99 protein-coding genes, 1 tRNA gene and 1 other RNA gene (2 of these 101 cut by a window edge) are annotated in these 115343 nt (G+C 63.2%); 58 read left to right on the top strand and 43 right to left on the bottom strand.

Features of this window, described 5'->3' with window-relative positions; translation table 11 throughout:
- From SM130_RS00995 to recC, 4 genes are all read right to left on the bottom strand, one after another.
- A protein-coding gene (locus SM130_RS00995) for a hypothetical protein (protein WP_102823983.1) crosses the window boundary here: on the bottom strand, window positions 1-232 show its 5' portion. It extends 212 nt beyond the left edge of the window; 232 of the gene's 444 nt are visible here — the first part of the coding sequence; it begins with the start codon at window positions 230-232; the stop codon falls past the left edge of the window.
- A 130-nt stretch (window positions 233-362) separates the two neighbouring features.
- Window positions 363-2213 carry an exodeoxyribonuclease V subunit alpha gene (gene recD, locus SM130_RS00990; protein ID WP_102823982.1) on the bottom strand — a complete coding sequence of 617 codons (1851 nt, stop codon included), beginning with the start codon at window positions 2211-2213 and terminating at the stop codon, window positions 363-365.
- 199 nt (window positions 2214-2412) lie between these two features.
- Window positions 2413-5961 (bottom strand): exodeoxyribonuclease V subunit beta, encoded by a 3549-nt coding sequence (recB, locus tag SM130_RS00985; RefSeq protein WP_102823981.1) that lies wholly within the window; start codon window positions 5959-5961, stop codon window positions 2413-2415.
- A complete protein-coding gene (gene recC / locus SM130_RS00980) occupies window positions 5958-9257 on the bottom strand; it encodes an exodeoxyribonuclease V subunit gamma (protein WP_102823980.1) in 3300 nt (1099 codons plus the stop codon). The genes recB and recC overlap by 4 nt, the downstream gene beginning before the upstream one ends.
- 226 nt (window positions 9258-9483) lie before the next feature.
- Here recC and SM130_RS00975 point away from each other — a divergent pair, with 226 nt between their 5' ends.
- Both SM130_RS00975 and SM130_RS00970 read left to right on the top strand, forming a co-directional pair.
- On the top strand, window positions 9484-10380 hold the full coding sequence (locus tag SM130_RS00975) for a cache domain-containing protein (RefSeq protein ID WP_102823979.1): 897 nt from the start codon (window positions 9484-9486) through the stop codon (window positions 10378-10380).
- Window positions 10381-10516: 136 nt separating this feature from the next.
- Window positions 10517-12202, top strand: coding sequence for a Na/Pi cotransporter family protein (locus tag SM130_RS00970; protein ID WP_102823978.1), 1686 nt, complete (start codon window positions 10517-10519; stop codon window positions 12200-12202).
- Here the strand turns inward: SM130_RS00970 and SM130_RS00965 are convergent.
- From SM130_RS00965 to SM130_RS00945, 5 genes are all read right to left on the bottom strand, one after another.
- Window positions 12199-13227 carry an AbrB family transcriptional regulator gene (locus tag SM130_RS00965; protein ID WP_102823977.1) on the bottom strand — a complete coding sequence of 343 codons (1029 nt, stop codon included), beginning with the start codon at window positions 13225-13227 and terminating at the stop codon, window positions 12199-12201. The genes SM130_RS00970 and SM130_RS00965 overlap by 4 nt on opposite strands.
- A gap of 1 nt (window position 13228) precedes the next feature.
- Window positions 13229-14743 (bottom strand): tripartite tricarboxylate transporter permease, encoded by a 1515-nt coding sequence (locus SM130_RS00960; RefSeq protein WP_102823976.1) that lies wholly within the window; start codon window positions 14741-14743, stop codon window positions 13229-13231.
- 1 nt (window position 14744) lies between these two features.
- Entirely contained in the window at window positions 14745-15188 is a 444-nt protein-coding gene (locus tag SM130_RS00955) for a tripartite tricarboxylate transporter TctB family protein (RefSeq protein WP_102823975.1), read from the bottom strand.
- 76 nt (window positions 15189-15264) lie between these two features.
- The gene (locus tag SM130_RS00950; RefSeq protein ID WP_102823974.1) at window positions 15265-16239 is read right to left on the bottom strand and encodes a Bug family tripartite tricarboxylate transporter substrate binding protein; all 975 of its coding nucleotides are present in this window, start codon (window positions 16237-16239) and stop codon (window positions 15265-15267) included.
- A gap of 33 nt (window positions 16240-16272) precedes the next feature.
- A complete protein-coding gene (locus SM130_RS00945) occupies window positions 16273-17535 on the bottom strand; it encodes an OprD family porin (RefSeq protein ID WP_102823973.1) in 1263 nt (420 codons plus the stop codon).
- A 182-nt stretch (window positions 17536-17717) separates the two neighbouring features.
- Here SM130_RS00945 and SM130_RS00940 point away from each other — a divergent pair, with 182 nt between their 5' ends.
- Both SM130_RS00940 and SM130_RS00935 read left to right on the top strand, forming a co-directional pair.
- Window positions 17718-18389, top strand: a complete 672-nt coding sequence (locus SM130_RS00940; protein WP_102823972.1) for a response regulator — start codon at window positions 17718-17720, stop codon at window positions 18387-18389.
- A complete protein-coding gene (locus SM130_RS00935; RefSeq protein ID WP_102823971.1) occupies window positions 18382-19782 on the top strand; it encodes a sensor histidine kinase in 1401 nt (466 codons plus the stop codon). Before SM130_RS00940 ends, SM130_RS00935 begins: the two co-directional genes overlap by 8 nt.
- Window positions 19783-19791: 9 nt before the next feature.
- Here the strand turns inward: SM130_RS00935 and SM130_RS00930 are convergent, their stop codons facing one another.
- The 3 genes from SM130_RS00930 to SM130_RS00920 all read right to left on the bottom strand — a co-directional run bounded on the left by SM130_RS00930 (window position 19792) and on the right by SM130_RS00920 (window position 25733).
- Complete coding sequence (locus SM130_RS00930) at window positions 19792-21708, bottom strand: sensor domain-containing diguanylate cyclase (RefSeq protein ID WP_256044881.1); 1917 nt, start codon at window positions 21706-21708, stop codon at window positions 19792-19794.
- 209 nt (window positions 21709-21917) lie between these two features.
- Window positions 21918-23846, bottom strand: coding sequence for a sensor domain-containing diguanylate cyclase (locus SM130_RS00925; protein WP_102823970.1), 1929 nt, complete (start codon window positions 23844-23846; stop codon window positions 21918-21920).
- A gap of 300 nt (window positions 23847-24146) precedes the next feature.
- Window positions 24147-25733, bottom strand: a complete 1587-nt coding sequence (locus SM130_RS00920) for a methyl-accepting chemotaxis protein (protein ID WP_102823969.1) — start codon at window positions 25731-25733, stop codon at window positions 24147-24149.
- 590 nt (window positions 25734-26323) lie between these two features.
- On the opposite strand from SM130_RS00920, the gene SM130_RS00915 reads away from it, so the two are divergent.
- The 3 genes from SM130_RS00915 (at window position 26324) to SM130_RS00905 (ending at window position 30211) form a co-directional block, all read left to right on the top strand.
- Window positions 26324-27289, top strand: coding sequence for a TAXI family TRAP transporter solute-binding subunit (locus tag SM130_RS00915; protein ID WP_102823968.1), 966 nt, complete (start codon window positions 26324-26326; stop codon window positions 27287-27289).
- A gap of 121 nt (window positions 27290-27410) precedes the next feature.
- On the top strand, window positions 27411-29963 hold the full coding sequence (locus tag SM130_RS00910; RefSeq protein ID WP_102823967.1) for a TRAP transporter permease: 2553 nt from the start codon (window positions 27411-27413) through the stop codon (window positions 29961-29963).
- 125 nt (window positions 29964-30088) lie between these two features.
- On the top strand, window positions 30089-30211 hold the full coding sequence (locus SM130_RS00905; protein WP_342369084.1) for a hypothetical protein: 123 nt from the start codon (window positions 30089-30091) through the stop codon (window positions 30209-30211).
- Window positions 30212-30228: 17 nt separating this feature from the next.
- On the opposite strand, the gene SM130_RS00900 is transcribed toward SM130_RS00905, so the two are convergent.
- From SM130_RS00900 to SM130_RS00885, 4 genes are all read right to left on the bottom strand, one after another.
- On the bottom strand, window positions 30229-31458 hold the full coding sequence (locus tag SM130_RS00900; protein WP_102823966.1) for a nucleoside recognition domain-containing protein: 1230 nt from the start codon (window positions 31456-31458) through the stop codon (window positions 30229-30231).
- 400 nt (window positions 31459-31858) lie between these two features.
- Complete coding sequence (locus tag SM130_RS00895; protein ID WP_003282841.1) at window positions 31859-32029, bottom strand: DUF1328 domain-containing protein; 171 nt, start codon at window positions 32027-32029, stop codon at window positions 31859-31861.
- A 110-nt stretch (window positions 32030-32139) separates the two neighbouring features.
- Window positions 32140-32376, bottom strand: coding sequence for a hypothetical protein (locus tag SM130_RS00890; RefSeq protein WP_102823965.1), 237 nt, complete (start codon window positions 32374-32376; stop codon window positions 32140-32142).
- Window positions 32377-32555: 179 nt separating this feature from the next.
- Window positions 32556-32987 (bottom strand): PA2169 family four-helix-bundle protein, encoded by a 432-nt coding sequence (locus SM130_RS00885; RefSeq protein ID WP_102823964.1) that lies wholly within the window; start codon window positions 32985-32987, stop codon window positions 32556-32558.
- Between the two features lie 306 nt (window positions 32988-33293).
- On the opposite strand from SM130_RS00885, the gene algB reads away from it, so the two are divergent.
- Genes algB through SM130_RS00870 form a run of 3 tightly spaced genes read left to right on the top strand, consistent with a single transcriptional unit; the run spans window position 33294 to window position 36851 of the window.
- Entirely contained in the window at window positions 33294-34640 is a 1347-nt protein-coding gene (gene algB / locus SM130_RS00880; protein ID WP_102823963.1) for a sigma-54-dependent response regulator transcription factor AlgB, read from the top strand.
- Window positions 34637-36424 (top strand): KinB sensor domain-containing domain, encoded by a 1788-nt coding sequence (locus SM130_RS00875; RefSeq protein WP_102823962.1) that lies wholly within the window; start codon window positions 34637-34639, stop codon window positions 36422-36424. The genes algB and SM130_RS00875 overlap by 4 nt, the downstream gene beginning before the upstream one ends.
- A 22-nt stretch (window positions 36425-36446) precedes the next feature.
- A complete protein-coding gene (locus tag SM130_RS00870) occupies window positions 36447-36851 on the top strand; it encodes a DUF1330 domain-containing protein (RefSeq protein WP_102823961.1) in 405 nt (134 codons plus the stop codon).
- Window positions 36852-36853: 2 nt separating this feature from the next.
- Here SM130_RS00870 and SM130_RS00865 read toward each other — a convergent pair whose 3' ends face one another.
- From SM130_RS00865 to SM130_RS00845, 5 genes are all read right to left on the bottom strand, one after another.
- Complete coding sequence (locus SM130_RS00865; protein ID WP_102823960.1) at window positions 36854-37642, bottom strand: N-acetylmuramoyl-L-alanine amidase; 789 nt, start codon at window positions 37640-37642, stop codon at window positions 36854-36856.
- A 128-nt stretch (window positions 37643-37770) separates the two neighbouring features.
- On the bottom strand, window positions 37771-39600 hold the full coding sequence (locus tag SM130_RS00860; RefSeq protein WP_102823959.1) for a GGDEF domain-containing protein: 1830 nt from the start codon (window positions 39598-39600) through the stop codon (window positions 37771-37773).
- Window positions 39597-40466, bottom strand: a complete 870-nt coding sequence (locus SM130_RS00855; protein WP_102823958.1) for an endonuclease/exonuclease/phosphatase family protein — start codon at window positions 40464-40466, stop codon at window positions 39597-39599. The genes SM130_RS00860 and SM130_RS00855 overlap by 4 nt, the downstream gene beginning before the upstream one ends.
- Before the next feature lie 6 nt (window positions 40467-40472).
- Window positions 40473-41102, bottom strand: a complete 630-nt coding sequence (locus SM130_RS00850; RefSeq protein ID WP_102823957.1) for a thiol:disulfide interchange protein DsbA/DsbL — start codon at window positions 41100-41102, stop codon at window positions 40473-40475.
- 180 nt (window positions 41103-41282) lie between these two features.
- Window positions 41283-41915 carry a c-type cytochrome gene (locus SM130_RS00845; RefSeq protein WP_102823956.1) on the bottom strand — a complete coding sequence of 211 codons (633 nt, stop codon included), beginning with the start codon at window positions 41913-41915 and terminating at the stop codon, window positions 41283-41285.
- 266 nt (window positions 41916-42181) lie between these two features.
- On the opposite strand from SM130_RS00845, the gene yihA reads away from it, so the two are divergent.
- Window positions 42182-42835: a ribosome biogenesis GTP-binding protein YihA/YsxC gene (gene yihA, locus SM130_RS00840; RefSeq protein ID WP_102823955.1), complete on the top strand. Its 654-nt coding sequence runs from the start codon at window positions 42182-42184 to the stop codon at window positions 42833-42835.
- A gap of 172 nt (window positions 42836-43007) precedes the next feature.
- Here yihA and gcvP read toward each other — a convergent pair whose 3' ends face one another.
- The 10 genes from gcvP to SM130_RS00790 all read right to left on the bottom strand — a co-directional run bounded on the left by gcvP (window position 43008) and on the right by SM130_RS00790 (window position 55334).
- Complete coding sequence (gcvP, locus tag SM130_RS00835; RefSeq protein ID WP_102823954.1) at window positions 43008-45884, bottom strand: aminomethyl-transferring glycine dehydrogenase; 2877 nt, start codon at window positions 45882-45884, stop codon at window positions 43008-43010.
- Between the two features lie 59 nt (window positions 45885-45943).
- Entirely contained in the window at window positions 45944-46333 is a 390-nt protein-coding gene (gene gcvH, locus SM130_RS00830; RefSeq protein ID WP_102823953.1) for a glycine cleavage system protein GcvH, read from the bottom strand.
- A 52-nt stretch (window positions 46334-46385) separates the two neighbouring features.
- Window positions 46386-47468, bottom strand: coding sequence for a glycine cleavage system aminomethyltransferase GcvT (gene gcvT, locus SM130_RS00825; RefSeq protein ID WP_102823952.1), 1083 nt, complete (start codon window positions 47466-47468; stop codon window positions 46386-46388).
- Window positions 47469-47670: 202 nt separating this feature from the next.
- Window positions 47671-49287: an ABC transporter permease gene (locus SM130_RS00820; RefSeq protein ID WP_102823951.1), complete on the bottom strand. Its 1617-nt coding sequence runs from the start codon at window positions 49285-49287 to the stop codon at window positions 47671-47673.
- 118 nt (window positions 49288-49405) lie between these two features.
- Window positions 49406-50407, bottom strand: a complete 1002-nt coding sequence (locus tag SM130_RS00815; protein ID WP_102823950.1) for an extracellular solute-binding protein — start codon at window positions 50405-50407, stop codon at window positions 49406-49408.
- A 109-nt stretch (window positions 50408-50516) separates the two neighbouring features.
- Window positions 50517-51737: a 2-octaprenyl-3-methyl-6-methoxy-1,4-benzoquinol hydroxylase gene (locus SM130_RS00810; protein WP_102823949.1), complete on the bottom strand. Its 1221-nt coding sequence runs from the start codon at window positions 51735-51737 to the stop codon at window positions 50517-50519.
- A complete protein-coding gene (locus SM130_RS00805; RefSeq protein WP_102823948.1) occupies window positions 51737-52225 on the bottom strand; it encodes a DUF4442 domain-containing protein in 489 nt (162 codons plus the stop codon). Before SM130_RS00805 ends, SM130_RS00810 begins: the two co-directional genes overlap by 1 nt.
- Before the next feature lie 23 nt (window positions 52226-52248).
- Complete coding sequence (gene ubiH, locus SM130_RS00800; RefSeq protein ID WP_102823947.1) at window positions 52249-53427, bottom strand: 2-octaprenyl-6-methoxyphenyl hydroxylase; 1179 nt, start codon at window positions 53425-53427, stop codon at window positions 52249-52251.
- 1 nt (window position 53428) lies between these two features.
- Window positions 53429-54763, bottom strand: coding sequence for a Xaa-Pro aminopeptidase (gene pepP / locus SM130_RS00795; protein WP_102823946.1), 1335 nt, complete (start codon window positions 54761-54763; stop codon window positions 53429-53431).
- 16 nt (window positions 54764-54779) lie between these two features.
- Window positions 54780-55334, bottom strand: a complete 555-nt coding sequence (locus SM130_RS00790; protein WP_102824609.1) for a YecA family protein — start codon at window positions 55332-55334, stop codon at window positions 54780-54782.
- 130 nt (window positions 55335-55464) lie between these two features.
- Here SM130_RS00790 and SM130_RS00785 point away from each other — a divergent pair, with 130 nt between their 5' ends.
- The 4 genes from SM130_RS00785 (at window position 55465) to SM130_RS00770 (ending at window position 56806) form a co-directional block, all read left to right on the top strand.
- Entirely contained in the window at window positions 55465-55674 is a 210-nt protein-coding gene (locus SM130_RS00785) for a TIGR02449 family protein (protein WP_102823945.1), read from the top strand.
- The gene (locus SM130_RS00780; protein WP_038655972.1) at window positions 55671-55985 is read left to right on the top strand and encodes a cell division protein ZapA; all 315 of its coding nucleotides are present in this window, start codon (window positions 55671-55673) and stop codon (window positions 55983-55985) included. The genes SM130_RS00785 and SM130_RS00780 overlap by 4 nt, the downstream gene beginning before the upstream one ends.
- A 33-nt stretch (window positions 55986-56018) precedes the next feature.
- A non-coding RNA gene (ssrS, locus tag SM130_RS00775) (6S RNA) lies at window positions 56019-56197 on the top strand.
- Window positions 56198-56203: 6 nt separating this feature from the next.
- Window positions 56204-56806 carry a 5-formyltetrahydrofolate cyclo-ligase gene (locus tag SM130_RS00770; RefSeq protein ID WP_102824608.1) on the top strand — a complete coding sequence of 201 codons (603 nt, stop codon included), beginning with the start codon at window positions 56204-56206 and terminating at the stop codon, window positions 56804-56806.
- A gap of 28 nt (window positions 56807-56834) precedes the next feature.
- On the opposite strand, the gene SM130_RS00765 is transcribed toward SM130_RS00770, so the two are convergent.
- Window positions 56835-56987 carry a hypothetical protein gene (locus SM130_RS00765; RefSeq protein ID WP_181019225.1) on the bottom strand — a complete coding sequence of 51 codons (153 nt, stop codon included), beginning with the start codon at window positions 56985-56987 and terminating at the stop codon, window positions 56835-56837.
- A gap of 197 nt (window positions 56988-57184) precedes the next feature.
- Here SM130_RS00765 and SM130_RS00760 point away from each other — a divergent pair, with 197 nt between their 5' ends.
- On the top strand, window positions 57185-57634 hold the full coding sequence (locus tag SM130_RS00760) for an EVE domain-containing protein (RefSeq protein WP_102823944.1): 450 nt from the start codon (window positions 57185-57187) through the stop codon (window positions 57632-57634).
- Window positions 57635-57647: 13 nt separating this feature from the next.
- Here SM130_RS00760 and SM130_RS00755 read toward each other — a convergent pair whose 3' ends face one another.
- Window positions 57648-58031 carry a flagellar basal body-associated protein FliL gene (locus SM130_RS00755; protein ID WP_423835156.1) on the bottom strand — a complete coding sequence of 128 codons (384 nt, stop codon included), beginning with the start codon at window positions 58029-58031 and terminating at the stop codon, window positions 57648-57650.
- Between the two features lie 230 nt (window positions 58032-58261).
- Between SM130_RS00755 and SM130_RS00750 the strand changes: the two genes are divergently transcribed.
- Window positions 58262-59242, top strand: a complete 981-nt coding sequence (locus SM130_RS00750; protein ID WP_102823942.1) for an NADPH:quinone oxidoreductase family protein — start codon at window positions 58262-58264, stop codon at window positions 59240-59242.
- Window positions 59243-59301: 59 nt separating this feature from the next.
- Here the strand turns inward: SM130_RS00750 and secB are convergent, their stop codons facing one another.
- Genes secB through SM130_RS00735 form a run of 3 tightly spaced genes read right to left on the bottom strand, consistent with a single transcriptional unit; the run spans window position 59302 to window position 60527 of the window.
- Window positions 59302-59796, bottom strand: a complete 495-nt coding sequence (gene secB, locus SM130_RS00745) for a protein-export chaperone SecB (protein WP_102823941.1) — start codon at window positions 59794-59796, stop codon at window positions 59302-59304.
- Between the two features lie 60 nt (window positions 59797-59856).
- A complete protein-coding gene (grxC, locus tag SM130_RS00740) occupies window positions 59857-60111 on the bottom strand; it encodes a glutaredoxin 3 (protein WP_102823940.1) in 255 nt (84 codons plus the stop codon).
- A gap of 2 nt (window positions 60112-60113) precedes the next feature.
- A complete protein-coding gene (locus SM130_RS00735) occupies window positions 60114-60527 on the bottom strand; it encodes a rhodanese-like domain-containing protein (protein ID WP_014818641.1) in 414 nt (137 codons plus the stop codon).
- A gap of 140 nt (window positions 60528-60667) precedes the next feature.
- Here SM130_RS00735 and gpmI point away from each other — a divergent pair, with 140 nt between their 5' ends.
- From gpmI to SM130_RS00715, 4 genes are all read left to right on the top strand, one after another.
- Entirely contained in the window at window positions 60668-62215 is a 1548-nt protein-coding gene (gene gpmI, locus SM130_RS00730; protein ID WP_102823939.1) for a 2,3-bisphosphoglycerate-independent phosphoglycerate mutase, read from the top strand.
- Between the two features lie 116 nt (window positions 62216-62331).
- Window positions 62332-63588 (top strand): murein hydrolase activator EnvC family protein, encoded by a 1257-nt coding sequence (locus SM130_RS00725; protein WP_102823938.1) that lies wholly within the window; start codon window positions 62332-62334, stop codon window positions 63586-63588.
- A 71-nt stretch (window positions 63589-63659) separates the two neighbouring features.
- Entirely contained in the window at window positions 63660-64979 is a 1320-nt protein-coding gene (locus SM130_RS00720; protein WP_102823937.1) for a S41 family peptidase, read from the top strand.
- 2 nt (window positions 64980-64981) lie between these two features.
- Window positions 64982-65773, top strand: coding sequence for a divergent polysaccharide deacetylase family protein (locus SM130_RS00715; RefSeq protein ID WP_272890371.1), 792 nt, complete (start codon window positions 64982-64984; stop codon window positions 65771-65773).
- 3 nt (window positions 65774-65776) lie between these two features.
- Here SM130_RS00715 and SM130_RS00710 read toward each other — a convergent pair whose 3' ends face one another.
- From SM130_RS00710 to hisB, 7 genes are all read right to left on the bottom strand, one after another.
- Entirely contained in the window at window positions 65777-66523 is a 747-nt protein-coding gene (locus SM130_RS00710) for a substrate-binding periplasmic protein (protein WP_102823935.1), read from the bottom strand.
- A 228-nt stretch (window positions 66524-66751) separates the two neighbouring features.
- Window positions 66752-67501 (bottom strand): substrate-binding periplasmic protein, encoded by a 750-nt coding sequence (locus SM130_RS00705; RefSeq protein WP_102823934.1) that lies wholly within the window; start codon window positions 67499-67501, stop codon window positions 66752-66754.
- 86 nt (window positions 67502-67587) lie between these two features.
- Window positions 67588-68358 (bottom strand): imidazole glycerol phosphate synthase subunit HisF, encoded by a 771-nt coding sequence (gene hisF, locus SM130_RS00700; RefSeq protein ID WP_102824607.1) that lies wholly within the window; start codon window positions 68356-68358, stop codon window positions 67588-67590.
- Between the two features lie 98 nt (window positions 68359-68456).
- Complete coding sequence (gene hisA, locus SM130_RS00695) at window positions 68457-69200, bottom strand: 1-(5-phosphoribosyl)-5-[(5-phosphoribosylamino)methylideneamino]imidazole-4-carboxamide isomerase (protein ID WP_102823933.1); 744 nt, start codon at window positions 69198-69200, stop codon at window positions 68457-68459.
- Between the two features lie 36 nt (window positions 69201-69236).
- Complete coding sequence (locus SM130_RS00690; protein WP_102823932.1) at window positions 69237-69497, bottom strand: DUF2164 domain-containing protein; 261 nt, start codon at window positions 69495-69497, stop codon at window positions 69237-69239.
- Entirely contained in the window at window positions 69498-70136 is a 639-nt protein-coding gene (gene hisH / locus SM130_RS00685; protein ID WP_102823931.1) for an imidazole glycerol phosphate synthase subunit HisH, read from the bottom strand.
- The gene (gene hisB, locus SM130_RS00680; RefSeq protein ID WP_102823930.1) at window positions 70136-70729 is read right to left on the bottom strand and encodes an imidazoleglycerol-phosphate dehydratase HisB; all 594 of its coding nucleotides are present in this window, start codon (window positions 70727-70729) and stop codon (window positions 70136-70138) included. Before hisB ends, hisH begins: the two co-directional genes overlap by 1 nt.
- Window positions 70730-70858: 129 nt before the next feature.
- Between hisB and SM130_RS00675 the strand changes: the two genes are divergently transcribed.
- From SM130_RS00675 to SM130_RS00495, 37 genes are all read left to right on the top strand, one after another.
- Window positions 70859-72169: a nitrate regulatory protein gene (locus tag SM130_RS00675; protein WP_102823929.1), complete on the top strand. Its 1311-nt coding sequence runs from the start codon at window positions 70859-70861 to the stop codon at window positions 72167-72169.
- A 358-nt stretch (window positions 72170-72527) separates the two neighbouring features.
- Complete coding sequence (locus SM130_RS00670) at window positions 72528-73859, top strand: CmpA/NrtA family ABC transporter substrate-binding protein (RefSeq protein WP_102823928.1); 1332 nt, start codon at window positions 72528-72530, stop codon at window positions 73857-73859.
- A 26-nt stretch (window positions 73860-73885) separates the two neighbouring features.
- Window positions 73886-74755 carry a nitrate ABC transporter permease gene (gene ntrB, locus SM130_RS00665; RefSeq protein WP_102823927.1) on the top strand — a complete coding sequence of 290 codons (870 nt, stop codon included), beginning with the start codon at window positions 73886-73888 and terminating at the stop codon, window positions 74753-74755.
- Window positions 74756-74766: 11 nt separating this feature from the next.
- On the top strand, window positions 74767-75549 hold the full coding sequence (locus SM130_RS00660) for an ABC transporter ATP-binding protein (RefSeq protein ID WP_038655938.1): 783 nt from the start codon (window positions 74767-74769) through the stop codon (window positions 75547-75549).
- An 89-nt stretch (window positions 75550-75638) separates the two neighbouring features.
- Complete coding sequence (gene panM, locus SM130_RS00655; protein ID WP_102824606.1) at window positions 75639-76037, top strand: aspartate 1-decarboxylase autocleavage activator PanM; 399 nt, start codon at window positions 75639-75641, stop codon at window positions 76035-76037.
- A gap of 196 nt (window positions 76038-76233) precedes the next feature.
- Window positions 76234-78459 (top strand): AsmA family protein, encoded by a 2226-nt coding sequence (locus SM130_RS00650; protein WP_102823926.1) that lies wholly within the window; start codon window positions 76234-76236, stop codon window positions 78457-78459.
- The gene (gene mutY / locus SM130_RS00645) at window positions 78456-79523 is read left to right on the top strand and encodes an A/G-specific adenine glycosylase (protein ID WP_102823925.1); all 1068 of its coding nucleotides are present in this window, start codon (window positions 78456-78458) and stop codon (window positions 79521-79523) included. The genes SM130_RS00650 and mutY overlap by 4 nt, the downstream gene beginning before the upstream one ends.
- The gene (locus tag SM130_RS00640; RefSeq protein ID WP_102823924.1) at window positions 79520-79792 is read left to right on the top strand and encodes an oxidative damage protection protein; all 273 of its coding nucleotides are present in this window, start codon (window positions 79520-79522) and stop codon (window positions 79790-79792) included. The genes mutY and SM130_RS00640 overlap by 4 nt, the downstream gene beginning before the upstream one ends.
- 92 nt (window positions 79793-79884) lie before the next feature.
- A tRNA-Phe gene (locus SM130_RS00635) sits at window positions 79885-79960 on the top strand.
- 395 nt (window positions 79961-80355) lie between these two features.
- Window positions 80356-81135: a substrate-binding periplasmic protein gene (locus tag SM130_RS00630; protein ID WP_102823923.1), complete on the top strand. Its 780-nt coding sequence runs from the start codon at window positions 80356-80358 to the stop codon at window positions 81133-81135.
- Between the two features lie 363 nt (window positions 81136-81498).
- Window positions 81499-81978, top strand: coding sequence for a thermonuclease family protein (locus SM130_RS00625; protein ID WP_102823922.1), 480 nt, complete (start codon window positions 81499-81501; stop codon window positions 81976-81978).
- Between the two features lie 168 nt (window positions 81979-82146).
- Complete coding sequence (locus tag SM130_RS00620) at window positions 82147-84282, top strand: TonB-dependent receptor (RefSeq protein ID WP_102823921.1); 2136 nt, start codon at window positions 82147-82149, stop codon at window positions 84280-84282.
- 285 nt (window positions 84283-84567) lie between these two features.
- On the top strand, window positions 84568-85335 hold the full coding sequence (locus tag SM130_RS00615; RefSeq protein ID WP_102823920.1) for a substrate-binding periplasmic protein: 768 nt from the start codon (window positions 84568-84570) through the stop codon (window positions 85333-85335).
- A 153-nt stretch (window positions 85336-85488) separates the two neighbouring features.
- The gene (locus tag SM130_RS00610; RefSeq protein WP_102823919.1) at window positions 85489-87546 is read left to right on the top strand and encodes a BCCT family transporter; all 2058 of its coding nucleotides are present in this window, start codon (window positions 85489-85491) and stop codon (window positions 87544-87546) included.
- Between the two features lie 287 nt (window positions 87547-87833).
- Window positions 87834-88607, top strand: coding sequence for an ABC transporter ATP-binding protein (locus SM130_RS00605; RefSeq protein WP_102823918.1), 774 nt, complete (start codon window positions 87834-87836; stop codon window positions 88605-88607).
- 14 nt (window positions 88608-88621) lie between these two features.
- Entirely contained in the window at window positions 88622-89377 is a 756-nt protein-coding gene (locus SM130_RS00600; protein WP_102823917.1) for an ABC transporter substrate-binding protein, read from the top strand.
- Between the two features lie 64 nt (window positions 89378-89441).
- Window positions 89442-90137 carry an ABC transporter permease gene (locus SM130_RS00595; RefSeq protein ID WP_102823916.1) on the top strand — a complete coding sequence of 232 codons (696 nt, stop codon included), beginning with the start codon at window positions 89442-89444 and terminating at the stop codon, window positions 90135-90137.
- On the top strand, window positions 90134-90823 hold the full coding sequence (locus SM130_RS00590; protein WP_102823915.1) for an ABC transporter permease: 690 nt from the start codon (window positions 90134-90136) through the stop codon (window positions 90821-90823). The genes SM130_RS00595 and SM130_RS00590 overlap by 4 nt, the downstream gene beginning before the upstream one ends.
- A 115-nt stretch (window positions 90824-90938) precedes the next feature.
- Window positions 90939-91841: a D-hexose-6-phosphate mutarotase gene (locus SM130_RS00585; RefSeq protein ID WP_102823914.1), complete on the top strand. Its 903-nt coding sequence runs from the start codon at window positions 90939-90941 to the stop codon at window positions 91839-91841.
- A 382-nt stretch (window positions 91842-92223) separates the two neighbouring features.
- Complete coding sequence (gene tssA, locus SM130_RS00580; protein WP_102823913.1) at window positions 92224-93786, top strand: type VI secretion system protein TssA; 1563 nt, start codon at window positions 92224-92226, stop codon at window positions 93784-93786.
- Between the two features lie 16 nt (window positions 93787-93802).
- Entirely contained in the window at window positions 93803-94309 is a 507-nt protein-coding gene (gene tssB, locus SM130_RS00575; RefSeq protein ID WP_008567243.1) for a type VI secretion system contractile sheath small subunit, read from the top strand.
- Between the two features lie 26 nt (window positions 94310-94335).
- Window positions 94336-95814, top strand: coding sequence for a type VI secretion system contractile sheath large subunit (tssC, locus tag SM130_RS00570; protein WP_102823912.1), 1479 nt, complete (start codon window positions 94336-94338; stop codon window positions 95812-95814).
- Between the two features lie 4 nt (window positions 95815-95818).
- On the top strand, window positions 95819-96226 hold the full coding sequence (gene tssE, locus SM130_RS00565) for a type VI secretion system baseplate subunit TssE (protein WP_003303358.1): 408 nt from the start codon (window positions 95819-95821) through the stop codon (window positions 96224-96226).
- 11 nt (window positions 96227-96237) lie between these two features.
- Window positions 96238-98157: a PAAR domain-containing protein gene (locus SM130_RS00560; RefSeq protein ID WP_102823911.1), complete on the top strand. Its 1920-nt coding sequence runs from the start codon at window positions 96238-96240 to the stop codon at window positions 98155-98157.
- Window positions 98154-98792, top strand: coding sequence for a DUF2931 family protein (locus SM130_RS00555; RefSeq protein ID WP_102823910.1), 639 nt, complete (start codon window positions 98154-98156; stop codon window positions 98790-98792). Before SM130_RS00560 ends, SM130_RS00555 begins: the two co-directional genes overlap by 4 nt.
- Complete coding sequence (locus SM130_RS00550; RefSeq protein ID WP_102823909.1) at window positions 98779-99141, top strand: hypothetical protein; 363 nt, start codon at window positions 98779-98781, stop codon at window positions 99139-99141. Before SM130_RS00555 ends, SM130_RS00550 begins: the two co-directional genes overlap by 14 nt.
- A gap of 51 nt (window positions 99142-99192) precedes the next feature.
- Window positions 99193-100983, top strand: coding sequence for a type VI secretion system baseplate subunit TssF (gene tssF, locus SM130_RS00545; protein WP_102823908.1), 1791 nt, complete (start codon window positions 99193-99195; stop codon window positions 100981-100983).
- On the top strand, window positions 100947-101954 hold the full coding sequence (tssG, locus tag SM130_RS00540) for a type VI secretion system baseplate subunit TssG (RefSeq protein WP_102823907.1): 1008 nt from the start codon (window positions 100947-100949) through the stop codon (window positions 101952-101954). The genes tssF and tssG overlap by 37 nt, the downstream gene beginning before the upstream one ends.
- Before the next feature lie 11 nt (window positions 101955-101965).
- Entirely contained in the window at window positions 101966-104557 is a 2592-nt protein-coding gene (gene tssH, locus SM130_RS00535) for a type VI secretion system ATPase TssH (RefSeq protein WP_102823906.1), read from the top strand.
- Between the two features lie 10 nt (window positions 104558-104567).
- A complete protein-coding gene (locus SM130_RS00530) occupies window positions 104568-106076 on the top strand; it encodes a sigma-54 interaction domain-containing protein (RefSeq protein WP_102824605.1) in 1509 nt (502 codons plus the stop codon).
- 15 nt (window positions 106077-106091) lie between these two features.
- Complete coding sequence (gene tssI, locus SM130_RS00525; RefSeq protein WP_342369080.1) at window positions 106092-108173, top strand: type VI secretion system tip protein TssI/VgrG; 2082 nt, start codon at window positions 106092-106094, stop codon at window positions 108171-108173.
- 8 nt (window positions 108174-108181) lie between these two features.
- Window positions 108182-108658, top strand: a complete 477-nt coding sequence (locus SM130_RS00520) for a hypothetical protein (RefSeq protein ID WP_102826858.1) — start codon at window positions 108182-108184, stop codon at window positions 108656-108658.
- 27 nt (window positions 108659-108685) lie between these two features.
- Window positions 108686-111526 carry a hypothetical protein gene (locus SM130_RS00515; protein WP_102826859.1) on the top strand — a complete coding sequence of 947 codons (2841 nt, stop codon included), beginning with the start codon at window positions 108686-108688 and terminating at the stop codon, window positions 111524-111526.
- Window positions 111527-111937, top strand: a complete 411-nt coding sequence (locus SM130_RS00510) for a lysozyme inhibitor LprI family protein (RefSeq protein WP_102826860.1) — start codon at window positions 111527-111529, stop codon at window positions 111935-111937.
- Between the two features lie 164 nt (window positions 111938-112101).
- Window positions 112102-113973, top strand: a complete 1872-nt coding sequence (locus SM130_RS00505; protein WP_102826861.1) for a di-heme-cytochrome C peroxidase — start codon at window positions 112102-112104, stop codon at window positions 113971-113973.
- A 27-nt stretch (window positions 113974-114000) separates the two neighbouring features.
- Window positions 114001-115137 (top strand): catalase family protein, encoded by a 1137-nt coding sequence (locus SM130_RS00500; RefSeq protein ID WP_102826862.1) that lies wholly within the window; start codon window positions 114001-114003, stop codon window positions 115135-115137.
- 140 nt (window positions 115138-115277) lie between these two features.
- Window positions 115278-115343, top strand: the start of a protein-coding gene (locus SM130_RS00495; protein ID WP_102826863.1) for an MlaE family ABC transporter permease. The gene runs 1083 nt beyond the window's last position; 66 of the gene's 1149 nt are visible here — the first part of the coding sequence; its start codon is at window positions 115278-115280; its stop codon lies off the right edge, out of view.

Genomic DNA, 115343 nt, shown 5'->3' with positions numbered 1-115343 from the left:
TCAGCGGCAGCAGAATCAGGCACAGCCAGTAGCCGCTGCGCCGATACGCGCCCATCAGCCCCCATGGCAGGTAAGCGGCACGAATCAACTGGAAGAAGCAGACGATGTAATAGACCACCAGCAGCAGGGCGAAACCGCTGGCCGCGGAAGGCGCAAGCCAGAGCTCGCGCAGCGCCGCAGTGCTAATCATCAGACTGAGCATGCCCCATAGCAGAAGGAAGAACGTTCTCATCGCAAGTTCCGGTGTCAGCTTTTGGCGAAAGCGCATCGGAACAGAATTCCGAGCGCCATACGCACAACGGCTTCACGAAACAGGCGGCGATGAGCAGCGAACGTGCCGGCTTCGAGTAGCCGCGCACGGTTCAGAACAGGCTGAGCTGATCGCCCTTAGGCTCCTCTGGCTTGGCATCGGGCAACATTTCGGCGGCTCTGCTGTAGTTCTCATGTAGTGCCAATCGCTCGGCCAAGCCCGCCGCGCGCTCGGCGCGCGTATTGACCGCCTCGGCCAGACGCGCCGGCAGCGCCCAGATCTCGACCTTGCGCTTGGCGCGGGTGATACCGGTGTAGAACAGCGAGCGCGTCAGCAACGGGCTGGGTTGTTCCGGCAGCGCCAGCAGCACTTCAGCGAACTCCGAGCCCTGGCTTTTGTGCACCGTCATGGCGAAAGCGCTGTCGTGGCTTGGCAGCCGCGCCGGGGCGAAGCCGCGATAACCCTCGTCGCCCTCGAAGAACACCCGCAGGCCCTGCTCGGTTTTCAGACACAGGCCAATATCGCCGTTGAACAGGCCCAGCGCGTAGTCGTTCTGTCGCACCATCACTGCGCGGCCGGGATACCAGCGTTCGCGTGCCGGCACACCGAGGCGACGCTTGAAGCGCGCTTCCAGGGCATCGTTGATACCCGTTACGCCAAAGGCCCCTTCGCGCTGGGCGGTCAGCGCGCGAAAGCCGTTGAAGGCTTCGAAGGCTGCGGCTGGATCGGCTTGCCGTGCCGCCTGGAGATAGGGTGCGTAGCCCTGCTCCAGGCGTTCGATCAGCGCCGTGGGGCTGGGTGCTGCATTCCAGGCCAGGTCCGCACGCCCCTCCTGCAGCAACGCGACGGTGCCCTTGGCGTCGCCAGCGTTGATCCGCCGCGCCAGCTCGCCGATGCCGCTGTCTCCAGCGAAGCGATGGCTGTGGGTGAGCAGGGCCACTGCATCGCCCAGTTGCGATCGCGGCGTCTCGACGGGTACGTTCTGCCCGGTAATGCGTTGCAGATCGGCCGCCGCTTGGGCATCGAAACCGCGCCCTTCGCAGAATTCGGCGAACACCGCGCCGGCTTCCACCGCGGCCAACTGGTCCTTATCGCCGAGCAGGATCAGGCGCGCCTTGGGCGGCAGCGCGGCGACCAGCTTGGCCATCAGCGCCAGGTCGACCATCGACGCCTCGTCTACTACCAGCACGTCCAAGGCCAGCGGGTTGGCCGCGTCATGACGCACCTTGGGGCTGTCGCCGCGGCTGCCGAGCAGGCGATGCAAGGTGCGCGCCTCGTCCGGCAACGCATCCTTCACAGCATCGCTGACCGGCAGATCGGCCTTGGCGTTGCGGATCGCCTCGGCCATGCGCGCCGCGGCCTTGCCGGTGGGTGCCGCGAGGCCGATGGCCAGGCGTTCACCACCGGGCTGTTCCAGCAATGCCGCCAGCAGGCGCACCACAGTGGTGGTCTTGCCGGTGCCGGGGCCGCCGGAGATAACCGCGAGGCGTCGGCGCACCGCTTGAGCGGCCGCGAGGCGCTGCCAGTCAGGGCTCTGCTGGTTAAAGGCGAACAAGCGCGCCAGGCTGTCGCTCAGCTGCTGCTCATCCACGTCCGGTGCATCCGCGGCGCGGGTGAGCAACTGCTCGGCCAGCTGTTGCTCATAGGCCTGATAACGGGCCAGGTAGAGCCGGTCGCCGACAAGGGTCAGCGGCGCGTAATCGTCTGGCGCGCCGATCAGTGGCGAAGCCTCAAGCTGCGCACGCCATTGCGCCATCGAAGGCAAAGCCAGGTCGACTTCAGGCCAGGGTCGCTTGCCGGCGAAACGCTGGAGCGGCAGGCAGACGTCTCCGGACGCCAGGGCTTCGCAACACAGCGCAGCGGCGAGCAGCACCGACTCGGATGCGTCCGGTTCGAGCCGCTGCAGACTGGCGACGAATGCGCGTTCCAGCGGGCCAAGGGGTATATCGGAGCGAAGCGTCATCGGGTAGGCCTCGATACAGAAGGTGCCAGACGACGGGCCCAACGGTGGACTGAAGCGGAACGCCACCCAGCCCCCCCTACGGAGATATCCGGGCGCACCACCCGTAGGGTGGGCTTCAGCCCACCGACGTGCTCAGCAGGATGAGCGCATTGAACAGACGCAAACTGCGACCCGACGATTTCTACAAAACCTACGTGCATCACCGCCCCTCCTCGAACAGCCGATCCAACGCATCGAGCAGTGCGTCATCTGGTCTCGCAAAGTAGACGCCGGCTTCCGGCATGCCGCGCAGGAACAGGTAGAAGGCGCCGCCGAGCTGTTCGTTGTGGAAATCCGCCAGGCGCTGGCGCAGGAAACGACGCAGGGCGACCAAGTAAATCAGGTATTGCAGGTAGTAATGCTCGCCTGCCAAGGCCTGCAGCAGCCGTTCACCGCCGTAGTAACTCGCATCCGGGCCGAGCCAGTTGGATTTGTAGTCGGCGATATACCAGCGGCCGTCGTGCTCGAAGGTCAAGTCGATGAAGCCTTTCAGAAAGCCCTTGAGGCTGTCGAACTCCAGCCGCGCCGCTGCCTCGCGCAGGGGTGCGGCGAGGCCATTGGCCGGATCGACCAGCAGGCTGCGCAGCCGCGCCACGTCCAGGTCCCGCACCGGGAAGGTGAAGCCCAACTCGGGCAGGCGTCTGGCAGACTGCAACGCAGCGAGGGTCAGGCCGGCGCCGTTCATATCAGTCTCCAGCACCTTCTGCAGATGGCCGGTGGCGATCTCTTTCCATTCCAGCGGCAGACCGTAAGCCTGCAATGCGGGCTCGACGAGTTCCGCCAGCTCGCCTTTGCCCCGCGCCCAGTCTTCGAGGATCGCGTGCAAGCAAGTGCCGGCGCGGGCGCCGCGAGGAAAGGCGAAAAAGCCGCTGCCCGGCTCGCCAGCATCGGGAATCGCCAGGGCATCGCGGTCGGGCGCTTCCATGTGCATGCCGGCCGCAAGGCCGGAAAAGCTGCCGATCCGCCAGGCGCTGTGCAGGCTGCGATTGAGCTGCGACAGCTGAGCCGGTGGCGCTGCCCGGCCCGGTCCTTGAGCGCTGGCTTCGCGCTGCTCCAGCGACAGGCAGGCCATATGGCCATCGCTGTGCTGAACCAGCCGCTCAATGGCCAGGCGCAGACTGCCGCCGTTGAAGTCAGCCAAGTAGTTGCCCAGCTCGCTCAACGGTTGCTCACCCGGAAGTTCGCGCCCATGCAGCAGCCAGGCCAGGGCGCTGCTGTGCAGGCCTTCATCGGCAAGCGTGCCGTCCTTCTTCGGCTTGCACAGGTTGACCGGCCCCCAGTGCAGCCAGAGCCGATCACGGGCACGAGTCAGGGCAACGTAGGCCAGGCGCAGCTGTTCGGCGAAGACTTCCTGGCGGGCGCGTTCGAGGTTGTCCTCAAGTTCTTCGCTGCCCAAATCCAGCAGCGGCTGGCCGTTGGCATCGTGGCAGCGGGCGCTGTCGCGGTTCTTGCCGAGCAGCTTGCCGTCCCACAGGAAGGGGCAGTACACCAAAGGGTATTCCAGGCCCTTGCTGGTGTGGATGGTGACGATCTGCACCCGTTCGGCATCGCTTTCCAGGCGCAGCAAGGCTTCCTCACCGGTCCCCTCGCTGCCGCGCTGTGCATTGAACCAGGCGAGCAGCGGTTCGAGCCCCGGTCGCAGCAGGCTTTCGGCTTGCAGCAGTTCGCCCAGGTGCAGCAGGTTGGTCAGCCGGCGTTCGCCATCGACCCGCGCCAGCAGCCGTTCGGCCACCGCTTGTTCATCGAGCCAGGCCCGGAACACACGCATGAAGCCCTGCTGCTGCCAGAGCTGGTGGTAGCGCTCGGCAGCCTCGCGCTCGGCGTCCCACTGCTGCTGATCATCCTGGCAACGGGCGAGATCGGCGGCGCTGCGGCCCAGCAGGCGCGTGGCCAGGGCGTAGCGCAGCAGGCCTTCACGTCCGGGTTCAGCGTAGGCGGCCAGCACCGCGGCAAGTTCAGCGGCCTCCTCGCTGCGCCAGACACTGTCACGACCACGGCGCACGCTGGGCACACCACGTGCGGCCAGTTCATCGGCGATCATCCCGGCCTGGCGATGGTTAGCTACCAGCACGGCAATGTCACCGCCCTTGAGCGGGGTAAACACGCCGTCCTTGTCGAAACCAGCACGACCCTCGGCGGCGCCCGCCAGTTGCAGGGCGATACGCCGCGCAGTGTCGCTCGCGGCTAGCGGTGCGGCCTCACCCTTGCCCAGCGGATCGTCGCCCAGCCAGACCAGCGAGAGCGGCGCTGCTTCGGCCTCTTCCACCAGCCGCAAGCTCGCACGCGGCTTGTCGGCCGCGCCTACTGCTGGATAGCGCAGATCAGGTTGGGCGAACGGCTGCGGATGATCGAACAGCTGGTTCAACGCGGCGATCAGCTCGGGCGTCGAGCGATAATTGGTTGGCAGGTTGAAGGGTTCGCGATCCGCCTGCTGCTTGGCGGTCATGTAGGTCGCCAGGTCCGCACCGCGGAAGGCATAGATCGCCTGTTTGGGATCGCCGACGAAGCACAGCGACGCCTCGCTGGCCCTGGCATAAATGCGGTTGAAGATGGCGTACTGGATCGGGTCGGTATCCTGGAATTCGTCGATCAGCGCCAGCGGGTAGGTCGCACGCAGCGAGGCCGCCAGGTCTTCGCCGACCGGACCGAGCAGCGCCTGGTCCAGGCGATTGAGCAGGTCGTCGAACGCCAGCAGTCGCTGCGCCGCCTTGCGCTCGGGCAGTTCGCGGTTGAGCCGTTCCAGCAGCGCGACCTGCAGGGCAATCAGCCGTTGCTTGCCGGCCGGCAGCGCTTCGGCGACCTGGTCGGCCAGTTCGTCCAACGCATGGGCCAGCTCGCAGACCGGCGCGTCATGGCCCTTCTTGCACGCCTTGGTCAGCGCGCGGACACCGAACTTGGCGGCGCCGTCGGGCAGGTCGAACATCACCGCCGGATCGGCGAAATAGGCGTCGAGCTCAACCTGCCAGGGTGCGAACTTGATGCTTTTGTGCGTGCTCTGGCTGAGCCCACCATGGGCCAACAGCTCGGCAACCCAGGCGGTGCCTGCTTGCTTCCAAAGATCAGCGGCGCGCTGCCAGGCGGCTTCTACCGGGCGCAGATCGGCGGCAACCGGCGCACCCTGCGGCTCGACCCGCAGATAGGGCTTGCCCAGATGGCTGCGCAGGCGCTGACGTAACCACACCGGCGTGATCCGGCTCTTCGCCAGAAAGCGCGCCCAGGCCGGGTCGGCATCGGCCAGTTCGCTGCGCCAGGCGTCAGCGAGCAGCGCGTCGATGATCTCGCGATCGTCGGCGGTCAGCTCACTATCGAAATCGCCACCCGCTTCAAAGGCCGCATCCTGCAGGGCACGTTGGCAGAAGCCATGGATAGTGAAGATCGCCGCCTCGTCGAAACCGTGCACGGCCAGCAGCAGGCGTCGCCGCGAGGCTTCGTCCGGGTAGCGAGCATGAAGATTGTTGAGGAAATCGTCATCGCTGGGCGTGCCCTCGTAGACCGCCAGCAAATCGGCCAGCCGCGCGCGGATGCGTTCGCGCAGCTCGGCGGTCGCCGCAGTCGTGTAGGTGACCACGAGAATCTGCCCCACCGACAGCTGCCGCTCCAGCAACAAGCGGGCATAGAGCGCGGTAAGCGTCCAGGTCTTGCCGGTGCCGGCGCTGGCCTCGATCAGTGAGCGGCCATCGAAAGGCGAATCGAGCAGGTCGAGTTTCATGCTTCCTCCTCGTCTTCAGCCAGGGCGTCAAGCGCAGGGCCGATCAATTCCTGAGCCAGGCTTTCGAACCGCTCATCCAGCGGATTGCGGTCGCGGAAGGCCAGCGTGTTCCAGGGGTCTTCGGACTCGGCGGCGATGGGGCTGAACTCGGCGCCCAGCCAGGCCTCGCGGGCGCGCTTGCGGCCACAGTCAAGCGGCTCGCTGCCGCGGGCCGGCTTGCGATAGCCCTTGGCGAAGGCATGACTGCTGCGTGGCAGCAACGGCAGCGGTTCGCGAATGGCGCAGCGATAGGCCTCAAGCCAGGGTTCCAGCAGCTGCGCGGCATTGGCCAGCGGCGCCAGCTGCCAATCACCAGCGGGCGACAGCATCAGGCTGTGGCGCTCGATGCCGGGCGTGGCTGAGAGGTTGAGCAGCAGATGACGCAGCCAGAATGGCGGCAGGTCCCATTCGCCCAGTCGACCCAGCTTCCAGCCGAACAGTCCGGCCGGGGTCACCCCGTCGAGCCAGCCATGCACGCGCACGCCGGCCAGGGTGATGTCCACCGGCAGCGGCTCGGGCACCGCGTCCGGGCGCAGTTCGAACAGGCGCGGCGCGAAGGCACGCACCGGCCCGCGCAGCTTGCCCCACAGCGCCTGGCCCAGTTCGCCGGTGGGTAGCCAGCCGGCGGCACAGGCCATGCGGCGTTCTTCTTCATCGCTCCAGCCATGTTCCATCGCCTGCAGCGACAGGCGTCGCAGGCCATTCCAGGCTGGCATTTCCAGATCGAACGGCTCGTCACTGGCGAGCGATTCCTGGCTGTCGGCCAGGCGCAAACCGAGGCGTTGCTCGAGCAGGAAGCGAGCCGGATGGCGGAAGCACTGCAGCAGCTGCGACGGCTCGAGGGTCAGCCACGCCTCGTCGGGTTCGGCGAGCAGGCTGGCGAACGGCTGCGGCTGGGTTTGTGGCGGCTCGGCGAGGCGTTGGGCGGCGCGGAACCAGGGCAGCGAATAGCCGGCACAGGGCGCGTCGCCGAAATTGCGCGGTGAGAACGGCTGCAGCGGGTGGGCGACAAGAATTTTCTGGCTGGCCGTCTTGGCTGCGGACTGGCCGGCACTCTCGGAAGCGCCAGCAACGGGCAGTTCGGCGGTCATGTCCACCGCTTCAAGCACTTCGCTGAGCAGCACCGAGGGCGGCAGCACGGCGTTGTCGCGCGGGTCGCGGCCAACATAGGACAGGTACAGCGCCTCGCGCGCCGAGAGCAGGGTTTCCAGCAGCAGATAGCGGTCGTCCAGCCGCCGTGCCCGATCCCCGCGGCGCGGATGCCGGCCGATCAAGTCGAACCCCGACGGCGGGGTACGCCGTGGAAAGGCGCCATCGTCCAGGCCGAGCAGGCAGACCACGCGGAACGGCAGGCTGCGCATCGGCACCATGGTGCAGAAGGTCACCGCGCCGGTGAGGAAGCCCGAGGCGCCGCCGCCCTGCTGCAAGGCTGCGCTGAGCTGCTGGTGTACCAGTTCCAGCTCGATGGGCCGGGTCAGGTCCGCCGCCTGCGCCTGGTCGCGCAATGCGGCACAGGCCTGGGACAGTAACAGCAGCGTGTCGCCGGCTTCCCGCTCGTCGAACAGCATGTCGATCAGGATTTGCAGATCATCCGCCCACTCGGCCAGCGGGCGTGGCCGGGCCAGCTGATCAGCCAGCGTGCCGAGCCGTTCGACGAACTCCACCAGCCGCCCCAGCAACTGCCCACGCGCACCCTCAAGAGCATCCAGCGGCCAGTGTTCGCCGAGCAATGGCGCGTTGTCGCCAGCCAGTTGCGGCGGCGCGGCAAAGCCCAGCAGCAGCCGGTCCAGCCCCTGACGCCAAGTAAAGGCCGATTCGTCCGGCAGCCCGAGACGTACCCGCTGGCTGCCGTCGCGGCCCCAGCGCACGCCGGCTTCGCGCAACCAATCACGCAGCAGCGGCAGGTCTTCGCTTTCGATCCCGGCGCGACGGGCAATCGCCGGCTGCTCAAGCCAGGCAAGGACTTCTTCGGCGGCGAAACGGCTCTGCGCCAGCATCAGCAGTTCGAGGAAGGCCTCGATCAGCGGCATCTCGGCGCGCAGGCTGCGATCGGCGAGGCTGTAGGGTATCCGCGGGCTGCCCTCACGCGCCGCGAACACGGCTTCGATGAACGGGGCGTAGCGTTCGATATCCGGGGTCAGCACCACCACTTGGTCAGGCGTCAGTGCAGGATTGGCAGCGAAGCGTGCCAGTAGCTGGTCATGCAGGATTTCCACTTCGCGCACCGGCGAATGGGCAATGTGCACTTCCAGCGAGCGGTCATCCTCGGCCAGGCTGATTCGCTCACCCGGTTGCCGGGTGCGCAGGCGCAGGATGTCGTTCTGCAGCGTGTGCAGCAGGCTGTCGTCGCGCAGGTCTTCGTCTTCGGAATAGAGGCCAAACTCCTGACTGCCCTCGCTGGCGGTCAGGCTGAACAACGAGTCGAAGAAGTCGCGGCCCTGTTTGCCCAGACTAGCCAGCAGCGGGTGGCCGACATCCAGATACCAGTCGTCAGCGCCGCTCTCGGGCTGGCGCGCCAGCTCGCGAATATCGCGAATCTCGCCCCAGGCCTCGCGGCTCGGGTTGAGCGCGCAAACCACCACGTCGATATGCCGCGCCAAGCCATCGAGCACGCGCAAGTGGTGCGGTGGCAGGCTGCTGATGCCGAACACCAGCAACCGCTCGGGCAGGCCAGGCAAGGCTTCGTCGCTGTAGAGCCGCTGCAGCAGATCGTCGAGCAGACGGGCGCGGTGCGGGTGGCCGTCCTTGGTCAGTTCGCGCCAGAGCAGCGCCTGCCAGGCCTCGTCCGGGCCGAGATCAAAGGTTTCGCCACGCTCCCAGGCGGCCAGCCAGTCGTCGCGATAGAGCAGGTATTGGTCGAAGACATCGGCGATCTTGGCCGCCAGCGACAGTCGCCGGCGCTCGTCGCCGCCATCGAGGTACTGCGCCAGGCGCGGCGCCAGCTCGAGATTGGTCGGTTCACAGAGCCAGCCATACAGGCGCCAGGTAAGCGTCGTCGGGGAGAACGCCGACTGCTCCGGCAGGCTGCCCAATACCGTGCGGCTCAGGTCCCAGACGAACTTGGCCGGCAGCTGAATCTCCAGCTGCATGGCGATGCCCTGCTTGCGCGCCAGCTCCAGGGTCAGCCAGCGGCCCATGCCCTGGCTCGGTACCACCACCAATGCCGGGGCGAAGGGGTCAGCGAGCGGCTGGGCGAGCAGGCGCGTGGCCAGTTCGCCGAGGGTTTCGAGGTCGGGGGCATGGTAAAGGCTGAGCATGAGCACACCGTTTGAACGAGAACCGCTAGGTTACAGCCCGCCTCCGACAGGAGCGAGCCGGCGATTTCAGTCTGCATTCGCCATGCGACAGCTCATGTCGCGGTGCGTCTCCTCCTTTCGCCCTGCCCTTTTGCTTCTCTCGACCAATATCAATTGCGCCGCGGCTGCCTAGCATGGGGCTACGGGGCGGCCGCTTAGCCGCCCGCCATCAGGTCAGGAGTCGTTCATGAACCGGAACCGCAAGAAGCTGCTCGCCCTCACTCTATCTGCCACGCTGGGCGCCATGCCGCTGCTGCTGCACGCACAGGAGCCGGCCCAGGAACGCAAGCTCGGCTCGGTGGAGCGCAACCACGCCAGCCAGGCCCGCGCCCTGCTCGACCAGGCCGTCCTGACATTTCAGGCCAAGGGCCCAGAACAGGCACTGACTGCTTTCAACGATCGCAACGGCGAGTTCGTTCACGGTCAGTACTACATCTTCGTGCTCGGCGAGGATGGCACCATGCAAGCCAGCAGCGGCCCATCGGCCAGCCTCGTAGGGCTGAACGTTGGCGAGCTCAAGGACGCGGCAGGCAAGTCGTTCATCCGTGAAATCCTCGACAAGTCGACGAAGCAGGACAGCGGCGAAGTCGAATATAAGTGGCTCAACCCCGCCGACAACAAGGTCGAGAACAAGATCAGCCAGTTCCGCAAGGTCGGCGATCACGTGCTTTGTGTCGGCTACTACATCCCCCGTGCCACTGCCGAGCGCGCCAAGGTGCTGCTCGACCGCGCCGTGCAGCAGGTCAAGGACAAGGGTGCCGACGCCGCCTTCCGCAGCTTCAACGATCCGCGTGGCGGCTTTGTCTTCAATGACGAGTACGTCTTCGTGATCGGCCTGGATGACGGTCGCTATCGCGCCAGCGGCAGCTCGCCGAGCCTGGTGGGCGTCGATGTACGCAACGTGAATGACGCTGCCGGCAAGCCATTGTTCAAGGAGATGATCGAGCTGGCGCGCAAGCAGGGCTCCGGCAGCGTCGACTACGTCTGGCGCAACCCGGCGACCAATGCGGTCGAGCAGAAACACACGCTGATCCAGCGGGTCGACGACGTACTGCTCGGCGTGGGCTACTACACCCGCCCCTGATCGGCACAGCAGGCTCCATGACGATTCGGTGAACGTGGCCGGCGGGCCAGGGTCAATCGAATATCCCCGGTATAGCTCTGCGTCCTTGTGACGCAGGCTTTTGTCGTTGCCGCTCGCCGGGGCAGGAGCCCGACCCATGCTGACCCTGTTGCATCTGTTGTCGTCCATCGCCCTGCTGGTCTGGGGTACGCATATCGTGCGTACCGGGATCATGCGGGTGTATGGCTCGCATCTGCGGCGGGCGCTCGGCCAGAGCATGGGCAATGCCCCGCTGGCCTTCGGCGCCGGTATCGGGGTGACGGCATTGGTACAGAGCAGCAACGCCACGGCGTTGCTGGCCATCTCATTCGTCGCCCAGGGCCTGATGGCGCTACCTACGGCGTTGGCGATCATGCTCGGCGCGGATGTCGGCACCGCGCTGATGGCCCGCGTGCTCACTCTCGATCTTTCCTGGCTATCGCCGCTGCTGACGCTGGTTGGCGTAAGCCTGTTCCTGTCGCGCAAGCAGAGCCGTGTCGGCCAGATCGGACGGGTGCTGATCGGCCTCGGCCTGATCATCCTTGCCCTGCAGCTGATTGTGCATGCCGCCGAGCCGATCACCGAGGCGCGCGGCATGCAGGTGCTGTTCTCCTCACTGGCCGGCGACACCCTGCTGGCGGTGCTGGTGGGTGCGCTGTTCGCGGTGCTCTCGTATTCCAGCCTGGCCGCCGTGCTGCTGACCTCGACGCTGGCGGGCGCCGGGCTGATCAGCCTGCCGGTGGCGCTCGGGCTGGTGATCGGCGCCAACATCGGCAGCGGTCTGCTCGCCTGGTTCAATGCCAGCCTGCAACCGGCCACGGCGCGCCGGGTGGCGCTGGGCAATCTGCTCTACAAGCTCGCCGGCCTCGTCGTGCTGCCATTTCTCGGCGCGCTGGTGGTCTGGATGGACAGCCTGGGCTACAGCGCGCAGACCCAGGTGATCGGCTTTCACCTGGTCTACAACAGCCTGCGTTGCCTGATCCTGCTACCGACCGTGAAGCCGATGAGCCGGCTGTGCGAGTACCTGCTGCCGGAACGGGCGCTGGAAAATGGCGTGGCACAGCCGCGGCACCTCGACCTCGCCGCGCTGGAAACCCCGAGCCTGGCGCTGGCCAACGCGGTCCGCGAAACCCTGCGCATCGGCGACATGGTGGAGCTGATGCTGGCGCGGCTGCTGGAGGTGCTGCGCGAGGACCGGCCGGAGCCGGGCGACGAGATTCGCCGTCTGGACGACGATGTCGATGCGCTCTACAGCGGGGTCAAGCTGTACCTGGCGCAGATGCCCCGCGAGGACCTGGCCGAGCAGGAAGGCCGGCGCTGGGCGGAGATCATCGAGCTGGCGATCAACCTCGAACAGGCCGGCGACATCATCGAACACATGGCCAGCAAGGTGCAGAACCTCAAGACCTCCAAACGCCGCTCATTCTCCGACAGCGGCCTGGAGGAACTCGGCCAGCTACACGGCCAGCTCAGCACCAATCTGCGCCTAGGACTGTCGGTGTTCATCTCCGGCGATTCCCACGGTGCCCGCCAGTTGCTGCAGCACAAGCGCCAGTTCCGCAAGCTGGAGCGCGAGCTGGCGCATTCCCACGTACATCGCCTACACCGGCAGGTGGTGGAGAGCATCGAGACCAGCGCCGCGCATCTGGAGCTGATCGCCGATATGAAGCGCCTGAACTCGCTGTTCTGCAGCGCCGCGTATGCCGCGCTGGAAGGTTCTGGCACAGGCAAGGCGCGCGGGCCAGCCGAAGCCCCGCGCGATGTCATTGCCAACGAGCCCCACCTGCCGGGGCGGCCGGCCTAGACGCTGGCGCTGCTGCGCTGCCAGGCGCGAAACAGCGGCTCGGCGAGAAACATCACCAGAAACAGCCTGAGCACCTGCACCGCCGTCACTAACGCCACCGACAGCTGCAAGGCTTCGGCAGTCAGGCACAGCTCGGTGATACCACCGGGCATCATGCCAAGCATCAGCGACACCGGGTCCAATGCCGTCGCCCAGCCCAACGCACCACCTAGCGCGGCGGCGATCAGCATCGCCAGCAGGGTGAACAGCAGAATGCGCAGGAGGAACGCCGGCGCGCTGCGAAAGAATGGGCGATCGAAATGGCAGGCCAACGAGCAGCCGATCAACCACTGCCCCAGCGCGCCGGCCCAGCCCGGCAGACCGATGTGCAGGTCGAACGCTACGCTGGCCACGGCGCAGGCAGTCAGCGGCCCGAGCATCCACGGATTGGGCTGATTCAAGCGCTTCCAGATCAATGCCAGCAGGCCACCGGCCGGCAGCAGCAGCGCCAGCCAGACCCAGCTCACCGGTGCGGGTGGTGGGGCCTTCATCGCTGGCAGGCCCCAGGTAAACAGCGCCGGCACGATCAGCACCACCAGCAGCAGGCGCAGGCTGTGCGCCGCGGCCACGCGCGCCGGTTCGGCCTGGTGCCGGTTGGCGAGTACCACCATCTCGCTGGCGCCGCCCGGCATGCTGGCGAAGAACGCGGTGGCGCGATCCGTGCCGCTGCGCAGCAGGATGAAAAGGCCGATCAAGCCGAGCAGCAAGGTGCCGACCGCGCCGGCGAGGATCACGCCGAAGTGCGCCAGCACCTGCTGCAATACGTCGCTGGTGAAGTGCAGGCCGATGGCGCTGGCGACGATCCATTGCCCGGCCTGCCGACCCCGCGGCATCTCCGCCACCAGCCAGCCGCTGCAGCGCACCGCAATCACTGCCAGCAGCGAGCCGACCATCCACGGCAGCGGCCAGTTGGCCAGGCTCGCCAGCCAGCCGCCGAACGCACCGATCAGCGGCGTCGCCCACCAGGCCGGCAGCCGCTGGCGCATATCAGGCCTGTGCCTCGAGCGCGTTGCTGCGACGACGCTTGAGGTACCAGCGCAGCCCCGGCATGGCCAGCATCGCTACGGCCAGCGCCCACAGCGCAAGGGTAATCGGGCTGCCATACAGGATGCCCAGCTCACCATTGGAGATCGACAGCGCGCGACGCAGGTTGTCTTCCATCATTTCGCCGAGAACGAAGCCGAGGATCAGCGCCGAGAGCGGGAAGTCCAGCTTGCGCAGCAGGTAGCCGAACACCCCGAGGCCGACCATCAGCACCAGGTCGAACACCGTGCTGTGCACCGAATACACGCCGACCATGCTGATCACCGTGATCGTCGGTACCAGCACCCAGTTCGGCACGCTGAGCATGCGCGAGAACAGGCCGACCAGCGGGATGTTCATGATCAGCAGGATCACGTTGCCGATGAACAGCGAGGCGATCAGGCCCCAGACCACGTCCGGCTGCTGTTCGAACAACAGCGGGCCGGGGGTGATGTTGTACAGCGTCAGCGCGCCGATCATCACCGCCGTGGTGCCTGAGCCGGGTACGCCGAGGGTCAGCATGGGGATCAGCGAGCCGCAGGCCGAGGCGTTATTGGCCGCCTCTGGCGCGGCCAGGCCGCGCAGGTCGCCGTCGCCGAAGCGGCCCTTGTCGCCGGCCATGCGCTTCTCGCTCATGTAGGTCATGGCGCTGGCGATGGTCGCCCCGGCGCCCGGCAGCGTGCCGATGACGAAGCCGGCGACAGCACTGCGCACCATGGTCCAGAAGGTGAAGCAGAACTCCTTGAAGTTGAACAGCAGCCGGCCGCTGGCCTTGACCGCCTTCTGCCCGCTGTGGGTCTTCTCGAGCATCAGCAGGATCTCGCTGACGCTGAAGAAACCGATCACCACGATGACGAACTGGATGCCGTCGGACAGGCTGACGCTGCCGAAGGTGAAGCGATACACGCCGGTCGTCGAGTCGACGCCCACGGTAGCCAGCGCCAGGCCCATCAGCGCGGCCATCAGCGTCTTCAGCGGCTTGTCGCCGACCATGCCGCCAAGGCAGGCGATGGCGAAGATCATCAGCACGAAGTATTCGGCCGGGCCGAAGGCCACCGCCCACTTGGCCAACAGCGGGGCGAACAGCACCACGCCGCAGGTGGCGATGATGCTACCGACGAACGAGCTGACCGCCGACAGCGACAGGGCGATACCGGCCTTGCCCTGGCGCGCCAGCGGATAGCCGTCGAGGGTGGTCATCACCGCGGCAGCATCGCCCGGTACGTTGAGCAGGATCGCCGAGATGCGCCCGCCGTATTCACAGCCCAGGTACACCGCGGCCAGCAGGATCAGCGCGGTTTCCGGCGGCAGGCCAAGGGCAAAAGCCAGCGGTAGCAGCAGCGCCACGCCATTGATCGGGCCGAGGCCGGGCAGGAGGCCGACGATGGTGCCAACGAACGCACCGAACAGCGCCACCAACAGGTTGGTCGGCCGGGTGGCGACGTCGAAGCCCTGCATCAAGAAATTCAGTGTTTCCATTTCAGCTCTCCAGCAGACGCAGCAGGCCAAGCGGCAGCGGCACGTCCAGCAGGTAATCGAACAGCCCGTAGAGCAGCACACCAAGCAGCGCACCGCTGATCAGGCTGGGCCACAGGCGACCGTTGAACAGCAGGCCGAGGGCGAAACCGGCCAAGGCGGTGCTGATCACGAAACCGAGAATCTCGAACAGCAGCGCGTAGACCAGCAGGACCAGCACGCACAGCACGGCCCGCTGGGCCTTTGTGCGGTCGAACGCCGGCGTCGGCTCGCCGTGCGGCTTGATCAGCAACCACAGCGCGCCGCAGAACATCAAAAACAGCAGCAGCAGCGGATAGGCGCGCGGCCCGACCGGGTCGTAGGCGAAGGGTGCCTCGAAGCTCCATGCGAGCAGGGCGAGGCCGGCGCAGGCGAGCAGCCACACCGCGGCGAAGACACGTACGTACATGACGGGATACCTCAGGTTCGACGGCCCAGCGCATGCCGGGCCAGCCGTACGACCCGCGGGCGCGGGCCGGTTCGCGTTACTTGACCAGACCGAACTCGCCGGCCAGTGCCTTGTAGTCCTGCACCTGCTTCTCGACGAAGGCTTTCAGCTCATCGCCGGTCATCGACAGCGGAAACAGGTCGCGTTGTTCGCGCAGCTTGGCGAAGTCCTCGTCGCCGAGCAGGGTGTCGAACTGGGTCTTCCACCAGTTGAAGTCATCATCGGAGACTTCCGGGCCCATGTAGAAGCCGCGGATCACCGGCCAGCTGATGTCGTAGCCCTGCTCTCTGGCGGTTGGGATGCCGTTCAGCTTGCCGGGCAGGCGCTCGTCGGAGAGCACGGCGAGGATGCGGATCTTGCCGGCGTCGAGCTGCGGGGTGACTTCGCCGAGGCCGCTGGAAGTCACCTGCACGTGACCGCCGAGCATGGCGGTGAGCGTTTCGCCGCCGCCTTCGAAGGCGACGTAACGCAGCTTCTGCGGGTCGACGCCAGCAGCGCGGGCGATCAGTGCGGTCTGCATCCAGTCCTGGCCGCCGATGGTGGCGCCAGCGCCGAATACCACGCTGCCCGGGTCCTTCTTCACCGCGGCGATCAGCTCGTCGAGGTTCTGGTAAGGCGCATCGGCACGCACCGAGATGGCGCCATAGTCGGTGCCGACCGCGGCCAGCCAGCGCACGGCCGTTTCGTCATAACGACCGAACTTGCCCTGGGCGAGGTTGAGCAGCGAGCCGCTGGAGAAGGCGGTGATGGTGCCCGCATCCGCCGCACGCTGGGCGACCACGGCGTTGTAGGCCACCGCGCCGACGCCGCCGGGCATGTAGGTGACGCGCATCGGCGCCTTGAGCAGGCCGCTGTCCTTCAGGCCGCTCTGCGCCAGCTTGCAGGTCAGGTCGAAACCGCCACCGGGCTTGGCCGGGGCGATGCATTCGGGGCGCTTGGGATCGGCCAGCAGCTGGCTCGAGAGCAGCAGGCAGGACGACAACAGGGCGATACGGCTGATTCTGGTTTTCATGGGTAGGTCCTCTGTTCTTATTGTGGGCCGGGTTTACCAGATCGGCAGGCTGTAGCTGACGATCAGACGGTTCTCGTCGGCATCACGGGCGAAATCGGAGCGGAACATCGCATTGCGCATGCGGACCGCGACGTTCTTCAGCGGACCGCTCTGCACCACGTATTTCAGCTCGATGTCGCGCTCCCACTCGCTGCCGTTGCTACCGCCTGAGTACTCGGCGTTGTCGCCGGAGATGTAACGGGTCAGGAAGGTCAGTCCGGGAATGCCCATGGCGGCAAAGTTGTAGTCGTAACGGGCCTGCCAGGAGCGCTCGTCGGCGTTGGCGAAGTCGTTGATCTGCACAAAGTTGACCAGGAACGGATCGCTGCCATCGAGGTAGGCATAGCCGGTATCGCCGCGCATCTGTTGGTAGCCGAGGCTGACCTTATGCCCGCCCAGGCTGTAGCCGAGCATGCCGTTCCAGGCCTGGTTGTCGATCTTGCCGGCATTCGCCGCGCCGGTGTCATCGCTGAACATCACACGCAGATCGGCGCTCAGCGCGGAGTTGTCGGTCAGCGGCTTGACCGCCAGCAGGCCGAAGAAGTGCTGGCGGTACACGTCATCCAGCTCGCCGAAGTAATAACGCCCGGTGAGGTTCTTGTTGAAGACGTATTCGGCGCCAGCGAAGGTCAGGTGATCGGCCTCGGCGGCGCTGGCGAAGCGGCTATTCTTGTTGTTCAGCTGCAGGTCCTGAGAGTTGGTCGAGGCGCGGTCGATGACCTTGTCCAGGCGACCGCCGATCAGCGTCAGGCCTTCGATGTCCTTGGAGGTCGCTGTGCCGCCTTCGAACACCTGCGGCAATGTGCGGCTGTCGCTGGCCTTGACCACCGGCATCTCGGAAATGTGCGAGCCGTAGCGCAACTCGGTTTCAGCGATTTTCGCCTTGGCAGTCAGGCCCAGGCGGCTGAACTCATCCGGCGTGCTGCCGTCGTCGTGTACCGGCAAGAGGTCGGTGCCGGTGCGGCCGCCACCGGAGTCGAGCTTGATGCCAAGCATGCCCATGGCATCGAGGCCGACGCCGACCGTGCCTTCGGTGAAGCCGGACTGCACATCGAGGATGAAGCCCTGAGTCCACTCTTCACGCTTGGATTGGCCGGTGCCTTCGCGAAAATCACGGTTCAGGTAGATGTTCTGGGTCTGCAGGGTCGCGCTACTGTCTTCGATGAAGGCAGCCTGGGCCAGCGGTGCAAGCGAGGCGGCGGCAACGGCGAGAGCGAGACGTGCAGGAGCGGGTGAGCGTCTGACAGCAGTCAGCATCGGGGTATCTCCACTATTGTTTTTGTTGTGACGGCGACGTGCGCCGCGCGGGGTGGTTCGAGCCACCTGCGAGCGATCCTAGGCCGTCAAGCTTTCACCAGCCTTTCAGCAGTGAAAGCCAGCAGCGACGTTAAAGTTCTGCCGCTACACTGGCGCTCCGCCGCAAACGCAGAGGACAGGCAATGCGAATTCTTCTGGTCGAGGACCACCCCCAGCTGGCCGAGAGCGTGGCGCAGGCATTGCGTGCAGCCGGTTGGACCGTCGACCTGCTGCAGGACGGCGTCGCCGCCGATCTGGCGCTGGCCAGCGAGGATTACGCATTAGCCATTCTGGATGTGGGCCTGCCGCGGCTGGATGGCTTTCAGGTGCTGGCTCGTCTGCGCGAGCGCGGCAAGACGCTGCCGGTGCTGATGCTCACCGCCCGCGGCGAAGTCAGCGACCGCGTTCACGGCCTCAATCTCGGTGCCGACGATTACCTGGCCAAGCCGTTCGAACTGTCCGAGCTGGAGGCGCGGGTCAAGGCACTGCTGCGGCGCAGCGTCGGTGGCGGCGAGCGACAGCAGCGCTGCGGGGTGCTGGTCTACGATCTGGATGCCCGGCGCTTCGCCCTGGCCGATGAACCCCTGACGCTGACCTCCCGCGAGCAAGGCGTGCTCGAGGCGCTGATTGCCCGCCCCGGCCGCGTGATGAGCAAGGACCAGCTGGCTGCCCAGGTATTCGGCCTGGACGAGGATGCCAGCGCCGATGCCATCGAAATCTACATCCACCGCCTGCGCAAAAAGCTCGAAGGCCAACCGGTGCGCATCGTCACCTTCCGCGGTCTGGGTTATCTGCTTGAGGCACTCGATGGCTGAGCCGGCACTCGCGGGCAGCCTGCGCGCCCGACTGCTGCGCCGGCTGGCTGTCCTGCTCGCGTTGCTGTTGCTGTTCGGTGGCTGGAGTGCCTACTGGAACGGCCGCGCCGCTGCCGACACCGCCTACGACCGCACGCTACTCGCCTCGGCCAGGGCCATCGCCGATGGTCTGGTCACCCATGAAGGCGCGCTACGTGCGAACGTCCCCTACGTGGCGCTGGACACCTTCGCCTACGACAGTGCCGGGCGCATCTACTATCAGGTGCTGGATATCGAAGGGCGCCTGGTCAGCGGCTACGAGCACCTGCCGGCACCGAGCGCCGACACGCCGCGCACCGATGATTACCCGGCACTGGCGCGCTTCTACGACGGCGAGTTCCAGGGCCAGGGCGTGCGTCTGGTCAGCCTGCTGCAGCCAGTCAGCGAACCCGAAGTCAACGGCATCGCCGAAATACGTGTGGCCGAGACCCTCGGCGCCCGCGAGCGCATGGCGCGTGGCCTGCTTACCGATACGCTGTGGCGTGTCGGCCTGCTGGCGATTGCCGCACTGGTGCTGGTATGGCTGGCGGTCAGCGCCGCGTTGCGGCCGCTGGGCAGGCTTAGCGAGGCGGTGCAGGAACGTGCGCCAGACGATCTCCGGCCGCTGCCGCTGGTCAACGTGCAACGCGAACTGAGGCCATTGGTGGCCGCGCTCAACCAGTTCACCGAGCGTCTGCGCGGACAGTTCGAGCGCCAGGCACGCTTTATCGCCGATGCTTCTCACGAATTACGCACACCGCTGGCAGCGCTGAAAGCACGAATCGAACTGGGCCTGCGCGAAGCGGAACCGGCGACCTGGCGCAGCACGCTGGAAGACGCCGGGCAGAGCACCGACAAGGTCATCCATCTGGCCAACCAGCTGCTCTCGCTGGCGCGTATCGAAAGCGGTGCGCAATCCATTGCCGAGGGCGGCGCGCAACGTCTGGACCTGTCGCAACTGGCCCGCGAACTCGGGCTGGCAATGGCGGCATTGGCACACAAGCGTGGCGTTGCCCTGGCCCTCGAAGCGGAGGCGCCGGTGTGGATCGACGGCGAGCCGACGCTGATCAGCGAGCTGCTGAGCAACCTGCTGGACAACGCCCTGGCGCATACGCTGAATGGCGGCAACGTGGTGCTGCGGGTGCTCGACGGCGCCGTGCTGGAGGTCGAGGACGACGGCCCCGGCATTCCCGCCGCCGAGCATGACCGCGTCTTCGCCCGTTTCTACCGCCGCGACACCGGCGGGCATGGCGCCGGGCTGGGATTGGCCATCGTCGGCGAAATCGTCCGCGCCCACCGCGCCAGTATCAGCCTGGATCAAGGCGAACTCGGCGGTCTGCTGGTGCGGGTCAGCTTTATCCCGCCCGAGGAATGAATATTGGTTTCAGGCGGATCGGAATGAGCCATCGGAAAGCAGACTGCTGGCCTCAACGATGCAGTTACGGCCGCGTCGCTTGGCCTCATAGAGCGCATCGTCAGCGGCGCTCAGCAGTTCCAGCGGCGTTACCGTAGCGCTCGGGTCGAGCGTCGCCACGCCAAAGCTGATCGTCAAGGTGACGCGCTGACCATCGCATTCGAGCTCAAGGTCTTCTACGTCCTGCCTCATCCGCTCGGCCAGCAGTGCTGCCTGCGGGCCATTGGTCGCCGGCAGCGTGATGACGAACTCTTCACCGCCATAACGCGCCGCGACATCGCCGGCTCGCTGGCAATGCTGCTTGAGTACCGCGGCGACCCGGCGCAGACATTCGTCGCCAAACGGGTGGCCGTAGGTGTCGTTGACGCGCTTGAAGTAATCGATGTCGCCCAGTAGCACGGTCACCGCCGTGCCGCTACGGCGTCCACGATGGACTTCATCTTCGAGTAGCTGATCGAACTGCCGGCGATTGGCAAGCTGTGTCAGAGGGTCGGTGGAACTCAAGCGAAGCAGTTCAGCATTTGCCAACTCCAAGCCGTGGCGGACCTCCTCGAGTGCCCTCGTACGCGCCACAACCCGAGTTTCCAGTTCTTCGTTGGCTCGCTGCTGAATTAGCAGCGCCTGCTGCTTGGCTTGGAGATGCTGCTCGCGCTCAGCGGCCAGGCTGCGCGAGGTCTCCAGCGCTAACTGCTGGGCACCGATGCGCTGGTTGCGCTCAAGGTTGATTCGTTCGGCGAGCGCCATGGACAGCAGCACAAACTCGATGAACATCCCTATCAGCTGCCCATGGAGTGTCAGCCGATTAAGCGGCATGTAGCCCCATAGGGCCAGGAGGTGGATGACGGTAAACCCCAGCAGCGCTATCCACGCAATGCTGAACAACCGCGCCGAAACATTGCCACGGGCCCAGAGCGTAAGCGTCACAGCCAGGCTTATCAGGCAATAGGGCAGCGCGACGTATTCCATAAAAAGCCAGTGCGCTTGTGTTGGAACCAACAGCACTGCCAACAAGACCATGACCCAGTAACAGCCCAACACCCGAGTGATGTGCCAGACCCAGCCGCCGTACTGGCGAATCTGCAAAAACCGCACGACGAACAGAAGAGGTGTGAGGAAACACAGGGTGGCTGACAGCGTGTAGAAGCGCGCCGAGAACGGCGGTGCACTGGGCCACAACACCAGCTGGCCAAAGCCGCTCATGGTCGCTATGTAAAACATCGCGCTGAGCAGGTAGAACACGTACAGCAGATAACTGAGATCACGCGTAAACAGCATCAGACTCAAGTTATACAGCACGATAACTATCATGCCGCCAAAGAACAGGCTGAACAGTGCGGTATCGAGGACTTTGCCTTCGATAAAGCCTGCTTCGTCGACCAGCTCCATCGGCAGCACCATCAGTTCGCTGGCCTGCAATTGCAGATAGACCATTGCCTGCTCGCCGGGCTGCAGGCTCAGCGGAAACACCAGATTATGATCAATCACCGGCCGCTGGCTGACTGGAAGCGTATCGCCAGCGACCATCGGCTCGCTCCATCGGTTCTGCAGAGGGTAGTAGACCCGCGCCGTCACCCGGTCGAGTACTGGCCACTTGAGCACCAGATGCCAATTGGTCGTGCTTGCGTGGTGGTTATGCACTGAGAATCGCATCCATGCGCCTGCAGGCGGTCGGCCAAGATTAGGCACACGCATTGGCTGCCAGCCCCAGTCCATGCGCGCCTGGTCAAAATTGGCGTCGAGTCGGCCAAGCGCAAACTGCGGCTGGCCAACTAGCAGCCCCGGGGCGTTTCGACTGTCTATCAGCGCATCGTTTTCGGCCGCAGCTCGTCCCGGCGTAGCACCGAGCAGGAGCATGAAGCACAGGATTAGCAGCGCATTGAAGGGCATCGATTTCTCATGGCCGGCAGCGGCGCCGGAGCGTCAACATACGTCGCGATACGACGCGCGCTCCAGCGTCTGGACAGAGCGTCAAGCAGGTCATTGTATGTAACTTTATGTATATAAAGCGCGCCGCCATGGCCTTTATAACTAGCTCAAGCACGCATTGCCGGCTAGGCGCACAGATTAAGTGCACTCCGGCCAGCTGCTGGCGCGGCTCATTCCGGTAAAGGGGAGAAGGCCTGAATGTGCTCGGTAACGTTGATGCCAGAGGCCTGCACTACCTGATTGCGACCATCGTTTTTGGCCTGATAGAGCGCTGCATCTGCCGCCGCCAGCAAGTCATCCGGTGAGCTGCGCGAGGGTGTCAGCGCGGCAACGCCTAGGCTGATGGTGAGCGCCACCGGCTGGTCGCCATGGTGCAGCCGAAGTCGTGCGATATCGCAGCGGATCGACTCCGCCAGGGCAACGGCTTGCTGCGCCTCGAGGCCCGGCAGCAACACGACGAACTCCTCGCCGCCATAGCGCGCCGCCAGATCGCCGGCACGCTGGCAATGCGCGGCCAGCACTGCCGCAACCTGCCGCAGGCACTCGTCACCGAAGGGATGCCCGTAACTGTCGTTAACGCGCTTGAAGTGATCGATATCGGCCAGCAACAGCGACAGCGGACTACCGCTGCGCCGCGCGCGTCGGATCTCCTCGTCGAGCAGCTGATCGAAGCGCCGACGGTTGGCCAGTTGGGTTAGCGAGTCGGTGGTGCTCAGGCGCATCAGCTCGGCATTAGCCGCTTCCAGCCCCTGACGGGCATCCTCCAGTGCCCGGGTACGCTCATAAACTCGCGCTTCCAGCGCCTCGTTGGTACGCAGCTGCAGCTCCAGGGCCTCATGCTTGGCCTGCAGATGCAACGCGCGCTCCTCGGCAAGCGACTCCGATGTCTGCAACGCCAGTTGCTGTGCGGCTATACGGCGATTTCGCTCGACATTGATGCGCTCGGCCAACGCCATGGAAAGCAGGACGAACTCGGTGAACATGCCGATAAGCTGGCCGTTCAGGGTCCAGGCGTTGAGCGGTAACGTGCCGTTGAGCGCCAGCAGGTTGATGACGGTGAAACCCAGCAAGGTGCTCCAGGCGATGCTGAACAGCCGGGCGGACGGATTGCCGCGCATCCATAGATTGAGCGTCACCGCCATGGTCACCACGCAATGCACCAACGCAACGGTATCCATGAACAGGAAGCGCGCCAGCGTTGGCGCCAGCAGGAGCGTGAGAATTGCACAGCCCCAATAGGCCGTCAGGGTCATGGAAACCGTCCAGACCCAACCGCCGTAGCGCCGTATGCCGAGGAAGCGCATGGCGAAGAGCATCGGCGTGAAGAAGCACAGCGCCGCGGAAAGGCCATAGAAGCGCACCGACAGTTCGGGAATTTCCGGCCAGAGATAGAGCTGGCCGAAACCGGTGATGGTCAGCACGTAGAACACTGCGCTCAGCAGGTAGAGCACGTAGAGAAAGTAGCTGCGGTCGCGGGTAAAGATCAGCAGGCTGCAGTTGTACAGGACGATTACCAGGATGCCGCCGAAGAACAGGCTGACCCAGGTGACGTCGCGGATCTTGCCCTCGATCAGTTGCGTCTCATTGAGCAGCTCCAGCGGCAACGCCAGCGTTTCTCTGGCCTGCACCTGCAGATAAACCACTGCACGTTCACCCGGCGGCAGCTCGAGCGGGAAAACGAAGTGATGGTCCGCCAGCGGCCGGCTGCTGATCGCCACGGCATCGCCAGCCAGCATGGACGGCCCCCAGCGCTCGGTGTCCGGGTAATGCAGGCGTACCGCGACGCGGTCTAGCACCGGCCATTTAAGCAACAGGTACCAGCGTTTGGCCTCGCCCCCGTGGTTGTCCAGCCTGACGCGCAACCAGGCACCGTCAGGCTGCTTGCCGAGATTGGGCTTGGTCAGCGGCTGCCAGGGCAGGTCTGCCGATGCGATCTCGGCGAAGTCCGCCGCGGGTTTGCCGAGCACATATTCCACAGTGCCGACGTGCAACGGCGACTCAGCGCGCGTTTGCAGCACCGGAGATGCAGCCGAAACATTGGCGACCCAGGACAGCGCAGACAGGCAGACAATCAACAGTAGGAAAAAGGAGCGAATCATGCGGGTGCCTCGGAGGCGCTGCAGCGGCTGGCACAGTGCCAGCGAACCGGCGCCATTAATTAAGCACCGGTGCGCGCATAATGCCACCTTGCCATCACGCTGTCCCGCACGGGCAGACAGACTGCACAGTCAGGCCCGTTTCCTCGCCCAGAATTGCTGCACCAGGCCAAGCATTCCGTCGGCAATGGGCAACCCCGATGGCGCTGCCTGCGATGAGTTGCCGTAACAAGCCCGCTGGTGCAGGCGAGGGCTGCGGTCGGCGCCTATGGCAGCGCGCCAGATTGGATCACTCCGGTCATTTCAACTGCGCCTGCGTGTCCAGAACTGCTGCACCAGCATTTCCATGCTGTTGGCCAGATCAGCGACACCTGATGCGCTCTGGCGGCTGCGCAAGCCGCTCTCGACGTGCCGATCAGAACCGCCACGAATGCTCACGATGTTCTGATTGATGTTCTCGCTGACGGCGCTCTGCTGCTCGACGGCTGCGGCGATCTGCTGGCTCATGTCGCTGATCTCGTTGACCCGGCTGTTGATGCCCTGCAGCGAGCGTGCTGCCTGGGCCGCCTGCTCGACGCTCTGCATGGCCTGCTCGCGGCTGCGCTGCATAACCTCGACCGCCTGGCGCGCGCCGCCTTGCAGCGCGCCGATCATGCTGTTGATCTCCTGCGTCGATTGCTGAGTGCGCGAAGCCAGGCTACGTACTTCGTCGGCCACCACCGCGAACCCCCGACCCTGCTCCCCTGCCCGCGCCGCCTCGATGGCGGCGTTCAATGCGAGCAGATTGGTCTGCTCGGCAATCCCGCGGATCACGTCGAGTACTTTGGTGATGTCTTTACTGTGCGCTTCCAGCTCATGGATCACGTCACCTGCCTGCTGAATATCCAGCGCCAGTTGGCCGATGGCGGCACCAGTGCGATTGACCACTTCCGTGCCGGTGGCCGCCTCGCTGTCTGCACGGCTGGCTGCTTCCGCGGTGCGCTGAGCGTTGCTCGCCACTTCCTGCACACTGGCCGCCATCTGGTTGATCGCCGTGGCGACCTGATCCGTCTCAACCTGCTGGCGAGATGCGCTTTGCGCGCTGCTTTCCATCGCCCCAAGCAGTTCTTGCGCATGTTGGCTGAGCTGGCGAGACGCGTCGCCTATCCGACCAACCATGGCGCCAGCTTCGGTTTCCAGCATCTTCATGGCGAAAGCGATCTGGCCGTACTCGTCGCGCCGGCCGGCATAGATCAGCTGGCCCACCGGATTGTCGCCTAACTGGCGGGCCTGCTCGGCAAGGCGCTGCAGCGGCGCCAGCGCCATATAGACCAATGCACTCGAGCCCAGCGCAGCCCCTGCAGCGATGGCCAGTGCGGCCAGGTGACCGAGACCGCCCAACAGGGAGCCGGCGATCACACATGCGGCGGCACCCAAGGCGGCTGAAAAGGCCACGCGGCTACGGGCGCTGATGGGTGTACGGCGCAGCGACGCCGGGGGTCGCTTATCGCGCAGCTGTGCGTACAACTGTTCGGCTGCGGTGACCTGCGCCTGCTGCGGCTTGGTGCGTACCGACTGGTATTCGACGACCTTTCCGTTACGGCTGATCGGCGTCACGAATGCGCTGACCCAGTAGTGGTCGCCGTTCTTGCAACGGTTCTTCACCATGCCCATCCAGGACCTGCCTGCCCGCACGCTGCCCCACAAGTCGGCAAACGCTTCGGTGGGCATGTCAGGGTGGCGGACAATGTTGTGATGCTGGCCGATCAGCTCGCTTTCTTCGAAGCCGCTGATCTTGATGAAGTCCGGATTCACATAGGTGATGTCACCGCTGAGATCCGTGGTGGAGAGGATGTTGGCGGTATCGCTGATGGAAACGTCGCGGCCAGTGACCGGCAGATTCGTGCGCATGGTGGCTCTCGTAAACAAGGCAAAACGTCGTCTGTTCCGCCATGCACGTCTCGGTCGGGGCATCCAGCGATGCCCTCGCGCTCCTGCCAGTTCACCCTGCGGTGATCGCTTCCTGCTTTCGGACGGCCCAACGGGTCGTTGTATCGTTTTTGTATCGCGGGAACGGGCACAGAAAAAAGCGCCAGCACTGACCCATCCATCCGGATGGTCCCTGTGGCGCTTCAGTCGACAGAGCCCGATGGTCCTGTCCGATCAGCATGCTTCCTCGCCTGGAGGCTGATGCCATATTGATATCACCGAAAGCGCCATGCAATTCGACTGAAGTCCTACGCCGTTAGTCGGACTTTAACCGTGCGGCGGCTAGCGGCCATCAATCTTGTACAGATATTACTATATGTACAGGTAATGTACAGAAAAAGATACGTGGCGATGCGCAACCCTTCTTCACCAGCCCGGTCCTAGCAAGGGGCGCGACGCGAGCCTGGATCGCCACTGGGCTGTTACCGACGCGGCTGCCTGCTAGACTCAAGTTCCGCGCAAACTCACAAGGGATGCCGGGAATCCGAAAACAACCAAAAAGGAGTGCATCCATGAAAGGCAAATCCTTGGCATGGATCTTTACCGCTGCTCTGGCGGGAACCGGCCTGAGCGCAGTGGCACAGGCGCAAGAGAAGTTCGTTACCATCGGCACAGGCGGCCAGACCGGCGTTTATTACGTTGCCGGACAATCGATCTGCCGCTTCGTCAATCGCAATGCGGAAAACATCAAGTGCAACGCCCCGGCTAGCGGCGGCGGCGTGGCCAACGTCAATGGCCTGCGCAGTGGCGAATTCAATTTCGGCATCATGCAGTCCGACCACCAGTACAAGGCAATGGAAGGCGTCACCCCCTTCGAGAAAGAAGGAAAGATGGACGACATCCGTGCGGTGTTCTCCCTGCAGAGCGAGGTCTTCACCGTACTCGCCCGCCGCAGCGCCAACATCAAGGGCCTCGACGACCTCAAAGGTAAGCGCGTCAACATCGGCAACCCAGGTTCCGGCCAGCGCGACACCCTCGAAGAAATCATGGCCGTCAAAGGCTGGGACAAATCGGTCTTCTCCCTGGCCGCCGAGCTGAAGCCGGCCGAACAGGCCAGCGCTCTGGGCGACAACAACATCGATGCCATGACCTACTTCGTCGGTCACCCCAATGGCGCGATCCAGGAAGCGACAACCACCACCGACGCGGTGCTGGTACCGATCACGGGCGCCGAGATCGATAAGCTGCTGGAAGAGAAGAGCTACTACACCAAAGCTGAAATCCCGGGCGGCCTGTACAAGGGCAACGACCAGGCGACCCAGTCCATCGGTGGCAAGGCCGTTCTGTCCACGACTTCCAAGGTCGATGCCGAAGTGGTCTACCAGCTGGTCAAGTCGGTGTTCGAAAACATCGAGCGCTTCCAGCGTCTGCATCCGGCGTTCAAGGATCTCAAGCCGGAAGAGATGATCGAAGTCGGCCTGAGCGCGCCACTGCATGAAGGCGCCGAGCGTTACTACAAGGAACGCGGCTGGTTGTAAGGCTCGCCAGGGCTGCCTCGCGGAGGCAGCCCTGATCGTTGCGATGCCTCGCTGAAAACCCGTGCGCCGTATGGCCACGGGTTTTCGCGGTTCCGTTACCTGAAAAAACAGGCCTCATTTCATGCAAGACAAACAACTGTCCACCGAGGAACTGATCGCCCAGGATGTCGGTGCGCGCCTGCCCGCCGGGCCGATGGCAGCGGTAATTGCCGGGCTTGCGCTGCTTTGGTCGCTGTTCCAGCTGTGGATCGCCTCGCCGCTGCCGTTCGTCCTCGGCTTCGGCGTACTGAACGACACCGAGACCCGCTCGATTCACCTGGCTTTCGCGCTGTTGCTGGCATTCCTCGCCTACCCTGCGTTCAAACGCTCGCCGCGCGATCGCGTTCCGCTGGTTGATATCGCCCTGGGGCTGGTTGCCGCGGCCACTGCAGCCTATCTGTTCATCGCCTATTCACAGCTGGCGCAGCGCCCCGGCAACCTGACCACCATGGATCTGGTTACCGCCTGCATCGGTATCCCCCTGCTGCTGGAAGCCACCCGCCGCGCCCTCGGCCCGCCACTGGCAATCATCGCCCTGGTGTTTCTCGTCTACAGCGTCGCCGGCCCCTGGATGCCCGGCCTGCTGGCCCACCGCGGGGTGAGCTTTACTGCACTGGCCAACCACCAGTGGATCACCACCGAAGGCGTATTCGGCATTGCGCTGGGCGTCTCCACCAGCTTCGTCTTCCTCTTCGTACTGTTCGGTGCCCTGCTCGAGCGTGCTGGCGCTGGCCACTATTTCATCCAGCTGGCCTTCAGCATGCTCGGACATTTCCGTGGCGGCCCGGCCAAGGCAGCGGTCGTTGCCTCCGGTATGACCGGCCTGATCTCCGGCTCGTCCATCGCCAACGTCGTGACCACCGGTACATTCACCATTCCGATGATGAAGCGCACCGGCTTCTCGGCGGAGAAGGCCGGCGCGGTCGAAGTGGCCTCCTCGGTCAACGGCCAGATCATGCCGCCAGTGATGGGTGCAGCGGCGTTCCTGATGGTCGAGTACGTGGGCATTCCCTATGTGGAAGTGATCAAGCATGCCTTCCTGCCGGCACTGATTTCCTACATCGCGCTGATCTATATCGTCCATCTTGAGTCGCTCAAGCTAGGCCTGGAGGCGCTGCCGCGGGCCAATGTGGCCAAGCCGTGGATGCAACGGCTGATCGGTTTCGCCTTCGGCGCCGCGCTGATTTCCGGCTTGTCGCTGGGTGTCTATTACGGCCTCGGCTGGCTGAAGCCGCTGCTCGGCGGTTCCGCGCTATGGGTGATCGGCTTTTTGCTGGCGCTGGTATACCTAGGCCTGCTGAAGATCGCGGCGAGCAACCCACCACTGCCCCATGAAGACCCAAATGCGCCGCTGGAAAAGCTGCCGGAAACTCGCCCGGTGCTGCTTTCCGGCCTGCACTTCCTGCTGCCGGTGGTGGTGCTGGTCTGGTGCCTGATGATCGAGCGCCTGTCACCGGGCCTCTCGGCGTTCTGGGGTTCGGTGATGCTGGTCATCATCCTGCTGACTCAGCGTCCCCTGCTATCGTGGATGCGCCATGACCGCAGCCATCGCGACGGCACATTCATGGACGGCATAGTCGACCTGCGTGAAGGCCTGATTGCCGGTGCACGCAACATGATCGGCATCGGGATCGCCACCGCGGCGGCCGGCATCATCGTCGGCGCCGTGTCGCAGACCGGTGTCGGGCTGGTCCTGGCCGATCTGGTCGAGTTGCTGTCGATGGGCAACCTGCTGTTGATGCTGCTGCTCACCGCGTTCCTCAGCCTGATCCTCGGCATGGGCCTGCCGACCACCGCCAACTACATCGTGGTGTCCAGCCTGCTGGCGCCGGTGATCGTCTCGCTGGGGCAGCAGAACGGCCTGATCGTGCCGCTGATCGCGGTGCACCTGTTCGTCTTCTACTTCGGCATCATGGCTGACGTCACACCGCCGGTAGGCCTGGCCTCGTTCGCCGCGGCGGCGGTTTCCAAGGGCGATCCGATCAGAACCGGGGTGACGGCGTTCTATTACAGTCTGCGCACCGCGGCGCTGCCGTTCCTGTTCATCTTCAACACTGACCTGCTGCTGATCGGCGTGGACTTTTGGCACGGTGTACTGATCTTCATCGTGGCGACGATCGCCATGCTGGTGTTCGCGGCCGGCACCCAGGGCTACTTCCTGGTGCGTAGCCGCTGGTACGAGAGCCTGCTGCTGTTGCTGGTCGCCTTCACGCTGTTCCGCCCAGGATTCTGGATGGACATCATCCACGATCCCTATCGGGAGATTCCGCCTGCGGAGCTGGTCGAGGCCCTGGGCAGGGTCGACCAAGACAGCCAGCTGCGCCTGCGCGTACTCGGCGAGGACGCAGTGGGCGATCCACGCGAGTTCGTGCTGTTGCTGGCAATTCCGGACGGCGCTTCCGGCGAGCAGAAGCTGGAGAAGATCGGTCTGCTGACTTACGAAGACAACGGCAAGCTGCTGGTCGACAGTGTCGCCTTCGGTAGCCCGGCCGCCGAAGCAGGCCTGGAGTTCGATCAGCAGATTCTGTCGGTGCGTGCACCGACCGACCGCTGGCCGAAGGAACTCATGTGGGCCCCAGGCTTCCTGCTGTTCGGGCTGATCGTCTGGATGCAGCGACGGCGCCGCCAGCGCTGATCCACAGGTACTAGCCACCTGAAGACCCCGGCCATGCAGATGCGTGGCCGGGGTTTTCTTTATCTGGAAGCTGCTCTGGTACTGCTGGGGCCGGATGGGCTACGCCCGATCAGGCGAGTTCACCGGTGGCTACCAGGCAGCCCAACCGGTGCAACGCTGTTGAGGCGCTGACAGGTGCCGGTCAGCTCGACGCCAGCGAAGTGTTGCAGGATTACCGACTCGCCCTGATCCGGCTGCTGCGCGACTGATCTCGATGCCCGCTCGTTCAGCCGAAGAACCAGTAGCACACGCTGATTGCCGCGATGATCCCGGCCAGATCCGCTACCAGCGCGCAGCCCACCGCATGCCGCGCCCGCTGGATGCCTACTGCACCGAAATACACCGCCAGCACATAGAAGGTGGTTTCGGTACTGCCCTGTACCGTCGCCGCCACCAGCGCCGGGAAGCTATCCACACCCTGACTTTGCATGGTTTCGATCAGCATCGCCCGTGCCGCACTGCCGGAGAACGGCTTGACCAGCGCAGTGGGCAAGGCGTCGACGAAGCGCGTATCCCAACCCAGCGCTTCGACCAGCCAGCGGATGCCTTCAAGACCGAGATCCAGCGCGCCGGATGCACGCAGCGCGCCGATAGCGCAGAGCATGGCGATCAGATAGGGCAAAAGACTTTTGGCAACGTCGAAGCCCTCCTTCGCCCCCTCGACGAACGCCTCGTATACCTGCACCTTGCGCAGCGCGCCGACCACCAGGAAGGCGATGATCAGGCCGAACAGGGTCAGGTTGCCGAGCAACGACGACAGCGAGGCCAGGGCGGTCGCCGATAGCCCGGCCAGCAACGCCATGAAACCGCCAAGCAGCAGCGCACCGGGAATGAAGTAGGCCAGCACCACCGGGTCCCATAAACGCAACCGCTGCATCAGCGCGACGGCCAGCAGGCCCGCCAGCGATGAGGCACTGGTGGCCAGCAGAATCGGCAGAAACACCAGGGTCGGATCGTCCGCGCCCTGCTGCACGCGATACATGAAGATCGACACGGGCAACAGGGTCAGCGAGGAGGTATTGAGCACCAGAAACAGGATCTGCGCATTGCTGGCCACGCTTGGCAATGGGTTGAGTTCCTGCAATGCGCGCATCGCCTTGAGTCCGATCGGCGTGGCGGCATTGTCCAGCCCCAGGCCGTTGGCAGCGAAATTCAGCGTGATCAGCCCCAGCGCCGGATGGCCCGCCGGCACTTCCGGCATCAGCCGACGAAACAATGGCCCAAGCAGGCGCGCCAGCAGATCGATCAACCCGGCCTTTTCGGCGATGCGCAGAAAACCCAGCCATAGCGTTAAGGTGCCAAACAGCACAATCATCACTTCTACGGCCAGTTTCGCCATGGCAAACAGGCTTTCGACCAGCGCGGCGAACACGGCAGGATCGCCACCTATCAGCCAGCGCCCCAAGGCGGCAACCGCGGCGATCAGAAAAAAGCCCAGCCAGAGGCCGTTGAGCATGTCGTTCTCCCATCAAAGCTGGACGCGATGATAGCGGTGCCTGACCGCAGGGGTCACCCGCCGATCAGCGGCAGTCGGAAGAACAACTTGAATGTCTTGGGAAGGGAGATGGTGTTGCGCGTTATTTGTTGCTGCATGCCGGGGGTGGAAAACGCCACCCCCGGCCGCAGCCATACAGAACCTGGTCCGATGAAGGAGGTACTCCATGTACCCCTAGGTCACTCCGCACGCAGAACAACCCGACCCCCTGGTTCCCCCCGCTGAGGGGTGAGCGCAACGAGCCTCAAGCTCGTTGCCGCTCTGGATCATCTTCGATAGCCGAACATGACCCGGCGAATATGGCTTCCTATGCCGCTGCCACTCCAGAATGCAGCCGCCCTTGCGGGCGGCTATCAATGCATCAGACTCGCGGTCCGCGACCGCGGCCGAAGATCAGCGATGCCACGAACAGCACCAGGAAGACCACGAACAGGATCTTGGCGATGCCCGTTGCAGTGCCTGCGATACCACCGAAGCCAAGTACCGCGGCGATGATGGCGATGATCAGGAAGGTAATAGCCCAACTCAGCATGGTGTGACTCCTCTCGGTTCAGGAACGGTTCTCAGCGGATCAGATCAGCCCGATCTGCATCGATGTTGTTACGCATCCTTGCTGGCTCGCTTGCACGTCCCCTTCGTTGCTCAGAACACCCAGCGCTGCTCGGCAGGCGCTTGGCGATAATCGATGGTTTGCGGCGCTTGGCCGGTCCGCATGAGCTCAATAGGTTGAGCGTCGTACATGCCGATTCGTTCCGCGGAATTCTGTTGCGCCTGGCTGAGCGGTTGCGACATCGGGCGCTCGGAGCCCATGATCAGCATGACAACCGCAGCAGAGAGGAAACCCTTGCTGGCCATTGAAAAGCAGGCTTGGCGATTCATCCTCAACTCCTTCTAAGCGTGGCGAACATCGTTTCGTTGACTGAGTTATTGCAGGCGGCGTGCCAGGCTGTGCACCAAGGTAAAATCTTTAAAAATCAATAAGTTAATCGTTGCGCCCGGAGCGGCTTCAACTCAATTTGCATGAGAGCCTCCAACAGCCCGGGCGTTTTGCACGACAGTCAGTGACGCGCCTCTTTGAGCTGGTGCATCCGTTCGTGACACGTCCGCAATTTCGGCAGCTCGATAGCCAGCAATGCCCGTACGTCCGGCTCAGCATCGCCCACCGCGTCCTCGAAGGCGCGCAATATGTGGGCTTCGGTCTGCTCCAGTTGGTCGACATAGGCCGTGTCGTGATCGCCAATCCGCGACTTGGTATCGGCATAGAGTTCGCGCATACGACCCGTCAGCGTCCCGCCCTGTGCCGGCTGCTCGTGGCTGGCCGCAACCTTTACGCTAAGCGCCTGGATGATTTGGGTTTTCGCCTGGGCCAGATCGCGGAACAGGTGCTGCAGCTCCACGTCCTTTACTTCCTCGGCGGCATGCTGGTAGAAACGCTGCCCGTCGCGGGTGATCTCGATTAGCTCGTTGAGCTGGTTCATGGACCGGTTCATGGCACCTCCTGCAGGGATCGACGAATGCGGCCGTTCCCGTTTGGCGGGAATCAGCCCCTTCGACATCCGGTCGCAAGCCGCATGCCAGCAGGCCTGAAACGCTGCATCCTGCTAAATCAGCCACTTGGGGAAGCGCATCAAGGATGATGGAATGCAGCATGCAGGAAAGGGCTGTCTGCACCGTGCAACTTGCAAGACTTTTCATAGACTAAAGCACTCGCCAGCAACGCAACGGCGCAGCCACACGCCCGACACGCCATAATCGAATCTTTCAGCGACTGAATTCGCCTTTTGATGGGAGCATCCATGGAACAAACGACGGACAACGGCGGACGCATCCTCCTGGTGGATGACGAAGCAGCGATCCTGCGTACCTTCCGTTACTGCCTGGAGGATCGTGGCTACACGGTGATGACTGCAGCCAGCGCGGCGCAGGCCGAAGCCATTCTGCAGCGCCAGGTATTCGATCTCTGCTTCCTCGATTTGCGTCTGGGCGAAGACAACGGGCTGGACGTGCTGCAGCAGATGCGCATGCTCGCGCCCTGGATGCGCGTGGTGATCGTCACAGCTCACTCGGCCGTCGATACTGCCGTAGACGCCATGCAAGCCGGCGCAGCCGACTACTTGCTCAAGCCATGCAGCCCCGAACAACTCCGCCTGTCCGCCGCCAAGCAGCTGGAAGTACGCCAGATGGCCGCTCGGCTGGAGGCACTCGAAGGCGAGGTCAAGCAGCGCAGCGACGCCCTGGGCTCGCACAGTCCGGCGATGATGGCGGTGCTGGAGACTGCCCGTCAGGTTGCCGACACCGACGCCAACATCCTGATTCTCGGTGAATCGGGCACAGGTAAAGGCGAACTCGCACGCGCCATACACACCTGGAGCCGTCGCACGAAAAAAGCCTTCGTCACCATCAATTGCCCTTCGCTATCCGCCGACCTTATGGAAAGCGAGCTGTTCGGCCACAACCGCGGCGCCTTTACCGGAGCCACCGAAAGCACGCTGGGGCGCGTCAACCAGGCCGATGGCGGCACGTTGTTCCTCGACGAAATCGGCGACTTCCCGCTGGCGCTGCAACCCAAGCTGCTGCGCTTCATTCAAGACAAGGAATACGAGCGGGTCGGCGATCCGGTGACCCGCCGCGCCGATGTGCGCATCCTCGCGGCAACCAACCTGAACCTCGAAGAAATGGTCCGCGAAGGCAAGTTCCGCGAAGACCTGCTCTATCGCCTCAACGTCATCACGCTCAACCTGCCGCCGATGCGTGAGCGGCCAGAGGATGTCCTGACCCTTGCTGAACGCTTCCTTGCATTCTTCGTGAAGAACTACGGTCGTCCCGCACGCGGCTTTAGCGATGCGGCAATGGCGGCGCTGAGGACTTATCGCTGGCCGGGCAACGTCCGCGAACTGCGCAATGTGGTCGAGCGGGCCAGCATCATCTGCCCCCAGCAGATGATCGAAATCAGCCACCTGGGACTCGGTGAGCAGGTCGGCAGCAATGCGCCGCGTATCGGCGAGCCGCTGAGCCTGGAAGCGCTGGAGAAGGCGCACATCGCCGGCGTATTGAGTACCAGCGATACCCTCGAGCAGGCCGCCCGCATCCTTGGTATCGACGCCTCGACCCTCTACAGAAAGCGCAAGCAGTACGGCCTATGAAACTCCAGATGAAGCTGCGAACCCGATTGTTTCTCGGGTTCTCGGCCCTGATGACGGTTGCCCTGCTCGGCCTGCTGCTGGCGCTGGTCAGCGTAATGCAGATGGCCAAGAGCCAGGAACAGCTTATCCGCAACAACTTCAGCATCATCGAGATCAACCAGCAGCTGCGCCAGGCGCTGGGCAATCACCTCATCGTGATGCTCACCGACAACAGCCGCAGCGAGGCCCTCGACCCGCTGCGGCAAGCTTTCCAGCAGACCCTCGAACGCGGAATAGCCGAAGCCAACGACGATGCCGATCGGCAAGCCTTCCAGACCATAGCCAGTGCCTACGCCGCGTTCCTGCAGCAGATCGACGCCACCCGGCATCAGAACCTGACGCTGCTGGAAGACAACCCGCTGAGCCAGTCCTTCAACCGCGTTCGCGGCCTGATGACCGACATGCAGGGCGCGGCCTACGACAAGATTCGCGACACCGAACTGCGCAGCCGCGACCGAGCCTCGCTCCTGGCCGGCCTGCTCGGGCTGACCGCAATTGCGGTGCTGCTGATCGGCTTCATCACTGCCCATAGTTTCGCACGGCGCTTCGGCGAGCCGATCGAGCGGCTGTCCGCCGCGGCCGACCAGATCGGTCGCGGCGACTTCAATATCACCCTACCGACGCCGCCGATTGCCGAGCTGTCCTCGCTGAGTCGCCGCTTTGGCCTGATGGCCCAGGCCCTGCACGACTTCAAGCAGACCAACGTGGAGGCGCTGGTCAATGGCCAGCAACGCCTGCAAGCCCTGCTCGACAGCATCGACGACGGCCTGCTGATCGTCGACCGCGACGGGCGCCTGGAGCACGCCAATCCGGTAGCGCAGCGCCAGCTCGCCTGGGAGAACGAACACCTGGGCTCCACGCTGGGCGAAGCGTTGGGTTATCCGGACCTGGACAACGCCGCGCGCCAGGTACTGGACGACAAGCCGCTGTCCGACCCACCCGAGGACCTGATCATCGAGGCCGATGGCGAGCGCCGCCTGCTGGCCTGGCGCATCAGCCCGGTCAGCCACCATGACGGCAGCATCAGCGGCGCAGTCATGGTGCTGCACGACGTCACCGACCAGCGCACCTTCGAGCGCGTGCGCAACGAATTCGTGCTGCGCGCCTCCCATGAGCTGCGCACGCCGGTCACCGGCATGCAGATGGCCTTCAGCCTGTTGCGCGAGCGTTTGCGTTATCCGGCCGACAGCCGCGAGTCGGACCTGTTCGACACCGTGCACGAGGAAATGCAGCGCCTGGTACGGCTGATCAACGACCTGTTGAATTTCTCCCGCTACCAGAGCGGCCAGCAAAAGCTCGAACTGGAACAGTGCGACATTCCTGAGCTGATCGAGGCCGCACGTCAACGCTTCGAAGTAGCCGCAACCGAGCAGGATGTGCAGCTAAAACTGGAGCTGCAGCAACCCCTACCGACGCTGATGCTCGACCGTCAGCAGATCGAACGGGTAATGGACAATCTGCTGAGCAATGCCCTTCGTCATACACCCAAGGGCGGTGAGGTGCGGCTGCTGGCACGGCACCATGGCGAACGGATGATCCTCAGCGTCGAAGACAATGGCGAAGGCATCCCCTACAGCCAGCAGGCGCGCATCTTCGAGCCGTTCGTGCAGATCGGTCGGCGACGTGGCGGCGCAGGACTGGGGCTTGCCTTATGCAAGGAAATCGCCCAGCTGCATGGTGGTCGCATTGGCGTGCATTCGCGGATCGGCCACGGCACCATCTTCTACGTCGCGCTACCGATCTGAAGGCGCCATCGAGGAAACGTCCATGCCGAGCCTGAACCCAAGCCCAGCACAGCTCGCCGACTACGTTGCGGCGATGCCTTCCGGGGTACCTATCCTGATGCTCAATCTGCTGCGCTATAACGATCAGGCAACCTATCCAGCCGGCAGCGCGCACAGCCCCTGCAGCGGCCGCGAAGCCTACGCCCGCTACAGCCGCGTGGCGCTGGCCAAAGTGCAAGCCAGCGGTGGCGCGGTCGAGGTTCGCGCCAAGGCCCATGCCGCCCTGATCGCCCCGCCAGACGAGCAATGGGACGATCTGTTGCTTGTCAGCTATCCATCCAAGGAAGCCTTTCTGGCGATGATCGTCGACCGCGACTATCAGGCTGCCGCCGAACATCGCACGGCAGCGCTGGCCGACTCCAGGCTGATTGGTACTACGGTCTACTGAGCTCAGCGCTGCGCCTGACTGGCGAGCACCTGCAACATCGCCGCCGTCTCTGCGTCCGGCTCACCGTCGAAGCGCGCCGGGCGATATTTCATCTGGAAAGCCGCTACCACGTTGCGCGTCTCGGCATCCAGATGACCGTGCCTCGGTACCCGATAGCCTTGCGCTGCCAGTGCATCCTGGAACCAGGTGATTGCCGGCAAGCCCTCGGATGCATAGCGCAACCGCTCCGCGGCTACCGCGCCGGCATCGGGCCAGGGCACCAGGCCCTCGTCGGCAAGACGCTTCCAGGGGAACAACGGACCCGGATCGACCTTGCGCTGCGGCGCGATATCGCTGTGGCCGATGATGGCGCCCGGCTTGAGGCCATGACGCGCCATGATGTCCTTGAGCAACACCACCAACGCGTCGATCTGCGCCTCGGAGTAGGGATACCAGAGCCGACGTCCGTCCGCGCTTTCGACGTAACCGCGATTGACCAGCTCAATGCCGATAGATGTGGCGTTGAGCCAGGTGCGGCCGTTCCACTCGCTTTCGCCGGCATGCCAGGCACGCCGGTTCTCGTCCACCAGCCGATAGATGGTCGCGGGCGAGTCGCCGATCAGATAGTGGCTGCTGACATCTCGACCGCTGAGCAGCTCCAGCGAGCGGGACAAGTCGGTCGAGGTGTAGTGCAGCACGATGAACTGGGTACGACTGTCGTGGCCGAGCGAGCTATGGCTGGTATCGATACGGGGCCCGCTGGCACAGCCGGCCAGTAGCAGGAGCATCAATGTGGCGGTGATGACTTTCATCGGGACAACCTCTGTGTCGACGGCGAAATGACGCAGATGAGCGGGAGCCCGGTACGTGGCCCCTGCTGGTGCGGTGCGGTGAATGGCGTGAGTATACCGGCCGAACGGCGACGATCGATGTCAACCGGTCAGGCCAGTTCGACGCGGTTGCGCCCGGCATTCTTGGCGCGATAGAGCGCGCCATCGGCGCGCTCGAAGGCACGCTCGGCGGTATCGCCTTCGGCGAAAGCGGTCAGGCCGGCCGAAAGCGTAATGGAGACGCGCTCGCCTTTGAAATGGAAAGGACAGCTTCCGATCGACTCACGCAGTGCCTCCATCAGCTGCCGGCCCGCCTCATCGGGTGTATTGGGCAGCAGCACGACAAACTCCTCACCACCGAAGCGGGCAATGAAATCGGTCTTGCGCAGCCTTTTTTGAAGTTCGGTCCCGATGATCTTGAGCACCCGATCGCCTGCCAGGTGGCCGTAACCATCATTGACCCGCTTGAAGTGATCGACATCCAGCACCGCCAGCAGCAGTTCGCCGCCGTAGCGCTGCCAGCGGGCAAATTCCAGGTCCAGGCGCTCGTTCCAGGCGGCCCGATTGGGCAGCCCGGTCAGCGGATCCTGCAAGGCCTTCTGCCGCTGCTCTTCCAGATGCCCACGCAAACCGCGCGCAGCCTGCTCGAGACTGCCGACCCGGCTGACCAACTGCTGCAGACGCTCGCCGAGCTTGTGTTCCTGCTCACTGCGCTGTTGCCGATAGGTATCCACCGTATCCAGCAATCCGTCCAGGCGTGCCTCGACCACCTGCTTGAGGCTGCTCAGATCGGTCGCCTGGCGCATGCTGTGCTGCAGGCCACCGACTTGCTCACGCAGCTCCGCATCCAGTGCCTGTGCGGCATCTCGCCCTTCGTTATGTCCTTCGTGCGCCGCGAGGAGGTTCTCCTGCATTGCAGTCAGGCGCTCGTTGAGCGTTTGTAGGTAGTTCTCGAAATCCCGATGCCCTTGATCGCTGAAGGCAATCATCAGCATCGCCAGATCGTCCAGCACCGGCACCAATTCGTACCAGTTCAAACCGTGCTGAATGCGCGCGCGCAGGGTCTGCAGTTGCGGCTGGTGCTGCTCGGGCAGATGCAGACTGTCCAGCAGGCTATTGAGCGTTGCCTCTACCCTGTCGGCGACGACGCTGAACGCCGGCTCGGGGGAATCCGGCAAGGCGTAGGCGGCGGCGCCCGGCAATCCGTCAGCTGGCTGCGCGTCGTCCTCGTCCTGCGAGACGATAGGATCCGCATCTGGCGATGCCACTTCCACCGCATCGACTACTCGATCCGCTGACGCTGCCACCGCTAGGGGTTGCTCGGCCAGCGGCGCGGCCACAGTGGCGAGTTCGACCCCAGCCACCGCAACGGCCGGCGGGTTGCCGTCGCTTGCCTCAGCCGGCGCCACCGTCAACGGCACATCGCGGCCGAACAGCCGTTTCAAAAAGCCGCTCTGCTGCGGCGCGGACATGCCCTGCAGGTCCAGCACCTGGCCTTGCAGGTCGCTCAGCTCGCCCAGCAGCACAGGCAGCTCGCGCAGCCTCGCAGCACGCTGATCCAGATCCTTGGCGAACCGCTTGAGCGGTTTGCGCAACTCTGCCGGTACCGACATGCCCAACAGCTGGGAAACCAGCCGATGCAACGCCTCGGTAAGCCGAGCGGCGCGCTCCTGGCGATGGCGCTCGGATTCCAGCACGGCCTTTTCCAGACGCGGCACAAGCTGGCTGAGGCCCTCATCCAGATCACCTTCACGCAGGATTTCGCGCATCTCGTGCAGGCAGCGCTCGACCGCCGGGTCCGCACCCTCCACTGCCAGGCTGCTACGCACCAGGCTGCGCCGCAGAAGGTCGACACGCTGTTCCCAGCGGGCTTCCTGCTGCTCCTGCCGCTCGGCGAGCTGAAGATACTTTTCCTTCCAGCGTTCGGCTTCTACGCTCATTTCGTTTCTTGTACCTGTACCGGCAGGGAATCGGCCTGAAGCGAGTCGGGCAAGCGAATCTCCACTGCCACCGGCAGGTGATCGGAAATCGGCAATGCCAACACGTCGACGCGCTCCAGCGTCAGGCTAGGGCTCAGCAGAATATGATCCAGGCAGCGTTGCGGCCGCCAGCTCGGGAAGGTCGCCTCAACCTGTGGCGCGAGCAAGCCGAGGTCGCGTAGCGGCGAGTTTTCCAACAAATCATTGGCATGGGTGTTCATGTCACCCATCAATACCTGATGACGATAGCCGCCAATCAGCTCGCGGATATAGGCCAGCTGGCGCGTCCGGGCGCCGCCACCCAGCGCCAGATGCATCATCACCACGACCAGCGCGTCCGGTCCCTCGCCGAAGCGCAGCAGGATCGCGCCACGTCCAGAAGGCCCGGGCAGCGGATGATCCTCCAACCCCTGCGGTTCAAGTCGACTGAGCACGCCGTTGCTATGCTGGGCAAAGCGTCCGAGGTTGCGATTGAGCTGCTGATACCAGTACGGGAAAGCGCCCAGATGGGCCAGATGCTCGACCTGATTGATATAGCCGGAGCGCATGCTGCCGCCATCGGCCTCTTGCAACGCCACCAGGTCGTAGTTGCCGAGCACCTCGCCGATGCGCTGCAGATTCCCTGCACGCCCAGGATGCGGCAACAGATGCTGCCAGCTACGCGTCAGGTAATGGTGATAGCGCTCCGTGCTGATGCCGACCTGGATATTGAAGCTGAGCAGTCGCAAGCGTCCGTCAGCTGGCAATCCGCTACTGGCCAGGCAATGCGGATTGACGCACGCCTTGCCGGGTCCGGCAAGGCGTGGAGCGCTCCAGCGGCGCAGCATCGTGGTCTACCGCGCCGCGCGTTCTTTTTCGATGAGGAAATCGGCCACCTGCAACGTGCGCTCCGGACCACCGGACGAACCGAGATCGAAGCGGTACTTGCCGTTGACGATCATCACCGGTACGCCAGTAATCTGATACGCCATGCCGAGCTTCTTCGCCTGCTCTACCCGGCCCCGCACGCCAAATGAGTTGTAGGCTTTGAGGAAGGTCTGCTTGTCGATGCCCTGGCCGGCGAGGAAATCGGCCATCTCTTCAGGCGTGGCGAGCTTCTTGCGCTCCTGATGATAGGCGGCGAACACCGCATCATGCACTTTCGGCTCCACACCCATGGATTCCAGCGCGATGAACAGCTGACCATGGGCGTTCCAGATTCCGCCAAACATGGCCGGAATGCGTTTGAACTGCACATCTTCCGGAAGCTGCTCGGCCCAGGGCTTGATCACCGGTTCGAACTGATAGCAATGCGGACAGCCGTACCAGAACAGCTCGACGACTTCGATCTTGCTCGGGTCGGCCACCGGCACCGGGCTGCTCAGCTCGACATATTCCTTGCCTGCTTGAAACTCCGCTGCCTGGGCTGCAGCGCCAAAAAGGCTCGCAGCGGCGAAAACGGCAGTGAGTAGGATATTGCGCATGAAATACTCCTGTTTACGACGGACCGATGGCGCAACAGGCTGCAGCAAAACGCCCAGACTCGCCAGCGTTTTTCATTTGCCGATACGAAGCCATGATGAAGGCTGCGCCATATACCCAAAAACGCAGAAGGGCGTCGGGGCTGTGGCCCGGACGCCCTTCTGCTCAACCTGCCAATGCGATCAATGCAGGCCTTGGATGTAGCTGGACAGCGCTTCGATGTCCTTGTTGCTCAGTTTCGCAGCGATGCCACGCATGATCATGGTATCGCCGTCATTGGTGCGGTTGCCTTCGCGGAAGTCGGTCAGCTGCTTGGCGGTGTACGCCGCATGCTGTCCGCGGAGCTTGGGGAAGCCAGCCAAGTCATTGCCGACACCATTCGGCGCGTGGCAACCGGTACAGGCCGGCATACCTTGATCGAGCTTGCCACCGCGGAACAGCTTTTCACCCTCTGCGGCAAGAGCCGGATCGGCGTAACCGATGCTGCCCTTCTGGCTGGAGAAGTAGGCGGCGATGTCTTCCAGGTCCTGCTCGCTCAGCGGATCGAGCATACCGGTCATTTCCAGCACCTTGCGACCTACGCCTTCAGGAGCGCCTGGCGTGCTACCGGCCTTGATTTCATGCAGCTGCTTGAGCAGGTATCGCTCGCCCTGGCCAGCAAGTTTCGGAAAGTTCGGGGCCGGGCTGTTGCCATCGGCACCGTGGCAAGCGCCACACATTGCAACTTTGCCCTGACCAGCTTCGGCGTCTCCAGCCGCGTGGGCCATACCGGTGATGCCAAGGGTCAACAGCAGACTCACGAGTACTTTGTTCATCAGCTAATCCAACTACGGCTAAGGGTTTGAAAGGGAATTCTTCGGGTCGCGCTCGGCATAGAGCCGGGGCGACGCTCGTTATAGTGGCACGCTGGGTGTCCGCATCAAGGCGGCGTTACCGCCGCACAGGCACCCGAATCCGGCTGGATGCCACGCATGGCCCTATATCAGGCCAAAGCGCACATAAAAACTGCGGCATTATATACTCCCGTTTCTGAAACGGAAACGAACCATTGCCGCACCCGCGTGCACTCACCGGAACGACCATGCTACCGAAAAACCCGATTCTCGGCCTTTGCCAACAGGCCTCCTTCATGATCAGCGCCGCCAAGGTCGATCAGTGCCCGGCCGACGAGGGTTTGGAAGTAGCCTTCGCCGGCCGCTCCAACGCAGGCAAGTCCAGCGCGCTGAACACCCTGACCCACGCCAACCTGGCGCGCACCTCGAAGACTCCTGGCCGCACCCAACTGCTCAACTTCTTCCGCCTCGACGATGAGCGTCGCCTGGTTGACCTGCCTGGTTACGGCTACGCCAAAGTGCCGATCCCGCTCAAGCAGCACTGGCAGCGCCACCTGGAAGCCTATCTGGGCAGCCGCGAGAGCCTGGCCGGCGTGTTCTTGATGATGGACATCCGCCATCCACTGACCGAGTTCGACCGCATGATGCTGGACTGGTCCAACGCCAGCCAGATGCCGCTGCACATCCTGCTGACCAAATCAGACAAGTTGGCCTTCGGCGCAGCCAAGACTGCCTTGCTGACCATTCAGCGAGATATTCGCCAGAGGTGGGGTGAAGAGGTCAGCGTGCAGCTGTTCTCCGCACCCAAGCGTCAGGGCATCGAAGAAGCCCAATTGGTGCTGGCGAGTTGGCTGGGCCTGTTGGACGAGGCGTCCGAAGAAGAGCAAGAGCCAGAAACGTGAGTCAGCCGCAGGGTGAATGCGCTTAATCAAGCCACCCTGAAGGAATCGCTGGTGGATGTGAAAAGCGACATCCACCCTGCGAACCCCCGCCGGGGTTGAAGCGCAACACCCACCTCAATCTGAAAAAACCTGAAATCAGCGTATTACGCCGATTTCAGGCCTGCAGCGCTTCTCAGTCGCGATAGGCGTCCACTGGTACGCAGGCGCAGAACAGGTTGCGGTCGCCGTAGACATTGTCCACGCGATTTACCGCAGGCCAGTACTTGTGCGCGCGGGCATGTGCGCTCGGCGTCACCGCTTCGGCGATGCTGTACGGCCTGTCCCACTCGCCGATCACGTCGGCCAGCGTATGCGGTGCGCGCACCAGCGGGTTGTTGTCCGCCGGCCACTCACCGTCCCGCACCTTGGCAATCTCCGCGCGGATGCTCAGCATCGCTTCGACGAAACGATCCAACTCGGCTTTCGACTCGCTCTCGGTCGGCTCGATCATCAGCGTGCCAGGCACCGGGAATGACATCGTCGGCGCATGGAAGCCATAGTCCATGAGGCGCTTGGCGACGTCCTCCTCGCTGATACCGGTCTCCGCCTTGAGTGGGCGCAGGTCGAGGATGCATTCGTGGGCGACGCGGCCGTTGCGACCGGCGTAGAGCACCGGGAAGGCGCCGCCGAGGCGATTGGCCAGGTAGTTGGCGCCTAGAATGGCGACTTCCGTGGCGTCGCGCAGCTGCGGACCCATCATCGCGATATACATCCAGCTGATCGGCAGAATGCTCGCGCTACCCCAAGGCGCAGCGCTGACCGCGCCGTTGCCAGGCTGCGGACCTTCCAGCTCGATTACCGGGTGATTGGCGACGAACGGAGCCAGGTGCGCTTTGACACCAATCGGGCCCATACCGGGGCCACCGCCACCGTGGGGAATGCAGAAGGTCTTGTGCAGGTTCATGTGCGAGACGTCGGCACCGATGTCCGCCGGACGTGCCAGACCGACCTGGGCGTTGAGGTTGGCACCGTCCATGTACACCTGACCACCGTGGGCGTGGATCGCCGCGCAGATTTCGCGCACGTTCTCCTCATAAACGCCGTGAGTCGAAGGATAGGTGATCATCAGGCAGGACAGCCGATCACCCGCCTCGGCGGCCTTGCGCTTGAGGTCTTCCAGATCGACGTTGCCGCCCTTGTCGCACTCGACGATGACCACACGCATGCTGACCATCTGCGCCGAGGCGGGGTTGGTGCCATGCGCCGAGGACGGGATCAGGCAGATGTCGCGCTGCCCTTCGCCGCGGCTCTCGTGATATTTGCGGATGGCGACAAGGCCGGCGTATTCGCCCTGTGCCCCGGAGTTGGGCTGCATGCTGATCGCGTCGAAGCCGGTGATCGCACAGAGCCAGTCTTCCAGCTCATCGATCATCCGCTTGTAGCCCTGCGCCTGACCGCGCGGAACGAACGGATGCAGGTTGGCGAACTCGGCCCAGGTGATCGGAATCATCTCGCTGGTGGCGTTGAGTTTCATGGTGCAGGAGCCGAGCGGAATCATCGCCTGGTTGAGCGCCAGATCCTTGTTCTCCAGCTGTTTGAGGTAGCGCAGCATCTCGGTCTCGCTGTGGTGCGAGTTGAACACCGGATGGCTGAGGTAGCCACTTTCGCGCTGCAATGCCGCGGGAACGCCACTGGCCAACTCGCCGGCATCCAGCGCGGCAACATCGAGGCCGTGATCGGCGCCGAGGAAGATCGCCAGCAACTGCTCGACGGTACGCTCGTCGCTGGTTTCATCGAGGCTGACGCCCAACCGGCCGCGGCCGAGGATGCGCAGGTTGATCTGCGCCGCTTCGGCGCTTTCGATGATGGCGGTCTGCGCGCCACCGACCTCGAGCGTCAGGGTGTCGAAGAAATGCTGGTTGAGGCGGACGATGCCCTTCTGCTCCAGACCGGCAGCGAGGATGGCCGTCAACCGATGCACACGCTGGGCGATGCGCTTGAGGCCTTGCGGGCCGTGATACACGGCGTAGAAGCCGGCGATATTGGCCAGTAATACCTGCGCGGTGCAGATGTTGGAGTTGGCCTTCTCACGGCGGATGTGCTGTTCGCGAGTCTGCAGCGCCATACGCAATGCAGTGTTGCCGCGGGCGTCCTTGGAAACGCCGATGATGCGCCCTGGCATGCCGCGCTTGAATTCGTCACGGCTGGCGAAATACGCCGCGTGCGGACCACCGTAGCCCATCGGTACACCGAAGCGCTGGGTCGAGCCGAGTACCACGTCGGCACCCAGCTCGCCCGGTGGTGTCAGCAGCAGCAGGCTGAGCAGATCGGCCGCGACGCAGGCCAGCGCCTGCTGCGCGTGCAGCTGCTCGATGGCCGGACGCAGGTCGCGGATCTCGCCATGGGTGTCGGGATACTGCAGCAGCGCGCCGAACACATCCTGCCCGGTCAACTCGTCCAGCGTACCGACCACCAGTTCGAAGCCGAACGCCTCGGCACGGGTCTGCACCACGGAGAGCGTCTGCGGGTGGCAGTTTTCCTCGACGAAGAAGCGGTTGCTTTTGCTCTTGGCCATGCGCCGCGCCAGGGTCATGGCTTCGGCGGCAGCAGTGCCTTCGTCTAACAATGAGGCGTTGGCCAGATCGAGCCCGGTAAGGTCGATGATCATCTGCTGATAGTTCAGCAGAGCCTCCAGGCGACCCTGGGCGATCTCCGGCTGATAGGGCGTGTAGGCGGTATACCAGCCCGGGTTCTCCAGCACGTTGCGCAGGATTACCGGCGGGGTGATGGTGCCGTGGTAGCCCATGCCGATCAGGCTGGTCCAGAGCAGATTTTGTTCGGCATAGCCGTGCAGCTTGGCCAGCGCTGCCTGTTCGTCCAGCGCCGTCGGCAGACTCAGCTCACCCTGCAGGCGGATCGCCGGCGGCACGGTCTGCTCGATCAGCTGCTCGCGACTGGTCAGGCCCAGGGCGTCAAGCATGGCCTGCTGTTCGCCCTGATCCGGGCCAAGGTGGCGGCGCAGAAAGGCGTCGGATTGCTGGAGTTGGGAAAGGCTCGGCATATGCGGCATGGATGCTACTCTCGAAAAAAACAAAAGCCCCGGCAGAGCGGGGCTTTTGTGGATGATGCTTAGGCGTCGGCGTCGCAGGCGGCTTGGTAAGCGGCTGCATCAAGCAGCTTGTCCAGGTCCGACTGGTCGCTTGGCTGCAGGCGGAAGAACCAGTTGCCGTACGGATCGCTGTTGACCAGCTCCGGCGAATCGGCCAGCGCCTCGTTGATCGCGATTACCTCGCCAGAGACTGGCGCATAGATGTCGGATGCGGCTTTCACCGATTCGACCACGCCGGCTTCCTGACCGGCATTGAGCTGGCGCCCGACCTCGGGCAGCTCGACATAGACCACATCTCCCAACGCTTCCTGAGCGTGATCGGAGATGCCGACGGTGATGCTGCCGTCCGCTTCGAGACGGGCCCACTCGTGGCTGGCGGCGTAACGCAGATCGCTGGGGATATCGCTCATTGTTGTGTCCTCAAGGCTGTTGACAGCAGTCGCGCAAAACAGTCGGTCGAATTTACACCAGTACCTTGCCGTGCCGCACGAACGTCGGCTGCACCACACGCACCGGATACCACTTGCCACGAATTTCCACTTCCGCGCGCTCAGCGGTGCCGGCCGGCACGCGGGCCAGAGCGATGGACTTGCCAAGCGTAGGAGAAAAACTGCCGCTGGTAATCTCGCCATCACCGACGCCATTGACCCGTACGACCTGATGGGCACGCAGGACGCCGCGCTCTTCCAGTACGAGGCCGACCAGCTTCGGCAGGTCGTCACGCGCCCGCTCCTGCTCCAGCGCGGCACGCCCGACGAACTCACGCTCGGCCGGCTCCCAGGCCACGGTCCAGCCCATGTTGGCGGTCAGCGGCGAGACGTCTTCGGTCATGTCCTGGCCGTACAGGTTCAGGCCGGCCTCCAGACGCAGGGTGTCACGGGCGCCGAGACCGATCGGCGGAATGCCGGCGCCGACCAGTTCGCTGAGAAAATCGGGCGCCTGCTCGGCCGGCAGGATGATTTCCAAGCCGTCTTCGCCGGTATAGCCAGTACGCCCGATGAACCAGTCGCCCTCGGCCATGCCTTGGAATGGCTTGAGCTCCTGAATCAGCGCAGCCCGATTCTGGTTGAGCAATTCGGCTGTCCGCGCCCGCGCATGGGGGCCCTGGATCGCCAGCATGGCCAAGTCCGGACGCTCCTTGACCTCGACCGCGAAGCCGGTCGCCTGCTGCTGCATCCAGGCCAGATCCTTGTCGCGGGTGCTGGCATTGACCACCAGGCGGTAACCCCAACTGGTCAGGTAGACAATCAGGTCATCGATCACGCCGCCGCGCTCGTTGAGCATCGCGGTGTATAGCGCTCGGCCTGTACTTTTCAGGCGCGTCACGTCGTTGGCCAGCAGGTGTTGCAGGAAGGTTGTGGCCTGCTCGCCAGCCACATCGACGACGGTCATGTGCGAGACGTCGAACACTCCGCAGTCACGTCGCACCTGATGATGCTCTTCTACTTGGGAGCCGTAGTGCAGTGGCATGTCCCAGCCACCGAAGTCGACCATCTTGGCACCAAGCGCAAGGTGCTGATCGTAGAGGGGAGTACGCTGACCCATGGGTTTCTCCTTCCGGGCAGGTCGCCGAATCGGCATTGGAAAAGTCAGTAAAGCCGGGCTCTGCGGGGACCGGCGACTTTCGAATGGCGCGCATTGTAGCCCCAAGGTGGCGGCAGGTCACGGCGCTTCAGGCAACAGCGGACTGGAGGTCCAACCGCGGCTAAACCGTGGCCCCAGCGCCTTGCAGGTAAACGCTGCGCGACTAGCCGATCCGTCTCGCTGATCGGCGAATCAGCAGCACTACCGGCAACAACCCCACCAACACCAGGGTCAGCGCCGGCAGCGAGGCACGGGCCCACTCGCCTTCGCTGGTCATCTCGAAAATACGCACGGCCAGGGTGTCCCAGCCGAACGGACGCATCAGCAAGGTAGCCGGCATTTCCTTGAGTACATCGACGAACACCAGCAGCGCCGCGCTGAGAGTGCCAGGCAACAGTAAGGGCAGGTAAACACGAATGAACAACGCCGGACCACCGACACCAAGGCTGCGCGCTGCTTGCGGCAGTGAAGGGCGAATCCGCGCCAGCGCATTCTCCAGCGGTCCGAAGGCAACCGCCATGAAGCGAATCAGATAGGCCAGCAGCAACGCCCCGAGACTACCGAGCAGGATCGGCTTGCCCGCCCCGCCCAACCAGCTCGACAGCGGGATCACCATATGCCGGTCCAGGTAGCTGAACGCCAACATGATCGATACCGCCAGCACCGAACCCGGCAGGGCGTAGCCGAGGTTGGCCAGGCTGACGGCACTGCGGATCGAGCGCACCGGCGCCTGACGCCGAGCGAAGGCCAGCAGCAGCGCCACGGTCACAGTGATCAGCGCAGCCATGCCGCCGAGGTAGAGCGTGTGCAGAATCAGGCCGGCGTAGCGCTCGTCAAGATCGAAGCGACCGCGCTGCCACAGCCAGACGAGTAGCTGCAGCACCGGAATGACAAAGGCGCAGAGAAACACCAAGCCGCACCAGGCGCTGGCAGCGAAAGCCTTTACGCCGGTAAGGCGATAGAGCGCCGCGGAACGGGCCCGCTCGTTGGCCGGCCGCGCCGCACCGCGTGCGCGGCGCTCACCGTACAGCACCAGCATCACCGCGAGCAGCAGCAGACTGGCCAGCTGCGTCGCGCTGGTCAGACTGAAGAAGCCGTACCACGTCTTGTAGATTGCCGTGGTGAAGGTATCGAAGTTGAATACCGATACCGCCCCGAAGTCTGCCAGGGTTTCCATCATCGCCAGGGCCAGACCGGCACCAACAGCCGGGCGCGCCATCGGCAACGCGACCCGCCAGAACGCCTGCCAGGGTGACTGGCCAAGTACCCGCGCTGCTTCCATGAGCCCCTTGCCCTGGGCGAGGAATGCCGATCGCGCCAGCAGATAGACGTAGGGATAGAACACCAGCACCAGCACCGTGATAACGCCACCGGTTGAGCGCACCCGCGGGAAGCGGATGCCGCTGCCAAACCACTCACGCGCCAGGCTTTGCACTGGCCCTGCGAAATCGAGCAGGCCGATGAAGACGAAGGCCAGCACGTAGGCCGGAATTGCGAACGGCAGCATCAGCGCCCAATCGAGCCAGCGGCGCCCGGGAAATTCGCACAATGCGGTCAGCCAGGCGAGGCTGACGCCGAGCACTACCACGCCGATGCCCACGCCAAGCACCAGTGTCAGCGTATTGCCCAGCAGGCGCGGCATCTGGGTGTCCCACAGGTGCGACCATATCTCGGTATCGATACTGCTCCAGCTGAACAACAAAATGCTCAGTGGCAGCAACACCAAGGCTGCAACAGCGAAAGTGATGGGGTACCAGCGGCGCTCGACGGGATGGGACACTCAAGCCTCGACAGCTAAAAAAACAACGCCCCGGACCAGGCCGGGGCGCCGAGTATAACCGCAGCGGCAAACGTGGCGGCCGGAGCCGCACGTCACCGCTGCAAGCGCGGAGGGCTGATCAGTTCCAGCCAGCGCGATCCATCAGCTTGATGGCTTCGGCCTGGCGCTTGCCGGCCACTTCCACCGGAATGGTATCGGCCTTGAACTCGCCCCATGCTGCCACTTCGGCAGACGGTTTCACGCTGGCATTGGCCGGGTATTCCATGTTGATGTCGGCGAAGATGCTCTGCGCTTCTTCACTGGTCATCCACTCCACAAGCTTGCGAGCAGCTTCTGGATGCGGTGCATGCTTGGTCAGGCCGATACCCGACAGGTTGACGTGCACGCCGCGGTCGTTCTGGTTCGGCCAGAACAGCTTGGCCTTCAGCTGCGGGTTCTGCGCGTGCAGACGACCGAAGTAGTAGGTGTTGACGATGCCGGCATCGCACTGGCCGGCGTCGACAGCCTGCACCAGCGCCGTGTCGTCGGCGAAGACGTCGGTAGCAAGATTGCCAACCCAGCCCTTGATGATCTGCTCGGTCTTCTCGGCGCCATGGGTTTCGATCATGGTGGCGGTCAGCGACTGGTTGTAGACCTTCTTGCTGGTACGCAGGCACAGACGGCCGTCCCAGCGCTCATCAGCCAGCGCCTCGTAGGTGCTCAGCTCACCTTCCTTGACCCGCTCCGGGGAGTAGACGATGGTCCGTGCGCGCAGCGACAGGCCAGTCCAGGCGTCATTGGAGGAACGGTACTGGGCAGGGATGTTGTCCTTGACCACCTGGGAGTTGAGCGGCTGCAGAAGGCCCATTTCCTCGGCTTGCCAGAGGTTGCCACCATCGACGGTCAACAGCAGGTCCGCCGGAGTGTTCGCGCCTTCGGCCTTGATGCGGGCCATCAGCGGGGCTTCCTTGTCGGTGATGAACTTGATCGCGACGCCGGTTTTCTGGGTGTAAGCGTCGAACACCGGCTTGATCAGTTCGTCGATGCGCGAGGAGTAAACCACCACTTCGTCGGCAGCCTGGACAGCACCCGATAGCGCCGTGAGCGTCAGGGCGGCGAGTAAACCTTTGCTTGCCTGCATGGAACAGCCTCTTGGTGAGTTGGAAACAGAGGCTGAATAGTAGTGAATGTTATTTACCTTCTCAATGCGACAAATCGTGCCGTAACGTTTTGTAAATATCAATCTGATATCAGGGGCGGGCCAGCTCGGGCAGATCGCCAGTCAACCCGAGCGCCTGGCGAACAAAAACCGCTTTCGCTTCTGGCAATGCCTGCACCGTCTTCAAGCCCATATTGCGCAGCCAGCGCAGCGGCAGGGGATCGGCCTGAAACAATCGCTCGAAGCCTTCCATTGCAGCCATCATCGCCAGGTTGTGCGGCATCCGCCGGCGCTCGAAGCGGCTCAGCACCTGCACATCGGCCACCCGCTCGCCGCGCGCAACTGCCGCCTTGAGCACTTCGGCCAGCACGGCTGCGTCCAGCAGACCCAGGTTCACGCCCTGCCCCGCCAGCGGATGAATGGTATGCGCCGCATCACCGATCAACGCCAGACCAGGCTGCACGTAGCGTTTGGCGTGGCGCTGACGCAGCGGGATGCACAGACGAGGATCGGCTTCGAGCACTTCGCCCAGGCGTTCCTCGAAGGCGCGCCCAAGCGCCTTACGGAACGCCACGTCATCCAGCGCCATCAACCGTGTGGCCTCGGTCTCGGTGACCGACCAGACGATCGAGCACCAGTGCCGATCGCCATCGCGTTCGAGCGGCAGAAACGCCAGGGGGCCGTCATCGGTGAATCGTTGCCAGGCCGTACGCTGATGAGGCTCGCGGCAGCGCACGCTGGTGACGATCGCTTGGTGCAGATAATCCCACTCGCGGGTTTCACACCCTGCCAGACGGCGTATCGCCGAACTGGCGCCATCTGCCGCGATCAGCAATGCAGTGTGCAGTTCGCGACCGTCGGCGAGCGTCAGCTGCCAGCCCTCATCCGTGCGCGCCAGCTGCTCGACGCGGGCATTGCCGATCAGCCGCACCTGACCATGGCGCTGCATGGTTTCCAACAGGGCATCCTGCACAACCCGGTTCTCGACGATATGACCGAGCACTTCGGCATGCACCGTTTCGGCGGAAAAGTGGATCTGCCCGGTGCCGGAACCATCCCAGACGTGCATATCGGTGTACGGGCTGACTCGCCGCGCAGCCATACCAGGCCAGGCGCCAACCCGCTGCAGGACGCGCTGGCTGGCGGCGGACAGCGCACTGACCCGTGGCTCGAAACCGCCCTGCGGATTGAAGGCGACAACCTCGAGCGGGCTCGCATCGAGCACGACGATGTCCAGTCCGCAGCCTTCGAGGGCGAGCGCCAGCGTACTGCCGACCATACCGGCGCCAACGATGATCAGATCCGCATGCATCACTTCTCTCCTGGCTGCCGCGTACGCGGCTTGAGTCTTATATAGAGGGTCTTCTGCACCCGAGCCACCAACGTGCCCTCGCCGTCGCGCACTTCGACATGCATTCTGGGCAGGTACTTACCGCCGTCAGCCGTGTGCGCGCGGATTTCATCCAGCAGCTTGTCGCTGATCGCAAAGTCGGCATACACGGCGCCGCGTCCGGGACTGACGAATTCTATGTTGGCCGCCTTGTCCCAGACGATGTAGTCACGGCCGAGATTCTCCATCAGCATCAGCACGAAGAACGGGTCGACCATCGAATACAACGAGCCGCCGAACTGCGTGCCGACATAGTTGCGGTTGTACCAGCGCAACACCATCTTTACCTGAACCAGACGCAGATCAGCGCTGATGTGCCGCACCCGTACACCCGCACCGATGTATGGCGGGTAGAAATTCATGGCCCAGCGCAGAAACCGCGCCTTGCGCGCCAAACGGGAGCCGCTCATGCAGAGTCCTTTGGTTGCGGCGCTCAGCCAGCGCGAGTACCCAGACCCATGGCCTGACGCGCGAACCAGCGCTTGGCGGTGGGCATCAGGTCCAGCCCGAGCAGGCCGAGATTACGGCCGGCGGCGACCAGGCGCCCGGAGTCGACGAACAGCCGGGTGACCTGATCGGAAAAGCCGACGGTCATGCGCTGATCCATGCGCTGCCTGCTCGCATAGGTCTGCAGCACCGTCAGGTCACCCAGCGGCGCATCGCTGTTCAGCAAGCCGGCACTCAGCGCGTCCACATCACGCAGCGACAGGTTATAGCCCTGCCCAGCGATCGGGTGCAGGCTATGCGCCGCGTTGCCCAGTACCACCAGGCCGGAGCGGACCTGCTCCTCGGCCTCGATCAGCGTCAGCGGATACAGGTGTCGAGCGCCGACCTGCTGCAACGCCCCCAGGCGATAGCCGAAAGCCTCCTGCAGCTCAGCGAGAAAGACTGCCTCATGCGCCTGCGCCAGGTGCGCAGCGTCAGCCTGAGCGCGCGTCCACACCAGGGCGCAGCGATCATCCGGCAACGGCAGCAACGCCATCGGACCGTCTTCGGTGAAACGTTCGAAGGCCAAACCGCCGTGTGGCTTGCCTGGGGTAATATTGGCGATCAGTGCGGTCTGGCCATAGGGCCGTCGCGACACGTGGATTCCGAGCTGCTCACGCAAACCGGAGCGGCCGCCATCAGCCAGCACGGTCAGGTCGCATTCCAGGCGCTGCCCGTCGGTGAAGCTCAGTCGATAGCCCGCAGCGCTGGGCTCCAGCCGCTCGACCTCGGCCGGACAGTGGCGGGTTACCACCTCGTCGTCCAGCGCTTGCCACAGGCAATGGCCGATCCAGGCGTTCTCCACCACATAACCCAACGCCTCGACACCTTCGCTAGCACAATCAAGCCGTGCAGCACCGAAGCGGCCACGTTCGGATACATGGATGCGCAGAATCGGCTCAGCACGCTCGGCAATCTGCTCCCAAATCCCTAGGCGCTGATAGATCAGCCGCGTGCCGTAGGACAACGCCGTGGAGCGCGCGTCATAGCTCGGCTGGTACTCGTGGCCCGGCTCAAACGGCTCGATCAGGTGAATTTGCCAGCCACGCTCGCGCGCGCCATTTTGCAAGGCCAGCGCAAGACTGGCGCCGACCAACCCACCGCCGATGATCGCCAGGCTTTGCATATCAGGCGACCTGCTCGCGAGCGGCGGCCATCAGCGCCTCGATCTCGGCGACACTTTTCGGCACGCCGTTAGTAAGAATTTCGCAGCCGGTTCGCGTTACCACCACATCATCCTCGATGCGCACGCCAATGCCGCGCCACTTCTTGGCAACGTTCTGATTGTCCACAGCGATATAGATGCCGGGTTCGACGGTCATCGCCATGCCCGGCTCAAGCACGCGCCACTCGCCACCGATCTTGTAGTCGCCGACGTCGTGCACATCCATGCCCAGCCAGTGGCCGGCACGGTGCATATAGAACGCCTTGTAGGCTTCGCCGGCGATCAGCTCGTCGACCTCACCCTGCAGCAGCCCCAGCTCCACCAGCCCGGCGGTGATTACCCGGACCGTGGCTTCGTGCGCTTCGTTCCAGTGCTTGCCTGGCGCAATATGCTTGAAGGCTTCCTCGTTGGCCGCCAGCACAAGTTCGTAAATCGCCTTCTGCTCCGGCGAGAAACGCCCGTTGACCGGGAAGGTGCGGGTGATATCGCTGGCGTAGCATTCGATCTCGCAACCGGCATCGATCAGCACCAGATCGCCATCCTTCAGCGCTGCATCGTTTTCGCGGTAGTGCAGGATGCAGGCGTTGCGTCCGGCAGCGACGATCGAGCCGTACGCCGGCATTTTCGCGCCGCCTTTGCGGAATTCGTAATCCAGTTCGGCTTCCAGGTGATATTCGAACAGGCCGGAACGGCTGGCCTGCATGGCGCGAATATGCGCACGGGCGGAAATCTCCGCCGCGTGCTTCATCACCTTCACCTCGTTGCTCGATTTGAACAGACGCAGGTCATGCAGAAGATGATCGAGCGCGACGAACTCGCTGGGCGGCTGTGCGCCTTGGCGCGCCTGGGTGCGAATGGTCTTGATCCACTCCATCAGCCGATGATCGAAGGCTTCGTTGGTGCCGATGGCGTAGTACACCCGCGCGCGACCCTCGATCAGCCCGGGAAGAATGTCGTCGATATCGCCGATGGGAAAGGCATCGTCGGCGCCGTACTCCTTGATGGCGCCGTCCTGCCCGGCGCGCAGGCCGTCCCAAAGCTCGCGCTCAGGGTCTCGCTCACGACAGAACAGCACATATTCGCCGTGCTCGCGGCCGGGGATCAGCGCGATCACCGCCTCCGGCTCGGGAAAGCCGGAGAGGTACTGGAAGTCACTGTCCTGACGGTAGACATGCTCGACATCGCGGTTGCGGATGTACATCGGCGCCGCCGGCAGAATGGCGATGCTGTTGGGTTCCATCTGCTCCATCAGCGCTTTGCGCCGACGGGCGTATTCCGATTTCGGGATGCGAGTCATGGGCAGAACGGTTTCCTCAATGCAGGGAGGGTTTCGGCGCAGCGGGAAGCGGCTGGGCGCACTCGGTGAATAGCAGCAGTGGCGCTACACGCAGGTACTCCATCACCTCCATGTAGTCGGTCTCGCCGTCCTCTGATTCTTCCAGCGAGTCCTGGATCTGCGCGATGGCGGACAAGTCCTGCAGCACTTCCATGGCTTCACTGCTCAGCGCACGATCACCGGCGGCCAGGCCAAACCCGGCGAGAAAGCCCTGGCACCACTGACCGAGCGCAATGGCCCGCTCACCCAGTGGCGCATCGTCGCTGGGCAGCAGCAGCACAACGGCGATGTCGTCGCCGGCGAGCTCGCCTTTGACCATCTCCTGCAGGCCAATCAATGCCTGACGAATGTTGTCCTGCGGAGCTTCGCCGAGCAGGTCCGAGGCATCGGTCAGCCAGGGTTCGACATCGAAACCTGCGCCGGCGCAACTGCGCCCAAGCAACAGGCCATGCAGCTCGGCGGGAGAAACGGTTTGCGGGGTGCCCGCCAGAAGTGTGGCGAAGGCGGCATACGGGGAATTCTGAATGGACATGGCGGCTAGGCGCACGATGGCGCAATGACTAGAATGAAGGCTTCGTATCCTAGCACCGGCGGCCGCGGCAAGACCATCGAAGGCCCCGGCCATCGCCTCCGTCTTCATCAGTGCCCCCAACAGGAATCCCATGGAAGACGCCGATCTGAAAGCGCTGACCAGCAAGCTGGAGCAGCTGATTCAGCGCATCGAACAGCTCAAGGCGCAGAACCACCTGCTGCTGAGCAACGAGCGGACGTGGCGTGAAGAGCGCGCTCATCTGATCGAAAAGAACGAAATGGCCCGCTTGAAGGTCGAATCGATGATTTCGCGCCTGAAAGCCCTGGAGCAGGACTCATGACCCAGCCGAACACCGTTACCGTACACATCATGGACAAGGAATATTGCATAGCCTGTCCGTCAGAGGAACGCAGCAATCTGGAGGGTGCGGCCCGTTACCTGGATCGCAAGATGCGCGAGATTCGCAGCAGCGGCAAAGTCATCGGCGCCGATCGCGTGGCGGTGATGGCAGCCCTGAACATCACCCACGAACTGCTGCACAAACACGACCGCCTCGACGCCGAAGCCAGCAGCGCGCGCGAACATGTGCGCATGCTCCTGGAGCGCGTCGACAGCGCACTGGCCACCGATCCAAACCCTTCCGGCAACTGATCAACGGTAGCCGGTTTGCGTTATACTGCGCCCAACTCCCTGGCATGTTCGCCAGTCGGCGATGACCCTCTCCCGATAAGCAATACCATGGAGGCTACACGTGGTGCCGGTGTGCATGTCCGCCTGACGGAAAGCCTTAAGGTACTCTGTAGTCGCCACCTTGAACTCTCGGGTTCAAGGGCCTACGCTGGCAGCGGCATGCTGGGGAGCCACTTCTGATGATCGTAGCCGAAGGCCTTTCGCGCCAAGCGCTACGTCGCAAGCTGCGCCAAACCCGGCGCCAACTTTCGCCCGCCCAGCAACGCCTGGCAGCGCGCAAACTCTACCGACAATTGGCTCAGCACCGCCTGTTTCGCCGCGCCCGACATATCGCCCTTTATCTGCCCAACGATGGCGAAATCGATCCGCGCCTGCTTCTGCGCGCCGCTCAACGTCGCGGCAAAGCGACCTATCTTCCGGTGCTGAATCCCTGGCCCCGCACGCGCATGGTGTTCCAACGCATCAAGCCCGGCGAGCGACTGCGGCGAAACCGTTTCGGCATTTTCGAACCGGTCATCCGCGTCGCGCGGCAACGCCCGGTTTGGGCTCTCGATCTGCTGCTGATGCCGCTGGTGGGCTTCGACGGCAAGGGTGGACGACTGGGAATGGGCGGCGGGTTCTATGACCGCAGCCTGGCATACCGCGCCATGCGCAAAAAAAGTCACAAACCGACACTACTGGGCCTGGCCCATGAGTGCCAGAGAGTCGACAGGCTTCCGCTGGAAAGTTGGGATGTGCCCATTCAGGGCACCGTGACGGACCAGGGCTGGTACGCCGGTTAATCGAGGGCCGCATCCTTGCGGCATCTGTTCATCGCTGCCGGGCTTGCTGCACCTGGATGATCGGAGCCATGCCGGCCGCGCCATCCTGCTGCTCCCATAGGCTTTGCGTATAGCCCGTCGTGACTACGCCCAGGCCAAAGATGAAGACCAAAATCCACAGAATATCGGGCTTACGTTTCATTTGTGTTCGCCTCCCCCTACCAGGCGAAATGCTTGCGTCGAGTCGGTGTGAATTATCGTTCTAGGACTCGATAGGCCACCTTACAGCCGCGGCATTTTCCGTGAAGCTTCGGCACCGCGCAAACAGGTATTGCAGCCGACTGTCGGAGATTTTGCCATCATGGTCTGATCGAACCGACTGACAGGGGAGCAAGGTTCATGCCTTATTGGCTAATGAAGTCCGAACCGGACGAATTTTCCATCTTGGACCTGAAAAAGAGGGGTCACGGGCGCTGGGACGGCGTGCGCAACTACCAGGCGCGAAATTTCCTGCGCCAGATGAAGGAAGGCGACCAGTTCTTCTTCTACCACTCCAGTTGCGCCGAACCCGGCATTGCCGGAATTGGCAGAATCAGTCGCAGCGCCTACCCCGATCCTACTGCGCTCGACCCTGCCAGTCCTTATCACGATGCCAAGGCTCGCGACGAAGCCAATCCGTGGAGCGCGGTCGATGTGGAGTTCGTTGAAGCCTTCATGTTGCCCTTGAAGCTGGCCCGCCTGAAAGCTGAGCCAGCCCTGCAGGAGCTGGCGCTGGTGAAGAAAGGCAGCCGTCTCTCGGTAATGCCTGTCAACGAAGACGAGTGGCAGGCGGTACTGGCGATGCGCTGAGCAAGCGACTGATTTACTGGATGATCAGATTGTTGAACAGCAGATCATCGACCAGCGGCTTGCCCTCTTCCTGTTCGAGCACCTCGCGCACCTGCCTCAACGCTTCCTGGCGGAGCTGCTCCTTGGCTTCCGGGCCGCTTAACGTTTCGTCGGTCTGCTCGGAGAACAGCATCACCAGCTGATGACGAATCAGCGGCTCGTGATGCTTGACGCGGTCTTCCACCTCTTTGCTGGAGATGCGCAGCGCCACATCTGCCTTGTAGTACTTGAGGCGCTCGCCCGCACCATAGTTGCCGACCATGGCCGGTACCAGTGCGTAGTAGAGCGCTTGCGGTGCCGCCTCTTCAGCCGAGTCTTGCGCAACGGCTGGCCCGACAAGCGCGAGGCCGAACAACAGGGTAATCAGATACTTCACGGACAGCACTCCAGGGGAAATCTGCGCCAGCATAACCAGTAGCCGCAACGCACCCAAGCCTATCGCGCAACCGCCGCAACTTATACGCCGCCATTACAGCGGACGATGCTGATTGCCTCTCTGAACAACGCTCCTAGACTGGATAGTCCTGAGCAGTCGAGCCATCCATCTCGGGCGGCCAAGCGCCCGACCAGTCAAACAAGGAAAAAGCGATGAAAGCCGTTCTGTGCAAAAGCTTCGGTCCACCCGAAAGTCTGGTTCTCGAGGATGCCCCCTCCCCTCAGATCAAACCGAGCGAGATCCTGCTCGACGTGCATGCCGCCGGGGTGAATTTCCCCGACACGCTGATGATCGAGGGCAAGTACCAGTTCAAGCCACCCTTCCCGTTCTCGCCCGGCGGCGAGGCGGCTGGCATAGTTGCCGCGGTTGGTGAGAAGGTCAGCCACCTCAAGGTCGGCGATCGGGTCATGGCGCTGACCGGCTGGGGCAGCTTCGCCGAGCAGGTGGCCGTCGCAGGCAGCAATGCCCTGCCGATCCCGCCGAGCATGGACTTCGAGACTGCAGCGGCCTTCAGCATGACCTACGGCACCTCCATGCATGCGCTCACGCAGCGCGCCAATCTGCAGCCAGGAGAAACGCTGCTGGTGCTAGGTGCTTCCGGCGGTGTCGGCCTGGCTGCCGTGGAGATCGGCAAGGCCATGGGCGCTCGAGTCATCGCGGCCGCCTCCAGCGCCGATAAGCTGGACGTGGCGAAGAATGCCGGAGCCGACGAACTGGTCAATTACAGCGAAGGCAGCCTGAAGGAGCGCCTTAAGGAACTCACCGGTGGCCAGGGCGTGGATGTGATCTATGACCCGGTGGGCGGCACACTGTTCGAGGAAGCCTTCCGCAGCATCGCCTGGAATGGTCGCATGCTGGTGGTGGGATTTGCCGCCGGCGGGGATATCCCGGCGTTGCCGGCCAACTTGCCGCTACTCAAGGGCGCCGCGCTGATCGGCGTGTTCTGGGGCGCGTTCGCACAACGTCAGCCGCAGGACAACGCGGCAAACTTCCGCCAGCTGTTCGCCTGGCATGCCGAAGGCAAGCTCAAGCCGCTGGTATCGCAACGCTTTGCCTTGCAGGACACTGGCAAGGCCATCGCCACGCTGGGCCAGCGTAAGGCGGTCGGCAAGCTGGTGGTGCAGGTGCGCTAACGCGCAGCCGCCGGGGGTGTGCAGGAAGCGTCAGACGCTTCCTGCACGATCCGTATGGATCAGTGAGCGGTGGCAGGTGCTTCGCCGGCGCTCTGCATACGCGTCATTTCCTGGGCGTAGAGTGCGTCGAAGTTCACCGGAGCCAGCATCAGCGCCGGGAAGGAACCACGGGTCACCAGGCTGTCCAGCGCCTCACGGGCGTACGGGAAGAGGATGTTCGGGCAGAACGCGCCAAGCGTATGGCTCATCGCGGCGGCTTCGAGCCCCTTGATCAGGAAGATCCCTGCCTGCTGCACTTCTGCGATGAAGGCTACTTCTTCGCCGGTTTTCACAGTAACCGAGAGGGTCAGCACAACTTCATGGAAGTCGCCCTCAAGCGCCTTCTGCTTCGTGTTCAGGTCCAGCGCGACACTCGGATTCCATTCCTGACGGAAAATTTCCGGGCTTTTCGGCGCTTCGAAGGACAGGTCACGGACGTAGATGCGCTGTAGCGAGAATTGTGCGCCCTGTTCGGCCTGCGATGCTGCGCCGCCGTTGTTAGCTTGTTCGGTCATTTCTGCAACCTTCTATCCAGTTGTGCGTGTCGTTATTGATGTTTGCGGACCCGCCGGTGCTCAAGCCTTCAGCAACGGGTCGAGACGTCCGGCGCGCTCTAGAGCGTGCAGCTCATCGCAGCCACCGACGTGCTGGTCGCCGATCCATATCTGCGGCACCGAGGTACGCCCCGCCTTGCTGGCCATTTCGGCGCGCAGGGACGGGTTGCCATCCACGGGGATTTCCTCGTAGGTGACACCCTTGCGATCGAGCAGCGCCTTGGCACGAATACAGAACGGGCACCAGGCGGTGGTATAGATGACGACGTTGGGCATGATTACTTGACCACTGGCAGATTGTCGCCGCGCCAGCTGGAAATCCCTCCCGACAACTTGGCGGCGGTGAAGCCTGCCTTCTGCAGCTCACGGCAGGCCGTTCCGGCGTGCTGCCCCATGGCGTCGACCACGATGATGGTCTTGGCCTTGTGCTTTTCCAGCTCGCCTGTGCGGCTGACCAGCTTCTCGTAGGGAATGTTCAATGCATCGACGATATGGCCGGCGTCGAACTCCTTCTTGACGCGCACGTCCAACACCACGCCCTCACCACTATTGACCAGTGCGGTCAGTTCGCGATTGCTCAGGCTCTTGCCACCCTTGCGTGTCTCGGTGATGAACAGAAGGATCAACAGCACCACGAACAGGCTGCTGAGTACATAGTGGTTAGAGACAAATTCAATCAGGTTAGCGAGCATCAACGGGTACCCGGACGATAAAATGCGGGCCAGTATACACAGCCCCTCCGACCGGCTGAACCCTGATGATTCGTGACCTCGCCCCGGCCAGCCAGTAGACTGGCCGCCCTTTTCCGCCCCCGTGCAAGGAGCCCGAAAGCATGCCCGTCGCCCCTACCGCCGCGCCCAAACCCCTGGTACTGATCATTCTCGATGGCTTCGGGCACAGCGAAAACCCCGAGTTCAACGCCATTCATGCCGCGCACAAGCCGGTCTATGACAGCCTGCTGGCCCGCCAGCCACACGGACTGATCTCCGGTAGCGGCATGGACGTAGGCCTGCCGGATGGGCAGATGGGCAATTCCGAGGTCGGGCACATGAACCTCGGTGCCGGTCGGGTGGTGTATCAGGACTTCACCCGAGTGACCAAGGCGATCCGCGACGGCGAGTTTTTCGCCAACCCGACTATCTGCGCCGCCGTCGACAAGTCCGCGGCTGCCGGCAAGGCAGTGCACATCCTCGGCCTGCTCTCCGACGGCGGCGTGCACAGCCACCAGGATCACCTGGTCGCGATGGCCGAACTGGCCGCCCAGCGCGGCGCCGAGAAGATCTACCTGCATGCCTTCCTTGACGGCCGCGACACCCCACCGAAGAGCGCACAGCATTCCATCGAACTGCTCCAGGGCACCTTCACCCGCCTGGGCAAGGGCCGCATCGCCAGCCTCATCGGCCGCTACTTCGCCATGGACCGCGACAATCGCTGGGACCGTGTGCAGCAGGCCTACGAGCTGATCGTCGACGGCAAGGCCGAATACCGCTCCGACTACGCAGTGGATGGCCTGATCGCTGCCTATGAGCGCGGCGAAAGCGACGAATTCGTCAAGGCGACCACCATCGGCGAGCCGGTGCGTGTCGAAGATGGCGATGCCGTGGTGTTCATGAACTTCCGCGCCGACCGCGCCCGCGAATTGACCCGCTGCTTCGTCGAACCCGGATTCAAGGAATTCGAGCGGGCCCGGGCGCCGCAACTGGCCGAGTTCGTCATGCTCACCCAGTACGCCGCAAGCATCCCCGCGCCATCAGCCTTCGCCCCGGAAGCGCTGACCAACGTACTGGGCGAGTATCTGGCCAACAACGGCAAGACCCAGCTGCGTATCGCTGAAACCGAGAAATACGCCCACGTCACCTTCTTCTTTTCCGGCGGTCGCGAAGAGCCGTTCCCCGGCGAGGAGCGCATTCTGATTCCGTCGCCACAGGTCGCCACCTACGATCTCAAGCCGGAAATGAGCGCGCCCGAGGTCACCGACCGCATAGTCGATGCCATCGAGAACCAGCGCTACGACGTCATCGTGGTCAACTACGCCAACGGCGACATGGTCGGCCATACCGGCGTGTTCGATGCCGCAGTCAAGGCGGTGGAGTGCCTGGATAGCTGCGTAGGACGGATCGTCGAGGCGCTCGACAAGGTTGGTGGCGAAGCGCTGCTGACCGCCGACCACGGCAACGTCGAGCAGATGGAAGACGTCATGACCGGCCAGGCACACACCGCGCATACCTGCGAGCCGGTGCCTTTCGTCTATATCGGCAAGCGCAACGTCTCCATCCGCGCAGGCGGCGTGCTGGCCGATGTTGCACCGACCATGTTGACCCTGCTCGGCATGCCGGTACCGTCCGAGATGACCGGCCGCTCGATCATCGAGCTGAACTGATCGCGCAAGGCGGGAAGCGGATGGCGTCAGCCGCCGCTTCCCGCTACAGGCTTCAAGCTTCAAGCTTGCTTTTTAGGCATACTACGCCGGTCATAACGCTCGGTTGACGCCCTCCAATGCCTCGTACTTTTCTCGCCCTCGCCTTCCTCTGCCTGCTCGGCCCCGCCGTAGCGGACGAACGTGCTGCAGCGCGGCAGCAGATCGAAGCCGCTCGCCAGGACGTTGCCGAACTGCAGAAGCTGCTCAAGCAGATCGAGCAGGAGAAATCCGGTGTTCAGAAGCAGCTGAAGACCACCGAAAGCGAACTGGGCCAGCTGGAAAAGCAGGTCGATACTCTGCAGCAGGAAATCGACCGCAGCGAGGCGGAGCTGGAACGCCTGAACGACGAGAAGACCACCCTCGAGGGCGCCCGCCTGGAGCAGCAGCGACTGATTGGCCTGCAGGCCCGCGCCGCCTACCAGAACGGTCGACAGGAATACCTCAAGCTGCTGCTCAACCAGCAGAATCCGGAAAAATTCAGCCGCACCATCACCTATTACGATTACCTCAACAAGGCTCGTCTCGAGCAGCTCGACAATTTCAACGAGACCCTGCGCCAGCTGGCCAACGTCGAAGCCGATATCGCCACGCAGCAAAGCCTGCTGGCGGAGAAGAAGGATGGCCTGCTCGAGCGCCGCAATCAGCTCGCCGAGGTGCGCAAGGAACGTCAGCAGACCCTCGCCAAGCTCAATAGCGATCTCTCCAGCCGCGAGCAGAAGCTGCAAGCCCGCCGTCAGGAGCAGGCCCAGTTCGAGCGCGTGCTCAAGACCATCGAAGCGACCCTGGCCCGCCAGGCGCGCGAAGCCGAAGAAGCGCGACAGCGCGCTCTGCTAGCCGAGCGCCAGCGAGAGCAGCAGCGCCAGGCAGCCGGCGCAGCGCCGGCACCGAGCGGGCCTACGGTGTCCAGCGCCGGCGGCAACTTCGGCGGGCCGTTCTCCCAGGCCAAGGGCAAGCTGCCATGGCCGGTCGATGGACGTCTCGTCGCCCGCTACGGCACTCCGCGCGGCGGCGACGCTCGAACCAAGTGGGACGGCGTACTGATCGGTGCCAGCGTCGGCACGCAAGTCCGCGCCGTGCACGGCGGCCGGGTAGTATTTGCCGACTGGCTACGTGGCGCCGGGCTGCTGGTGATTCTCGACCACGGCAATGGTTACCTGAGCCTGTATGGTCACAACCAGAGCCTGTTGCGTGACGCCGGCGACATCGTCAAGGCCGGCGATCCGATCGCCACGGTAGGCACCAGCGGCGGTCAGGAAACCGCTGCACTGTATTTCGCCATTCGGCAGCAGGGCCGCCCCAGCGACCCCGCCCAATGGTGTCGCGCGCAAGGCTAGCGAGTTACGGTATTCGGTCCTGCCGAGCCGCCCGCATTGCCAAGCGCGCCCTCTCATAACTGGAGTTCGACATGTTGCACCTGCGCCGTTTCGCCCGCCCATCCACGCTCGCCCTGGCCATATTGCTGGGGATGCACGGCGGCGCCTGGGCCCAGCAGCCACCGGCGGAAGCTGCGGCGCCGAGCTCCAAGGCCCCCTTGCCACTGGATGAACTGCGCACCTTCGCCGAGGTGTTGGACCGCATCAAGGCCGCCTATGTCGAGCCGGTGGATGACAAGACCCTGCTGGAAAACGCCATCAAGGGCATGCTCAGCAATCTCGACCCGCATTCGGCGTATCTGGAGCCCGAGGCGTTCGCCGAGCTGCAGGAAAGCACCAGCGGCGAATTCGGCGGCCTCGGCATCGAGGTCGGCATGGAAGACGGATTCATCAAGGTCGTCTCGCCGATCGACGATACCCCGGCATCGAAGGCCGGTATCGAAGCCGGCGACCTGATCGTCAAGATCGATGGCCAGCCAACCAAGGGCCTGTCGATGATGGACGCCATCGGCAAGATGCGCGGCAAGCCGGGCAGCAGCATCAGCCTGACGCTGGTGCGCGAAGGCGGCCAACCATTCGATGTGAAGCTGACCCGCGCGGTGATCAAGGTGCGCAGCGTCCGCAGCCAGATTCTGGAGCCCGGCTACGGTTACCTGCGCGTCACCCAGTTCCAGGTCAATTCCGGCGAGGAAGTCGGCAAGGCACTGGCCAAGCTGAAGAGGGACAACGACGGCAAGAAGCTGAACGGCTTGGTCCTCGACCTGCGCAACAACCCCGGCGGCGTACTGCAGGCAGCAGTCGAGATTTCCGACCACTTCCTCACCAAGGGCCTGATCGTCTACACCAAAGGCCGCATCGCCAATTCCGAGCTGCGCTTCAACGCCGACCCGGGCGATGCCAGTGAGGGCGTGCCACTGGTAGTACTGATCAATGGCGGTAGCGCCTCGGCATCGGAGATCGTTGCCGGCGCGCTGCAGGATCACAAGCGCGGCGTGGTGATGGGCACCGACAGCTTCGGCAAGGGCTCGGTACAAACCGTGCTGCCGCTGAACAATGATCGCGCGCTCAAGCTGACCACCGCGCTGTACTACACCCCCAACGGCCGTTCTATCCAGGCCCAGGGCATCGAGCCGGACATCAAGGTCGAGCGCGCCAAGCTGACCCGCGAGCAGGCCGCCGATGGCTTCCGCGAGGCCGATCTTGCCGGCCATCTGGGCAACGGCAACGGCGGCCCGGACCGCCCCACCGCCACCCAGATCGCCAGCGACTCGCCGCGCCCGCAGGACGACGACTACCAGCTCGGTCAGGCATTGAATCTGCTCAAGGGACTGAACCTCACCCGCGGCCAGTGAAGATGGCAGGCTGGGCATCGGGCCTGGCGCTATTGGTGATGCTCGCCAGCCAGGCGCTATACGCCAGCGAGCCCGCAGCCGCGCCGGAGCATACGCCGAGGCCCCGGCTGACCCTGATAATCGACGACCTCGGACAGAACCCGGCACGCGATCGCCGCGTGCTGCAACTGCCGGGACCGGTAGCCCTGGCAATTCTCCCTGACACCCGTCACGCAGCTGCGCTGGCCGAGCAGGCCCATCGCGCCGGCAAGACGGTCATGCTGCACATGCCGATGGCGCCCGCTCAGGGCCGTTTCGCCTGGCGTCCTGAGCTGCCGCATGACGAACTGGCCCGCCGCCTCGACGCTGCGCTGGCTGCGGTACCGCATGCCAGCGGCCTGAACAATCACATGGGTAGCGCCATGACTGATCAGGTACAGCCGATGAGCTGGCTGATGGGCGAGCTGCAGCGCCGCCACCTGTTCTTCCTCGACAGCCGCACCAGCCCGCGTACCGTGGCCGCTGCCAGTGCACAGCGCGCGGCACTGGCCAGCCTGTCGCGAGATATCTTTCTGGACGACAACCCTTCGGCAGAGGCCGTAGCCGAACGCTTTCGCGCCGCAATCGCACTGGCGCGCAAACAGGGCTCGGTGGTGATCATCGGGCATCCCCACGAGAGCACTCTGGCCCTGCTGGAGCGCGAGTTGCCACGACTGTCGGCGCAGGGCATCGAATGGGTCGATGTGGGGCAGATGATTGCCACGCGCAGCAACCGGGCGATGGCCGCTCATGGCCGCGGTGGCATTTACCGCTGAGCCTCAGAGATAGCGCTGCAGCATTGCGTCCACCGTGCCGTCGGCGCGCATCGCATCCAGCGCCCGTTGCAAGCGCTCGACCACTTCGTCCGGCGTCGCGCGGTTGAGCGCTAGGAACAATCGCGCCTCATTGAAGCGCAGCACCGGCTTCAGGCCAGTCACGCCTTCCTGCTTGGCCAGATAGGGTCCCACCGGATCAGCTGTCGCCCAGACGTCGATCTGCCCCTTGAGCAGCTTGCCAACGTTCTCCTGGTCGCGCAGCGAGTTGATCGGTGCCAGTCCCTTGCTTTCCAGATGCTGACTCACCGCATCGTTCTTATAGGCACCGATGCGCAGGTTGCGCGCTTCGTCCAATCCGGACAGGCGTAAAGGACTGTCGGCTGGCGCGAGCAGGACCCAGCTGATGCTCGCCAGCGGGCCGACCCACTTGAACTGTGGCTCACGCTCGGCGGTGAAGGTAGTGGAAAAGAGTCCCTGGTCAGGCTGCTCCTGTACCTGTTTATAGATGCGATCCCAAGGGAAACGCAGGCTCAGCTCATAACGGATCTTCGCGCGGCGGAACATCTCGCGCACGATGTCGGCATTGATGCCGTGGATCTTCGCATCGGCGGCGTAGTTCTTGCCGTCTTCGGCCATGTTGAATGGTGGAAAATTCTCGGTCAGCAGCACGACGCGGTAGTCGTCAGCCAGCTCGGCGTGCGCCTGGGTGCAAAGCAGCAGTGTGATGGTGGCAAGGATTCTTTTCAGCATGGCTCGTTCCCTCGTTCTGGATTCCTCGATCCGCCCTCCGCGGATCATGGCCGAACCGGTCGAAAGCAAGATGCGAACCAGCACAGCGCTGCAGCAGCGTAGTCCAGAAAGCGCGATACAGAAGGAACGATTGACGCGCTAGAACGGCGCGAGATGGATGGGTAGCGCACCCTACCGGCGCGCCGCCATCACATTACGCTCAACGCAGGGCGCGCTGAGCGAAGGGGATCAGAGGTAACGTGCGTTGATCGCGTCGATCACGCCTTCGCTGCGCATCTGGTCGAGCGCCTTTTGCAGCTTCTGCACGGTTTCGTCAGCGACCTGCTTGTTCAGCGCCAGGTACAGCTCCGCATTGTCGAAGCGCAGCACACGCTTGAGCCCCGTTACGCCCTCCAGACGCGCCAGGTAACGGCCTGCGGGGTCACCGGTGGCCCAGAGGTCGATCTTGCCGTCGATCAGCTTCTTCACGTTCTCCTGATCGCGCAGGGCAAGCACCGGCTTCAGGCCTTGACCGTCCAGATGCTCAGCGATGGCGTCGCCCTTGTAGGCACCCACGCTGTACTGGCTGGCCTGTTCCAGGCTGGTCAGGTTGATCGGGCTGTCGCCGCGAGCCAGCAATACCCAATCGTCCGGGCCGATCGGGCCGACCCATTTGAACAGCTCTTCACGCTCAGGCAGACGCGCCGTGACGAACACGCCGTAGTTCGGCTTCTCCAGCGCCATGCCGTAGATGCGCTCCCAGGGGAAGCGCAACGTCAGGCTGTAGTCGACGCCGGCGCGCTTGAACATCTCGCGCACGATGTCCACGGCGATACCGCTGATGTTTTCATCGCGGGCGAAGTTCTTGCCGTCAGCCGCCATGTTGTAAGGCGGGAAGTTCTCCGTCAGCAGGTCGATTTTCACCGGTGTCTGCGCGTGGCCCAGCGTGGCGCCGAACAGCAGCGCCGCAGCGGCCATGGAAGCGATTGTCTTGAGCATGCGAGAAATCTCCTGAGTGCCTGTCCGCAACAGCCGCGGACGTGTCCTTGTATCGAGCTTAAGCCTTGTTCAAACGGGCGCCGTAATCAACGCATCACGATGCCGCGGGCAGCCAGATAGGCCTTGGCTTCCGGGATGGTGTACTCGCCGAAGTGGAAAATGCTGGCCGCGAGTACCGCGTCGGCCTTGCCTTCGAGGATGCCGTCGGCCAGGTGCTGCAGATTGCCGACGCCACCGGAGGCGATCACCGGAATGCACAACGCTTCGCTGATGGCCCGGGTGACGCCCAGGTCGTAGCCGCTCTTCACGCCATCCTGATCCATGCTGGTCAGCAGGATCTCTCCAGCGCCCAGGTCTTCCATCTTCTTCGCCCAGGCCACCGCATCCAGTCCGGTGGGTTTGCGCCCGCCATGGGTGAAGATTTCCCAGCGGCCAGGCTCACCCGGCGCAGAGACCTTTTTCGCATCGATGGCGACGACGATGCACTGTGAGCCGAAGCGATCAGCAGCCTCGCCAACGAACTCGGGGTTGAACACCGCGGCGGTGTTGATCGAGACCTTGTCGGCGCCGGCGTTGAGCAGGTTGCGGATGTCTTGCACGCTGCGCACGCCACCGCCCACGGTCAGCGGGATGAACACCTGGCTGGCCATGCGCTCGACGGTATGCAGCGTGGTATCGCGGTTGTCGACGCTGGCGGTGATATCGAGAAAGGTAATCTCGTCGGCGCCCTGCTCGTCGTAGCGGCGGGCGATTTCCACCGGGTCACCGGCGTCGCGGATGTTCTCGAACTGAACGCCCTTGACCACGCGGCCGTTGTCCACGTCGAGGCAGGGAATGATGCGTTTGGCCAGGGCCATGGCTTTCTCCGAAAGCAGCTTCTTCAAGCCGCAGGCTTCAAGCTGCAGGTAGCGTGTAGGGTGGATCGCGCTTCACCGATCCACCGCAGATCAGCGAATCACTCGTCCTTGTACTTCAGGTCGCAAAGCGCCTGCGCTTCGGCCACATCCAGCGTGCCTTCGTAGATCGCGCGGCCAGTGATGGCACCGACGATCCCGCGGGTGTTGGTGTCGAGCAACTTCTGGATATCGCCGATGTTGTGGATGCCACCAGAAGCGATCACCGGGATGCGGCTGGCGTTGGCCAGGGCCACGGTGGCTTCGACGTTGCAGCCCTGCATCATGCCGTCCTTGGCGATGTCGGTGTAGACGATCGCCGAGACGCCATCGGCCTCGAAACGGCGCGCCAGATCGACCGCCTGCACCGTGGAGACTTCGGCCCAGCCGTCGGTGGCGACGAAGCCATCCTTGGCATCCAGACCGACGATGACCTTGCCCGGAAAGGCGCGGCAGGCCTCACCAACGAACTCCGGCTGCTTGACCGCCTTGGTGCCGATGATCACGTAGCTGACGCCAGCGCGCACGTAGTGCTCGATGGTTTCCAGTGAACGGATGCCACCGCCGATCTGGATCGGCAGGTTCGGATAACGCTTGGCGATGGCGGTGACCACCTCGCCATTGACCGGCTGGCCTTCGAAGGCGCCGTTGAGGTCGACCAGGTGCAGCCGACGGCAACCGGCCTCGACCCACTTGGCAGCCATGGCCACCGGGTCATCGGAAAACACCGTGGCATCGTCCATCAGGCCCTGGCGCAGACGCACGCAGGCGCCGTCTTTCAGATCGATAGCGGGAATAATCAGCATGGCTCGAACCTGTTCAAATCAAATGTCGGTTAAGGGTCAGCTCTTCTCGAGTGCCCACAAGTCGCTTTCGATGCTTTCGAACCTTTCCTTCAGGTGCGTCTGCACGTCGAAGATCGCCTTGTTGTAATACAGCGGCGCGATTTCACGGGCGAACAGATCAAGCACTTCCTGCGCCTCGAACGAGCCGAGCTCAAGTTCGAAGCGATCCTCCAGAAAACGCTTGATGACCTGCTGCGCAGCCTGCTCCTGAGCGGCATCCAGCGTCAGGACCGGCGGTTTGAGCTTGGCCCGGCTCATTTACCAGCGGCCATCCCAGGCGGCGAAGTTCTGCAGCAACTGCAGGCCGTGGGTGTGGCTCTTCTCCGGGTGGAACTGCACGGCGAAGCGCGAGCCATCGGCCAGCGCGGCGGCGAAATCGTTGCCGTAGTGGCCGCGACCGACCACCTGCCGCGGGTTGCCGGCCTCGATGTAGTAGCTGTGCACGAAATAGAAGCGGCCATTGTCCGGAATCGCGTGCCAGAGCGGATGGTCGACCACCTGCTTGACCTCGTTCCAGCCCATGTGCGGCACCTTCAGGTGCTCGCCGTCCTCGTGCAGGTCCTTGCCGAAGAAGCGTACCTGGCCGGGGAACAGGCCGATGCAGTCGACGCCGTCGTTCTCCTCGCTGTGCTCCATCAGCGCCTGCATGCCGACGCAGATGCCGAGGAACGGGCGGTCCTGGCTGACTTCGCGGACCAGCTCGTCGAAGCCCAACCGGCGAATCTCCGCCATGCAGTCGCGAATCGCGCCGACGCCGGGAAACACCACGCGGTCGGCTTCACGGATGACCTGCGCATCGCTGGTAATCAGCACACGACCAGCACCGACGTGCTCCAGCGCCTTGGCCACCGAATGCAGATTGCCCATGCCGTAGTCGATGACGGCAACGGTCTGCATTACAGGCACCCTTTGGTGGACGGCATCTGTCCGGCCATGCGCGGATCCAGCTCGACGGCCATGCGCAGCGCGCGGCCGAAGGCCTTGAACACGGTCTCGATCTGGTGGTGGGTGTTCTGCCCACGCAGGTTGTCGATATGCAGGCTCACCAGCGCGTGGTTGACGAAGCCCTGGAAGAATTCCTGGAACAGGTCGACGTCGAAGCCACCGACCATGGCGCGAGTGAAGGGCACGTGCATCTGCAGGCCCGGACGACCGGAAAAGTCGATCACTACGCGCGACAGCGCCTCGTCCAGCGGCACGTAGGAATGCCCGTAGCGGGTCATGCCCTTCTTGTCGCCGATGGCCTTGGTAAAGGCCTGGCCGAGGGTGATGCCGACGTCCTCCACGGTGTGGTGATCGTCGATGTGCAGGTCACCGTTGCATTCGATATCCAGGTCGATCAGCCCGTGACGGGCGATCTGGTCGAGCATGTGCTCCAGGAAGGGCACGCCGATGGCGAAGCGCGCCTTGCCGGTGCCATCCAGATTGATGGTGACCTTGACCTGGGTTTCCAGGGTATTGCGCTCTACGTAAGCCGTACGTTCGGACATCAACAGCTCCGCTGATCGTGGGCGAAAAGGGGCACATTATAGGCGCAAACGCCGCAGCGCGGATACGCGCAGGGCACGCTGGACTGCATCTTGCAGGAACCAGCGCGTCTACCCGCGGAGGTGCCGCCCATGCACGGACGGAAAATGCCTGCGACCCTGCGCTTCATGCTGGCGTCCCGGCGCAGCGAACTGCTCGGCCTGGAAGACCTGGCGCGCACCTGCGAACTGGTCACCGGCATCAGCCAGCTGGTGCACGCACTGCAGAAGGAGCGCGGCTACTCGAACATCTACCTCAGCGGCAACGCCGCCCATCAGCGCCAGCAGCTGGACGTGCTCAGTCTTGAGGCCGAGGCGCTGGAGCGCGACGTGCGGCTGGATCTGGACCGCATCGACCTGGATGCCGTCAGCAGCGCGGACAAGACCCGCCTGTTCACCCGCATCGCCTACGCACTACACAGCCTCGACGAGCTGCCCGCGCTGCGGCGGCGCATCCGCGAGCACGCCATCAGCATGCAGGACGCCACGGCGACGCTGGTGCGGCTGATCGGTGGCTTGCTGGCGGTGGTGTTCGAGGCGGCCGACACCGCTGCCGATCCGGATATCACCCGGTGCCTGGTGGCGCTGTTCAATTTCATGCAGGGCAAGGAACTGGCCGGTCAGGAGCGCGCGCTCGGTGTGGTTGGCTTCGCCAGCGGTTATTTCCGCGCCGACATGCTGGAGCGCCTGGAACACCTGCTCGAAGGCCAGGAGCGTTGCTTCGCCACGTTCAATCGTTTCGCCAGTGACTCCGCACAGGGGCTGTGGCAGTCGCTGTGCGCCAGCGAGATCAACGTCCAGGCATGCCGGCTGCGCGACATCGCGCGCCGAACCAGCCCGGGCGCGGCGGTCGAAGCGCAGCTTTGCGAGCTCTGGTTCGAGCTGCACACGCACCGCATCGACGCGATGAAGCAGGTCGAGATGCGCCTCGAGCAGGATCTGCTGCTGCAATGCCGCTACAGCATCGAGCGTATCCGCAAGGACCTGCAGAGCCATCGCAAGCTGCTCGACGGCATCGCCGACATGCACGCCGCAGCCGAGCAGGCCAAGCTGTTCAGCGTGCAAGCCAGTGATCTCGACACGCCACCGCCGGACGGCATGACCGCGATGGTGGCGCGCTCCACGCTGGAGCTGCTGCTGACGCAGAGCGTGCGCCTGCAGGGCCTCAATGAAGAGCTGCGCGAGGCGCGGCAGGCGTTGGACGAGCGCAAGCAGGTGGAGCGCGCCAAGCAGCAACTGATGCGCCAGCAGGGCTTCTCCGAGGCCGAGGCCTATAGCTGGCTGCGCCAGGCAGCAATGAATCAGGGCCTGCGCCTGGAGGAGGTCGCCCAGCGCCTGCTGGCACTGGCACAGCCCGCCGAGCGCGCCCCGGCCCGCACCCTGGGCCAGCGCTCCAGGCACTGAAAACAGGCACGCATCACCCTCTGCCAGCCGGCCTGCCCCTCGAATGTGCATCCGCCTCTACGATTGGCAGCGCGCCAATCGCGGTCAATATCAACGATATCGGTCGCAATGTTGCACCAGAGCTAGGCGTATGACCGATGCAAGTGCTTGATTTGCCGGTGACCATCAGCCAATTCGAGGTCGCGAAACGGCATGCCACCCGCCGCGCGAGCACTTCTGGCACAGCTTTCGCAATGACTCCTGCAAGGCTGGTTCATGCCGGCTTTCACAACTGATCATCAGGACAACGGTGTCCACGCTCTCCGGCTCAAGCCGGTTGGTGTGGCGCCGTTTTTTTTCGCCCAAAGGAAACCGGACCATGACCGACAAGCCGAACAACGATCAGCCCAGCAGCGTCACGCTGGCCTCGCGCCGCAGCTTTCTCAAGCACTCGATCATCGCCGCCAGCGGCGTCGCCCTGTTCGGCGGCATGTCTCTGGGCACGCGTTCGGCCGCCTGGGCGGCGGGCGGAGACGTGGAAACCAGCAAGGCCAAGCTCGGCTTTATCGCCCTGACCGACGCCGCGCCGCTGTTCGTCGCCGCCGAGAAGGGCTTCTTCGCCAAGTACGGGATGACCGAAGTCGAGGTGCTCAAGCAATCGTCCTGGGGCACCACCCGAGACAACCTGGTGCTCGGCTCGGCGAAGAACGGCATCGACGGCGCGCACATCCTCACGCCGATGCCCTACCTGATCAGCGCCGGCACCGTCACGCCGAACAACCAGCCGGTGGCCATGTCGATCCTGGCGCGGCTGAACCTGTCCGGTCAGTGCATTTCGGTAGGCGAGGAATATCGCGATTTGAAGATCGGCCTCGACAGCACCCCATTCAAGGCCGCGCTGGAAGCGAAGAAGGCCAGCGGCAAGAAAGTCAGCGCAGCGATGACCTTCCCCGGCGGCACCCATGACCTGTGGATGCGCTACTGGCTGGCGGCAGGTGGCATCGACCCGAATGCCGATATCAACACCATCGTCGTGCCGCCGGCGCAGATGGTTGCCAACATGAAGGTCGGCAGCATGGATACCTTCTGCGTCTGCGAGCCGTGGAACGCCCAGCTGATCAACCAGAAGATCGGCTACACCGCCAACACCACCGGCGAGCTGTGGCACAACCACCCGGAAAAGGCCTTCGCCCTGCGCAGCGACTACGTGGCGGCCAACCCCAACGCGGCCAAGGCGCTGACCATGGCGATCATGGAAGCCCAGCAGTTCTGCGAGAAGCCGGAGAACAAAGAGGAAGTGGCGAAGATCTGCTCGCAGCGCAAGTGGATCGGCGCGCCCTACAAGGACATCGTCGACCGCATGAAGGGCAACTTCGCCTACGGCACCGGCAAGGTCATCGAGAACCATCCCGAGCAGATGCGCTACTGGGACGACCACGCCTCCTACCCGTTCCAGAGCCATGACCTCTGGTTTCTTACCGAGAACAAGCGCTGGGGCTACCTGCCCACCGACTTCGACAGCCAGGCGCTGATCGCCAAGGTCAACCGCGAGGACATCTGGCGCGCCGCCGCTGGCGAGCTGAACCTGCCCGCTGAGCTGATCCCTGCCTCCACTTCCCGCGGGATCGAGAAATTTTTCGACGGCAAGCTGTTCGATCCCGAGAACCCGCAAGCCTATCTGGACAGCCTGACCATCAAGGCCATGGCCTGATAACCGCAACCCGCGAGGAAAAGCCCATGAATGCCAACGTCAAACTGCAGCCCGCCAGCGCCGAGCCGGTATCCATCGTCCGCCCTTCGCAGCTCGCCACGCTGGCTCGGCGTAGCGGCCGCTATGCGGTGCAGCAGCTGGTGCCACCCCTGGTGATCCTGCTGGTACTCGGCATTATCTGGGAAATGCTCTGCTCCGGCGCGGACGCCGCGCTGCCGCCGCCCTCGCAGGTGGTCGCCGAAACCTGGGAGCTGATCATCGATCCGTTCTACGACAATGGTGGCAACGACGTGGGCCTGGCCTGGCAGCTGCTGGCCAGCCTGCAGCGGGTTGCGGTCGGTTACCTGCTGGCGGTGGTCGCCGGCGTCGGCCTCGGCGTGCTGATCGGCCAGTCCGACTGGGCCATGCGCGGCCTCGATCCGATTTTCCAGGTCCTGCGCACGGTGCCGCCGCTGGCCTGGCTGCCGCTCTCGCTGGCGGGCTTCCAGGACAGCCACCCCTCAGCGCTGTTCGTCATCTTCATCACCGCGATCTGGCCGATCATCATCAATACCGCGGTGGGCATCCGCAACATTCCGCAGGACTACCGCAACGTCGCCCAGGTGCTGCAGCTCAACGGTTTCGAGTACTTCAAGATCATCATGCTGCCGGCCGCCGCGCCGTACATCTTCACCGGCCTACGCATCGGCGTCGGTCTGTCGTGGCTGGCGATCATCGCCGCGGAAATGCTCATCGGCGGCGTCGGCATCGGCTTCTTCATCTGGGATGCGTGGAACGCCTCGCGCATCAGCGACATCATCCTCGCGCTCGTCTACATCGGCGTGATCGGCTTCGTGCTTGATCGCCTGGTGGCCTTCGTCGGTCAGCGCATCACCCGCGGCATTCCGGCCAACTGAGGAGCAACGCCATGAGCTATCTCTCCATCGAACATCTGGACAAGAGTTTCGTGCGCGGCAACCTCGCCTCGCAGGTGCTCAAGGACATCAACCTGAACATCGCCAAGGGCGAGTTCATCTCCATCATCGGTCACTCCGGTTGCGGCAAGTCGACCGTGCTGAACATCGTCGCCGGCCTGCTCGACCCCAGCCTCGGCGGCGTGATCCTCGACGGCAAGGAAGTCCGCGGGCCGGGCCCGGATCGCAGCATGGTGTTCCAGAACCACTCGCTGCTGCCCTGGCTGACCGTCTACGAGAACGTCGAGGTGGCGGTGAACAAGCTGTTCAAGCGCAGCATGAACAAGCGCGAACGGCGCGAGTGGATCGAGCACAACCTGGCGCTGGTGAACATGAGCCACGCACTGAACAAGTATCCGCAGGAAATTTCCGGCGGCATGAAGCAGCGCGTCGGCATCGCCCGCGCGCTGGCGATGAAGCCCAAGGTGCTGCTGCTCGACGAGCCCTTCGGCGCGCTGGATGCACTCACCCGTGCGCACCTGCAGGACGAGGTGATGAAGATCCAGAAAGACCTGGGCAACACCATGATGATGATCACCCATGACGTCGATGAAGCCGTGCTGCTCTCCGATCGCATCGTGATGATGACCAACGGCCCCTCGGCAACCATCGGCGAAATCCTCGAGGTGAAGCTGCCGCGCCCGCGCGACCGCATCGCCCTGGCCGACGACCCGGAGTACAACCACTATCGCCGTGCGGTGCTGAGCTTCCTCCACGAGCGGCATCGCCTGCACTGACGGGACGCGCCAACCGCCGCCGTCTCGTGCGCTGACGGCGGTTCGGCGTATCCTTGCCGGCACTTCTGCTCAGCCGTCGCAAGGTCGCCATGCCCGTCTACGTCGAATCTGTCACTCAGCCCAGCTCGCAGGACCTCAGCGACCTGGCGAAAATCTATGCCGATGCGCCCGGGTGGCTGCTGACGCCCTATGCCAGTGCCGAAGCGCTGATCGAGGCGGCGCTGGCCGATGGCAGCCTGATCGCCGGCCGCTTCAACGACCGCCTGCTTGGCGCTGCCCTGTTGCAGCGCGGCGACGATGCCTGGCGCCTTTCGCACCTGTGCGTACGCAAACTCACCCGCAAGCGCGGCGTCGGCCGCCGGCTACTGGAAGAAACCCAGCGCCAGGCCAGCGAAGCCGGCAAGCCGCTGCGCCTCGCAGCCCCCGCCGGTCATCTGGAAGCCAGCGCCCTGGCCGCGCGCACCCATCTGCCGCTCGATCCGCTCTAGGTTTCGATGGTGGGCTAAAGCCCACCCTGCTCCCTGCAGTCACCCGAACCCGCAGCAGGACGCTCCGGCCTGTACCGCGGGCACCTGCGGAACCCGCACCCTCGATGCCACTCCAACGCCGACCGCGTTCCCGACAAGCGCAGGCACGGGGCTATACTCGGCACTTTTCAGATCGCTCATCTACAAGGACTCGTCCATGAAATCGCTCGGCAAAATCCTGGGTCTGGTCTTTCTCGGGCTGTTGCTGATCCTGGTGGCGGCAGGCTTCGCCCTGACCCACCTGTTCGATCCCAACGACTACAAGGACGAAATTCGCGAGCTGGCACGCAGCAAGGCCGGCCTCGAACTGGACATCAAAGGCGACATCGGCTGGAGCCTGTTCCCCTGGCTCGGTCTGGAGCTGCACGAAACCACCCTAGCCAGTGCACAGACGCCCGAGCAGCCTTTCGCCGACCTGCGCATGCTCGGCCTGTCCGTGCGGGTAATGCCGCTGCTGAGCCGCGAAGTGCAGATGAGCGACATCAAGGTGAACGGCCTCAACCTGACGCTGAACCGTGATGAAAAGGGTCGCGGCAATTGGGAGGGCGTCGGTCAGCCAGCCAAACAGCCAGAGCAATCCGCGCAAACCCCGAAGGCCAATGAGCCAAGCCCCGAACAGGCCGATGAAGCGCCAGCTTCGCGCAACAAGCCGCTGACGCTGGATATCGATAGCCTCACCGTCAGCGACGCGCGGGTCACCTACCACGACGCCAAGACCGGCCAGCAGTACAGCGCCGAGAGCATCGAACTGACGACGGGCGCTATCCGCGAAGGCAGCTCGATTCCGCTCAAGCTCAATGCGTTCTTCGGCAGCAATCAGCCGGTCATGCGTGCGCGTACCGAACTGCAGGGCGCGCTGCGCTTCGACAACCAGCTCAAGCGCTACCAGTTCGAAGACATGCGCCTGTCCGGCGAGGCTTCCGGCGAACCGCTGCAAGGCCAGACGCTGACCTTCAGCGCCCAGGGCCAGCTGCTGGTCGACCTCGCCGCACAGATTGCCGAATGGAACAGCCTCAAATTCACCGCCAACCAGCTGCGCGGCCTGGGCGAACTGAAGGCGCGCGATCTGGACAAGGAAGCGAAGATCAGCGGCGCACTGACCGTGGCGCAGTTCAACCTGCGCGAATTCCTCCAGGGCACCGGCCAGAAACTGCCGGCAATGGCCGATGGCGCAACGCTGAGCAAGGCCGAGCTGGTCAGCCGCCTGAGCGGCACGGCCAACAGCCTGGCGTTTGAGGAGCTGACCCTGAAGCTCGACGACAGCACCTTCACCGGCCGCCTCGCCATCAGCGACTTCGCCCGCCAGGCGTTGCGCGTCGACCTCAAGGGCGATCGCCTCAACCTCGACCGCTACCTGCCGCCGCCGAGCAAGGAGCAGGCGGCCGAGGCGGCGCGCAAGAGCGAGGTCAAGAGCACCCAGGCCAGTGCAATCGGCAGCGGCACCACGCCCCTGCCCAATGCACCGACCCAGCAAGCCTGGAGCGATGCAGCATTGCTGCCGCTGGCCCAGCTGCGCAAGCTCGACACCGAGGTCAACCTGGCCGTTGGCAGCCTGACCGCTATGAAAATCCCGCTGGACGGCTTCAACCTCAAGGCACGCACCCGCAACGGCCTGCTGACCCTGCAGGAAATGCGCGCCGGGTTGTACGGCGGTCGCCTGGATGGCTCCGCCAGCCTCGACGTGCGCCCGCCCCAACCGCTGTTGACGGTGCAGCACCGCTTCAATGGCGTGCCGGTCGAACGCCTGCTGGAAAGCCAGGGCGAGGAAGTGGTGGTCAAGGGCCTGTTGAACCTGGATGCCGACCTGCGTACCCAGGGCAACAGTGAAAAGGCCTGGATCGACAACCTCAACGGCAAGGTCGGCTTCGTCATCGATAACGGCATGCTGGTCGATGCCAACCTCGAGCAGCAGCTGTGCCGGGCCATCGCCACCCTCAATCGCAAACCGCTCACCAGCGACCCACGCAGCAAGGACACGCCGTTCCGCGAACTCAAGGGCAACCTGACCCTGCGCAACGGCGTCGCCAGCAACCCCGACCTCAAGGTCAGCATTCCCGGGCTTACGGTCAACGGCAACGGCGACGTCGATCTGCGCGTGCTGGGCATGGACTATCGCGTCGGCATCGTCATCGAAGGCGACAAGGGCGCCATGCCGGACCCGGCCTGTCAGGTCAACGAGCGCTACGTCGGTATTGAATGGCCGCTGCGCTGCCGTGGCCCGCTGGAGTTGGGCGCCAAGGCCTGCCGCTTCGACAACGACGCCCTGGGCAAGGTCGCCGCACGGCTAGCGGGCGAGAAGCTCAACGAGAAGATCGAAGAGAAGCTCGGCGACAAGGTCAGCCCGGAACTCAAGGACGCGCTCAAGGGCCTGTTCAAGCGATGAGTCCGGAGCAATTCGGCGCGGCGGTCCTCGACTGGTTCGACCGTCACGGCCGCAAGGATCTGCCCTGGCAGCAGAACATCACGCCGTACCGGGTCTGGGTGTCGGAGATCATGCTGCAGCAGACTCAGGTCAGCACCGTGCTCGGTTACTTCGACCGCTTCATGGAGGCGCTGCCCAGCGTCGAGGCGCTCGCCATCGCCGAGGAAGATGAAGTGCTGCACCTGTGGACCGGCCTCGGCTACTACAGTCGCGCACGCAATCTGCACAAGACCGCGAAGCTCATCGTTGCCGAGCACCGCGGCATATTCCCGGCGAATGTCGACCAGCTTGCCGAATTTCCTGGCATAGGTCGCTCCACAGCGGGCGCCATCGCCAGCATCAGTCTGGGCCTGCGCGCGCCGATCCTCGACGGCAACGTCAAGCGCGTGCTGGCCCGCTACGTCGCCCAGGATGGCTATCCCGGCGAGCCGAAAGTCGCTCGCCAGCTGTGGGAGGTAGCCGAGCGCTTCACCCCGCAGCAGCGCGTCAATCATTACACCCAGGCGATGATGGATCTCGGCGCGACGCTGTGCACCCGCAGCCGGCCAAGCTGCCTGCTCTGCCCGCTCAAGGTTGGCTGCCGTGCCCACCTGCTGGGGCGCGAAACCGAGTTCCCAGTGCCCAAGCCGCGCAAGGCGCTGCCGCAGAAGCGCACGCTAATGCCACTGCTGGCCAATCGCGACGGCGCCATCCTGCTTTACCGGCGCCCGTCTACCGGCCTGTGGGGCGGGCTATGGAGCCTGCCTGAACTGGACGACCTCGCCGCGCTCGATCCGCTGGCCGAGCGTCACGCCCTGCAGCTGGAGGAACGCCGTGAGCTGCCAGGGCTGACCCACACCTTCAGCCACTTCCAGCTGGCCATCGAGCCCTGGCTGATCAGGGTCAAGTCCGCGCCCGACGCCGTGGCCGAGGCCGACTGGCTCTGGTATAACCTCGCCACCCCGCCGCGCCTCGGCCTTGCCGCGCCGGTAAAGACACTGCTCAAGCGCGCCGCCGCTGAATTGCATGCAGGAGAAAATCCATGACCCGCACCGTGAACTGCCGCAAGTACAACGAAGAACTCCCCGGCCTCGAGCGCCCGCCGTTTCCAGGCCCGAAAGGCGAGGACATCTACAACAACATCTCCAAGCAGGCCTGGGATGATTGGCAGAAGCACCAGACGATGCTGATCAACGAGCGCCGGCTGAACATGATGAACGCCGAAGACCGCAAGTTCCTCCAGGGCGAGATGGACAAGTTCTTCTCCGGCGAGGATTACGCCAAGGCCGAAGGCTACGTTCCGCCGAGCGAATGACCCTGGATTGCGCTAAGCGCCCGTCCGGATTAAATATTTTTCCGGACCACGCTTGACAGGCAAAAGCCAAATCCGTCTAATAGCGCCCCGTTGCCCAGGTAGCTCAGTCGGTAGAGCAGGGGATTGAAAATCCCCGTGTCGGCGGTTCGATTCCGTCCCTGGGCACCACTAATACCGAGAAACCCCAAGCGAAATTAACCTCCTTGGGGTTTTTTATTGCCTGCGATTTGTGCCAGCGGCCCGCTATGATCCAGCGGGACCTGTGCGGAACAGCTCAAGCTCGTGTGCTCACGCATGCGCAAGTGCGCGGCAGCCAGGCCTGCAATCTCGCGTCATCTTCAGCTCCTCGCTGCCTAGATCGGATTAGGATCGATACCCGCGCCACGCCGCGTGCGAGAGCCGCAACTCCAGCACCCACACCGCTCGCAGCGGATTGCACCTCAATCACCTCGACGCTCTGACTTGGTTTTGCGCTAGGCTGATGCTTACGGGGCGGGCTTGAGCACGATGCCCCAGCGGCATCGAACTGCAAAGGAACGCCGCGCAGCGCAAGGAGCCGAACGGTGCATGGGATTTTCTCGATTCTGCTGATATGGCTGTTGTCGGCCACCACCCCGGCCGGTGCGGCACAGTGGCGTTTCGTAACCGAAGACTTCCCCCCGTTCACCTATCCGGCTGACACCCCAGTTAGCGAAACTGCAGGCGTTGCCGCGGCCGGCCCGTTTGTCGAGGTGGTGCATGCGATCTGCGCGCGCTTGCAGCACCAATGCACGATCACCTTGTATCCCTGGCGGCGAGCATTTCGCCTAGCGGAGCAGGGCCAGGTCGATGGCATCTTCACGCTGACCCGCTCACCGCAGCGCGAGCAGGTATTCCACATCAGCCGAATGCTGGTCACTTCCCGCTACAGCGTGTTCGCCCAGACTGACAGCAGCTTTGTCTTCAACCATCCCAACGATATGACGGGCCGGCGGGTTGGCGTCTATGGGCCATCCGGAACCTCCTACGTACTGTCCGAACGCCTCAAGTCGGTGCCTGACGTGCGTTTTCACCTCACCGCCGACAACCGCCGACTCTTGCGCATGTTGCAATCCGGCCGCTTTGGGGTGGAAGGCGTGGCGGTGCTCAATCAGGATGTCGCCTGGCACCTGATCGAGGACGAACGTCTCAAGGGCATACGCGAGGCTGGGGAATTGGGCCCGATCAGCTACGGCATCGGCCTCTCCCGCAAAACAGTGAGCGCGGCACAGTTCGAAGCCTTCGAACAGGCGCTGGACGCGGCTATAGGGGATGGCACGGTGCCGGCAATTCTGCGCCGCCATAAACTCGAAGCCGCGTACTGAGCGACTCACAACACCGCGTTTGCAACTGCATGGCGGGCGCGAGCGGCTGCCGTCGGCACCAGGCGTCGAAGAAACATTTAAATCGGCATCGGCAGCGTCTGCTAGCTACTCCCCCTGTGGCGGCTCAACGTATAGCTGGCTGATAAGCCCTTCCCCCGCGAGCCATGGTGCACGCTCAGCCCCACTCTCCAGTCCGAGGCGCAGAACGACAGCTAAGCCGCCCTGCGGCTCGGTGTAATCCATCCAGCGTCCACGACCAGCCGCCAGTTCGCCAACGCAAGCCAGACCATCTGAGACCTGGCTCAGATTCGGTTCGCGACCAGCCTGTTACCCTCGCCCGCCCCGAATTGCACGAATGCCGTCATGCTCCGCTACCTACTTGCCGTCCTGCTCGTCACTGCCCTGCCTGCCTCTGCCGAATCGTTCGAGTGCCGGGTGATCGGCATCGCTGATGGCAACTCGTTCAGCTGCCGGACCGTCGAAGGCGACCGGATCCGGATCAGGCTGGCCGAGATCGACACGCCGGAGCTGAGGCAGCCTTACGGCAGTCAAGCTCGACAGACACTCTCCAGCTACGTCTTCGGCAAGAACGTCGAGCTAACGGTCCAGGGCCGCGATGAGCTTGGCAGGACCCTGGCGCGGGTCAAGGTCGCCAATGTCGACGTGAACTCGGAGATGGTCAGAACGGGCGCAGCCTGGGCGTACCGCGGCCATTTGAAAGACCGCACGCTGCTTGACCTGGAAGCCGTCGCGCGCGAGTTCAAGCGCGGCCTGTGGTCGTTACACAAGTCCGAGCAGCAGCCTCCATGGGAATGGCGCAAGAACATGCGCAGTAGCCGCTAGTTGGTGGCACCTGCCACGAGCCTGCTCGGACCTGACAATTCCAGATCGGCCGCAAACAGTGCCCTGGCACCAGCAGTGTTTATCGCTGACTATCAGATAGTAATGAAATAGATTCGCATTTAGCTTACATTCACGCTCCCTTTATAAATCCAACTCAGGGAGTTCCACGTGCTTTGCAGAACCAGTCTGTGCCTGTCCATCTCGCTTGCATCTCTTTCACTCGGGTCTTCGCTGGCCGTCGCGGCAGATGAGGCGACGGAGCTTGAAACGGTCACCATCAGTGCAACGCGGGCCAGAAGCGAAGCAGGCAAGACTCCGCAGAAGATCACCGTGATCGACCGCGAGCAAATCGAACAGCAGCTGGCGATCACCGCGGACCATGGCGCGATCCTGAGCAATCTGATTCCTTCCTATTCGCCGAGCCGGCAGAAGATGAGCAGCGCAGGTGAAACCTTTCGGGGTCGCTCAGCGTTGATCTTGATCGATGGCGTACCGCAGTCGACGCCGCTACGCGACAGTCAGCGCGACGGCTATGTCATCGACCTGTCGATGGTCGAACGTATCGAGGTGATTCATGGCGCCAGCGCCGAACACGGCCTGGGTGCGACCGGCGGGATCATCAACTATGTCACCCGCCGCCCAGCCAGTGGAGCGTTGCGCCAGCACACGGGGGTCAGTTTCACCGCACCGGGCAGATATGAATCCGAAGGGCTGGGCTACAAGCTGGATTATCGTGTCGAGGGCACTCAAGGCGATTTCGATTACCTTGCCGCCGCAAGCTGGCAGAGCCAAGGCATGTTTTACGACGCCAACGGCGACCTGATCGGCGTGGATGACACCCAGGGCGACGTAATGGACTCGACCAGCACCGACCTGCTGCTCAAGCTCGGGTACTGGCTAGACGACAATCAGAACATCGGCCTGATGGTCAATCGCTACCAGGTGGAGGGCGAGCATGAATACGTCAACGTCCCCGGCGATGCCGACGCCGAGATACCCGCTACGTCGCGCAAAGGCAGTCCGCAGGGCAAGGCACCGCAGAACGAGGTGCTGGCCACCAGCCTGTCGTACAAACACGCCGACCTGTACGGCAATGAGCTGGGGCTGCAACTGTATACGCAGCGATTCCGCGGCCGCTTCGGCGGCGGTACCAACGACAGCTTCCAAGACCCCAGCATCGCGCCAGCGGGGACGCTCTTCGATCAGTCGCAAAATGAGTCGGACAAGATCGGCGGCAAGCTGACGATCAGCCGCGACGGCATGCTCGACAACCGCCTGATGCTCACCGGCGGCCTCGACGTGCTGCAGGACACCACCAGCCAGCAACTGATCCTCACCGACAGGGAATGGGTGCCGGAAACGGTATTTCGCAACTACGCCCCATTCCTCCAGGCAGAGATCCGTGTGCTCGATCAACTTACGTTGCATGCCGGCGTGCGGCACGAGTTCGCCGACCTGGACGTGGACAGCTTCAAGACCATCGCGTCCACCAATCCCGGGCTGGGTGGCGTAAACGTCGAAGGCGGTAACCCGACATTCGAGGAAACGCTCTACAACGCCGGCGTGGTATGGCAGATGGCCGACTGGGTACAGCTGTTTGCCAACTATTCCGAAGGCTTCGGCATGCCGGATGTCGGCCGCGTGCTGCGTGGAATCAGCGAGCCGAATACCAGCGTAGACAGCTTCCTCGACCTGCAGCCGGTCGTAACCGAGAACCGCGAAATCGGCTTGCGTCTGAATCACGGGCCATTCGATGCGGAGCTCAGCTATTACGAATCCAACGCGGATCTCGGCTCGCGTCTGAATAGCGTCGGCGGGGTCTATCAGGTTCGCCGCGAGCGCACCGAGATCGATGGTATCGAGCTCACCGGCGGCTGGCAGGTGAACAAGGCGCATCGCCTGAAGGTGATGTACGCCCAGGTCAACGGCCAGTCCGATACCAACGGCGACGGCAAGGTCGACACGGACCTCGATGGCGCGAATATCGCGCCGGATCGTTACGGCATTAGCTGGCAGGCAAACTGGAGCGGCAAGCTGCACAGCCTGCTGCAGGCCAACCACTACGCCAGTCGCGATTTTGATACGCCTGGGCTGGAGTTCGACGGTTACACCCTTGTCGACGCCTCTCTGGGCTATCGCCTTCCAGTCGGTGAGGCCAGTCTTGGAATCGAGAATCTGTTCAACGAAGACTATCTGACCTACTACTCGCAGGCGGCCAACACGGGCACGAAGATCACCCGCGATGGGCGGGTGTTCAATGGCCGTGGACGGACCCTCACCCTCGGCTATCAGCTCAGTTTCTAAGGTTGTAGCGCGTTACATCGACCCTGCGGCCTGCTTCCAACGCACTGCGCGGTGGTAAGACTGCTTTGGCAGGCGCGCCATCGCCGTGTGAGAAAGCCCTGACGGGCCGGCACGGCCACGGCTCGACTCGACTCGTAGTTCCGCGCACAGTCGCGCGGCCCCCGCCGTAACGCAGCGACCGCGAATTGACTGCCCAACGCGGTCGCGCCGCTAGCGACAACACGTTAGCCTGCACGCTACGGACAAACGCGACGGCAGCGACGCCAATTGCCTGGAGCGACAGCCATGCCTTTATTCCGGATCGCGACGTCGCTCGCGTTCGCCTTGGCGATCAGCGATAGCCACGCCGAACAGCTGCAATTCGTGACCGAAGACTTCCCTCCATTCACCTATGCCCAGACGAGCACCGACGACGACATCGTTGCCGGCCCCTTTGTCGAAATTGTCGCGGCCGTGTGCGCGAAGCTGCAGATCGACTGCCCGGTGCAACTACTGCCCTGGCGTCGCGCATTGGCGCTGGCCGAGGCCGGTGAAGCCCAGGGCATCTTCACAGTGATCCGCTCGCCGGAGCGCGAGCAGGCGTTCCATCTCACCCGCATGCTGGTGACTTCGCGCTACGGTGTGTACGCCCGCACCGCCAACCGTTTCGTGTTTCACCATCCGCAGGATCTGGCCGGTCGAACGGTAGCGGTCTATGGGCCATCCGGCACCTCGTTCGTGCTCGGTCAACACCTGACCAGGGTGACCGATGTACAGCTGATCCTGGAGTCCGATAACCGCCGGCTGATGCGCATGCTGCAGGCCAAGCGCTTCGGCGAGCAGGGTGTGGCGGTGGTCAACCAGGATGTCGCCTGGCATCTGATCGAACATGAGCAGCTGACGGATATCCACGAGGCAGGCGAACTGCAGGCGGTTTCCTATGGCATCGGGCTTTCTCGTGAAGCCGTGAGCGTGGGTGAGTTCCAGCGCTTCAATGAGGCATTGGAGGGGCTGGTCGGCGATGGCACAGTCGCCCGCATCCTGCGAAGCCATGGCCTGGAGCCGGCATTTTAGGCGGCTCACCTCAGCCAATCGCAGCCCGCCCCGATATTTCTCTGAATCATTCCGCGCTTCGAGCCGTCTACCCAGAAGGCAGCGTTCGGGCAATCCGGAGGTTTCGCCGCGTACATCCCGCTCATCACCCGCGCAAACGGAGGCTGACCGCCCATGGACGCCGCTAGGAAATTGCCCAAGGCCATCATTCTGTTCCCTGTATTCATTCCAGCCGTGATCGTCACGCTGCTGCTGGTGATCGGGACCATCAGCAATCCAGAATTGGCCGGTGAAGTCTTTAGCTCAACGCTGGCCTTGATCACCACCAACTTCGGTTGGTTTTACATGCTCTCGGTGGCCTTTTTCCTGGTGTTCATCGTCGGCATCGCTATGACGCCCTGGGGCAACATCAAGCTGGGGCCGGACCACGCCGAGCCGCAGTACAGCTTTCCCGCCTGGTTCGCGATGTTGTTTTCCGCCGGTTACGGCATTGCCCTGCTCTTCTTCGGCGTGGCCGAGCCCGTGCTGCACTACGCCTCGCCGCCGGCCGGCGCCGGGGAAACCGTCGACGCAGCGAAGCAGGCGATGCAGATCGCCTTCTTCCACTGGGGCTTCCATATCTGGGCCATCTACGGCCTGACCGGCCTGGTGCTGGCTTACTTCTCGTTCCGCCACGGCCTGCCGCTGTCGATGCGCTCGGCGCTGTACCCGATCATCGGCGAGCGCATCTACGGGCCGATTGGCCATGTGGTGGATATCTTCGCGATCCTCGGCACGCTGTTCGGCATCGCCACCACGCTTGGCCTGTCCGTCACTCAGATCAATGCGGGCATCAACTACCTCTGGCCGTCGATACCGATCAGCATCAACGTGCAGATCATCGCCATCGCCATCATCACCGGCCTGGCAATCTGCTCGGTGGTCGCCGGCCTCGACAAGGGCGTGAAGAACCTATCGCTGCTGAACATGGTCCTGGCGATCGGCCTGATGCTCTTCGTGTTTCTGGTCGGCCCAACCATTTTTATTCTCGAAACCTTCCTGCAGAACACCGGCAGCTACCTGAACAACATCATCGAGCGCACCTTCAACCTGCAGGCCTACAGCCGCAGCGACTGGATCGGCAACTGGACGCTGTTCATCTTCGGCTGGACCATCGCCTGGTCGCCCTTCGTCGGGCTGTTTATCGCCAAGATCAGCCGCGGCCGGACCATCCGCCAGTTCGTCTTCGGCGTGATGTTCGTGCCGACCATCTTCACCTTTCTCTGGTTCTCGGTGTTCGGCGACACCGCACTGCACATGATCATGGTCGAGGGTTACACCTCGCTGATCTCCGATGTGCAGGCCGATAACGCCATTGCGCTGTTCAAACTGTTCGAACTGCTGCCGATGACGTCCATCGCCTCGTTCCTGGCGGTGGTGCTGATCATCACCTTCTTCGTCACCTCGTCGGACTCCGGCTCGCTGGTCATCGACTCGCTGGCTGCAGGCGGCGCGCTGCATACCCCCGTGTGGCAGCGGGTGTTCTGGGCCAGCATCGAGGGTGTCGTGGCATCCGCCCTGCTGCTTGCCGGCGGCCTCAGCGCGCTACAGACCATGACCATCGCCAGCGCGCTGCCCTTCGCGATCATCATGATGATTGCGGCACTCGGCATGTGGCGGGCGCTGGTGATCGAAGGCCACCACGAAACCAGTCTGCAAAGCCACATGCAGGGCAGCCGGCTGGCGAGCAATGCAGGTCCCGGACTGTGGAAAAAACGCCTGGCCGGGATGGTCAGCTTCCCCAGCCGGGAAGATGTCGACGGCTTCATGAACACCACCGTACTCAAGGCCATGCGCCGCGTGCAGCGCGAACTCAGCGGTCAGGAATGGGCCGCCGAAGTGCACACCGATGAAGCGCATTCGCGGCTCTACCTCGAGGTCATCAAGGACGACCAGGTGGATTTCATCTACGAGATCCGCGCGGTCGGTTACGCCATGCCGGCCTTCGCCCTGACCGAGGGGCCCGAGGCCGACGAGCAGTACTATCGCGCCGAAGTGTTCCTGCGCCGCGGCGGCCAGCATTACGACGTCTACGGGTACGACCAGGCGGACATCATCAGCGACATACTCGACCAGTTCGAGAAGTACCTGCACTTCCTGCACATCTCGCCTGGCAGCTTGCCGTGGAAGATGGCGGAACACGATGAAATGCTGACTGACGATCCCGAGCAGCCCAAACCCGACCCGTCCTGAGAGCCGGGGGCAGGACGGCAGCAGAACGCCGCCGCTCTGCCGTCAGTCCAGCCGCTGGGGCAGCTGCACGCGGGCGATGCCAATTTCATCTATATAGATAGGGGCACCACAGCGAGCCGGCGAAATATGACCAACCGGTCATGTAGCTCAACGCCGCATCGCGCTTGGCGCATGCCGCATCGCATGCTAGGTTTGCGCCTCGCCAGGATGGCGAGCAGTTCGCGCGGAGCGCACCAACAGAATATCTAGACCATGGCGGCCTTCGCCGGTCTGTAAGAGGACCCCTCATGGCCGAGGCCATCCCTGCACTGGAAATCCGCAACCTGCACAAGCGCTACGGCGATCTGGAAGTTCTCAAAGGCATTTCGCTGACCGCCCGCGACGGCGATGTGATTTCCATCCTCGGCTCTTCAGGTTCCGGCAAGTCCACCTTTCTGCGCTGCATCAACATGCTGGAAAATCCCCACGAGGGCGAGATTCTGGTGGCCGGCGAGCAGCTCAAGCTCAAGCGCGACAAGCAGGGTGACCTGGTCGCTGCCGACGGCAAGCAGCTCAACCGGATTCGCAGCGAATTGGGTTTCGTGTTCCAGAACTTCAACCTCTGGCCGCATATGACCATCCTCGACAACATCATCGAGGCCCCTCGCCGGGTGCTCGGCCAGAGCAAGGCGGAAGCCACCGAAGTTGCTGAGGCTCTGCTGGCCAAGGTCGGCATCGCCGACAAACGTCATGTCTACCCCAATCAATTGTCCGGTGGTCAGCAGCAGCGCGCGGCAATCGCCCGTACGTTGGCGATGCAGCCCAAGGTGATCCTGTTCGACGAACCCACCTCGGCGTTGGACCCCGAGATGGTACAAGAAGTGCTTACAGTGATCCGGTCGCTCGCCGAGGAAGGCCGGACTATGCTGCTCGTCACCCACGAAATGAATTTCGCCAAGCAGGTTTCCAGCGAAGTCGTGTTTCTTCACCAGGGCCTGGTCGAGGAACAGGGGACGCCCGAGCAGGTATTTGACAATCCTCAATCGGCGCGCTGTAAACAATTCATGTCCAGCCATCGCTAATGGAGCAACACCGCATGAAGAGCTATAAAAAGATCCTGCTGACCGCTGCTGCCTCGCTGATCATTGGCACCCAGGCATTCGCCGCGGAAAAACTACGGATTGGTACCGAAGGCGCCTACCCACCCTTCAACCTGATTGACGCCAGCGGCAAAGTCGTTGGCTTCGATCTGGACGTCGCTCACGCCCTTTGCGCCAAGATGCAGACCGAGTGCGAAGTGGTCACCTCCGATTGGGACGGCATCATCCCGGCTCTGAACGCCGGCAAGTTCGACTTCCTCGCCGCCTCGATGTCGGTTACCGAAGAGCGCAAGAACGCGGTCGACTTCACCGATCACTACTACACCAACAAGCTGCAATTCGTGGCGCCCAAGTCCACCGACTTCAAGACCGACAAGGGCTACCTGGACGGCAAGGTCATTGGCGCCCAGCGTGCGACCATTGCCGGTACCTGGCTGGAAGACAACCTGGACCGCGTGGTCGACATCAAGCTCTACGACACCCAGGAGAACGCTTACCTGGACCTGGCCTCCGGCCGTGTCGATGGCATCCTCGCTGACACCTTCGTGCAGTGGGAATGGCTCAAGAGCGATGCCGGCAAGAACTTCGAGTTCAAGGGCGAGCCGGTATTCGATGACGACAAAATCGCCATCGCAGTGCGCAAGGGCAACGACCAGCTACGCGAGAAGTTGAACAAGGCACTGGCCGAGATCATTGCTGACGGCACCTACAAGCAGATCAACGACAAGTACTTCCCGTTCAGCATTTACTGATCCAACCGAGCCGAAGCCCGGTCGCCAGCCTTCTGGCCGACCGGGCTTCGGTGTTTGAGCTCCTATGATTCCTGACCTTCACGGATTCGGTCCGGCCCTGATCGCCGGCACCTGGATGACCATCCAACTGGCCCTCGCCTCCCTGGCGCTGGGGCTGGTGCTCGGTCTGCTCGGCGCTCTCGCCAAGACCTCGCCCTACAGCGCACTGCGCTGGCTCGGCGGCACCTATTCGACCATCGTGCGCGGCGTTCCGGAGTTGCTCTGGGTGCTGCTGATCTACTTCGGCACCATCAGCCTGATTCGAGGCATCGGCGAGCTGTTCGGCATCGAGAATCTGGCCCTCAGCCCATTCGTCGCCGGCACCATCGCCCTTGGCCTGTGCTTTGGCGCCTATGCCACTGAGGTCTTTCGCGGCGCACTGCTGGCCATCCCCAAGGGCCATCGTGAAGCCGGCCTGGCACTGGGGCTAGGCAAGCGGCGGATTTTCACACGGCTGATCCTGCCGCAGATGTGGCGCCTGGCACTGCCAGGCCTGGGCAACCTGTTCATGATCCTGATGAAGGACACCGCGCTGGTCTCGGTGATCGGCCTTGAGGAAATCATGCGCCGCTCACAGATCGCCGTGACCGCCAGCAAAGAGCCCTTCACCTTCTTCCTGGTAGCGGCCTTCATCTACCTGTGCCTGACCATCGTTGCCATGGTCGGCATGCACTTCCTTGAAAAACGTGCCGGCCGCGGCTTCGTGCGGAGCGCAGCATGACCTGGGAAACCTTAATCAAGTGGCTGCCGAGCTTCGCCGATGGCGCCTGGCTGACCCTGCAACTGGTTGGCGTCTCGGTGATTGCCGGCCTGATCCTCGCCGTGCCGCTTGGCATTGCCCGCTCATCCAGGCATCTGGCCGTTCGCGTACTGCCCTACGGCTACATCTTTTTCTTCCGCGGCACGCCGCTGCTGGTCCAACTGTTTCTCGTCTACTACGGCATGGCGCAGTTCGAGGTCGTGCGCCAGAGTGCGCTCTGGGTCTATCTGCGTGACCCTTACTGGTGCGCAATCATCACCATGACACTGCACACCGCCGCCTATATCGCCGAGATCATCCGCGGCGCGATCCAGAACGTTCCCCCCGGCGAAATTGAAGCCGCGCGGGCGCTGGGCATGTCGCGTACCCAGGCGCTGCTGCACATCATCCTGCCGCGTGCCACTCGCATCGGCCTGCCGGCGTACAGCAACGAAGTGATCCTGATGCTCAAAGCCAGCGCGCTGGCCAGCACCATTACCCTGCTGGAGCTGACCGGCATGGCGCGCAAGATCGCTGCACGCACCTATCAGCATGAGGAGATGTTCCTCACCGCCGGCCTGATCTATCTGCTGATCGCCTTCGTGCTGATGCAGGGCTTCAAGCTGCTCGAACGCTGGCTACGGGTCGACGCCTGCCAGGGTCGCTGAGCCTGGGCTGCCTCCTCGCGCCCTGTGAGGAGGCAGCTGTTCTTGGCCGTTCCGGCTGAATCCCGCCTCCCCTCCGCGGTCAGACGCACATCCCGAGCCCATCACGAGACTACCCATGCCTGTCGATATCCAACGCATCGAAATGGACCAGCTCGCCTGCTGGCGAATCCGCCGCGGTGAGGACGAACTGCTGATCGCCGAACAGGGCGCGCAGATCCTCAGTTATCGCCAGGGCGACGCGCCGCCGATCATCTGGCTAAGCGAAGAGGCAGCCTTCCAACAAGGCCAGTCAGTACGCGGCGGTGCGCCCGTATGCTGGCCCTGGTTCGGCGACCTGGCGCGCAATCCGCAGCCGGTGCAGGCAAGCTACAACGGCGAACAGCCCGCGCCCTTTCATGGTCTGGTGCGTGCGCTGCCCTGGCAATTGCGCGAACAGCGCAGCGAAGGCGACGCGGTGATTCTCGAATTCCATTGCCCGCAGGCCCTCGGTGAGCTGCCGGGATGGCCGCATCGGGTCGAACTGATGTTGCAGGTCCGCCTTGCCGGCGATCTTCAGCTCAGCCTCACCAGCCGCAACGCCGGTGATGAAAGCGTTGCCATCAGCCAGGCACTGCACAGCTACTTCGCCGTCAGCGACATTCACCAGGTGCGTGTAGAAGGCCTCGCCGGCTGCCCATACATCGACACGCTGCTGGACTGGAAAGAACTCCAGCAACAGGGCGACCTGCATTTCAGCGGCGAAACCGATCGGGTCTACCAGCAGCTGCCGACCACCCTGAACCTCATCGACCCGGCGTGGCAGCGCCGCATCCAGCTGACCACCCGCGGGTCGACCTCCGCCGTGCTGTGGAACCCCTGGATCGACAAGGCGCAACGCCTGTCCAGCTTCGCCGACGATGCCTGGCAGCGGATGCTGTGCATCGAAACGGCCAATGTGCTGAACGATGTGGTTGTGCTCCAGCCAGGCCAGCAGCACACACTGGGTGTTTCCATAACAGCGGTTTCTACCGAGCGTTAACGGCGGGCCATCCTGCAGGGCTATAACATCTATTCATGATGTTCTGTGACCGAGTAGCTAGTTATTTGTAAGTGATCACCTACAAATAACTAGCTTATGTCGCACAACAATAATTGCTCCTCAAAAACACTAATCACAGCAGTTTTGAATTAGTTCCCTCGATTGCTGATTAATATCCCCCGCTGCAACAGAGATCACACTTCTCGCCTTGAACGGCGCATACCCCCCGTCTAGGATGCCCATCCCATAAGGCTCTGTGCAATTTGTTGCGCAGGGGCGGTGCGCAAGAAGTTGCGCACTCCTTTCTCGGAAACTTGCCTATTACTTATATACGGCTCGTTTCAAAGTTCACGGATCGAACTTGAGCGTCACGGAAGACCCAATGCACGCCAGCGCACTCAGCAAGCATTATCTGGAACTTGCCAGAAAGCCGGTCAATGACAGCAATTTCGCTGGCGACGATATTCGCTACAGCAGCGAATTCGAATTGCTCGAGGCCGAGCTGGCAAAGGCCGGGGCTTTGCACCAGACCACCGGCATCGACTGGCAGAAGATCCGCGAGGGCAGCGAGATGCTGCTCGCTTCGCTGTCCAAGGATCTGCGCGCCGCCGCCTGGCTGACCTGGAGTCTGTTTCAGCGCGAGTCTTTCGCCGGGCTGCAAGCCGGGCTGAATGTGCTGCAGTACCTGTGCAGCAATCACTGGGACACGCTGCATCCACGCAAACCGCGCACCCGTGCTGCCGCTATCAACTGGTTGCTGCCGCGGCTGGAGCAAACCTTTTCCGAAGACGTGCCAGTCGGCGAGCAGCTGCCATTGTTCCGCAGCCTCGCCGAACAAATGCGCGCACTGGAACAGTGTCTGTCCGGCCATCTGGGCGAAGATGCGCCATTGCTGCTGCCGCTGTGTCGCCAGCTCGATGGTATGGTCAAACGCGCCAGCCAGGGGCAACCGCTGCCAGGTACGGTTGGCGCAGCCATCGCTCAGGTGAAGCAGGTCGCCAGTCAGGTCTTCACCCCCGGCTCACCCATCGAGAACGACAAGGAAGCTCTCCGCTCGGTGCGCAACCTGCAGGAGCAAGCACGCCCGCTGACGGCCTGGTGGCTCAAGCAGCGCACCAGCGACCTGCGCCCATTGCGCCTGGCGCGCACCCTGCTCTGGCTGAGCATCGACAGCCTGCCGGAGCACAACAGCGAGCAAGTCACTGCGCTACGTGGCGTACCCACAGACAAACTGGCCAGCTACCGTGAACGCTTCGCTCAGGGGCAGTACGCCGACCTGCTGGTGGATCTGGAAAACAGCACCGCGCGCGCGCCATTCTGGCTGGACGGCCAGCGCCTGGCATGGGAATGCCTGCAGGAGCTGGACGCCGAGCAGGCCATGCGCGAGGTGGAAATCCAGCTCGCGCTGTTCCTGCAGCGCGTACCGCGCCTGGAGGAGCTGTGCTTCCACGACGGCACCCCGTTCGCCGACGCCGAAACCCGCGCCTGGATCAGTGGCCAGGTCATGCCCCATGTGCAGCCAGCTACCGCGGCCAGGCAGGAAGATCCGCCTGCAGCCGGTACCGCCCAGCCAAGTTGGGACATCGCCCTGCAAGCAGCCGTGCCGCTGCTGCGCAAGGACGGCCTCAAGCCTGCCGTGCAACAGCTTAAACAGGGCTTGGCACGCGCCCGTGGCGGCCGTGAACGCCTCTTCTGGCAGCTGAGCCTCGCCCGCCTGTGTTACCAGGCCAAGAAATACGAGTTGGCCAAGACCCAGCTCGAAGCACTCGACCAGCAGCTCGAGGCCAGTGGCCTGGGCAGCTGGGAACCCGATCTCGCCCTCGAGGTACTGCGCCTGCTGCACAGCTGTTGCGAGCTGCTGCCGCAGAACCACGCCGTGCGTGAAAGCAAGGATGAGATTTACCGCAGGCTGTGCCACCTCGATCTCGAAGTGGTGCTGGATTAACGCAAAGGAGAACACCATGGCCAAAGAAGGCTCGGTTGCACCCAAGGAACGCATCAACGTCACGTTCAAGCCGGCCACCGGCAACGCTCAGGAAGAAGTCGAGCTGCCCCTCAAGCTGATGGTGCTGGGCGATTTCACCCAGCGCGCCGACGATCGCAAGATCGAAGACCGCAAGCCCATCGCTATCGACAAGAACAGCTTCGATGAGGTCCTGGCCAAGCAGGAGCTGAACCTGACCTTCGGCGTACCGAACCGTCTGCAGGACGAGCAGACCGATGACGAGCTGGCCGTACAGCTGCGCATCAACTCGATGAAGGACTTCAACCCGGCCAATCTGGTCGAGCAGGTCCCTGAGCTGAAGAAACTGATGGAACTGCGCGACGCCCTGGTCGCCCTGAAAGGCCCGCTGGGCAATGCCCCGGCCTTCCGCAAGGCCATCGAAAGCGTACTCGCCGACGACGATTCGCGTGACCGCGTACTCGGCGAACTGGGCCTGGCGGCCAAAGAGAAGCTGGACGCCTGATATCACCGACAAGGAAGCAGATTCATATGACCACTAGCGCAGCCGCCGTCGAGCACGGCAACCACCTCGCCGAAGGCGGCATCCTCGACCGCATCATCGCCGAAACCCGCCTGACCCCGGATGACGAGGCCTACGACATCGCCAAGCGCGGCGTCTCCGCCTTTATCGAAGAACTGCTCAAGCCGCAGAACGAAAATGAGCCGGTGAAAAAGGCAATGGTCGACCGCATGATCGCGGAGATCGACGCCAAGCTCAGCCGGCAGATGGACGAAATTCTCCATCACCCGCAGTTCCAGGCCCTGGAATCCTCCTGGCGCGGCCTCAAGCTGCTGGTGGATCGCACCAACTTCCGCGAGAACATCAAGCTCGAGCTGCTCAACGCCTCCAAGCAGGACCTGCTGGACGACTTCGAGGACAGCCCTGAGATCGTCCAGTCCGGCCTGTACAAACACATCTACACCGCCGAGTACGGCCAGTTCGGCGGCCAGCCGGTCGGTGCGCTTATCGCCAACTACTTCTTCGACCCCAGCGCGCCCGACGTGAAGACCATGCAGTACGTCGCCAGTGTCGCCAGCATGTCCCACGCGCCATTCATCGCCGCTGCCGGCCCGAAATTCTTCGGCCTGGAAAGCTTCACTGGCCTGCCGGATCTGAAGGACCTCAAGGATCACTTCGAGGGCCCGCAGTTCACCAAGTGGCAGAGCTTCCGCGAACAGGAAGATGCCCGCTACGTCGGCCTGACCGTACCGCGCTTCCTGCTGCGCAACCCCTACGATCCGGAAGACAACCCGGTGAAGAGCTTCGTCTACAAGGAAAACGTCGCCGGCAGCCACGAGCATTATCTGTGGGGCAACACGGCCTACACTTTTGCCAGCCGCCTGACCGACAGCTTTGCCAAGTTCCGCTGGTGCCCGAACATCATCGGCCCGCAGAGTGGTGGTGCAGTGGAGGACCTGCCGCTACACCACTTCGAGAGCATGGGCGAGATCGAAACCAAGATCCCGACCGAAGTGCTGGTTTCCGACCGTCGCGAATACGAGCTCGCAGAAGAAGGCTTTATCGCCCTCACCATGCGCAAGGGCAGCGACAACGCCGCGTTTTTCTCTGCCAATTCGGCGCAGAAACCCAAGTTCTTCGGCAACAGCGAGGAAGGCAAGACTGCCGAGCTGAACTACAAGCTCGGCACTCAGCTGCCCTACCTGTTCATCGTCAATCGCCTGGCTCATTACCTAAAGGTGCTGCAGCGCGAGCAGATCGGTGCCTGGAAGGAGCGCACCGACCTCGAACTGGAACTGAACAAGTGGATCCGCCAGTTCGTCGCCGACCAGGAGAACCCAAGCTCGGAAGTCCGCAGCCGCCGTCCACTGCGCGCCGCCCAGGTCAACGTCAGCGACGTCGAGGGCGAGCCGGGCTGGTATCGCGTAAGCCTCAGTGTGCGTCCGCACTTCAAGTACATGGGCGCGGATTTCACCCTGTCGCTGGTCGGCAAGCTGGACAAGGAATAAGCACTTGAACGGATACGGCAGCCTCTTCGAACGCCTCGGCGGCGACGCCGCGCGGCGTTCCGGCTGGAGCCGCGAAGTCGCGGCAATGGCCTCGGTGGCTGCCCATCTGGCGAAGATGCTCAGCACCCGAGCGGGCAGCGTGCAGACGCTGCCCGACTACGGGTTGCCCGATCTCAACGATATGCGCCTGTCGCTGCACGACTCGCTGCAGCAGGCGCGTATCGCTATCGAACGCTTCATCGAAGCGTACGAACCCAGGCTGACCCAGGTTCGTGTGCTGTCGCTGCCGCGAACCCACGACCCACTGACGCTCGCCTTCACCATCGAAGGCCTGCTGGAGGTGGATGGCCTCAAGCGCCAGGTCAGCTTTTCCGCCAGCCTGGATGGCAGCGGACAGGTCAAGGTCCAGTAAGGAGACAACGGATGTCCGGCAAACCCGCAGCCCGCCTAGGCGACCCCACCGCCTGCCCCAAGAAGGGTCACGGCACCAACCCCATCGCCGCCGGCTCACCCGACGTGCTGCTCGACGGCCTGCCGGCCGCACGCATGGGCGACGCCTCCGCCTGCGGCGGTGCGATGGCCAGCGCAGTGATCCCCAATGTGCTGATCGACGGCAAGCCGGCTGCGGTGGTGGGTAGTGTGGGTAACCATGGCAACGTCGTCACCGCCGGTTCGGGGACGGTGATCATCGGCAGCGGTCACAGCCCGGTGCCCTTCGTTGCACCCGAAGTGCTTGGCATTGCGACCGCTGCTATTGCTGCGGCAACCAACGCGGTCAAATCCCTTCTCCCGGCCACACCGCTGGCCCGCGCCTGGCAGGAAGAGCCGGGGGACCTCGCACCGTTGGGCCTGGAAGAAGAAGACGAGGAAGAGGAGCTGGGCGAGCAGCCGCAGCAACAGGCGCGCCAGGCCATTACCTTACGTATCGGCGTGTTCTTCGACGGCACCGGCAACAACCTGGCCAACGCCGCCGTGACCGAAAAGTGTCGCCGCGACGACCTGAAACTGTTGGACGAGCGCACCCTCGGCGAAGTCGTCGACAACTGCCGGGCCCATGGCTTCGGCGGCAGCGAAGGCAACGGTTTCTTCACCCAGACGCCCGACAACAGCTACGGCAACGCGCCGAGCAACGTAGCGCGGTTGTTCGACCTGTATCAGGACGATGCGACGCGGAGCCTGGCGAAGGACGAGCGTAGCGCCAGCATCAAGGCCTATCTCGAAGGCATCGGTACCAGCAGCGGGGAGGAAGACTCGGCATACGGGCTGGCTACGGGCATGGGCGATACCGGTGTAGTGGCTCGGGTGATGCAGAGCCCGAACACGATCAGTCTTCAGCTGGGCCTATTTGCGGAAAGCAATCCCGGAGTGCAGGTCGACGCGCTGGAATTCGATATCTTCGGATTCAGCCGCGGTGCAGCAGCAGCCCGCCATTTCGCCAATGAATTGCTCAAAGCCAACGGTGGGGTGTTGGCTGGTCTCCTGCGGCCAGGCCAGTTCGGTCTGCCAGAAGACTTCGAATGGAGCGACCAGGCCCGCATCAACTTCATCGGTCTTTTCGATACGGTGACGGCCGTGGTCGATCCGATGAAGTGGGACCTCAGCCCTGCGGACCATCTCAACCCAGGCGTCAACCTGTACCTGCCACCAGGTTGCGCGCGCAAAGTGCTTCAGCTGAGAGCTCGTGATGAGATGCGCTGGAACTTCGCGCTCAATAGCGTGACTCCGCATCATCAGGAGATAACCCTTCCCGGCGCGCACTCGGATATCGGTGGTGGCTATCTTCCGATTGCCCAGGAAAAGCTGATCCTGAGTCGTCCTGTCAGCTCCACGGTGCCCGCGGGTACGCCAACTGAACGTACTCACGCCTGGCGCGAAACCGAGCGCCAGTATGAAAAGTGGAAGGCTTTCGGGCTGCCAGAGGATCAACTAAAAAAAGAGGTTCGCCGCATCCGCAAACTCCACCCCCGCGGCCTTAACCATCCGCCGGAGGATTGGATGTTAGGCCTGGTAACCATTGAGCGTCCGATACGCGGTGAACTTGCGCTGGTGTATTTGCGTGTGATGCGGGAATTGGCGGCCGAACATGGGGTTCCCGTCAAATCTATCCCCGACACTCCGGTTTTTGCGCTTCCTTTCGAACTCCAAGATATCGCCAAGAAGATGATGGCTTTTGCCAACGGCAGCCGGTTTGACCTAAACAAAGATGAAGAGCGCTTGCTCCGATCGCGGTATATCCACCTATCTGCACACTGGAAACCCACTAGCGGCCTGCTTATCAGTAAACCCGCGCCCAATGTCCGTTTGGTCTACAACAACCAGCCACAGCAAGGCTACCCCGAATGAAGAAGCTCCTCCTCGCCTGCGCACTCGCATTGCTCAGCGGCTGTGCCACCAGCCAAGCCCAACCGAAGCTGCCTTTTGACGCGTGGTACGCCGGCACTTTCGCGCCGGACCATATGGAAGTATGGGTAGAAAGCGTGGACGTGATCGACCGCCGCGGTCTCGCATACGAAAGAGTTAACGGCGGAGTGCCATCCTATGCCAGCACGACCGCGGGCTGGCCTTCACACCCGGCAGGAGGAGCAGGCAAAGGCCTGCGCGGCATTGACCTGCCAGAAATTATCTTCGCGCGCTGGCAATCGCTGGTCGAGCCGCAGACCTATAACGTGCGGATCAATATTCCCGAGTGGGTACGAGAGGAGATGCTCAAGCCACAGGCGCCTTACTGCCGTGGCGAGAAGCGCGTCGTCGAAGGAATGTATCGCCGCTTCATCACCATCGGCCTGGCCCCCGGCGGCATCGCCAAGGCCTGGGTAGGCGGACCCTGCTTGCAATCCATCGAAATCGGGCGCTTCGAAGCTGCAGTTAGCAAGCTAGGGCCGAGCCTTGGACAGAATGAGGGGCGCTACGCCTACCCCCTTTCGGACAAAGCCAAGGCCTATATCGAGCAGCACGGGGTGCCCTATGGCTCTTGGTAAATCCTCCTCGCCCTACGCCCGCTTGGCACTCGCATCCCTCGCGCTGACATTGGCCGCCTGCACCAGCACGCCCCCACCACCGCGCGAGCTGGCCGGGCATTACCAACTGGTCGGCGTGATGGAAATGAGTTCGCTTCTGCTGCTCGACGAACAGGGCACGTTCGAGGCGGTGCTCTACTACGACAACCTCGATATCCAGGCTCAAGGGCGCTGGGCAATGGTGGACGGACAGATCGAGTTGCGCGAGCGCGGGATGAGGGCCTTCTTCGACGGGATGAGGCTCGTGCCACGCGGCAACTGCCTGCTCGTGAACATGGACACCACCACGGGATGCTACCGCCGACGCTAGGTGCAATCCGCACAGCGCCGGACACGGAACGACAAGGATGAATCGTTAGACATGTCTTTCAACCACTACTACCAGAGCGAACTCACCGCCCTGCGCCAACTCGGCAAGCGCTTCGCCGAGCGCAGCCCGGCGCTCGCGCCGTTCCTAGGGCAGGCCGGGCGCGATCCGGATGTCGAGCGGCTGCTCGAAGGGTTCGCCTTTCTCACCGGGCGGCTGCGGCAGAAGCTCGATGACGAGCTGCCGGAGCTGACCCACTCGCTGATGCATCTGCTGTGGCCGAATTACATGCGCCCGCTGCCTGCGTTCAGCATGCTGCAGTTCGATCCGCTGAAACGTCCGGGCCCGGCGCTCACAGTACCGCGCAACACCCCTGTGGAATCCAATCCTGTGCAAGGCGTCAGCTGCTGTTTTCGCACGGCCTACGCCACCGAAGTGCTGCCGCTGGCGTTGCAGGCGCTGGAGTATTCGGTAAAGGGCACTGGCGCGCTGCTCAGCCTGCGCCTGCAGATGAGCGCCGACGGCCATCTTGGCGAGATCGGCCTCAGTCATCTGCGCCTGCACCTGGCCGGCGAGCCCTATATCAGCCAGCTGCTCTACCTGAGCCTGTTGCGTCACCTGGGCGGCATCGAACTGGTGCCGCTGGACGATCAGGGCAAACCGCTGTCCGGCCCCGATGGCAGGCCGCTGGCGCCCTTGCAGCTCAACGCCAAGCAAGTCGAACCGGTAGGTTTCGCTGAAGACGAGGCGCTGATCCCCTACCCGCTCAACACTTTCCGCGGTTATCGCTACCTGCAGGAATATTTCGCCTTCCCGGACAAGTTCCTCTTCGTCGATCTCAAGGGTTTGGAGATCATTCAGCGCATTCCAGACGACCTGCTCAAGCAAGCCCGCGGCCTGGAGCTGCGCTTCGACATTCACAAGGCCGGCGTGCAGCGCATCCGCCCGACTCTGGATAACGTGCGCCTGTATTGCACGCCCGTGGTCAACCTGTTCCCCCATGATGCCATCCCGATTCGCCTGGACGGCAAGCAGGACCAGTACCTGCTGCTGCCCGCCGAATACGATTCACAGCAGTGCGGCGTGTTCTCGGTAGACCGCGTGACCGGCTGGAAACCCGGCGGCATGGGCTACGAAGAATACGTACCGTTCGAGTCCTTCGAACATGACGCCAGCTTCGATGTGCCGGTGGCGCGCCCCCACTACAGCGTGAGGCAGCAGCCTTCGATGCTCGGCGAAGGCCAGGAAACCTGGCTGGGATTCGGTTTGCGCAGCCTCGACCAGCACGAGACGCTGTCCATCGAGCTGACCTGCACCAACCAGAACCTGCCGCGCCAACTGAAGCTCGGCGACATCTGCAAGCCCAGCGAAGACACCCCGGAATTCCTCAGCTTCCGCAATATCTCGGCAGTCACCCCGAGCTATGCCCCGCCACTGCAGCGCGACTACCTGTGGAAGCTGATCAGCAACATGTCGCTGAACTACCTGTCGCTGGCCAACGTCGAGGCGCTCAAGGTGATCCTCGAGACCTACGACCTGCCGCGCTATTACGACAAGCACGCCGAGAACGTCAGCCGCCGCCGTCTCGGCAGCCTGACTCACGTCGCCCACCAGCACGTCGATCGCCTGCATCGCGGGCTGCCGGTGCGCGGCGTACGTACCGAAATGACCATGAACCAGGACGGCTTCATCGGTGAGGGCGATCTGTTCCTCTTCGCCTCGGTGCTCAATGAATTCTTCGCCCTCTACGCCAGCCTCAACTCGTATCACGAGCTGCGCGTGCAGAGCACACGGGGAGAGGTGTACCAATGGACGCCGCGCATGGGCCAGCAACCGCTGCTCTGAAACCGCTCAACCGCGGCATCCGCGAGTACAGCCTGTTCCAGGGCGTGCTGCTGGTGCTCGATCGCCTGCGGCAGTTGAATCCCGGCCTGGAGGACGAGGCGCTCTACGAGCAGCTGGAGTTTCAGGCCAACCCAAGCCTGGGCTTTCCCGGCAGTGATATCGAGCAGGTGCAGTTCTTCCAGGAGCATGGCGAGTGGCGGGCGCGCCTGCGCATCAACCTGGTCAGCCTGTTTGGCGCCGGTTCGCCATTGCCGGCGTTCTACGGCGAACAGGCACTGGGCGACAGCGAGGACGGCAACCCGACCCGCGACTTCCTAGACCTGTTCAACAACCGCCTGCAGCGCCTGCTGTTGCCGATCTGGCAGAAATACCGCTACCGCGCCCGCTTCACCAGCGGCGCCCATGACCCCTTCTCCGAGCAGCTGTTCGCCCTGGTCGGGCTCAGCGGCGAGGCCATCCGCAGTGCACCGGAGCTGAACTGGAAGCGACTGCTGCCCTATCTCGGCCTGCTCAGCCTGCGCGCCCACTCGGCGGCATTGATCGAATCGGTGCTGCGCTACTACTTCAAGCACGCCGAGCTGAACATCGAGCAGTGCCTGGAACGCCAGGTGGAAATCCTCGGCGAGCAACGCAACCGTCTCGGCCAGGCCAACAGCCAGCTGGGCGAAAGCCTGGTGCTCGGCGAGCGGGTCCGCGACCGCGGCGGCAAATTTCGCATTCATATCCGCCAGCTGGACTGGAATCGCTTCCACGAATTCCTGCCCATCGGCAGCGGCTACCAGCCGCTCTGTGCACTGGTGCGCTTCACCCTGCGCGATCCACTGGATTACGACCTGCGCCTGGAGCTTCGCCCAGACGAGATCCGTGAGCTGCGCATCGGCGCCGAAAACAACTGCCGCCTCGGCTGGACCAGCTGGCTCGGGCGCGAACGCGCCGACGGTCTGGTCACCCTGGGCAGCAAAACTCATTAAGGAAGATGAAAATGATCAATGTCGACTTGCAACAGCTGGTACTAGCACTAGACGCCGAAACCAAACGCGACTTGGAAAGCGCCGCTGAACGCTGCGTGGTGCGTGGTGGCAGCAAAATCCTCGTCGAGGATCTGCTGCTCGGTCTGCTCGAGCGTCCTGAGGGGCTGCTGACGCGAGCCCTGCTGGATGCCGAGGTGGACGCCGGCGCACTGGCGCAGGCGCTGCAACCACGAGGCGAGCGCAGCGAGTCGCGCAATCCGGTGTTCTCCACCGAACTGGTGCAGTGGCTGCAGGATGCCCTGTTGGTGGCCAGCCTGGAGCTCGGTCAGAGCCAGATCGACCAGGCCGCGCTGATCCTCGCTCTGCTGCGTAATCCGCTGCGCTATGCCGGCAGCCACTACCAGCCATTGCTGGCCCGGCTGGATGCCGAGCGCCTGCGCGACTTCGCCCTCAGCCAGCAGCCGCAGACTGCGAATGGCAAGCCGGCAGCCGGTGGCGAGTCGAACCTGTCGCGCTTTACCCACAACTTCACCCAGCAGGCCCGCGACGGCAAGCTCGACCCGGTGCTCTGCCGCGACTCGGCGATCCGCCAGATGATCGACATCCTCGCCCGACGGCGGAAGAACAATCCGATCGTGGTCGGCGAGGCCGGGGTGGGCAAGACTGCCATCGTCGAAGGCCTGGCACTGCGCATCGCCGCCGGCGAAGTGCCTGCGGTACTCAAGGGCGTCGAGCTGCTCTGCCTCGACCTCGGTCTGCTGCAGGCTGGCGCCAGCGTGAAAGGCGAATTCGAACGCCGTCTGCAGGGCGTGATCGACGAGGTGAAGGGCTCACCCAAGCCGATCATCCTGTTTATCGATGAGGCGCACACGCTGATCGGCGCCGGCGGCCAGGCCGGCAGCGGCGATGCCGCCAACCTGCTCAAGCCGGCGTTGGCACGCGGCGAGCTGCGCACCATCGCTGCGACGACCTGGAGCGAATACAAGAAATATTTCGAGAAGGACCCGGCCCTGGCCCGGCGCTTCCAGCCGGTGCAATTGCACGAGCCGACCGTTCAGGAAGCCGTCACCATTCTGCGCGGGCTGGCGCCGGTCTATGAAAAGAGCCACGGCATCTACCTGCGCGACGATGCCGTCGCGGCCGCCGCCGAGCTATCGGCTCGTTACCTGGCTGGCCGACAGCTGCCGGACAAGGCGGTGGACGTACTGGATACCGCCTGCGCGCGGGTGCGCATCAGTCTCGCCGCCGCGCCCGAGGCGCTGGAACGTCTGCGTGGCGAAATCGCCGAAGGCGAGCGCCAGCGTGAAGCCATGCGCCGCGATCTGGCCGCCGGCCTGCCGGTCGATGCGGCTGCCCTGGAGCGGCTGGAGCAACGCCTGATCGCGGCGGGGGACGAGATCGAGCTGCTCGAATCCCGCTGGGCCAATCAGCGCCAACTCGCCGAGCGCCTGCTCGACCTGCGCAAACGCACGGCCGAAGCGCGCAGCGATACGAACGAGGACGGAGAAGCACCATCGCTCGATGAGCTGGAGGCCGAGCTGCGCGCCGTGCAGACCGAACTTGCCGCGGCCCAGGCCGAGCAGCGACTGGTCAGCCATGAGGTCTGCCCGCGCCTGGTGGCGGAGGTGATCAGCCACTGGACCGGCGTGCCGCTGGCGCAGCTGGCCCGTGAACATAACGCACAGGTCGCCAACTTCGCCGCCGATCTTCGCGCCCGGGTGCGTGGACAGGAACAGGCCGTGGAAGCGCTGGATCGCGCCATGCGCGCGGCAGCAGCCGGGCTGAACAAACCCGACGCTCCGGTGGGCGTGTTCCTGCTGGTCGGCCCCAGCGGCGTCGGCAAGACCGAAACCGCACTGGCCCTGGCCGACCTGCTGTACGGCGGCGAACGTTTCCTCACCACCATCAACATGTCCGAATTCCAGGAGAAACACAGCGTTTCCCGCCTGATCGGCGCGCCTCCGGGTTACGTCGGCTACGGCGAAGGCGGCATGCTCACCGAAGCGGTGCGGCAGAAACCCTACTCGGTGATCCTGCTCGACGAGGTGGAGAAGGCCGATCCGGATGTGATGAACGTCTTCTATCAGATCTTCGACAAGGGCGTGGCGAATGACGGCGAAGGCCGCGAGATCAACTTCCGCAACACCCTGATCCTGATGACAAGCAACCTCGCCAGCGAGCGCATCGCCAGTTTCTGCACCGCCGGGCAGCGGCCGACTGCCGAGGACCTGGAACTGGCGATACGCCCGCAGCTGTCGCAGCACTTCAAGCCGGCCCTGCTCGGGCGCATGCGCGTGGTGCCCTATTACCCGATCGCCGGTGAGGTGCTCGACGAGCTGGTTGCGCTCAAGCTTGCGCGCTTCGCTGAGCGGTTGCAGCGGCGCCAGCTGCAGTTCAGCCACTGCCCGGCGCTGGTCACGCACCTCTCCGAGCGCTGCGGCGACAGCGACAGCGGCGCGCGACTGATCGACCACCTGATCGAGCAGCACCTGCAACCGCTGGTTGTGGACCGCCTGCTTGATGCCATGGCCAGTGGTGAGCCGCTGCAGCGGGTGCATGCCACGCTGAATGGCGACGGCGCGCTGATCTGTGAGTTCGCCTGAGATGTCCGCGATGTTCAATCAGGTGCCACAACCACTGCGCTATGCCGAGGCCCTGCTGGGGTGTTTCGCCGGGCTGGCACGCGCGGCGAACGCCGACAGCCTGCTCGGCGGGCTGGTGGAAACCGCCGCGCAGCTGAGCGACTGCCAGCTAAGCCAGCTCTATCTGCTGGACGCCACCCACACCCGCCTGACGCGCTGCGCTGAATGGCACAACGGCCTGTTGCAGCCGCGCGAAGCCACTAGCCTGCCGAGCGATTACGACGGCGAGCAATTGCTGCAGTACTGCCTGTGCCAGAACCAGACCCTGTGCCTCAGCGAACTGGATAGCAGCCTGCATGCTTCGGGTTTCCTGCCGGATAGCCCGAAACCCTGGCGCAGTCTGCTCTGCCTGCCGGTGCATGACGAGCAGCAGCGCGCCGCCGGCCTGCTGCTCACGGCCAGTACCGAGTCGCGCGAGCTACAAGGCTTCAGCGGCTCCTTGGCCCAACTCGGCGCCTTCGGCCTCGCCCAGCTGCGTCTGCTCCAGCGTCTGCGTGCACCCGGCAGTACCGCGCCACCCGCCGCACCGGTCAGCCCCTGCGCCAGCGGTTACGGCCTGATCGGCGACAGCCCACGCATGCGGGCGGTCTACCAGCTGATTGGCAAGGTGCTGCACAGCCCGGTCAGCGTGCTGCTCACCGGTGAAACCGGCACCGGCAAGGAACTGGTGGCGCGCGCCATCCATGACTGCGGTTTCCGCCGCAGCAAGCCCTTCGTCGTGCAGAACTGCGCCTCGTTGCCAGAGCAGTTGCTGGAAAGCGAACTGTTCGGTTACCGCAAGGGTGCCTTTACCGGCGCCGACCGCGACCGCAGCGGCCTGCTCGACGCAGCAAACGGCGGCACCCTATTTCTCGACGAGATCGGCGATATGCCACTACTGCTGCAGGCCAAGCTGTTGCGCGTGCTGCAGGAAGGCGAAGTACGCCCGCTGGGCTCCACCGAAACCCACAAGGTAGACGTGCGAATCGTCGCCGCCACCCATCGCGACCTGCGCAGCCAAGTGGAGAACGGCCTGTTCCGCGAGGACCTGTTCTATCGCCTCTCCAATTTCCCTATCGAGTTGCCGCCCCTGCGCGAGCGCGACGAGGACATCCTGCGCCTGGTCCGCCATTTCGCCGACAAGGCCTGCGCCTTCCTGCAGCGCGATCTGTGTCGCTGGTCCGACGCCGCGCTCGAACGTCTGGCAGGCTATGCCTTCCCCGGCAACGTGCGGGAACTGAAGGGCCTGGTGGAGCGCGCCGTGCTGCTCTGCGAGGGCGGTGAGCTGCTGCCGGAACACTTCAATCTGCATGTGGAGGCGAGCCTGGACAGCAGCCTGAACCTGCGCGAACGCATGGAGCGGGTCGAACGCAGCCTGCTCATGGATTGCCTGCGCAAGAACGGTGGCAACCAGAGCCAGGCAGCCCGCGAACTCGGCCTGCCGCGGCGCACCCTGCTGTATCGCATGGAACGGCTGAATATCAGCCCGGCCGATCTCTAAGGAAGGAAAGACGCCATGTTCAACCCAGCCAACCAGGCCCACTTCACGCTAACCCTCGAAGGCATCGAGCACGACTTCAAGGTGCTTGAGTTCCAGGGCCGCGAGGCTATCAGCCAGCCCTATCGCTTCGATCTGGAACTGGTCAGCGAGCGCCCCGACCTGGATCTGGAAAGCCTGCTGCATCGTCCGGCCTTCCTCGCCTTCGCGCCGGATGGCAGCGGTGTCCACGGGCTGGTGCATCAGGCCGCTCAGGGTGAATCCGGCAAGCGCCTGACCCGCTACCGCCTCACGCTCGTGCCGCAGCTGGCGTATCTCGCCCATCGCACCAACCAGCGCATTTTCCAGTACCTCAGCGTGCCGCAGATCGTCGCCCAGGTGCTCGAAGAACATGGCATCCAGGCCGACGCCTACCGCTTCCAGCTCGGCCCGGTGATCTACCCCGCGCGTGAATACTGCGTTCAGTACGACGAATCGGACCTGCATTTCATCCAGCGTTTGTGCGAGGAAGAAGGTATCCATTACCACTTCGAGCACAGCGCGGCCGGCCATGTGCTGGTCTTTGGCGACGGCCAGACGGTCTTTCCCAAGCTCGCCGTCACCGCCTATCAGCAGGACAGCGGCCTGGTCGCCGACCAGCCGGTGGTCAAACGCTTTGGCCTGCGCCTGGAGACCCGCACCACCCGCGTCACGCGCCGCGACTACGACTTCGAGAAGCCGCGCCTGACCATGGAGGCGTCCTTTCACAGCGACTTCCAGCCGGATCTCGAGGACTACGACTATCCCGGCCGTTTCACCGAGCGCACCCGTGGCAAGCACCTGTCGCAGCGTGCCCTGGAACGCCATCGCCACGATTACGAACTGGCCGAAGGCGAAAGCGACCAGCCGCGACTGGTGAGCGGACATTTTCTCCTTCTCAGCGAGCACCCCCGCGCCGACTGGAACCAGCTCTGGCTGCTCACCGAAGTGCTGCATGAAGGCAAGCAGCCACAGGTGTTGGAGGAATCAATTACCAATGTCCCAGCTCACCACGGACTGGCCCCCTCTCCCCTATGGGGAGAGGGCTGGGGTGAGGGGGCTCTTGCCAGCTCCGACCTCCAACAAGGCTACCGCAACCACTTCACCGCCACCCCCTGGGACATCCCCTTCCGCCCGGCTCTGAAGCATCCGAAGCCGAAGGTTCTCGGCAGCCAGACCGCCGTGGTCACCGGTCCTCCCGGCGAAGAAATCCACTGCGATGAGTACGGCCGAATACGCGTCCAGTTCCACTGGGACCGTGAAGGCCAGGCCGACGACAAGACCAGCTGCTGGCTGCGCGTTAGCTCCAGCTGGGCCGGCGACCGCTACGGCGGCATCGCCATTCCGCGAGTCGGCATGGAAGTGCTGATCACCTTCCTCGAAGGCGACCCCGATCAGCCGCTGGTGACAGGCTGCCTGTACCACAAGGAACACCAGGTCCCCTACGACCTGCCGGCGAACAAGACTCGCACGGTGTTCAAGACCCTGAGCTCCCCAGGCGGTGGCGGTTACAACGAACTGCGCATCGAAGACCGCAAGGGCGCCGAGCAGATCTATGTCCACGCCCAGCGCGACTGGGACGAGAACATCGAGCACGACCAGAAAAGCCGCGTCGGTCACGAACGCCACGACACCGTCGAGGCCAACAGCTACAGCGAATTTCGCGCCGAGGAACACCTGACCGTTGCCGGCGACCGCAAAGTGGAAGTCAAACCCGACGACCACCTCACCATCGGCCAGACCCAACACATCAAGCTCGGCACCGCCCAGCTGACCAAGGCCGGCCGCGAGATCCATCTCAAAGCCGGGCAGAAGATGGTCATCGAAGCCGGCATCGAGCTGACCCTCAAGGCTGGCGGCAGTTTCATCAAGCTCGACCCGGGCGGCATCACCGTCTCCGGCCCGCTGGCGCGAATCAATGCCGGCGGCGCGCCGGGCAAGGGTTCAGGGATCAAGATCAAGCCGCCGGTACTACCGGGGATTGCAGATAGGGATAAGGCGGGGAGTTTGTTGGAGCAGGTGTCCGCCAGTCCGCTCAACCGAAAAAAGAAAGTCAAAAGAATGATGAATTTTTCAGGCTGAACCAAACGATGAATATCAACCTCAAGAGCCGTCGCCCCTTTCACCACCCTGCACGCCAGACCTTGCTGTTCGTTCTGTCCTGCGGGTACCTGGCTGGCTGCGCCGCCCTAGAACTCGAACCCATCACTTATCAGGAAGCCGTCAGTCGGTATCAGGAAACAGGCGGTATCGAGAATTATCGCTGCGCACTGGTTGCAGCCGATGACCAATATCGGGCCATACGTGACGCCCAACCGATTGCCGTCGAGATAGATGAAGTGTTGTTCGTAAAAACTGCCGGCACCGTCCAAGAGCTGCAACAGACCGATATAACCGAAACCCGTACGGCCTACGCTGCTGATGGCATGACCGCCACGCTCACCATGGTCCGGCAGTTCAATTATTCAGAGTACAACGAGTCGGACGACCGACACGTTGACCTTGTCATCGAAGTGGAAGGCAAGACAGAGATCTACAAGACCTTCGGAGCGGCCTGCGGCCTCTAAGCGCACGACTACAGCCTAGGAACGGACATGACAGGACGTCGCTACAAAATTGTTGAAAGTGTCGGAAACCGCATCGAGGATGTGTTTCGCTACGAAGACCTCGCCAAACATCACCCTTCTTTAGGGCGTGAGCCAAACCGCGAATACGAGACCATCAACGGACAGCTCGAAGAGGTGCGCCATGTCGGTGGCCGCACACTCATCAAGAAGGATTTCGTGTTGCTCGTCGAAGGCAGCAACCAATCCATCCCTGTTCCCAGCCCCTTGGCCGGCTATGCCAAGATCAACCGGGCTTACGGCACGCTGCAGATTTATGACGCCCCGAGCAACGGACAGCTGCTCGGGCAGATCCTGCATCTTCACCCGGCATTCAAAGTCAACGATGGAGATGCAATCACATACGGTCAGCATATTGGCCTTCAAGCCGGAACGGACAGGGCGGGCGGGCAGAGCTACGCCATTCACGTCCATGCCGAATTCGAAGAAAGCGTTTTCAAGCGTTATATCGCGGACATGGTCAACGGCACCCTGAGCCCGGATGACGAAAAGCCAAAAGCCGCTGTTAGTGGCAGCGAAAACGGCGCCAAGGGAGATTGGTGCTACCCATGCAAGCCCGTAGCAGGCCACTCGTTGCAACCGCTGACCGCACTATGCAAGGCCCAGGCAGGCTTCTATCCCATCGGCGGGAATGGGCTGTGGCATGGCGGCATTCATTTCGACAGGGGCACATCTGGAGCCTTCGATCAGAGCCGCGTCAACTGCATCACCCATGGAGAAGTGGTCGCTTATCGGATCGATGACGAATATCCCATCAGCACCTACACCGGCAAACCGCCGCTTCAGATACAAGCTCCGTTTTCCACGGGTTTCGTGCTGGTCAAACATACGCTTCAGGCCAAAGCCTTCATTACCGAGAGTGACCCGAAAGCAAATCCGCCGGCGCTGACAATCTTCAGCCTGTACATGCACCTCAAGTGCTGGAAAGACTATCGCCAAGACGAGAAGCTGGAGCGACCGTCATTCTGGGCTTCAGGGTTGTATACCGTTAGCACCAGCAGCGGCGAGCTCAACGTCAGAGCCGAAGCCCGAATGAACTCACCTGTCGTGGGCAAGCTCAGTAGAGGCGCCCAGATCCGCGCATCGGGCGAAGGTGCGCTTCTCAAGCTCGAACACGTGATTAGCGGCAACAACGAGCCGGTGCTGACGCCACAGGTAGATGGGTCTATGCCTGGCTATGTCTCTTCTTCCTTTCTGACGGCCCAATCAAAACCCAAGGCGCTGGGCTCCGTGGTGCTTCTTAATCCACCCGTGCCCATCAAGGCCGGTGATCTGATCGGCCATCTAGGCAAGTACCAGAATCAAAGCGACGGTTTACCTCAGGAGCTGCTGCATCTGGAGGTCTTCAGTTGTGAGGACGTGCCATCGTTCATAAGCGAAAGCCGCAAGTGGGCACATAATCTGCCGGCGGAGAAAAAGAGTTTGCTAAAGGTCCATGCGGGTGCCAGCAAGTTGATCTGTCACCAGGGTGACATCAATAGCGGAAACCCTCCTAAGCAGAGCGATGAGGGATCCGAGATCGGCGTCGACCTGATCCTGCCGCAAAGTCTGCTGGACGTGCTTCCAAACGAGGCCAAAATCAGGCTTCCTGCCAACAACACGGCTTACAGCCATTCACGCGAGACCATTTGGTGGCGACTTGATGATCTGTTAGCCGACAAGGAAGGCCAGCCCATCAGCGGCTGGCTACCGGAACAGGAGTTGATCACCACCCGCCACAGTCCCTGGGAGTGGGAAGGCTTCGAATGCCTTGAGGATGCTGATCCGCCCAGTTCAGGACTCGCCTACTACCTCAACGCGGCGCTTCGCCTGTCCGACGACGAGAAAGCCAGCTACCAGGGTGTCGTCGACCAGGCCGACAAAGGCCCGGTGCGCAGCCGCCTCTACGACATCATCGACACCAACCGCGACGGCAAGATGACCTCCCGAGAGATCCAGGGGGCGCTGGAAAAGCCTTGGCACGCCCAGTCCATCTCGCAGCTCATCACGCGACATGAAAGTGAGTGGTTTTGGAATGCGGCGCGTTGGGACGAACTCGATGAGCTGATGGGCCACCGCTCCGATGATCCCAATCAGGATTGGGCCGAAGAGAAGAACCGTATCAAAACTCTGAGCTGGTGGGGCGATATCGCCGGGAACTACTCTATTCGCGCAGATGGGAAAGCTTGGCACTTCCAACCACTCGCCCTTATCGGCGTATTCAGTACTGTAGCGAAGGCCCTCCCTACGATTAGCGAAGGGAGAATAACATTTGACGCCGAAGGAAATAATACCCCCACATCTCCATTCTTCAGCCGGGTCGTTCATTGGCCTGGAAACGATCTATCGGGAGTCACCCTCGGTCGTGGTTATGACATGGGCTCCCGGCCCAAAACAGAAATCTACGATCATATGACAAGTGCCGGAATTGCACACGACCAGGCAACCAAGATTGCTCAGGCGCACGGAAAGAAAGGCGTGATTGCTCAGCAATTTGTTAGAGAGCACAAAGCTTCCATTGGGCAAATAACTCTCGAGCAGGAAATAGTCCTTTTCAACATTATCTATCCGAACTACGTAGATCGTGCTATCAGAAACTATGACCACTGGACCGCGAGCGAGCCTGAAAGAACCGAGTGGAACGCCCTAGATCAGGTCATCAGGGATGTGCTGGTTGACTTCGTCTATCAAGGCTTTACAAAGGGGCCCAACCCGATGAAGGCTGGAATGAGGAATGATAAGGCCGAACTGATACGCTACATAGAAAATACGCCTGCCATTAGACAGTATGAGCCAGGGCGAAGCAGAGCTCGCTACCTTAGGAATAACTAAATGTTCAATAGCCGAACAATAGCTCTAATTTTTTTAATTCTATTTGTGCGTACAGCATTAAGCGATGATGTTAGTAATCCATGCAAAGAGATTGAAGCCTCCTCTCAGATAGCACTGTGCGCGCAGTATAACAAAGAGCAATCTGACGCTTTTCTTAACTCATCGTACAAGGCTACCTTGAATCGAATCAGACTTCAGTATCGAAATTCCCCTTTTCTAGCAAACCAATACATTTTCCTATTAAAGACGGCGCAGCGAGAGTGGATCGATCTGCGAGACGCAGATTGCAAGCTTGAAGCCTTTGAAATAGAGGAGACCGCAGAGGCTTACCAAGTAACGATTGATAATTGTATCGCTAAAATGAGTGATGACAGGGCGGACTATCTGAATCGCATCGCCCCTGACATATGAGGACTCTGGAAACAATCGGGTATAGGCTTCGCTCGAGATTTTAAAGTATGGGGTGGACCGCACCGACACTATTGTCCGTCACGCAAAAAGATGCCGCCGTATTGCCATCACCCCACAACCCTGCCATAAACGCGCGCTCGCCATAACGCTACAAGGACGTAACTATGCGATTGCTGCGCCGAGCCCTGGGGGCTGTCTTGTTGTTGGCCGTGCTGGCCGTAGGGGTTGGGCTGTATTTCGTGGCCTACCCGAACCTGCCGGAGTACGAGGCGCCCGAGGCGTTGCATTATCTGGAGCAGTGGGACGCCACGCAGCGGCAGACTTATTACTACACGCCGCAAGGCACCCAGGTTAAAGGGCTGGAATACGACTGGTTCCGTGCGCTGGAGCTGCCCCTAAGCCAGGACAAGTTCGCCACGCCCGGCTACCTCGCGCGCTTCGGATTTCTGGTCGATCCCGCGCAAAAAGCCACAGCGCTGAACCCCGGCAACCTGCCGGTGGGCTTTGCCCGGCATGATGATGACGAGAGCGGTCGCGCCTATCTCGATGTCACCTGCGCGGCCTGCCACACCGGCGAGCTGCGCTACGGGGGGCAGGCCATTCGTATCGATGGTGGCGCGGCAATGCATTCGCTGGCCTCCACCGTGCCGACGCTACGCGGGGGCGCCTTTGGCCAGGCACTCGGCATGAGCATGGCCTTCACCTATTACAACCCGCTCAAGTTCCGTCGGTTCGCCCATGAGGTGCTGGGCGAGCGCTACGAACAGGGTCGAGCGCAGCTGCGTCATGACTTCAAGCAGGTGCTCGACCGCCTGCTAGGGACGGCCTACAACGACTGGCACCGTGGGCTCTACCCCACCGAAGAAGGCTTCGGCCGCACCGATGCGTTCGGCCGCATTGCCAACAGCGTGTTCGGCGACGCCATCGATCCGGTGAACTACCGCGTGGCCAACGCGCCGGTGAGCTACCCGCATCTGTGGGATATCTGGAAGTTCGACTGGGTGCAATGGAACGGCTCGGCCATGCAGCCGATGGCGCGCAATATCGGCGAGGCGCTGGGTGTCGGCGCCACGCTGAAGTTGCTGCACGAAAACGGCCAGCCCGTTGCCGAGGCCGAGCGCTACGCATCGGGCGTCCGCGTGCGCGATCTACATAAGCTGGAAACCACTCTCATACAGCTGGCCCCGCCCCGCTGGCCAGAACAGATCCTGGGTGTAGTCGATCTAGAGCAGGCCAGCCTCGGCCGCGCGCTTTATCGGGAAAACTGTGCGCATTGCCACGACGCCAGACCCACGCCGGTCGACAAGCGCTTCGCCGCCGAACGCGACCCCGAGTGGCGCATGAAGGTGATCCCCACCTCATTCGTCGGCACCGATCCGACCACTGCCGACAATATCGCCGACCACCGATTCGACCTGACTCGCCTGGGCTGGACGCAGGATGAGTTGGATCGTCTGGACGTGCGTCTGTACGGAAAGTCGTCGGGTCCGCTGGATCTGAGCGAGGTGTCCAGCGCCAAGGGCTTGGCCTACATCACCGCGTATGTCGAAGAGCACGCCTATCGCGACGCAGGCATCGGCGAGGCCGAACGCGCGGGGTTCGACGGCTTCGGCCTGCCGATCGGCGTGCAGGAGCTGCGCGGCTACAAGGCGCGACCGCTGGACGGCATCTGGGCGACAGCACCGTTCCTGCATAACGGCTCGGTACCCACCCTGTTCCAACTGCTGTCACCGGTGGCCGAACGGCAGAAGCAGTTCTGGGTCGGCAGCCGCGAATACGATCCGCAACACGTCGGTATCCGCACCGAGCGCTTCGACGGAGGCTTTTTGCTGGATACCGCGATCACCGGTAACAGCAACCGCGGCCATGAGTTTCGCGCCGGCTGCCGAGGCAATGGCGTGATCGGCCGGGCGCTGGCGCCCCACGAGCGCTGGGCGCTGATCGAGTACCTCAAGGTGCTGGGCGATCCGCGCTTCGAACCGCGCCTCACGCAACTGCCGGCTCGGCCGCATAACCCTGGCCCACGCTGCCCCTGACCCGACCATCGCACAAGGATTTGCTACATGCTCACGACACTCTGGATCTGGATCGGCCGCCTGCTGGGGCGGCTGCTGCTGGCCACCGTCTGCATCGGTCTGCTCGGCTGGGCCATCGCCGCGCTGCACTATCACTTCACTTACCGCGGCACCGTTTCGGTCGAAGAGGAGATTGCGCCGACCGAAGCAGCGGATACCCAGGCGATCATCGCCGACGCCATCGCCGTGGTCGAACAGCACAGCGAGAACACCCGCGTGCTGCGCGACGCCCATGCCAAGGCCCACGGCTGCGTGCGCGCCGAAGTCAGCGTGCGCGCCGACCTAGAACCCACACTGCGCCAGGGTGTGTTCAGCGAGCCGGGCAAGACCTGGCAGGCCTGGGTGCGGCTGTCCAACGGCAACGCCTATCCGCAGTTCGACCGCATCCAGGACGCCCGCGGCATGGCGATCAAGCTGCTCGATGTGCCGGGGGAAAAGCTCACGCGCGACCCGCGCCGCGCCGGCGAGCAGGATTTCGTGATGTTCAACCACCCGGTGTTCTTTGTCCGCGACGTCGCCGAATACCGTAGCAATTTCGCTGCCCAGGCGCAGGGCAAGAAGGCGCTGGCGTTCTTCCCGACCGCCGATCCGCGTAGCTGGGAATTGCGCCATTTGCTCATAGCGCTGCAGACACTGGCGCCCGCACCCGAAAGCCCGGTCGCGACCACCTACAGCTCGGTCGCGCCGTACAAGTTCGGCCCGCACAACATCAAGTACCGGGTTATCCCGACACCGGAAAACTGCCCGTCCTATCAGTTGCCGGAACAGAATCGCGACCTGCCGAACTTTCTGCGCAGTGCGCTCTACCAGCAGCTGTCTCTCGACCGCGCGCCCGCCTGTTTCGCCCTGCAGGTGCAGCGACAGAATGCCGAGCACTACATGCCTATCGAGGACACCAGCATAGAATGGGACGAGGCGATCGCGCCGTTCGAGACGGTCGCCGACATCCGCCTGCCGGCGCAGGACTTCGACAGCCCCGAGCAGAATCTGGCGTGCGATAACCTCAGTTTCAATCCTTGGCACGCATTGCCGGCGCATCGCCCCATCGGCGGCATCAATCGACTACGCAAGGCGGTATACGAGGCGATCAGCAGCTATCGACTCGAGCGTAACGGCGCGCTCTGACGGCACCTGGTCTATGGATCAATAACCGGCGCTTGTCGTCGTTAGCCATGCTCGGGCGAGCGGGTCCTGTCTTGCCAGGCAGAGCCCTGCTAGCATCAATCAGGACTCTATCGCCCAAAATAGGCACCGATTTGCAGCAGATGAGCGCCATCACGTCTTCGTCCCCCGGTTCGCTGACGCTCGATCAGAGCGCTTCACCGGCACAG

Origin of the sequence: Stutzerimonas stutzeri, assembly GCF_038561965.1 — a bacterium.
GTDB classification, from domain to species: Bacteria; Pseudomonadota; Gammaproteobacteria; order Pseudomonadales; family Pseudomonadaceae; genus Stutzerimonas; species Stutzerimonas stutzeri_AA.
This window is presented reverse-complemented; position numbering and strand designations above follow the sequence as displayed.

Coding starts and splice junctions, on each gene's coding strand:
- recD (WP_102823982.1), bottom strand. CDS start 2,213: ATGACGCTTCGCTCCGATATACCCCTTGGCCCGCTGGAACGCGCATTC.
- recB (WP_102823981.1), bottom strand. CDS start 5,961: ATGAAACTCGACCTGCTCGATTCGCCTTTCGATGGCCGCTCACTGATC.
- recC (WP_102823980.1), bottom strand. CDS start 9,257: ATGCTCAGCCTTTACCATGCCCCCGACCTCGAAACCCTCGGCGAACTG.
- SM130_RS00975 (WP_102823979.1), top strand. CDS start 9,484: ATGAACCGGAACCGCAAGAAGCTGCTCGCCCTCACTCTATCTGCCACG.
- SM130_RS00970 (WP_102823978.1), top strand. CDS start 10,517: ATGCTGACCCTGTTGCATCTGTTGTCGTCCATCGCCCTGCTGGTCTGG.
- SM130_RS00965 (WP_102823977.1), bottom strand. CDS start 13,227: ATGCGCCAGCGGCTGCCGGCCTGGTGGGCGACGCCGCTGATCGGTGCG.
- SM130_RS00960 (WP_102823976.1), bottom strand. CDS start 14,743: ATGGAAACACTGAATTTCTTGATGCAGGGCTTCGACGTCGCCACCCGG.
- SM130_RS00955 (WP_102823975.1), bottom strand. CDS start 15,188: ATGTACGTACGTGTCTTCGCCGCGGTGTGGCTGCTCGCCTGCGCCGGC.
- SM130_RS00950 (WP_102823974.1), bottom strand. CDS start 16,239: ATGAAAACCAGAATCAGCCGTATCGCCCTGTTGTCGTCCTGCCTGCTG.
- SM130_RS00945 (WP_102823973.1), bottom strand. CDS start 17,535: ATGCTGACTGCTGTCAGACGCTCACCCGCTCCTGCACGTCTCGCTCTC.
- SM130_RS00940 (WP_102823972.1), top strand. CDS start 17,718: ATGCGAATTCTTCTGGTCGAGGACCACCCCCAGCTGGCCGAGAGCGTG.
- SM130_RS00935 (WP_102823971.1), top strand. CDS start 18,382: ATGGCTGAGCCGGCACTCGCGGGCAGCCTGCGCGCCCGACTGCTGCGC.
- SM130_RS00930 (WP_256044881.1), bottom strand. CDS start 21,708: ATGCCCTTCAATGCGCTGCTAATCCTGTGCTTCATGCTCCTGCTCGGT.
- SM130_RS00925 (WP_102823970.1), bottom strand. CDS start 23,846: ATGATTCGCTCCTTTTTCCTACTGTTGATTGTCTGCCTGTCTGCGCTG.
- SM130_RS00920 (WP_102823969.1), bottom strand. CDS start 25,733: ATGCGCACGAATCTGCCGGTCACTGGCCGCGACGTTTCCATCAGCGAT.
- SM130_RS00915 (WP_102823968.1), top strand. CDS start 26,324: ATGAAAGGCAAATCCTTGGCATGGATCTTTACCGCTGCTCTGGCGGGA.
- SM130_RS00910 (WP_102823967.1), top strand. CDS start 27,411: ATGCAAGACAAACAACTGTCCACCGAGGAACTGATCGCCCAGGATGTC.
- SM130_RS00900 (WP_102823966.1), bottom strand. CDS start 31,458: ATGCTCAACGGCCTCTGGCTGGGCTTTTTTCTGATCGCCGCGGTTGCC.
- SM130_RS00895 (WP_003282841.1), bottom strand. CDS start 32,029: ATGCTGAGTTGGGCTATTACCTTCCTGATCATCGCCATCATCGCCGCG.
- SM130_RS00890 (WP_102823965.1), bottom strand. CDS start 32,376: ATGAATCGCCAAGCCTGCTTTTCAATGGCCAGCAAGGGTTTCCTCTCT.
- SM130_RS00885 (WP_102823964.1), bottom strand. CDS start 32,987: ATGAACCGGTCCATGAACCAGCTCAACGAGCTAATCGAGATCACCCGC.
- algB (WP_102823963.1), top strand. CDS start 33,294: ATGGAACAAACGACGGACAACGGCGGACGCATCCTCCTGGTGGATGAC.
- SM130_RS00875 (WP_102823962.1), top strand. CDS start 34,637: ATGAAACTCCAGATGAAGCTGCGAACCCGATTGTTTCTCGGGTTCTCG.
- SM130_RS00870 (WP_102823961.1), top strand. CDS start 36,447: ATGCCGAGCCTGAACCCAAGCCCAGCACAGCTCGCCGACTACGTTGCG.
- SM130_RS00865 (WP_102823960.1), bottom strand. CDS start 37,642: ATGAAAGTCATCACCGCCACATTGATGCTCCTGCTACTGGCCGGCTGT.
- SM130_RS00860 (WP_102823959.1), bottom strand. CDS start 39,600: ATGAGCGTAGAAGCCGAACGCTGGAAGGAAAAGTATCTTCAGCTCGCC.
- SM130_RS00855 (WP_102823958.1), bottom strand. CDS start 40,466: ATGCTGCGCCGCTGGAGCGCTCCACGCCTTGCCGGACCCGGCAAGGCG.
- SM130_RS00850 (WP_102823957.1), bottom strand. CDS start 41,102: ATGCGCAATATCCTACTCACTGCCGTTTTCGCCGCTGCGAGCCTTTTT.
- SM130_RS00845 (WP_102823956.1), bottom strand. CDS start 41,915: ATGAACAAAGTACTCGTGAGTCTGCTGTTGACCCTTGGCATCACCGGT.
- yihA (WP_102823955.1), top strand. CDS start 42,182: ATGCTACCGAAAAACCCGATTCTCGGCCTTTGCCAACAGGCCTCCTTC.
- gcvP (WP_102823954.1), bottom strand. CDS start 45,884: ATGCCGCATATGCCGAGCCTTTCCCAACTCCAGCAATCCGACGCCTTT.
- gcvH (WP_102823953.1), bottom strand. CDS start 46,333: ATGAGCGATATCCCCAGCGATCTGCGTTACGCCGCCAGCCACGAGTGG.
- gcvT (WP_102823952.1), bottom strand. CDS start 47,468: ATGGGTCAGCGTACTCCCCTCTACGATCAGCACCTTGCGCTTGGTGCC.
- SM130_RS00815 (WP_102823950.1), bottom strand. CDS start 50,407: ATGCAGGCAAGCAAAGGTTTACTCGCCGCCCTGACGCTCACGGCGCTA.
- SM130_RS00810 (WP_102823949.1), bottom strand. CDS start 51,737: ATGCATGCGGATCTGATCATCGTTGGCGCCGGTATGGTCGGCAGTACG.
- SM130_RS00805 (WP_102823948.1), bottom strand. CDS start 52,225: ATGAGCGGCTCCCGTTTGGCGCGCAAGGCGCGGTTTCTGCGCTGGGCC.
- ubiH (WP_102823947.1), bottom strand. CDS start 53,427: ATGCAAAGCCTGGCGATCATCGGCGGTGGGTTGGTCGGCGCCAGTCTT.
- pepP (WP_102823946.1), bottom strand. CDS start 54,763: ATGACTCGCATCCCGAAATCGGAATACGCCCGTCGGCGCAAAGCGCTG.
- SM130_RS00790 (WP_102824609.1), bottom strand. CDS start 55,334: ATGTCCATTCAGAATTCCCCGTATGCCGCCTTCGCCACACTTCTGGCG.
- SM130_RS00785 (WP_102823945.1), top strand. CDS start 55,465: ATGGAAGACGCCGATCTGAAAGCGCTGACCAGCAAGCTGGAGCAGCTG.
- SM130_RS00780 (WP_038655972.1), top strand. CDS start 55,671: ATGACCCAGCCGAACACCGTTACCGTACACATCATGGACAAGGAATAT.
- SM130_RS00770 (WP_102824608.1), top strand. CDS start 56,204: ATGATCGTAGCCGAAGGCCTTTCGCGCCAAGCGCTACGTCGCAAGCTG.
- SM130_RS00765 (WP_181019225.1), bottom strand. CDS start 56,987: ATGAAACGTAAGCCCGATATTCTGTGGATTTTGGTCTTCATCTTTGGC.
- SM130_RS00760 (WP_102823944.1), top strand. CDS start 57,185: ATGCCTTATTGGCTAATGAAGTCCGAACCGGACGAATTTTCCATCTTG.
- SM130_RS00750 (WP_102823942.1), top strand. CDS start 58,262: ATGAAAGCCGTTCTGTGCAAAAGCTTCGGTCCACCCGAAAGTCTGGTT.
- secB (WP_102823941.1), bottom strand. CDS start 59,796: ATGACCGAACAAGCTAACAACGGCGGCGCAGCATCGCAGGCCGAACAG.
- grxC (WP_102823940.1), bottom strand. CDS start 60,111: ATGCCCAACGTCGTCATCTATACCACCGCCTGGTGCCCGTTCTGTATT.
- SM130_RS00735 (WP_014818641.1), bottom strand. CDS start 60,527: ATGCTCGCTAACCTGATTGAATTTGTCTCTAACCACTATGTACTCAGC.
- gpmI (WP_102823939.1), top strand. CDS start 60,668: ATGCCCGTCGCCCCTACCGCCGCGCCCAAACCCCTGGTACTGATCATT.
- SM130_RS00725 (WP_102823938.1), top strand. CDS start 62,332: ATGCCTCGTACTTTTCTCGCCCTCGCCTTCCTCTGCCTGCTCGGCCCC.
- SM130_RS00720 (WP_102823937.1), top strand. CDS start 63,660: ATGTTGCACCTGCGCCGTTTCGCCCGCCCATCCACGCTCGCCCTGGCC.
- SM130_RS00715 (WP_272890371.1), top strand. CDS start 64,982: ATGGCAGGCTGGGCATCGGGCCTGGCGCTATTGGTGATGCTCGCCAGC.
- SM130_RS00710 (WP_102823935.1), bottom strand. CDS start 66,523: ATGCTGAAAAGAATCCTTGCCACCATCACACTGCTGCTTTGCACCCAG.
- SM130_RS00705 (WP_102823934.1), bottom strand. CDS start 67,501: ATGCTCAAGACAATCGCTTCCATGGCCGCTGCGGCGCTGCTGTTCGGC.
- hisF (WP_102824607.1), bottom strand. CDS start 68,358: ATGGCCCTGGCCAAACGCATCATTCCCTGCCTCGACGTGGACAACGGC.
- hisA (WP_102823933.1), bottom strand. CDS start 69,200: ATGCTGATTATTCCCGCTATCGATCTGAAAGACGGCGCCTGCGTGCGT.
- SM130_RS00690 (WP_102823932.1), bottom strand. CDS start 69,497: ATGAGCCGGGCCAAGCTCAAACCGCCGGTCCTGACGCTGGATGCCGCT.
- hisH (WP_102823931.1), bottom strand. CDS start 70,136: ATGCAGACCGTTGCCGTCATCGACTACGGCATGGGCAATCTGCATTCG.
- hisB (WP_102823930.1), bottom strand. CDS start 70,729: ATGTCCGAACGTACGGCTTACGTAGAGCGCAATACCCTGGAAACCCAG.
- SM130_RS00675 (WP_102823929.1), top strand. CDS start 70,859: ATGCACGGACGGAAAATGCCTGCGACCCTGCGCTTCATGCTGGCGTCC.
- SM130_RS00670 (WP_102823928.1), top strand. CDS start 72,528: ATGACCGACAAGCCGAACAACGATCAGCCCAGCAGCGTCACGCTGGCC.
- ntrB (WP_102823927.1), top strand. CDS start 73,886: ATGAATGCCAACGTCAAACTGCAGCCCGCCAGCGCCGAGCCGGTATCC.
- SM130_RS00660 (WP_038655938.1), top strand. CDS start 74,767: ATGAGCTATCTCTCCATCGAACATCTGGACAAGAGTTTCGTGCGCGGC.
- panM (WP_102824606.1), top strand. CDS start 75,639: ATGCCCGTCTACGTCGAATCTGTCACTCAGCCCAGCTCGCAGGACCTC.
- SM130_RS00650 (WP_102823926.1), top strand. CDS start 76,234: ATGAAATCGCTCGGCAAAATCCTGGGTCTGGTCTTTCTCGGGCTGTTG.
- mutY (WP_102823925.1), top strand. CDS start 78,456: ATGAGTCCGGAGCAATTCGGCGCGGCGGTCCTCGACTGGTTCGACCGT.
- SM130_RS00640 (WP_102823924.1), top strand. CDS start 79,520: ATGACCCGCACCGTGAACTGCCGCAAGTACAACGAAGAACTCCCCGGC.
- SM130_RS00625 (WP_102823922.1), top strand. CDS start 81,499: ATGCTCCGCTACCTACTTGCCGTCCTGCTCGTCACTGCCCTGCCTGCC.
- SM130_RS00615 (WP_102823920.1), top strand. CDS start 84,568: ATGCCTTTATTCCGGATCGCGACGTCGCTCGCGTTCGCCTTGGCGATC.
- SM130_RS00610 (WP_102823919.1), top strand. CDS start 85,489: ATGGACGCCGCTAGGAAATTGCCCAAGGCCATCATTCTGTTCCCTGTA.
- SM130_RS00605 (WP_102823918.1), top strand. CDS start 87,834: ATGGCCGAGGCCATCCCTGCACTGGAAATCCGCAACCTGCACAAGCGC.
- SM130_RS00600 (WP_102823917.1), top strand. CDS start 88,622: ATGAAGAGCTATAAAAAGATCCTGCTGACCGCTGCTGCCTCGCTGATC.
- SM130_RS00595 (WP_102823916.1), top strand. CDS start 89,442: ATGATTCCTGACCTTCACGGATTCGGTCCGGCCCTGATCGCCGGCACC.
- SM130_RS00590 (WP_102823915.1), top strand. CDS start 90,134: ATGACCTGGGAAACCTTAATCAAGTGGCTGCCGAGCTTCGCCGATGGC.
- SM130_RS00585 (WP_102823914.1), top strand. CDS start 90,939: ATGCCTGTCGATATCCAACGCATCGAAATGGACCAGCTCGCCTGCTGG.
- tssA (WP_102823913.1), top strand. CDS start 92,224: ATGCACGCCAGCGCACTCAGCAAGCATTATCTGGAACTTGCCAGAAAG.
- tssB (WP_008567243.1), top strand. CDS start 93,803: ATGGCCAAAGAAGGCTCGGTTGCACCCAAGGAACGCATCAACGTCACG.
- tssC (WP_102823912.1), top strand. CDS start 94,336: ATGACCACTAGCGCAGCCGCCGTCGAGCACGGCAACCACCTCGCCGAA.
- SM130_RS00560 (WP_102823911.1), top strand. CDS start 96,238: ATGTCCGGCAAACCCGCAGCCCGCCTAGGCGACCCCACCGCCTGCCCC.
- SM130_RS00555 (WP_102823910.1), top strand. CDS start 98,154: ATGAAGAAGCTCCTCCTCGCCTGCGCACTCGCATTGCTCAGCGGCTGT.
- SM130_RS00550 (WP_102823909.1), top strand. CDS start 98,779: ATGGCTCTTGGTAAATCCTCCTCGCCCTACGCCCGCTTGGCACTCGCA.
- tssF (WP_102823908.1), top strand. CDS start 99,193: ATGTCTTTCAACCACTACTACCAGAGCGAACTCACCGCCCTGCGCCAA.
- tssG (WP_102823907.1), top strand. CDS start 100,947: ATGGACGCCGCGCATGGGCCAGCAACCGCTGCTCTGAAACCGCTCAAC.
- tssH (WP_102823906.1), top strand. CDS start 101,966: ATGATCAATGTCGACTTGCAACAGCTGGTACTAGCACTAGACGCCGAA.
- SM130_RS00530 (WP_102824605.1), top strand. CDS start 104,568: ATGTTCAATCAGGTGCCACAACCACTGCGCTATGCCGAGGCCCTGCTG.
- tssI (WP_342369080.1), top strand. CDS start 106,092: ATGTTCAACCCAGCCAACCAGGCCCACTTCACGCTAACCCTCGAAGGC.
- SM130_RS00520 (WP_102826858.1), top strand. CDS start 108,182: ATGAATATCAACCTCAAGAGCCGTCGCCCCTTTCACCACCCTGCACGC.
- SM130_RS00515 (WP_102826859.1), top strand. CDS start 108,686: ATGACAGGACGTCGCTACAAAATTGTTGAAAGTGTCGGAAACCGCATC.
- SM130_RS00510 (WP_102826860.1), top strand. CDS start 111,527: ATGTTCAATAGCCGAACAATAGCTCTAATTTTTTTAATTCTATTTGTG.
- SM130_RS00505 (WP_102826861.1), top strand. CDS start 112,102: ATGCGATTGCTGCGCCGAGCCCTGGGGGCTGTCTTGTTGTTGGCCGTG.
- SM130_RS00500 (WP_102826862.1), top strand. CDS start 114,001: ATGCTCACGACACTCTGGATCTGGATCGGCCGCCTGCTGGGGCGGCTG.